Below are 115,343 nucleotides of genomic sequence, written 5' to 3' on the forward strand. Positions count from 1 at the left end.
AGCCCGGTACAATACCGGGCTCATACCCTAGAGGCTGCCTAATGAAACGACCTGTCTAACTTTCGGGGGTCACTTCACCCTGGCATAAGGCTTTTTCTATTACCATTTTAAAATAGAGAATCCATACGGTGGAAGTGTAACTTGTAATACACTTGCTTCCGCTGAAAATTCTTCGTTTGTATAAATGTTAATTATTTTCTTCCCTGTAATATGAAGAGGGAGTGAAGTTGTAACTTCACTGTTAGTAGGATTTAAAACGAAAAAGATAGTTTCATCTTCATATGTTTTTGTATAAGAAATATAATTATGTTCATCATTTGCCTCAATGAATTGAAAAGTACCGTTTCCTCCAAATGCTTTATGTTGTTTCCGTAATGAAATTAATGTTTGTATATGTGTAAATAAAAGAGTATCTTGTTCTTTTTCATCCCATATCATGCATTTGCGGCAGTCAGGGTCCATTCCACCATCCATACCGATTTCATCGCCGTAATAAATACAAGGAGAACCGATGAAAGAAAGGTGAAATACATAGAGTAACTTTAACTTATTTTTATCCCCGTTACATGTTGCTAAAATTCTAGGTGTGTCATGACTGTCTAATAAATGAAATGCCGCTTCATTTACATTCATAGAGTAGGAATGTAGAGAATCGATAATTTGTTTCATAAATTCACTTGCATGAATGGACTCGTTAGCAAAGTAAGAAAGTAGAGCATTTGTAACAGGATAGCTCATTACAGCATCAAATTGGTCACCTTGTAGCCATGGGAGTGCATCGTGCCAAATTTCGCCTAAAATATATACTTCAGGATTTAATGCTTTTATTTCACTTCGGAATTCTCTCCAAAAACTGTGATCAACTTCATTTGCTACATCAAGGCGCCAACCATCTATATGGAATTCCCTTACCCAATAACGACCTACTTCAAGTAAATATTCTTTTACATCTGGATGTGCCGTATTTAATTTAGGCATATATGGTGTAAACGCGAAAGTATCGTAATTAGGAAGTGGCTCAGTAATAATCGGAAATTCATGAATATGGAACCACTCTTTATAAGCTGACTGCTCGCCATTTTCTAGTACGTTTTGAAATTTATCAAAGAAGTATCCGCTATGATTAAAAACAGCGTCGAGCATTACTTTTATACCATGTTCATGACACGCCTGAACGAGTTCTTTGAAAGTTTCTTTCGTCCCGAATTGTGGATCAATTTCCATGTAATCGATTGTGTCATATTTATGATTCGAATGAGCTTTGAAAATAGGAGTGAAATATATTCCGGAAATTCCAAGTTTAACAAGGTAATCAAGGTTTTGAATAATACCAGCAAAATCTCCGCCGAAAAAATTAGTTGGAGTTGGTTCAGTACTTCCCCAAGGAAGGGTGTTTTCTGGATTCAGTGTGCAATCCCCATTAGCGAATCGTTCTGGGAAAATTTGATACCAAACTGTGTCTTTAACCCAGGACGGTGCTTTGAATACATCGTTTGCATGAATAAATGGAAAACAGAAAAAGTTACCAACATCATCATTTGGAATGTTAGAAAAAAATCCTCGTTCTGTATAAATAAGAGATTCTGCATCATTTATTAATTCAAATCCATAACGTAAGCGTTTAAATTGTGGTTCGATGGAAATTGACCAATAATCAAATAACTCAGTAGAACCAGTTTTTTTCATCGGTGTACTCGCTGTAATCCATTTCCCATCTTGCCATTCATAAGGATCACCGTAGATGAGAGCAGCGGTGTGAATATCGTCTCTTTTTGTACGCATCTGGATGTGAATCGTTTTTTCGTCGTAAGCGTATGCATAATTATCTTTCGGCCTATGATAGATCGCTTCTTTAAACATATAGAAAATCCCCCTTTAATATCTCTATACATATCGTTCCCTTAAACGTAATAATAAAGATTATGTTGCAAACGATTGCTTTCCCATAACTATAATGTTGCTTATAAGAGTAGTATTCATTTTATATAAAGTCAATGGATAAAGAGTATAACGGCAATATTTAAAAAATTAATATTTGCAAAATAAATAAAAGGATGTATAATGATAGACAAATAGCGCAAACGTTTTCATAGATTATGATATTGTTTGCGCTTTTATTAAACTATCGAATGCAAACGTTTTCAATTAAAGAGGTACATAGACAATTTAGGGAGGTTTTTGGGATGAAGAAAGCATTATCACTATTAACGATTTCAGCATTGTCAATCGGTATGTTATCTGCATGTGGACCGAAAGATTCAGGGAAAAAAGAAGCAAGTAAAGAGAAGAAAGATTATGATCTTCTCGTTTGGGAAGATGAGAAAAAAGGTGTGGGTCTAGAGCCGGCAGTGAAAAGTTTTGAAAAGAAATATAATGTGAAAGTAAAAGTTGAAGAGGTTCAGATGACGAAACAAATAGAAAAACTTCGTCTCGACGGTCCAGCTGGCACAGGGCCAGATGTTGTAACATTGCCACATGATCATATTGGTAATGCGGTAACAGAAGGGCTACTTTCAGAGGTGAAAGTGGATGATACGGTAAAAAATAAATTTACAGATTTATCAATAAAGGCACAAACATACGACGGAAAACTATACGGTTTACCAAAAGCAATTGAAACACCAATCTTTATTTATAATAAAAAATTAATGTCAAAAGCACCAGAAACGATGGATGAGCTGTATAACTTCTCAAAAGACTTTACGAAAGATGACAAGTACGGATTTTTAACATTAGGAGATAACTTCTATTTTGCTAACGCATTTATGGAGGGTATGGGCGGTTATGTATTTGGTGAAAAAGATGGAAAACTGACTCCGACAGATATTGGATTAAATAATAGTGGTGCAGTACAAGGTGCTGAATATATTCAAAAATGGTATAAAGAAAAATTATTACCAAAAGGAATTATTGGTGAATCTGGCGGTTCAGCTGCAGATGGATTATTTAATGAAGGAAAAGCAGCATCTATTATGAATGGTCCATGGGCATTCCAAGCGATGGAAAAGGCTGGAATTGATTATGGTGTTGCTCCAATGCCGAAATTACCAAATGGTCAACCGATGAAAACGTTCGTTGGGGTAAAAGGATGGCATGTAACAAGTTTCTCTAAACAAAATGATTTAGCTACAAAATTCACTGAGTGGGTAACAAATGAAGAAAACGCAAAAATTCGATTTGAGAAAACAAAAGAAATTCCTCCAGTAAAATCAGTGATGGAAGATCCAATTATTAAAGATAATGAGGCTGCAAAAGCAGTTGCAACTCAATCAGAAAATGGAATTCCAATGCCGAATATTCCAGAAATGCAAGAAGTTTGGAAACCAGCTGGAGATGCGCTTCAATTAGTTGTATCAAATAAACAAGAGCCAAAAGCAGCACTTGATAATGCAGTGAAACAAATTAAAGGTAATATTGAGGCAAACCACAGCAATAAAAAATAAGGTGAAATTCGTGCCTCTAAATATGAGAGGCACGAATTCTCTCCCTTCCAAGTAGGAAGAAAAAAGGGGGAAGGAACATGCAAACATCTATGGAACCAGCGAAAGAGTTAAACGGTTCAAAGCATAGGAAAATGGCGACCATGTTATCAATCATTCCAGGTATTGGTCAACTATATAATAAACAATATGTTAAAGGTCTTATTTTTCTAGTATTAACAGGTTCATTTATTGTAGCATTTGCTGATTTGTTAAATATAGGATTATGGGGTATTGTAACGCTCGGTACAGAAGTTCCACGTGACCATTCGGTCTTTCTATTAGTAGAAGGGATTTTGGCACTTATCGTCATAGTATTCGGACTCGGAATATATGGATTTAACTTGTATGATGCATACCAAAATGGGAAGAAACGTGATATAGGAACACCATTAAACTCAGTAAAAGAGCAGTACCGTAACTTATTAGATCAAGGTTTTCCATATTTAATGGTTTCACCAGGATTTCTATTACTAATCTTTGTAGTTGTATTTCCAATCATTTTTGTAATCTTAATTGGATTTACGAATTATGATTTATATCACTCTCCTCCAGCTAAATTAGTAGATTGGGTGGGCTTTAAAAACTTTATTGATATTTTCACATTACCAATGTGGAGAGATACATTTTTAAGTGTATTTTCTTGGACTGTCATTTGGACGTTTGTTGCAACAACATTACAAGTTGCACTTGGTATTTTTTTAGCGATTATCGTAAATCAGCCTGGTATTAAAGGTAAGGCAATTATTCGAACAATCTTTATTTTACCGTGGGCTGTTCCAGCATTCGTATCTATTCTTGTATTTGCTGGTATGTTTAATGAAACATTTGGAGCAATTAATAACCAAGTATTAGCTTTATTCGGGATTGAAAAGATTGCTTGGATGACAGACCCGTTTTGGGCGAAGATTGCTTTAATTATGATTCAAACGTGGCTTGGTTTCCCGTTCGTCTTTGCAATGACAACAGGTATATTGCAATCGATTCCAGGAGAATTATATGAAGCGGCTACAGTAGATGGAGCAACAGCTTGGCAACAGTTCCGCAAAATTACATTGCCACTTGTTTTATACGCAACAGCGCCAATATTAATTACGCAATATACGTTTAACTTTAATAATTTTAGTATTATTTATCTATTTAATAGCGGGGGACCTGCTGTGTCTGGACAAAATGCAGGTGGAACGGATATTTTAATTTCATGGATCTATAAGTTAACGATGACTTCGGCTCAGTACGGAAAAGCAGCAGCTCTTACAATGATTTTATCGTTAATTGTTATTACAGTTGCGTTATGGCAATTTAAGAGAACAAAATCATTCCAAGAAGAGGATATGATGTAAATGAATATTAAAAGACAGAAGATGTTACGTCTCTCATTAAGTTATTTAGTTATTTTCGTAATGTGTGCCATCATTTTCTATCCGTTATTATGGATTATTGGCTCATCGTTTAATCCAGGGGATAGTTTATCTGGGTCAAGTATTATTCCGGAAAATGCCACGTTAGATCATTATCGCAAGCTGCTTGATCTCGATTCAAGTAATTACTTACTTTGGTATAAAAATACTTTGAAAGTTAGCGTAATGACGATGATTTTCTCTGTACTAGCCATTAGTTTTACTGCCTATGCATTTTCGAGATATCGTTTTGTTGGAAGAAAGAATGGTTTATTAACATTTTTAATTCTGCAAATGATCCCGAATTTTGCAGCGTTAATCGCACTATATATATTAGCTCAGTTAACAGGATTACTTGATACACATCTTGCATTAATTTTAATTTATGTGGGCGGGGCAATTCCGATGAATACATGGCTAATGAAAGGGTATTTTGATACGATTCCAAAAGAACTGGATGAATCAGCTCGAATGGATGGAGCAGGACATTTCCGTATCTTCTGGCAAATCATTATGCCGCTTGCAAAACCAATCGTAGCGGTTGTAGCGCTATTCACTTTCATCGGTCCATTTACAGATTTCATTTTAGCGAGTATTATTTTGCGCACACCGGAAAATTATACTTTAGCAGTTGGACTATATGAAATGGTAGCGAAAAAATTTGGTAATGAATTTACGACATTTGCAGCTGGTTCAGTATTAATTGCAATTCCGATTTCTATTTTATTCTTATCGCTGCAAAAATATTTTGTTTCCGGTTTAACAGCTGGAGGTACGAAAGGATAAAAATGGGACATTACGTCCCATTTCTCTTTTCATCTCCCTATAAAAAATTTGTAGGGAGATGAAAAGAGATTTGACATCATATGTGAAAAGAAGTGAAATAAATAGTATATTATAGTATAGGAAAAAATAGCTATATCCCTTACAATACATGGAGAGGGAGAATATGATAAGTTTTGCAAGATAGAATAAATAAATGACAGTTTATGACTTCTCCTATGACTTGCAACGGGTGCAAGATAAAATATATAAAAATGGCAGAGAAGTGAAAGGAGGGGATTTTTATGACAGTTACAATTAAAGATGTGGCGAAGAAGGCGAACGTAGCACCATCAACTGTTTCTCGTGTAATTGCTGATAATCCAAGTATAAGTGAAAAGACAAAGCGCCGTGTTCGAAAAGTAATGAGTGAATTAGGGTATCATCCAAATTTAAATGCAAGAAACCTTGCGAACCAAACGACGAAGACACTTGGTCTTGTTATGCCGAGTTCTGCAAGTAAAGCTTTTCAAAATCCGTTTTTCCCAGAAGTTATAAGAGGAATTAGTTCATTTGCACATGTGGAAGGGTATGCGCTTTATATGTCGACTGGTGAAACGGAAGATGAAATTTTTAATGGTGTTGTAAAAATGGTACAAGGGCGTCAAATCGGTGGTATTATTCTTTTATATTCAAGAGAGAACGATCGGATTATTCAATACTTGCATGACCAAAACTTCCCGTTTGTTTTAATTGGAAAACCATATGATCGAAAAGATGAAATTACATATGTAGATAATGACAATTATACAGCTGCAAGAGAAGTAGCGGAATATTTGATTTCATTAGGCCATAAACAAATCGCATTCATCGGCGGTGGATCAGATTTACTTGTAACGAGAGATCGTTTGGCGGGGATGAGTGATGCTTTGAAACTAGCAGATATTCTATTGCCGAAAGAGTATATTTTACACTTTGATTTTTCAAGAGAGAGTGGTCAACAGGCTGTTGAGGAATTAATGGGACTAAAGCAACCACCGACGGCAATTATAGCAACGGATGATTTAATTGGACTTGGCGTGTTAAGTGCGCTTTCTAAAAAAGGATTTGTTGTACCGAAAGATGTTTCGATTGTAAGCTTTAACAATGCTTTATTATCAGAAATTGCTAGTCCACCACTTTCGACAGTTGATGTGAATATTTATCAATTAGGGTATGAAGCGGCAAAAGCTTTAGTTGATAAGGTGGAGCATTCTGAATCTACTTCAAAATGCATTATTATTCCGCATAAATTATTGAAGCGTCAAACTTGTGATCATTATGCAACAAAAAGCTAAGAGTTTAACTCTTAGCTTTTTTCTTTAGAAAGGCTTCTAAACGGTCACAGCCTTCTTTTAAAGTTTCGATACTGTAAGCATAGGAAAGGCGAAGGTAGCCTTCACCGTATTCGGAAAATGCGGTTCCAGGAACAATGGCTAGCCCAGCTTCTTTTACAAGATCAAGTGCAAAATCAAATGATGAAGATGTTAAATGTCCAACATATGGGAATAAATAAAATGCACCTGTTGGCTTCTCAACAGTTAAACCCATTTGAATGAGTCTATTATATACGTAATCACGGCGTTTTTTGTATTGATAGCGCATCATCTTCGGGGCATCTTTAGCAGCTGTTAAAGCTTCGATTGCAGCATATTGAGCAATTGAAGTAGCGCATGTAACATTGTATTGATGCACTTTTAAAATGTGTTTTGCTAAATAACTTGGGGCAAATAAAAGTCCGATACGCCAACCAGTCATAGAATGTGATTTTGATAAGCCGTTAATGACAATAGTCTTATCACGCATTTCTGGGAAATGAGCGATAGATGTGTGTTTTTCTTCATATACAAGTTCGCTATAAATTTCATCGGAAAGAACGAAAATATTTTTATCTTTTAAGATAGATACAATATCTTCTAATTCTTCTTTTGATAAGGTAACACCAGTTGGATTAGAAGGATACGGTAAAACGACGCATCTTGTTCGTTCTGTAATTGCATTTCGCAGAGCTTCAGCTGTTAAACGAAATCCAGTTTCACGAACATCTATAAAAATAGGAGTTGCACCGCATAGTCGAATAATCGGCTCGTAACCAGGGTAAATAGGAGCAGGCAAAATTACTTCCGTTCCTGGTTCTAAAATAGTTCGGAATGCAACATCGATCGCTTCACTAGCACCGATTGTAACAATGGTTTCGTTTTCAGGTGAATAATGTAAATTGTAGTTGTCCTTTACAAAGTTACAAGCTGCCTTGCGTAATTCTAGTAAACCAGCGTTATGTGTATAGCTTGTATAATTTTCTGTAATGGCCCGTTTAGCTGCTTCTTTTACTAGAGAAGGTGTAGGGAAATCGGGTTGCCCAATTGTTAAAGAGATAAGATTATCATAGTTTTGAATCATATTAGAAAACTGGCGAATTCCAGAAATCTGGATGTCCTTCACTCTAGGATTAATGAATTGTTCCATTGTATCTCCCTTTCTTCCGTTTGAAAATTAAGTCCATTTTATCATATTTTCTATGATTACGCTTTGCATATGTTATTTAGAAAGAGAGAAAAGAAAAAAGCCGCTGAAAGCGACTTTTTAATAACCGTATTCCCAATCTATTTCATCTTCGTTCCAAAGTACGGAAGATACTTTGCCAAGATGGACAACGGATTCATTTACAGCACATGTACAGTCTTCGTCCCCTGCTTTATGTTGCAATTCTTCGTATACTGATTTTTCAACGTTTTCTAGCACAACCAAATTTTCTTCTTTTAAAACAAGCGTAGTACCCGCCATATTTATCTTCCTCCTACTAAAGTAATGATCACTTATTTGTAAACATAGATAGTATGGATTATATGCTGTATTTTGCGATAGTTGTCCGTCTAGTGAAGTGTTTTTTATTTTCTTTGTAATCCGTATTCATTGTATACTGCACGAAGGAAATTTGGTACAGGGTTTACAATCATTTCGGAAATTTGTAACATTTATTATTAGTTGTTAACAAATAATTAACAAAGATGTTAAGAAAAATCAAAATTTTGAAACAAATAGACTTATAAAATGATATAATCATATCAAAATACATATAGGGGATGAGAGGCTATGGAGCTGATTCGTGATTTAATGATCCAAATTGCCATCATTATTTTACCACTATTTTTATATGAAGCGATTCGTTTAAATCGTTATCAAGGAATGCTTCCGAAGCCTAATCGCTACTTTATTATGTTTTTATCTAGCGTTACACTCGTTCTCTCCATGACATACTCTATTTGTTTTGGTACCGTTTGCGGATACAATTTTCATCCAGTCCCAATTGTTAGTGGTTTTTTATATGGTGGGATTGTTGGGCTCATCCCTGCCATTATTTATGTTGCATATGAATGGATTTTTAAGGGGCTTAGTTGGTTGCCTATGGTAGAAGTTATATTTCTTTCGATAATTCCATTATTTTTGTCAAAGAAATGGTCTCTTTTTTCAAGAGATAAGAAGCTAATATTAGCTTTTATGATTGCATCATTTTATGTTCTTGTTTCATTAGTAGTCGGGATGTTGAATGTCCTTTTAGAAACAGGTTTTACACCGTACATATCTAATCTATATAGTGGGTATATATTTGCATCACTTATTATGGTTATGACAATGGTATTTCAAGTGTATTTGACTGAGTATTTAAACGAAAATGCATTATTGCGTACAGAAATGCAGAAATCAGAAAAACTTAATATTGTAAGTGAGTTAGCTGCAAGTGTTGCACATGAAGTTCGAAACCCTCTCACTGTTGTACGAGGGTTTATTCAATTGCTAGAGAGTACGGAAGACGTAAAAAACAAAGATTATATGCGTCTCGTATTAGCTGAACTGGATCGTGCTGAACAGATTATTTCAGATTATTTAAATTTAGCAAGGCCTCAAATTGAAAAAAAAGAACATATTTGTTTATCAGCACAATTAATTGAAATGACAACTCTTATGTCATCATTTGCAGCGATGCAGGGCGTTTATTTGCAAGTTGAGATTTCTGAGAGCCTTTATACTATCGGCGATAAGACGAAATTGAAGCAAGCTATTATGAATGTTGTTAAAAACGGTATTGAAGCAATTCAAGGAAACAAAGGGTATTTAAAAGTAACAGCTATTCAAAAAGATGAATTGATAATAATAAGAGTTAAAGATAGTGGTGTTGGAATGACAAAAGAACAGTTAGTAAGGCTTGGACAACCGTATTATTCTTTAAAAGAAAAAGGAACAGGATTAGGCCTTATGGTAACATTTAGTATTTTACAAGCGCATAATGGCACATTGGAATATAAAAGTGAAAGCGGAAAAGGAACTGAAGCTATTATTATATTGCCAGCTGTACGATATAAGGAATAAAAGTTACCGATAGAAGGTAACTTTTTATTTTTCGTGCATTAGAAAAAGTTACAAAATTTCATTCATTTATTTTTTCTTGTTTTGTTCGAACGAATAAACTTTTAAATGATTGAAAGAAGCTTTGCTCTTTTGAGGCGGCGACTAATCTTTTTGTTTCTTGAATTTCACGAATAACTTGCATAAGTTGTGTATCACGGTTGCTATCTTTATTGTAAATTTGATTGACAAGTTTATTCATTTTTTCTTCTTGTTTGGATTCTCGCTTATACATATGATTCATTAATAAGTCCATCTTTTCTTTTTGGAGTGCATCTGTTTGAGCGGCGTGAACAACTAGATCTTGTAACATTTTTTCTTGTGAGCCTTCTTTTACATAAACTTGTTGCATTAGTTCATCTAATTTCTCGTCTTTTAAACGATTTTGTGTAATGAGAGTAGAGTTTTGATGAATAATTGCTTCATTTAATTGAGCAAGCATTTCAAGTTTTAGCATGAACTCCTCAAAGTTACGCCCATCTTCTTTTGGTTGCACTTCTTGTTTATCTTGAATAACAGGTACAGGTGGGGCATCTTTTTCTTTTAAAATAATAGGTATTGTTTCTGAAATGTCCTCTTGTAATGTAGCAGCTCTTTCATGTATAGATTTCAATAGTTTTAAATCATCCAATTTATAAATACGAGCATCAGCTGTCTTTGAAATGATATAACCGTGTTCCTCTAAGAGTTGGCTATATTTTCGGACTATATGTTTTGGGATACCTGTTTTATTTGTAACATCTTTCGTTTTATAAATAGCTTCCATGATAGTTCCTCCCCAAAAAGTATCGTATATATCATTTCAACCTTTTATGTGGACTTCCTTTGAAAAAGAATGTCGGAAGGTTATTAGTTTTCTACAGCATTAGTGAAAAGATGAAGAAAAATGAATGTTTTTGGCGGAATGGAGAGGAAGAGCTAAAATAATGTCTGAAAACATACATAGAAGAAGTTTGTTATAATAACTGAGGAAAAGAAATTGGTAGGAACACGGAGGTACACATGAAGCAATTTAAAGGTATTATCATTTCAATTATTGCAATTCTTTCTCTTTTGGTAGCGGTATATGAAGTACTTGTGCCAGAGGAGACAAGTACTAAAAAAACAACTACGTATGATCAAATTCTAGAGTTCCCGAAAGAACGATATCCAGAGACCGGGAAACATATAACGGATGCTATAAAAGAAGGACATTCGGAAATGTGTACAATTGATCGTAATGGTGCAGCGGATAGAAGGAAATTATCGTTAGCGCCATATCCGACGAAGAAAGGTTATGATCGTGATGAATGGCCGATGGCGATGTGTAAGGAAGGCGGAAAAGGAGCTCATATTGAATATATAAGTCCAGCAGATAACCGCGGTGCAGGTTCTTGGGTAGGGAATAAGCTAGACAAATATCCAGATGGTACGCGTGTGAAATTTGAAGTGAAATAGTAATTGGCATACATTTCATAGTGGAGGAGAGGGATAGTTATGGAATTAACAATTTCATATTCGCAATTAATGATAATGAACTATGATGGTCAGCAGCCTTATGTAGATTGGACTCCTGAAGATTTTGAAAGAGGCTATGCTGAGGTGGATGGAGCTATTATTTTTGAAGCAATCTCTGACTATACTTGTGAAGTGGAAGTTACTTGTGGAAATCATATTGAGAAAGAAGAAGTGGTTAGAACGATATCAGTTCCTTTCACAGTGAAGAATGAAGAAGTATATATAACAAGTATTCTTTCTAATAAATATCATATTCCTATTCCGAACGGGGAATATATGATAGTCTTGCAGGCAACTCCTCTTGAAGAGCCATCAGACGATGAATTGTATAAAGTACAATACGATTTCTATTTTGAGAGTGTAGAATAAAAAAACGTGTTATCCTTTTTGAAGGATAACACGTTTTTTATTATGCGTTTGTTTTTAGGAGAGAACGAGCGTCTTTTGCTGCCTGAACCATGTGCTCTAAAGCAGGTATAACTTCCTCAGTTCTTCGTGTTTTTAAACCACAGTCTGGATTAATCCAGAAATATTTAGGGTCACATACTTGTAAAGATTGTTCTACGATTGTGAACATTTCATCTTTACTTGGGACACGTGGGCTATGAATATCATATACCCCTAGACCAATTCCTTTTTCATATGTTGTATGCTTTAATGTATTAATAAATTCTCCATGACTTCTTGATGTTTCGATAGAAATAACATCTGCGTCTAACGCTCGAATTGCATCTACAATATCTTCGAAGTTACTATAACACATATGAGTATGAATTTGTGTTTCATTTTCTACAGAAGATGTTGCTAAAAGGAATGATTGAACTGCCCATGTAATGTATGCATCCCAATCTTTTTCTTTTAACGGCATACCTTCACGAAGTGCAGGTTCATCGACTTGGATTACTCTAATTCCGGAAGATTCAAGTAATTCAATTTCATGACGAAGTGCTAATGCAATTTGATATGATACTTCTTTTCTTGAAATATCATTTCGAACGAATGACCAATTTAAAATAGTGACAGGTCCAGTTAGCATACCTTTTACTACTTTCTCTGTTAAGCTTTGTGCATATACAGTTTCTTTAATAGTCATTCCACTTATAAAGGCAACATCACCATAAATAACAGGTGGTTTTACGCAACGAGAACCGTATGATTGTACCCATCCGTTTTTAGTAAAGGAGAAACCAGCAAGTCTTTCTCCAAAATATTCCACCATGTCAGTTCTTTCGAATTCACCATGTACTAGTACATCAAGACCAATATCTTCTTGGTAACGAATCCACTTTGCAGTTTCTTTTTCAATGAATTGATTATATTGTTCATTTGTAATATCGCCGTTACGCCACTGTTTACGTGTTTGACGAACTTCAGATGTTTGCGGGAAGCTACCAATAGTTGTTGTTGGTAACAACGGTAATTGTAAAGCTACTTGCTGTAGTTCATATCGTTTTTCAAATGGAAGAGGACGTGAGAAATCATCTTCTTTAAGTGATGTACGTGCCACTTTTACATCTTCACGATTACGTGCAGCTGATGAGCGGATTGCATGATGTGCATTACGATATGTTGTTAAATCGCTACTGATGCTTTCTACACCTTTAGTAAGAGCAGAATGGATAAGGACTAGTTCTTCTAATTTTTGATTAGCAAATGCAAGTGCATCAAATAATTCACTTGTTAAGTGCGTTTCTTCCGTTTTATCAATTGGAGTATGCAATAAGCTACAAGAAGGTTGAACAATTAAACCTTTTGCTGTGATTTGATTTTGTAATGTTGTAAATAAAGAAAGTACATCATCAAGATCAGCTCTCCAAATGTTACGGCCATCTATACAACCGATAGCTAAAATTTTATCAGCTGGGAATCCGTATTTTGAAATAGCATTTACATTACCTTCTTTGCCATGAACAAAGTCTAATCCAATACCAGAAACAGGGAATGCAATAATTTCTTCATAGTTCTCTTCTACACTATCAAAATATGTTTGTAGAAGAAGATTCGCATTTGGAACCTCTTTATGAATAGCTTCGTAAAGTTCTTTCGCTTGATTAATTTCATCTTTTGTTAAAGATGCGAAGATTGGTTCGTCAACTTGAATAATTTGTGCTCCAGCTGCGTGTAATTCAGAGAATAATTGTACATAAGGTGCAACTAGCTCTTTTAAAATAGTGGCAAATTGCTCTTCGTTATAACCTTTTGCTAGTTTTAGGAATGTATAAGGGCCTAAAATAACTGGTTTTCCATCAACGCCTAACTCTTTTTTCGCTTCTTCATATAAACGAAGAGGACGATTGTCTTTTAAAGAGATTTGTAATCCTTCTTCATATTCAGGAACAATGTAATGATAGTTTGTGTTAAACCATTTTGTCATTTCAGAAGCAACGTGATCTTTAGAGCCGCGTGCCATTGCAAAATATACATCAAGGTAAGAGGTAAACTCTGAAAAACGTGACGGGATGAATCCTAACATGTAGGCCGTATCCAGAACGTGGTCATAATATGTAAAATCGCCAACTGGAATTAATTCAATTCCCTTTTCTTGCTGTACTTTGACGTGTTGAAGGCGAATTTCTTTCATTGTCGTTAAAAATTGTTCTTCATCAATTTTATTGGACCAAAAAGCTTCCAATGTTTTTTTCCACTCTCGTTGTAGTCCGATACGTGGATAACCTAAGTTACTTGTTTGAATTGCCATTTTAAATTCCTCCCTAATTGAAAGTAAGCATTTCCGTTTACTCGGAAATACCTATAACAAAAAGCATAAAGGCATAGAAAAATAAGCCTTCCTTTTTGTTCTTAACACCTCATCATCATCCGTGAGTCTATCAGTGTTGTTAAAATAGGCAGGTATCCTGACTTATGCTTCATATAATTTCTTTCACCTTCCCGCTTTCACAGTGGCACAAAAAAGAAATCTCAGCATTTACAGTGGCGGGACCGTGTTGGAGTTTCACCAAACTTCCCTTTTAAACACGAAGTGAAATATTCGTGTACCTATTTTCCTTTTGAAAGGAATTTAACAAGCGATATGATATTGAAACAAATTCTAACACAATTTTCGGAATTTTGTCCACTGTTTTAAAATAAGAAAATTCTAAAGTTTTTTATTCTTACCATTCGGATTATTCTGATTTTTTCAAGAGGGAAGAGAGGTTGGGGAAATTGAAATGAAGTGCGATTAAACTTGTAAAGAAGTGGATATCTGTACAGAGATAAGATGCCATTTATGTTATTCAACAATTGGCTCATCTTATGTCGAACCTAAAACAAGCATACCCCCTTCCTAAATTAGAACGGGGGTATGCTTGTTTTAGGTTTTACAATGAAATAACTTTATTGTCTTTTTACAGTTTCTTCTTTATAAGTTCAACCTTCATCTATATCAATTTCTGAAAGTCGTCCTGCAACTGCATCTGTAAGGAGGGTGTTTAACCATTGCAATTCAACTGTAATATGTTCAATAACGCTTTGTAAAATATATAGTTGTGCACGAGGAATGTGTCCTTTGCTACAATCATAAATAGTTTGCATTTTATGTAAATATTGAACGGTATCATTTTTCTTTTTTTCTAAAATAGGAATTAACTCTTGATCATCACCAAAATGAGCGAAAGAGAGTGCCGAATAAATTGGTTTATATATTTGATTTTTTGCCTCAAATTGTTTTAATAGTAACGTGTGAAATAACCGTTTACCTTCTTCTGTTATATGAAAGATTGTTTTATCGGGTCTATTCGTATCTCGAACAATCGTGGTAATACGAATTGCACCCTGCTTTTCTAATTGTTCGAAGGCGTAGTAAAGTGATCCTTTTGCATATTTAATATAACAATCCATTTGTCGTTCTTTCATGATGTGCTGCACTTCATATGGATGTTTATCTCCTTCAAGTAGCAAGCCGAGAATGACTAATTTCATGCTCATGCTGTCTCAACTCCTATAAATAAAAACTTTATACATATTATAAACGGCATATCCGTTTTCATAAAGGGATATGCCGTTTCTTTTCTCTATATTAACTTACTTGCTTTTGTTTTTGTTTCGTTTTTGGACCTGTAAAGAGGCGTTCATTTCCCATAAGTAAAATACAAATAATACTTAGTACAGCCGGGATCAGTGCCCAGAAGAATGTACTGGCAATAGAGGTAGCGAGAGCATCTTTAATACCAGTTAATATTTCAGCTGGAATCTTATCGGTAGCACCTTGTGATAATAAGAAACTTGTGTCTCCGCCTTTTGGAGCTAATTTAGCTAGTTCAGGAGGGAACACAGTGTTTAATTTAGTAGTAAAAATATGGTTTTGAATTGTACCGAAAATCGTTACACCAAGAGTCATACCGAGTGAACGGAAGAATGAGTTTGTTGATGTAGCAGAACCACGGTCTCGCATTTCTAACTTGTGGATAGAAGACATACTTAAAACTGAGAACGAGAAACCAACTCCAAGTCCAGTGAGAACCATAAATAGCGTTACAAGTAGACGAGGTGTATCCATTGTTAAAGTGCTTAGTAAATAAATACCAATTACGAAGAAAACACCAGATACCATCATGATGTTACGATAACTTGTTCGAGAAGCTAACTGTCCACCTGTTTGACTTCCAATTACAGAGCCAACCATCATAGGTGTTAAAATTAATCCAGCATTTGAGGCTGAACCGCCGAGAACACCTTGAACGAAGATTGGGATATAAACTGTACAGATAATAAAAGCGGCACCATAGAAAAAGGCAACGCCTTGGCTAGCTGCGAATAAAGGTTTTTTAAATAGATGGAAAGAAATGATAGGCTCAGTTGCTTTTCGTTCTACGAAGAAGAAAATAATAAGCATAATAACAACTGTTGTAAATAAACCGATAATTACAGTGGAATTCCATGCGTATTCTTTACCACCAAGTTCTAAGGCGAACATTAAGCAGACGATACTAATAACAAGTGTAATAGCGCCAGCCCAATCAATTTTTTGTTTTCTAAATTCTAGAGATTCACTGTAGTATTTAGTAATGAAGAAGAAGGAGATAATTCCTAATGGAATATTAATATAGAAGACCCAATGCCAACTTATATAGTCTGTAATATAAGCACCTAATAAAGGGCCAAATACACTAGATGTCCCGAAAACCGCACCGAATAGCCCTGTCATTTTTCCGCGCTTTTCTGGTGGGAATATATCGTACATAATCGTGAAGGCGATAGGCATAAGAGCGCCGCCACCAATCCCTTGAATTGCTCTATAAATACTTAGTTGCTCAATACTAGATGCTGTCCCGCAAAGTGCAGAACCGAATAAGAAAAGAATGAGGCCACCAATATAAAAGCGTTTCCGTCCGTACATATCAGAAAGTTTTCCGAAGATAGGCATCCCAGCCATTGTTGCTACCATATATGCAGACGTGACCCAAACGAACTTGTCAAATCCTCCTAGGTCTCCAACAATCGTAGCCATTGCTGTTGCAACGATTGTATTATCCATTGCCGCCATTAAAATACCAAGTAATAAACCTGCAACAACAAATTTTGTATTGTTGGAGTCTTTTTTTGATAATTGAGATTCCAAATATAACCCTCCTTTAATAATAAGTAAACTATATGAAGTTTTGAGTGCAGCGCATAAAAATTTGAAATATAGTTTTTTAAATCAATTTACACAAGTGCACTGACAAAGCCATAAAGAATATTATAGTCAAATTTGACTAAAAGGCAAACTTTTTCTTCCGTCAAAATATTCTGTTGTATGGACAGAGAAAGAGTGAGCGATACTTAGTAGTGGTGTAAAGTCAATGAAGGAAATTGTAAAAAAATATTTCAGTAAGAATACCTTCTGTTAACAGAGGAAAAATGGTTTTTTCTTTATATTGTCGAATAGGATAAAAGGAAGAGTAATAACTATATATCGTTTGTAACAAGCTTTATTAATATTGTGTGGAGAGGCAGAATAAGGTCGTATGGATATGATGCATCTGAAATGGGGTGAATATTATTATGAAAATATGGAAACGGATTTCGGATCAAGGAAGGCGTTCAATACCGTTACAACCGGTGTTATGGATTGATGGCTCAAAAAAGGAAAACGAATGTCCTAATGTAGCAGTTACATTGCAAATCCGTAGTATGTATAAAGAAAAATTTTCATATGAACTGACCTATGATGTAAATGACATACTTATTATTCGAATTGAAGTAGAAAATAAAGGAATGGAAATGATTTCACGAGTTGTAGTAAGTCATATGATTCGAGATTATTTTGCATATATCCCAAATTCATTAAAGGCTGATAAGGGGATGAGCGAGTTTTTGTTCCAGCTTGTAAGGTGGCGAATCAATAATTTATTACCGAATGAGAAAGTAGAACTAATTTGTAAAATAAAAGCAAATAAAGATAAAGCAATCAAAAACGCATTATTTCAGGCTACATATACATTTCAATATAAAGAAGTATCATATGGTCCGCTGCAAACAAATGAAGTTGTTGTGCGGCAATGATAAAAAGGAACCTGTAAGAAAGGTTCCTTTTTTAATGAAGGTTGTGTTTTTTGAGTACTTTTTTTTGCTCGATTCCTTTTTTTCCTACATAATTATTTTTATAACCAAAATATAAAATGAACAGAAAGGAAACGACATTTACAATAGCGTCAATTTGATCGTTTGTAATAAAGTTCACTCCGAAAGAATTACATAATAATTTTAATGATAGCAGAAACCCTGCTAGTAAACGTATAATATCTGATAGATTTTCTTTTTGTAGCATATAAGTCACCTCTTCCTAAAAACGATATATAGTATATATATGAAATAGAATAGAAATGGTATACAAGCTTAAGCGGAAATGTACACTCAATGTGTACATTTTTTATTTTGTAGAAAAACATAATTGTTATAGAAACATATATTGGTATAGAAAGGAGGAGAAATATGAAACATAAAGGTAAAATTAGTGGGTTATTACTTGGGAATACAGTGGCAGTTACAGAATGGATTGCGCTTCAGGATGTAATTACAAAACTGGATTCGCGATCATTTTATACCGTCTTTATTATTTATATATTGCAAATGATACTCAGCTATTATTTTGGACATTGGTATGATAAAAGAGCGAGTGGGCGTATGGATACGGAAGTAGGGGGAATGGCAAGTAATGATTTTGTAGTTGATTTCTTTGAGAAAGTAGCTGCTTTATCGGAACGGGATTCTCATAATATTACAGTGTACATTCTTTCAGTGAAAGAATGGAAAGAACTAAAAGAAACAGTACAAGAAAAAAAATTGGAGGTGTTAGTACAAAAATTGGAGAGTACGATTGTAAAGACAATTCGTAAAGGGGATGTCGTTACTAGGTGGGATGAAAATAAGTATGTTATTGTGGCGATTGATAACGGACATGAAAAGTCGACAATAACAAACCGATTAATGAAAAATATTGAAAATGAAATAGAAAATGGTTTGTTAAGTATGACGCTATTATTTGGAGCTGCTAGTTATCCAATAGAAGGAAAAACCTTTGAAGAATTGTTAAGAAAGGCACAAAATCAATTGTACCAGCATAGGGATTTGTAAGAAAATGAGTGAAACTTCGATTTGAAGAAATATGATATGAAGAAGTTTTGAATGTAACATTTTTTTGACTTTTATTACAAAAAGAACTTTTATTGTAATAAAAGTCTTTAAAAATATATGGAATAAGCATATAATTATGTTGGATGTGTCAATGCATTTTGCACAATGTGTTTCATTTTTAAAGTGTAGAGGAAAGCATGCTCTACACTTTTCCTTTTTAGGGAATGACAAGAATAATTGTAAGTTGTTGCAAGATGACATTTACACTGTGTAAAATGAACAAAGAAATTATTTGATAGAAAGCGGAAAGGAAATGATAGAATGATAGACGTGACAGAACAACGACCATCTTTTATCAGGTGAATTATTACTGTTGTTCTCCAAATTATTATGGCTGTGATGAATTCCGTTGTACTTTTATGTAATACATAGTATAAACAGGTTTTAAAAAGTGCCAAGTAAAAGGTAGATATGAAACTGCTATTTAGTTCAAAAATGTAATTTTGAGTAATACAATTTGTACAAGCATTATAAACAATATGAATGATTTTCGTAAAAAAGGTGCGAGTGTGGAGTTAATAAAAGGATAAATAATTTCATAGCTTTTTACACGATTATCGTATATAAGTAGGAGGAAAAAGATGTTGAAGTATAGTAAATTAGCAATTGTAACTGCATTATCAATGACTTTACTAGCGGGTTGTTTCGGGCCGAAACCAGAAGAGGAATTATATGTTGCATTTGAAAATGCTGCAAAACAAGAAAAAACAATGTTTGAAGATGCGAAGAAACTTGAAACTTTAGAAAAAGAGGGACAAGAATTATATAATCAGATTGTTCAAGAAGGAAAAGATAATAATCAAACTGTTAAGGAAAAACTGAACCAAGCAGTGAAAAATACAGATGAACGAGAAAAAGTGCTTAAAAAAGAAAAAGAATCTTTAAATAAGGCACAAGAAGAAGTGAAGTCAGCAGATAAATATGTGAAGAAAATTGAAGATAAGAAATTGAAAGATCAAGCGGATAAAGTGAAAAGCACATATGAGAAACGACACGATTCATTTAACAAAATGTATGATAGCTATAATAAATCGTTAAAACAAGAAAAAGAATTATATACAATGTTACAAGATAAAGGTACAAAATTAAAAGATATTAGTGAAAAAGTAAAAGTGGTAAATCAGTCTTATAAAGATATTGAATCAGAAAAAGACAAGTTTAATGAATTTACAAAAACTTATAATACAGAAAAAATAGCTTTTTATAAACAAGCAAATATTAAAATTAAAGAAGAGAAAAAATAAAACAGTTTGGCCTAATATTAGGCCAAACTGTTTTATTTTTTTGTATAGGTACGGCTATACCATGGAACTGGTTCGCTTAATTTTTTTTCCTGTTTTAATGCTTCAGGACCAATATAATCTTGAAGTGTTTTTTTTGCTATTGTTAAAGATAAGGTTGTTTTCGGATTTCGATAGGAGGATTCAAGGTGACCAAGATGCGGTAGGGTGCGAAAATCATCTTTCGTAGGAGGGATATGGAAAAAATAATCACCTAAACGTATAAGAACATCGGATTGTTGTTGACTAAAACGTGGATTTCTAGAAAAATGTAATCCTTCTTTGATAGCCTTTTTTTCAGTAATTAAGCGTTCTAAAGCAGTCTTTTTTAACCAATATAAGTACTTAGGGTTAGTTGCAGCTTTAGCATGACGATTCACAACGAAAATAGATTGAGCTAGTCTATTAATAGAATGTTGATTATGCAATGGAGATTGTGGTTGTGAAGGTTTCATATTGACTCTCCTTTCAATTTTTCCTTATTATAGCATAAATAAAATGGGTTTTTATTATATGCAAAAAGTAATTGTATATATTTTCAATATTAAAGCAATATTGTTACAAAAAACAACTATTTTGTATAATAGTGATAGAATATGTTTCAGAAATTTGATAATGAAAGAGTGAGAAGTTTGAAAGAAATATTAAAATTACAATATGCCATTATAGATATTGGATCTAATACAATGCGTTTAGTTATTTATGAAAAGCAAAATGGAGGTTTTTATAAAGAAATTGAAAATACGAAAGTGGTTGCTCGGTTAAGAAATTATTTAATCGATGGTGTTTTGAATGAAGAAGGTAAAGAAGTATTGTTACAAACATTATTTCAATTTCAAGAAAGTACAAAATTCCATCAGTTGCATCATGTACTTTGTGTTGCAACGGCAACAATTAGACAGGCTGAGAATCAAGAGGAGATTAAAAAACTTGTTGAAGGACAAACAGACTTTACTCTTAGAGTATTATCAGAATATGAGGAAGCACGTTACGGCTATTTAGCAGTTATGAATTCTACTTCGTTTTCGGAAGGAATAACAGTAGATATTGGTGGCGGAAGTACGGAAGTTACATATATTAAAAATAGAGAGATTTTAGAGTACCATAGTTTTCCTTTTGGTGCGCTTTCTTTAAAACATCTATTTATTAAAGGTGATATTCCTACTAAAGATGAATTAGAGGAAATTCGAGAGTATTTAGAGTGTCAATTTCGAACGTTACCATGGTTAATTGATAAGAAATTGCCTCTTATTGCAATTGGTGGTAGTGCGAGAAACTTAGCGAAAATCCACCAAAATTTAACAAACTATCCTATAGCGGGAGTACATTTATACAAAATGAAAGAAGAAGATATTGAAAATGTAAAAGGTGCATTGGAAAAACAATCGTTTATCGAACTTCAGAAAATGGAAGGATTGGCAAAAGATCGAGCTGATACAATTATTCCAGCGGTTGAAGTATTTCATAAGCTTGTAAATATTATAGAAGCAACGGCATTTGTATTAAGCAAAAAAGGATTAAGAGAAGGTGTTTTCTATGAAGAGTTGACGAAAGATTTAGGGATTTCATATTATCCGAATGTAGTTGAAGAAAGCTTACATTTGTTATCACACGAATATGAAATGGATATGGAATTTGTCATTCAACTTATTAAACATGGAAGATTGATTTGTAAACAACTCGAAGAAATGGGACTGATTTCTGTTTCAATAAAAGACTGGGAAGCATTCCATCAAGCAGCGAAAGTATTTAATATTGGAAAATATATAGACGAAGAAGCGAGTCGTTTACACACGTTTTATTTATTGGCAAATAAAACAATTGACGGCATGATGCATAAAGATCGAGTGAGGTTAGCGCTTATTGCATCTTATAAATCAAAAATGCTATTTAAACAACATTTATCTCCATTTGAAGGTTGGTTTGATAAAAGCGAACAAAAAAAAATCCGCCTATTAGGCGCTGTTTTACAATTTTCAGCTGCTTTAAATGTAAGACAAAGATTGCTTGTTGATACGATATCCATAACAGAAAATAAAGAAGGATTAACGTTTAGAATTTTATGTGAGCAATCGGCATTAGCAGAAAAAGTACAAGCTGAAAAACAAAAAAAGCAGCTAGAAAGAGTATTGAAAACAAATATTCACTTATCATTTGAATCAAAACGTTAAGTTGTACGGATGTCTTTACAGAAAATTAACACTTTGGAATATTGTAATTTGATAAAATGAAAGTAACTAAATTATAGTGAAAAAGTTTCAAAGGGAAGTGTGAAGAGAATGGAATTGCTAAAGGGGAATTTAGTAAATTTAAATGATACAGCGTATTATAATAATCGTGAATTAAGCTGGCTAGCATTTAATGAACGTGTACTACAAGAAGCGCAAGATGAAAATAATCCACTATTAGAAAGACTAAAGTTTATTAGTATTTTTAGTTCGAATTTAGATGAATTTTTTATGGTGCGCGTAGCAGGTTTGAAAGATCAAGTAAGTGCGGGATTTAATCAGCCAGAAAATAAAGCAGGTTTAACACCAAAGAAACAGTTAAATAAGATTGCGATAAAATCGCATGAGTTAATGACTGTGCAGTATGAAACGTTTAAAAATTATGTATTGCCAGCGCTTGAACTAGAGGGGATTGAGCGTTTAACATTTCATGATTTGACGAAAGAGCAAAGGGAATTTATCGAGGAGTATTTTGATGAACAAATATTTCCGGTTTTAACCCCTGTATCTATTGATGCGTATCGTCCATTTCCAATGTTATTAAATAAAAGTTTGAATTTAGCTACTATTTTATATGATGAGCAACAGGCTGAGGAAGAAAATCGTACGAAGTTAGGAATTGTACAAGTGCCTTCATTACTGGAGCGTTTCATATTTTTACCGAGTGAAGGGCAAAAACATAAATTTATTTTATTAGAAGATGTAATTAGTGGTTTTACTCATAAACTATTCACAGGATATAACGTATCACCTGTTACTCGTTTCCGTATTACACGTAATGCGGATTTAACGATCCATGAAGAAGGTGCACGCGATTTATTAAAAGTAATTGAAAAAGAATTGAAAAAGCGTAAGTGGGGAGCTGCCGTTCGTTTAGAAGTTGGTAAAGAACACATTGATGAAAGAGTGTTAGCGTTATTGTATGATGTGTTAGAAGTAAAAGATGAAGATGTGTACATGATGGATGGACCGTTAGATTTAACATGTTTATTCTCCTTATATAAAAAATTAGCGCCTTTATATGAACATCTAGTATATCCGGCTCTTATTCCTCAACCTCCTCAAGATTTAGGTGATGAGGAAGATGTATTTGAAAAAGCGATAGAACATGATATTTTATTACACCATCCCTTTGAGTCGTTTCAGCCAGTCGTTGATTTTGTCCGTGATGCGGCAGATGACTCGAATGTACTTGCGATCAAACAAACATTATATCGTGTAAGTGGAGATTCTCCAATAATTCAGGCGCTGAAGGTAGCAGCTGAAAAAGGAAAACAAGTGACGGTATTGGTTGAGTTAAAGGCAAGGTTTGATGAAGAGAATAATGTTCATTGGGCTAAAGAATTGGAACAGGCCGGATGTCACGTTATTTACGGAGTAAGTCACTTGAAAACGCATAGTAAAATTACGTTAGTTGTAAGAAGAAGAAACGGAAAAATTGAAAGGTTTGTACATCTTGGAACTGGAAATTATAATGATGCAACAGCGAAGTTGTATACCGATTTTGGATATATTACATCGCGAAAAGACTTTGGTGTAGATGCAACAAATTTTTTTAATTATTTGAGTGGTTATACAAAAAAACCGCATTTTCATCATTTATCTGTTGCCCCGTTTGATATAAGAGAGCAGTTTATGGAGTTAATAGATGAGGAAATCCGTTATCATAGACAATATGGAAATGGATATATTATCGCTAAAATGAATTCGTTAACAGATAAACCGTTAATAAAAAAAATGTATGAAGCATCACAAGCTGGGGTAAGGGTAGAGCTCATCGTTAGAGGGACATGTTGTTTAAGACCTGGGATTCCGAATGTAAGTGAAAATATTCGTGTAGTTAGTGTTGTTGGAAGATATTTAGAACATAGTCGTATTTATTATTTCCATCATAATGGAGATGAAAAAATATATTTATCTTCAGCTGATTTGATGACGCGAAATATGGAAAAACGAGTAGAAATATCCTTCCCAATTTTAGATATTGAAATGAAAGCGAGAATAAAGGCAATTTTACAGCTGGTTTTGGCTGATAATGTGAAAACACGTGAACAAAATAAAGATGGTGACTATTATTATATAATTAATAGTAGTATAGAAGAAATTGATAGCCAAGTGAATTTATTTAAGATGGCGTATCAAAATACAGATGCTGAATAGTGTGAAAAAAGTAAAAACCTCTTATTGAATTTAAGAGGTTTTTACTTTTTTTCTCTACTCATATATTCTCAAAATGGAAGGATGAGTAGAGAGAATAGTTTTTATTATAGGTGTGTGATGAGTCGGTTCGTTGAGAGAAAAACATTAGAAGAATGGTTGGTTTAAATTAATAATAGTATGGTTGTTGACAAGGCCCTCCGTAACAAGGAAAAGGTGCTGGTGGTGGGAAAGGCGGTGGATAAGGCGGATAAAACGGTCTAGGCCCGAAAGCTAATGCTCCGCCTAGCAGTCCGCCAGCAATTCCAGCTAGAAATGGAACACCGAAAAATGGAAAGAAGCGTGAGTCGCCTGCTGGGCCAAAAGGTGCTGAACGAACTGGGATCGGTTGATAATATGGATACATGAACAAACCTCCTTTACTGGACTCATTTTTATCATATGGTGGACCAAGCGTGGATGAGCGCGTACAAGGAAGGATATGTAAGGAAATAGGCGAATTGTTACGAATGTTGTAGGATGAAGAGTGTAATTTCAGGTTTTGACATAAAGCGGAATGGGACACGTGTTCTTCCAATACCTCGATTGACATAGAGAGTCAAACCTTGAATGTTATAGAAACCTTCAATATATTCTTTTGCAAGCGACGGGGTAATAATAGCACCTAAAAAAGGAATTTGTACTTGTCCGCCATGGCTATGACCAGAAAGTTGAAGATTGATTGGATATGTAGCGATTTGTGGCGCGATATCTGGTTCGTGAACGAGAACAATTGTATAAATATTTTGTTTTGCATGTTGTAAAGTTTCCGCTATTTTTGGTTTACCCAGTAGCATATCATCGAGTCCGAAAATAGAAATTTCACTATTATCCAGTAAACGAATTCGCTTTTCGCTATTTTGCAAAAGTTCAAATCCAGATTCGCGCATGATGTGATCATAGTATTCAGTTCCATATCCACCATGGTCGTGGTTACCATAAATGGAAAATTTACCGAAGGGTGCCTGTATATTCTTTAAAATGGATGCAACAAAAGAAGCCTCGGTATATGTTTGGTAATCATCAATGAGATCACCAGTAAAAAGGACAATATCTGGCTTTTCAGCATTAATCTTGGAAACGATTTGAGATAAATGTTGGAGAGAGAAATAGTATCCTAGATGTAAATCGCTAAATTGAAGGATCTTCATACCATGAAAACCTTTTGGTATGAGTGGTGATTTAAGTGTGTGTTGCGTAAAAGAAAGCAAATAGGGCTCTATATATTTAGCATAATAATAGCCGATGCTTGCGGTTATAAATGAATATAGACAAGTGCGTATTCCAGATTTTAAAAAATTTCTTCTTGTAATTTTCTTCATATACAGGTTACTCGAACCTCCCTTCAGTTTTTTTAAAATATATTTTAAATACTAAAAAAGTAGTAGAGATTACGAAAAAAAATGAACGAAAAGAAACCTCTTTACGTTAAAATATCAGAAAAATTGAAAAATATAAAGATTTCTATCAAATAAAGTGATAAAATGAATGTGTATTCATTTTTTGGAGGGGATGTATGTGAAAGAGAAGGTAGTTATTATAACAGGTGGATCAAGTGGAATGGGAAAAGGGATGGCGATACGTTTTGCGAAAGAAGGGGCACGTGTTGTTATTACAGGGCGTACAAAAGAAAAGCTAGAAGAAGCAAAGTTAGAAATTGAACAGTTTCCAGGGCAAGTATTATCTGTACAAATGGATGTACGAAATACTGATGATATTCAAAAAATGATTGAACATATTGATGAGAAGTTTGGACGAATTGATATTTTAATAAATAATGCAGCTGGAAACTTTATTTGTCCAGCAGAGGACTTATCTGTGAATGGCTGGAATTCGGTAATTAATATTGTATTAAATGGTACATTTTATTGTAGTCAGGCTATTGGGAAATATTGGATTGAAAAAGGTATAAAAGGAAATATTATTAACATGGTGGCAACATATGCATGGGATGCAGGCCCAGGGGTTATCCATTCGGCAGCAGCTAAAGCTGGTGTATTAGCGATGACAAAAACTCTTGCTGTTGAGTGGGGACGTAAATATGGAATACGAGTTAACGCTATCGCACCAGGACCAATTGAGCGTACAGGTGGTGCCGATAAATTATGGATTTCAGAAGAAATGGCTAAGCGTACATTGCAAAGTGTTCCACTTGGTAGAATGGGTACACCAGAAGAAATTGCGGGTCTAGCTTATTATTTATGTTCAGATGAAGCTGCATACATAAATGGAACTTGTATGACAATGGATGGTGGCCAGCATTTGCACCAATATCCATTTTAAAAGGAAAGAAAAATGAATGAATCATTAATTTTTCTTTGGTGAAATGTGACGAAGTTGTGACACATGAGAGAAATGTGTTTACAAAGGGGAATATATAGGTTATATTTAAGACCTCTTTTTTCTTCATAGTAGAATTGCTAATTCCCCTTAGCATTTTACCCCTCTAATCCCTTCAGGAAAACTGAAGGGATTTTTTATTATTTTTCCGTAAATATCGTGTTATAATTTTTGAAAAGTAAAGGGAGGGAAGCACGTTGATAGATGCATTAGATGTAATGAGTAACTTGGATAAAGTCCTTCCTTATTATCAAGCTATTTTTAGTGCTGATGAGCATACAGTAATTGGATATGAAGTTGTAGGACGTATTCAAACAGAAGAGGGCATACAAAGTTTAGCATCTTTCTTCCATGATGATTCTATTCCGAGTGAGTTCCAACTTGAAGCGGATAACATCATCGTAGAAAAAGCGTTAAATAGGTATTTAGAAACGGATCAAAAATTATTATTATTTATACATCGGAATGCTAATGTATTAATGAATGATGAAGATGAAAGTTTACTTCAACTTTTGCTGATGTATGAAGAACAAGGTTTGAACTTACAACGCATTGTTCTGGAAATAACAGAACATGAATGTAAAGAAGATATAGAACAATTTAATCATTTACTCATGTATTATCGTACATATGGTATTCAAATTTCGATTAATAAAGTCGGAACGGGTACAAGTAATTTAGAGCGTATTAGCGTGTTAGCACCGGATATTTTAAAAGTAGATTTAACAAATTTAAGGCAAACTGCACTTTTACAATCTTATCAAGATATTTTATATTCCTTATCTTTACTTGCTAGAAGAATTGGTGCGACATTGTTATATGAAGAAATTGATGCTTTTTATCAACTACAATATGCTTGGAAAAACGGTGGTAGATATTATCAAGGTAATTATTTGAAAGAATGTTTACCTGATTTTATTGAAACGAATGTTTTAAAAGAGCGACTTGGTAATGAATGTCATCAATTTATTCTGCATGAGAAGAAGAAGTTGCAAAAAATTTATAATTTAACAGAGATGTTACGTGATCGAATTGGTGATGTTCTGTCAAAACAAAAAAAGAATGAAGATATAAATGATTGGTTATTACAATTTAGCCAAAGCATATCACAATATAGTTTTCGGATATTTATTTGTAATGAAGATGGTTTTCAACAATCGGGTAATATTATGAAAAAAGATGGTGGATGGATCATTATGCCAGAGTATTATATGAAGAACTGGAGCTGGCGCCCGTATTTTCTAGAAAATATAATGAAAATGCGTTTTGAGAATAAGGCAAGACTTTCAGATTTATATGCTGATATCGAAACTGGTGAAATGGTGCGAACATTTTCATTCCCGATTGATGATGAAAACTTTTTATTTATAGATTTATCGTACGAATATTTATATGAAGAAGATGTTTTATTTTAATGCACGAAGAGATTCGTGTATTTTTTTGTTTGTTTTTATCATAAATTGGTAATAGTGAAAATGATAATGAAAATGCTGTCTATCGTTGTAAAGATTTTACGAACGAAATCATCCCTTTCTTTGCATAATCATTGTTACAATGAATACTACAAAGACAAGCTCTTTTAAAAGGAAGGTGAAAAAATGAAGAAATATGGAATATGGTTTGTTCTATTTATATGTGTTGCCTTTCTAGTTGGCTATAGTGTCACAACTGTTTTAGGAAAAGAAGAAGTGAAAGTGGATCGGAAAGAAGTGTTTACAACGATACAAAAAGGTTATGAGACGCAATTTTCAATCCGCGGGAAGCAAATACCTATGAATAAGATGATAGAGACGTTATCACCATATTTTACAAATAATTTCCTTCAAGTTTTTACAGATGAAAACAGTAGAAATGAAAAACAAAGTGGTGAATATTTACTTCCAGCAAAAGAAGCTCCATTTTCTTTTAATTCAGAAACAAAAATGTCTTATGATGAAGAACATAAAAATTTATATGTCTATGAGCGGACAAAGAGTGGACAATATCAAATTGTGACATTGCAAAAGGATAATGGAAAATGGAAATTAGCAGGGTATCATGAAAGTCAGGAACTGTTGACTGAAATAAAAAGGTTACAACAATTATGAGAATAGGAATAGGTGTCGCCTATTCCTATTCTATACCGAGTAGCTGTTGTAATTTTTCAATTTGAAAACCTGCCACAACTTCTTCGTCAATTACAACTGTTGGAGTTGAATAGGATTCATAGTCATATAAAAGACGATTGCGTGCAGCAGCGTCTTTTTTTATGTCAAATTCTTCATATACAACGTTATTATGTTTTAAAAATTCTTTTACAATGGTACAAGGCGGACAATCAGGTTGTGTATAAACCTCAATTTTTTTCATTGTAATTCCTCCCTTTTTCTGTTGTTTATTATATTCTGCCAGTATAAAAAGCGCAATAAAGAAGTAAAAAGATGATCTTTCATCTTTTTACTTCTTATTTCGACAAATTTTAGTTGAGTTTCTGGCCAAGAACCTTTATCCTAGATTGTGGAACGTTTTTTCTGTTATGACGGATAGAATGAGTATAGCTGTAAAACCTATTGGTAGGAAGATCAGAGAAAGGAGAGATTTCATGTCTCTACTCCAAGGAATTTTAACTCGACTTGTTAGTCTACAAGAACAAGCTGAAAGCGGTGAAGTAGCACAACGCTATTTTGAAGTGAACGGTGAGCGCAAATGTAGCGTGAAATTTTTCGATAAAAGTGAAATGTATGAGTTAGAAGTGTATCAACAAGGTGAAAAACCTCAAGTGTATCAATTCGATAACATCGATATGGTTGCAATTGAGATTTACGATATCATTTCTTGATACATATAAAAAAGGTACTGCCAAATGGCGGTACCTTTTTTAGTTATATTAATTAATGGGCTATATAGGTAGTAGAAGTTGTAATTTAAGTCGCGATTAAATAAAAGAGTTTTTACAAATGTATATGTATAGGAATTTTTTATTTTTCCTATAATGATAGTAAATATTAATAGGAGGTGCAAAGGATGGAACGCTTACCGATTGTTATTTGTCCTAATTGTCACAGTCATGCTGAAATTAATCACGTATTAACCGCCCAGTCTAATCAAAATGTAATATATACATGTAGGTTTTGTAATTATGTAATTCGAAATATTGAAACGAATAAAGGGTAGTAAGTTATAATTTTTGTTTTTGTCCCATACAATGAGAATACGAAAAGTCTGTCTAATTGAAAGGACGTGACTATGTGGACGGTGAGCATACATTTTATAATGTTTCAGAGAGACATTTGAATTTTGATATGGTATTTAACCGTATTTGTAGTTTCATTGAAAAGGATCCGCGAAATTTATATCGATTATCTATTGGGACAGACTCACAAGCGCATCAAAAGGATACGAGGTTTATTACAGCGATACATATTCATCGTGTTGGAAAAGGAGCATGGGGATGTTTGCATCATAAATCAGTGAAAAATAAGCCAGCAACGTTGCGAGAGAAAATATATTTAGAAACACAGTTTAGTCAAGAAATCGCCTATCTATTTACTCCCAATCATATACAAGCGATATGGGATTTATTGCACCCATACGCTCAAGATGGAGCAGGATTCATAATGGAAATTCATCTAGATATCGGGAATGATGGTTTAACAAAAGAATTTATTTTAGATATGACGATGAAAATTCAAGCAATGGGATTAACAGCAAAAATTAAACCAGATGCTTATGCGGCATTTAGTTACGCAAACAGATATACAAAATAATGTGAAATGATGTCTATATATTCGCAGTCGTTAAGTATTTCTAACAAAAACTGAATATTACATCTGTTAAATAGACTGAAAAATTTATATAATGAGAGTGATGATGCGAGTGCAAGGAGAGGAGCATATGGAAAAGGAATTTGTTTTAACAAGGGAAGAAGAAAATTTATTGTTGGATATTCTGTTTCAGCAAAATTACGCGAGCGAAATTTTAGCGGTGGAGCTTACAGACATTGAGAATGGTTTAAAACAGACAGATGTGACGCAATATAAAAAAATCACAAGATTGTTTTACCGATTAAAAAATAAAGGGTATTAAGCACTACCGGAATGGTAGTCTTTTTTTTATGTTATATGCTAAAATAGTTATGTATTTTTATTTTTATTAGAAGAATGTCAGGACAAAATAATAATATGAAAACGCTATCATAAAATGTGAATAGGATCGGAGAATATTAGCAGGAAAAAGGGAAAATGGGGGATGTAACATGATTAGTATTCCGAAAGACGAGTTTCAACAAATTCTTGTGAAGGATTTAATGATTTCATCAGATAAAGTAGCACATGTACAAATAGGGAATGGTCTAGAACATGCTTTACTCGTTCTTGTGAAATCTGGATATTCGGCGATTCCTGTTTTAGACCCTATGTATAAATTACATGGGTTAATTAGTACTGCTATGATTTTAGATGGTATTTTAGGATTAGAGCGCATTGAGTTTGAAAGACTTGAGAATATGAAAGTGGAACAAGTGATGAAGGAAGAGATTCCAGTTCTTATGTTAGAAGATTCTTTTGCAAAAGCTTTAGAAATGACAATTGATCATCCTTTTATTTGCGCTGTCAATGAAGAAGGTTACTTCGAGGGTATTTTAACACGTCGGGCTATTTTAAAATTGTTGAATAAAAAAGTGAGACAGCATAATCGATAACGTAGGGAAAGTGACTTCACAGAAAAGGCGAAGTCACTTTTTTTCGTGCATATCAGTTGTGTATGTATTATATTTAAAAAGACATAAAGCATAAGAAAAGTTTGAACTAACAAACCGTTCTAATGTATAAAAGTATGCAATTAAATTAAGGATGAAATACTTATTAAAATTAGGTGTATGGAAGCTAAGGAAAGAGGGAGAAAGTTGCAAATTGATGATTTTCAAATGATGGTTGTGTTAGCTCAGGAATCAAATATGAGAAAAGCGGCGGAACGTTTATTTGTTTCCCAACCTGCGCTTAGTCAACGATTACAATCTATGGAGAAACAATGGGGAATGAAATTTTTTATTCGTTCACAAAAAGGATTAACAATTACACCTGAAGGGGAAAAAGTTGCAAATTATGCAAAAGAAATGTTACAACGGGAAGAGGGTATTAAAAGTGAACTGGCTCTTTTTAGAACCGAAACATACGGTACGTTAAAAATAGCTGTTGCATCAGTCATTGGGCAATATTGGCTTCCACCTGTTTTGAAAAAATTTGTGCATAAGTATCCTTCTGTGAAGATATCTCTGTTTACTGGCTGGAGTAGTGAAGTGCAAAAGCAATTTTATGAAGGAGACGTTCATGTTGCTATACTGAGAGGATCACAAGAATACAAAGGGCAGAAACAACAATTATTTGAAGATGAATTATATTTAGTTGATAAAGAAATAAAAGATATTTCGATGTTAAAAGAGACAAATAGACCATTTATTCAATTTAAAAGTGATTCGACCTACTATGGACAAATACAAAATTGGTGGTATGGATTATTTTCAAATCCACCTAAGCGAACGATTGTAGTTGACCAAATTGAAACGTGCAAACAGCTTGTTTTAAATGGAATAGGTTATGCTCTTTTACCTTCGACTGTTTTAAAAGAAGTGCAGGAAAATATGTATAAAACACCTGTTCAATTAACGAGAGAAACATGGTTATTGACGAGTGACTCGGCAAGGCAGTTGAAGCAAGTACAAGCATTTTTAGAAATTATAGAAGAAATTCAAATGGAAAAATAAGATTATTGTCTTGCTACTCGCTCTATCGTTTGGTAGAGTAACATTATAAATGGATTTAGGAGGCAACAAGAATGAAAATGATGGACGCTAACGAAATTATTTCGTTTATTCAAAACAGTGAAAAGAAAACTCCTGTAAAGGTATACATAAAAGGGGATTTAAAAGAGGTAACATTCCCTGAAACAGTACAAGCATTTGTAAATAAAAAATCTGGTGTATTATTCGGAGAATGGTCTGAAATTAAGACAATTCTTGATGAAAATAACAAGCACATTGTTGACTATGTAGTTGAGAATGACCGTCGTAATTCTGCAATTCCAATGCTTGATTTAAAAGGTATTAAAGCTCGTATTGAGCCAGGCGCGATTATTCGTGACCATGTAGAAATTGGTGACAACGCTGTTATCATGATGAATGCAACAATTAACATCGGTGCTGTAATTGGTGAAGGTACTATGATCGACATGAACGCAGTGCTTGGTGGACGTGCAACAGTTGGTAAGAACTGTCACGTAGGTGCAGGTGCTGTACTTGCCGGTGTTATTGAGCCACCTTCTGCAAAACCAGTTATCGTTGAAGATGATGTTGTAATTGGTGCAAATGTAGTTGTTCTAGAAGGCGTTACAGTAGGTAAAGGTGCAGTTGTAGCAGCAGGAGCTGTTGTAACAGAAGATGTGCCTCCATATACAGTTGTTGCGGGAACTCCGGCACGTGTAATTAAAGAAATTGATGAGAAGACAAAAGCAAAAACTGAAATTAAACAAGAGCTTCGTCAATTAAACCCAGAGAAATAAAAAATAAAAAGCGTAAGAGCATGAATGTGCTCTTACGCTTTTTATAGATAGAGGTGCAAAAATGACAGTAAGCAAATTTGTCCAAGTTCGTAGAGATTTACATAAAATTCCGGAGATCGGATTTAAAGAGTGGAAAACACAACAGTATATTTTAGATTATATAGGAACGCTTCCTAATGAATATTTGGAAGTGAAAATATGGAAAACAGGTGTAATTGTTAAAGTAAATGGAAAAAATCCAGAAAAAATAATAGGTTATCGTGCAGATATAGACGGTCTACCAATTACAGAGGAAACTGGATATGAATTCTCTTCTGTCCATGAAGGAATGATGCATGCATGTGGACATGATTTGCATGCAACAATCGGTTTAGGACTTCTAACAGCGGCTGTAAGCGAAAGAATAGATGATGATCTTGTGTTTATATTCCAACCAGCTGAAGAAGGTCCAGGTGGTGCACTTCCTATGTTAGAAAGCGATGAGTTAAAAGAATGGAAGCCTAATATGATTCTTGGACTTCATATTGCGCCTGAATACTCTGTGGGAACAATTGCGACAAAAGAAGGTTTATTATTTGCGAATACATCAGAGCTATACGTTGATTTAAAAGGAAAAGGTGGACATGCTGCATATCCGCATACAGCAAATGATATGATTGTTGCAGCGAGTCATCTCGTTACACAACTTCAATCAGTTATTAGTCGTAATGTGAACCCTCTTGACAGTGCGGTAATTACAATTGGGAAAATTACAGGTGGTACAGTTCAAAATATTATCGCAGAAAAGTCTCGTTTAGAAGGAACAATTCGAACGCTATCAGTGGAATCAATGAAACGTGTTAAAAGCCGAATTGAGGCAATTGTTGCGGGAATAGAAGCTTCTTTTCAATGTGAAGCTGTTATTGACTACGGAGCGATGTATCATCAAGTGTATAACCATGAGGAGCTAACGAGAGAGTTTATGCAATTTACACGTGAACAAACGACTATGGACGTAATTACGTGTACGGAGGCAATGACAGGTGAAGACTTTGGTTATATGCTTCGAGAGATACCTGGATTTATGTTTTGGCTTGGAGTAAATTCAGTATATGGTTTACATCATGCGAAATTAAAACCAGACGAAGAGGTTATTGAGAAAGCAATTGTATTTTTAAATCAATATGTGAAGTGGAAGGGAAATAGAAAGTGAACTTACGCGCTAATTGTGCAATAGTTTAGAGTGGGGACTTCTTAGTTCAGAGACGAAAACATCTTTCGTATTCGTTAGTGTTAGACATCTTCATACAAATGAGTAAAGTTAAATTTGACGTCTTAATAATGAGCAGGGGGTTTTTAGCCACTGCTCATTATTAATTATTGCTAATAGGGAAGATAATTATTTAACTACCCTATATATGTTTACTTTTAGTATGAAAAGTGTGTAAAATCAATGTGATACATAGAAAAAAGGGTGGGGAATTACGTGCAAATTAGCAGTGCGATTTTATGTTTCGTCTTATATGCATATGTTATTATTGCGGCGGTTTATTTTGGGATAAGTTTTTACGCCTATCGTTTAGCAAATAATAGTGAATATGAAGAAACATACAGATGGGTGAAAAGATATTTGTCACCTGTACTAGAAATTATGAATGGATTTGTTCTTTTTTTATTTATTGGATTAATTGCTTTCTCGACGAGTTTAGTAGGGAATAAGACTACGTTATTTGTACTAGGTATCATTATTTTTATGCTATTAGGAATTCGGATTGGTAATACGGTGTTTTGGAACGAAAGAAAAATAGATGGTTGGACAGGGATGTTTATTCCATGTATGTTAGCTGCAATTGTGACGAATATAGAACATGAATATTATCAATTACATTTTTGGCTTATCATTGTTTTAACAATCCTCTCTGTTTTGTATATAAGTACTGTCGTGCTAACATACATCGCAAATGAAAAAGGAGATGCAAAAGGTGCGCACTTCTTTAGAGGGCGTGCATTATTATGGAGTGTGCCGACGATGGCAGTTATAGGAATTATTGCGATATTAGTAAATGGATATCAATTTACTAATTGGCAATTGTTTTTAGAAACTTGGTGGATCTTCATTGTTTCGCTTGTAGCTTTTTTAGGCGCAACACATTATTTATTCCATCAACATCATTACATATTGGCACTGTTATTCGCATTTACACAACTTTTATTTGCTTTTTTCGGACAAGAAACGCTATTGTTCGTTTTTGAAACATTTAGTTCATTTGGAAATATATTTGTATTTGGTATGTTAATTTTCGGTATCGCGTTTTATTTACAACAGTATTTTTATATGCAAAAACAAAAATAAGAAGTATATACAGGTTTTTGTAGCGAATTTAAAGTATGTTACAATAAAAGTACATAGTATTTGATGTTATTGGAGGAATTCCTGTGGGCGAAAAAGAGAAAGAATTTGCTGTTATTGGGCTTGGCCGTTTTGGTGGAAGTATTTGCCGTGAATTAGCTCAATTAGGTATGGAAGTAATGGCAATTGACTCAGATGAGGATAAAATTAATGAGTTTGCAAATATAGCTTCGCATGCTGTAATTGCAGATTCAACAGATGAGATGGTATTAAAAAGTCTTGGTATTCGTAATTTTGATCATGTAGTCGTTGCTATTGGAGATAATTTGAATTCAAGTATTTTAACAACGTTAATTTTGAAAGAATTAGGTGTGAAAAATATTACTGTAAAAGCTCAAAATGACTATCATGAAAAAGTGTTAAGTAAAATAGGGGCAGATCATATTGTGCATCCAGAACGAGATATGGGAAAAAGGATTGCTAATAATATCGCATCAAGTAATGTGTTAGATTACCTAGAGCTTTCAGATGAGCATAGTATTGTAGAGATTATCGCAAATAAAAAAATTGATGGGCACTCTTTAATTGAATTAGATATTCGTGCGAAGTTTGGTTTGAACATTGTAGCAATTAAACGTGGAAAAGAAGTTATCGTATCTCCTCGAGCTACAGAAAACGTTCAGGCGGGAGATATATTAATTGTAATTGGTCATGACGATGAAGTAGATCGTTTTAAGCATTTTTTAAGATAAGAGAAAAGGACAATGCCGAGGAGGCATTGTCCTTTTTCTTATATTTCCATAATGATTGGTAAAATCATTGGACGACGTTTCGTTTTTTCGTATAGGAATGGTGCTAATGTGTCTGTAATCTCATTTTTAATTTCAGACCATTGTGTTGTTTTTCGCTCCATTACTTTTTCTAAATGTGTTGTAATTAATGTTTGAGCATCGTTGATTAAATCGCTGCTTTCACGCATATAAACGAAACCACGCGAGATGATATCAGGTCCTGCTGCAACTTTAAATTCTTTCATATCAATGCTTACAACTACAATAACAAGTCCTTCTTCAGAAAGAATGCGACGATCACGTAATACGATATTACCGATATCTCCAATACCATTTCCATCGATATAGACAGAGCCAGATGGGATTTTCCCAGCTACGCTTGCTTCATCAGAACGTAAAGCAAGAACATCTCCATTATCCATAATGAAACAATTTTCTTCTGGAATACCACAATCATTCGCTAATTTCATATGCATACGTTGCATACGATATTCACCATGAATTGGCATGAAATATTTCGGCTTAATAAGACGTAGCATTAACTTTTGTTCTTCTTGTCCACCGTGTCCACTCGTATGAATATTTGAGAGTTTACCATGGATTACATCAGCACCAGCGCGGTACAACATGTTAATTATACGACTTACACTAATTGTATTGCCTGGGATTGGTGAAGAAGAGAAAACAACTGTATCGCCAGGGATAATTTGAATTTGACGATGTGTACCATTGGCAATACGTGAAAGTGCTGCCATCGGCTCCCCTTGACTACCTGTACATAACATAACAACTTTATTAGCTGGTAGGCGGTTTAGCTGAGATGTGTCTATGAATGTATCCTTTGGACACCGGATATAACCAAGGTTTTGTCCGATTTCAATAGCCGCTTCCATACTTCGACCGAATACAGCTACTTTACGATTGTTTTCAACAGCAGCCTCAACAACTTGTTGTAAGCGATGGATATTCGATGCAAAGGTTGCGAATATAATGCGACCGTCTACTTTGCGGAATATATCTTGAATACTATCACCAACGCGGCGCTCAGACATCGTAAAGTTTGGCACTTCACTGTTTGTACTATCAGATAAGAGACAAAGTACACCGTCTTTTCCGATTTCGGCCATTTTTGTTAAATCTGCTGGCTCACCTACTGGTGTGAAATCAAATTTGAAATCACCTGTATGAACGACTTGTCCTTGAGGTGTTTTCACAACAACTCCGTATGAATCCGGAATACTGTGAGTTGTACGGAAGAAGGAAACAGATGTCTTTTTAAATTTAATAACATCATCTTCTTGAATTTCATAAAGTTTTGCTTTACGAAGTAATCCGTGCTCTTCTAATTTGTTTTTTATTAGGGCAATTGCTAATTTTCCGCCGTAAATTGGAATGTTTACTTGACGTAATAGATAAGGAATTCCACCGATATGATCTTCGTGACCATGTGTAATGAATAACCCTTTAATTTTATCTTCGTTTCGCACAAAATAAGTGTAATCTGGTATTACATAATCGATCCCGAGGAGTTCGTCTTCTGGAAATTTAATTCCAGCATCAATTATAATAATTTCATCTTGAAATTGAACAGCATATGTATTTTTACCGATTTCACCAAGACCACCGAGGGCAAAAACGGCAGCTTGATCATTTTTTAGGAATTTCATATGACTATACGATCTCCGCTAATATTAAATCAGCGTTTTGTTTTTCATATTCAAGATGAGCACCAGTAACAGACTGAACGAACTCGATATTATATGCGAACTTATTTAATTTTTTACGAACATCCTTTTGAGACGTAGCCTCTAAATATAAAACTTTTGTATTTTCACGTACTGGGACCTCAGTTAATTTTTCTTGATAAAATACTTTAAAAATCATTGGGAAAACCTCTCCTTGTCTATGTTTTGCATTATCTGTTACTTATTATAAAGCAAACAGTCACGATTTTCATGTTTTTTCGAATGAGAATGAAGAAAAAGCCCGAAATGGGCACAATTTAAGCGATTGTCTTCTTACGGACTAAATCGTTTAAATAACGCTTGAGCTTTTTCTTCAGCTTCTTCAGCATGATTACTCCTTCCTTTCCTTATTTAAAACATGCATATTACTAATGATAACTCTGTCTCCCATACAAGAAAGAAGATTAGAAGTGAATAGTGAATCTTGTTCTTTTTAGTATAGTGTAAGTTATCTTGTAGTAACGATTAGTAGCCGTTAGTTATAGATATAGTATGAGGAAGAATAGAAAAGAAAATTCATCCGAACAAGTATCCACATTTTTTCACTAATAGTATATGCACATTTCATAAATAAGGTCAGAAAGTGAACGCTTTCTTCACAGATGTTTAATATGTTATACTTTTTTTTGAAATTTGAAAAGTGATAATCAAAATAGGAATATAGAGTGCCAGAAAGGATTTTGACAAATGAATGATAAAATTGTCTTTTTTGATATTGATGGAACATTATTAGATCATGATAAGAAAATTCCGCAATCTACAAGAGATGCAGTAAGAGATTTACAAGAAAAAGGTGTGCATGTAGCGATTGCGACAGGGCGTGCGCCATTTATGTTTGAAGATATTCGTGAGGAACTCAATATACATAACTATGTTAGTTTTAACGGGCAGTATGTTGTATTTGAGGATGAGGTATTATTTAATAATCCATTACATCCTGATGCTCTACATAAGTTTACTCAGTTTGCAAAACAAGAAGGATATCCACTTGTATATCTTGACCATCAAGAAATGAGAGCGTCAGTGGAATATCATGATTATGTAAAAGAAGGTTTTGGAAGCTTACAATTCGAGCATCCGGCATATGAACCTGATTTTTATGAGAAACGCGATATTTATCAAACGCTTCTTTTTTGTGAAGTAAACGAAGAAGAAAAGTTTATTCATCATTATCCAGATTTTCATTTTATACGCTGGCATGCATATTCAATGGATATTATCCCTAATGGTGGTTCTAAGGCAAAAGGGATTGAGAAGTTTATTGAGAAAATAGGATTTAATCGTGAACAAGTATATGCATTTGGGGACGGATTAAATGATTTAGAAATGATTGAAGCAGTAGGAACGGGCATTGTGATGGGGAATGGTCATGAGGATTTGAAAAAACTTGCTAATTATGTGACAAAAGATGTTAATGAAGACGGTATTTATCACGGATTAAAGTGGGCTGGCTTGTTATAAGTAAGTGTGGAACCCATTTCATATAATAAAAAGGCGGAAGGTTAACTTCCGCCTTTTTACTATTATCGCTCGAGAGGTTTTGAATCATCGGGAGCCACAAATGGATTGTCTTTATTAATATGGTCATAGAACATAACACCGTTTAAATGGTCGATTTCATGTTGGAATACAATTGCTGGTAAACCTTTTAATCGCAGTTTTACGTCTTCACCGTTAATCGTTGTTGCCTTTACTGTAATTCTCGTGTAACGAGGGACATAACCAGGTACTTCACGGTCTACAGATAGACAGCCTTCACCATTTTGTAAATATGTACGTTCAACAGAATGACTAATGATTTTTGGGTTAAATAATGCGTAGCTATATAACGTATCGTTCGTATCAGTTACATGAACCGCAATCATTTTCTTTGAAATACCGATTTGCGGAGCCGCTAATCCGATTCCGGGGCGTAAATTATATTTTTCAGCCATTTCAGGGTCCTGGCTATTTATTACAAATTCAATCATTTCTTTAAGAGTAATTGTATCTTCCTCGCTAGCAGGTAAGGAGACCTCTTCTGCGACGTCGCGCAAAATAGGATTTCCTTCACGAATTACCTCATTCATTGTAAGCATATGTAATCTCTCCTTTCTCCTTTAGTCTACCAAAGGAGATAAAAAAAGTCATCGGCAAGTAAGGAAGAGCTACTTGGAAACAAATCTTCTACAGATAAGTTATGTAATAAAAAGAAAAGACGGCAAAGCCGTCTGTTTCTTTCCATAGTTGTTTCATTTTACATTAATTAGCGAATGCAAGCAGCACCAACGATAATTAAAAGGATAAACAACACAACGATTAAGGCGAAGCCGCTTCCAGATCCGCCACAAGAACCGCCATAACCGTAGGAAGGATATGAACAAGTTGTTGGATAGCAATATGAGTATCCGTACATGAGATGACCTCCTTTATCATTTCCCGCTAATACTGCGGTTACTATAATGTATGGAGGAATGATCAGAAATGTATAGGTATTTACCTATAAAAGGAAGAAGTGTTTGTATAATTTTCTTGAGAAGAGAGAAAAACTAAGGAGAATTAAATCGTTTACATATTATTCTAAGAGAAAAAATAAGTTAAAAAGGGAATAATATAACAGCAGGTTATTGCTTACTAATACAGATGTGAAAAATAAAAACACGTTTGTGTAGAGGAAACCGGCATATTATTTATAAAAAAACGTATTCAAAGTAATTGACATCGTAATTAGAATAGTTGTAAACTAAAAAACGTGATCAAGATTGTATTAATATGTTTTTGAAAAAACATTAGTACAGATTGTTAGGTACACAAAATTATTCTCAACCGACAAACAAATTTGTTGGTTTACATTGTTGCGCTTTCAGTCTAGCTAATAGATAGTGAAAGCGTTTCAGAATATGGTTCAAGAGAGGAAGAGGTGAACGGAATGGGTACTAAAACAAAAAAGACCCTATTTAATGTTGATGAGCAAATGAAAGCTATCGCAGCTCAATTTGAAACATTACAAATTTTAAATGAAAAAGGCGAAGTTGTGAATGAAGCAGCTATGCCTGAATTATCTGATGATCAATTAAAAGAATTAATGCGCCGTATGGTGTATACTCGCGTACTAGATCAACGTTCTATTTCTTTAAACCGTCAAGGACGTTTAGGTTTCTACGCACCAACTGCTGGACAAGAGGCTTCTCAATTAGCAAGTCATTTCGCACTTGAAGCAGAAGATTTCATCTTACCAGGATATCGTGACGTTCCACAATTAGTGTGGCACGGTCTACCATTATACCAAGCATTCTTATTCTCTCGTGGACATTTCATGGGTAACCAAATGCCTGAGAATGTAAATGCACTTGCTCCACAAATCATTATCGGTGCGCAAATCATCCAAACTGCTGGTGTTGCGTTAGGTATGAAATTACGTGGTAAAAAATCTGTTGCAATTACTTACACTGGTGACGGTGGTGCTTCACAAGGTGACTTCTACGAAGGTATGAACTTTGCGGGTGCATTCAAAGCTCCAGCAATCTTCGTTGTACAAAACAACCGTTATGCAATCTCTACTCCAGTAGAAAAGCAATCTGCAGCTAAAACTGTAGCACAAAAAGCAGTAGCAGCAGGTATTTACGGAATTCAAGTAGACGGTATGGATCCATTAGCTGTATACGCAGCAACTGCTTTCGCTCGTGAGCGCGCAGTAAATGGCGAAGGTCCTACTTTAATCGAGACTTTAACATTCCGTTATGGTCCACATACAATGGCTGGTGATGACCCAACTCGTTACCGTACAAAAGATATCGAAAACGAATGGGAACAAAAAGATCCAATCGTACGCTTCCGTGCATTCTTAGAAAACAAAGGCCTATGGTCTCAAGAAGTTGAAGAGAAAGTTATCGAAGAAGCAAAAGAAGATATCAAACAAGCAATTGCTAAGGCTGACCAAGCTCCAAAACAAAAAGTTACTGATTTAATGGAAATCATGTACGAAAAAATGCCTTACAACTTAGCTGAACAATATGAAATTTACAAAGAAAAGGAGTCGAAGTAAGCCATGGCTCAAATGACAATGATTCAAGCAATCACTGATGCTTTACGCGTTGAAATGAAAAATGATCCTAACGTACTTGTGTTTGGTGAAGACGTTGGTGTAAACGGCGGAGTATTCCGTGCTACTGAAGGTTTACAAGCTGAATTCGGTGAAGATCGTGTAATGGATACTCCACTTGCAGAGTCTGGTATTGGTGGACTTGCAGTTGGACTTGCACTTGAAGGCTTCCGTCCAGTTCCAGAAATCCAATTCTTCGGTTTCATTTATGAAGTAATGGATTCAGTTTCTGGTCAATTAGCTCGTATGCGTTACCGTTCTGGTGGACGTTGGACTGCTCCAGTAACAATTCGTTCTCCATTCGGTGGTGGTGTTCATACTCCTGAACTACATGCTGATAGCTTAGAAGGATTAGTGGCACAACAACCTGGTCTAAAAGTTGTTATTCCATCTACTCCATACGATGCAAAAGGTCTTTTAATCTCTGCGATTCGTGACAACGATCCAGTTATCTACTTAGAGCATATGAAATTGTACCGTTCATTCCGTCAAGATGTACCAGAAGGTGATTACACAATTGATTTAGGCAAAGCTGACATCAAACGTGAAGGTACAGATGTATCTGTTATCGCTTATGGTGCTATGGTTCATGCTGCATTAAAAGCTGCTGAAGAACTTGAAAAAGAAGGTATCTCTTTAGAGGTTGTTGACTTACGTACAGTTCAACCATTAGATATCGAAACAATCATCGCTTCTGTTGAAAAAACAGGCCGCGTAGTTGTAGTTCAAGAAGCTCAAAAACAAGCTGGTATTGCAGCTAACGTTGTAGCGGAAATTAACGACCGTGCAATCTTAAACTTAGAAGCTCCAGTTGTACGTGTTGCAGCTGCTGATACAGTATTCCCATTCTCTCAAGCTGAGAGCGTATGGTTACCAAACCATAAAGATATTGTTGAAGCTGTTAACAAAGTAATGAACTTCTAATTTTTAGTTTTTCATGTGCAAAAGAAATCAGCACATGCTGGTTTCTTTTGTACATATTCCATAATAATGAAATGAATCAGGGGGCTGAATTCCGTGGCATTTGAATTTAAACTACCAGATATCGGTGAAGGTATCCACGAAGGTGAAATCGTAAAATGGTTTATTAAACCAGGCGATGAAGTAAATGAAGACGATGTACTTCTTGAAGTACAAAATGATAAAGCAGTAGTAGAAATCCCTTCTCCTGTTAAAGGTAAAGTACTTGAAGTACTTGTAGAAGAAGGAACAGTTGCAATTGTAGGAGATACATTAATTAAATTTGATGCTCCTGGATACGAAAACCTTAAATTTAAAGGTGACGATCATGATGAAGCTCCAAAAGCTGAAGAAGCAGCAGTAGAAGCTCCAGCAGCGGAAACTACTCCAGCAGCAACTGCAGAAGTAGTAAATGAGCGAGTAATCGCTATGCCATCTGTTCGTAAATATGCTCGTGAAAAAGGTGTAGATATTCATAAAGTAGCTGGTTCTGGTAAGAACGGCCGTGTTGTGAAAACTGACATCGATGCATTTGCAAATGGTGGACAAACTGTAGCAGCAACTGAGGCTCCAGCAGCAGTAGAAGCTACTCCAGCAGCAGCAGCGAAAGAAGAAGCACCAAAAGCACAACCAATCCCAGCTGGTGAATATCCAGAAACTCGTGAGAAAATGAGTGGTATCCGTAAAGCGATTGCGAAAGCAATGGTTAACTCTAAGCATACAGCTCCTCACGTAACATTAATGGATGAAGTAGATGTAACAGAACTTGTTGCTCACCGTAAGAAGTTCAAAGCTGTTGCAGCTGACAAAGGTATTAAATTAACTTACCTTCCATACGTTGTAAAAGCTTTAACATCTGCATTACGTGAATTCCCAATGTTGAATACTGCTTTAGACGATGCTTCTCAAGAAATCGTTCATAAACATTACTTCAACATCGGTATCGCAGCTGATACAGACAAAGGTCTATTAGTACCAGTTGTTAAAGATACAGATCGTAAATCTATCTTTACTATTTCTAACGAGATCAATGAACTTGCTGGTAAAGCACGTGATGGTCGTTTAGCTCCAACTGAAATGAAAGGTGCTTCTTGCACAATTACAAACATTGGTTCTGCAGGTGGACAATGGTTCACTCCAGTTATCAATCACCCAGAAGTAGCAATCCTTGGTATCGGCCGTATCGCTGAGAAACCAGTTGTGAAAAACGGTGAAATCGTTGCAGCTCCAGTATTAGCATTATCTCTAAGCTTTGACCATCGTTTAATTGACGGCGCAACTGCTCAAAAAGCATTAAACCAAATTAAACGTCTATTGAATGACCCACAATTATTAGTAATGGAGGCGTAATAACAATGGTAGTAGGAGATTTCCCAATTGAATTAGATACAGTCGTTGTTGGTGCAGGTCCTGGTGGATACGTTGCGGCAATTCGTGCAGCACAATTAGGTCAAAAGGTAGCGATTATTGAAAAATCTAACCTTGGTGGCGTATGCTTAAACGTTGGATGTATTCCTTCAAAAGCGTTAATCAATGCAGGTCATCGTTATGAGAATGCAATGCATTCTGATGACATGGGTATCACTGCAGAGAACGTAAAAGTTGACTTTACAAAAGTTCAAGAATGGAAAAACGGCGTAGTTAAGAAATTAACTGGCGGTGTTGAAGGCCTTCTTAAAGGTAACAAAGTTGAAATCATTCGCGGTGAAGCTTACTTCGTAGATGCTAATACATTACGCGTAATGACTGAAGATGCAGCACAAACTTATACGTTTAAAAATGCTGTTCTTGCAACTGGTTCTACACCAATCGAAATTCCAGGATTCAAATACTCTAAACGTGTTATCAACTCTACAGGCGCTTTAAGCTTACCTGAAATTCCTAAAAAACTTGTTGTAATCGGCGGCGGTTACATCGGTATGGAATTAGGTACTGCATATGCTAACTTCGGTACAGAAGTTACTGTAGTAGAAGCTGGCGACGAAATCTTAGCTGGTTTCGAAAAAGCTATGAGCTCTGTTGTTAAACGTGCTCTACAGAAAAAAGGTAACGTAAATATCCATACAAAAGCTATGGCTAAAGGCGTTGAAGAAACAGAAACTGGCGTAAAAGTTAGCTTTGAAGTTAACGGTGAAATCCAAACTGTAGAAGCGGATTACGTATTAGTAACTGTAGGTCGTCGTCCAAACACTCAAGAAATCGGTCTTGAGCAAGTTGGAATTAAAATGACTGACCGTGGCATTATCGAAATTGATGAGCAATGCCGTACAAATATTTCAAACATCTATGCAATCGGTGATATCGTTCCTGGACCACCATTAGCTCACAAAGCTTCTTACGAAGGTAAAGTAGCTGTTGAAGTAATTAGTGGCCATGCATCAGCAATCGATTACATCGGAATTCCTGCAGTATGCTTCACTGATCCAGAATTAGCATCTGTTGGTTACACTAAGAAACAAGCTGAAGAAGCAGGAATGACAGTAGCTGTATCTAAGTTCCCATTCGCTGCAAACGGTCGTGCGTTATCATTAAACAGCACTGACGGTTTCTTACAACTTGTAACGCGTAAAGAAGATGGTCTTCTTGTAGGTGCACAAGTTGCAGGTGCAGGTGCTTCTGATATTATCTCTGAGATTGGTTTAGCTATCGAAGCTGGAATGACAGCTGAAGATATCGCTCAAACAATCCATGCTCACCCAACATTAGGTGAGATCACAATGGAAGCAGCTGAAGTTGCTCTTGGAATGCCAATTCACATTGTAAAATAATTTAAGTAATGTAAATACCCCATCTCTTATTTAAAGAGATGGGGTATTTTTATTTTCATAAAATGACTTGCAAGGTCTTTATATGTACTTGTCGAATGAATATATAATACTTTAAATGAACCGTTAGCATATATGCCGTTATATAATATGTAATTGATTCAAACTTAATCCCATATATTAATAAAATAGAGCATGTCAAAGGAGAAGGTTCCATGAGAATATTACATGTTATATTTTATCATTTTCTATTATGGAGTGGTTTTTCCATTGTATTAACATTATCGAATGGTGATAAGTTTCATTATAAAGTAATTCTCTTTTTCGTATTTCTTTATTTGGCATATGTGATTGCATGTTTTGTATTACACGTAAGAAAGCAGGCATTATTCCTTACGTGTTCAAATTGCATACTTTTTTTAATCATATTCTCTATTTTTTAAATTAACGTTTATAGAAATACATTGTTCTTCCATTAAATAGTTGTAACTCTCCTTCTAATTTCTTCGCTAGAAAACGGCTAAATTCATTTGCTTTTCCTTTATCACCAAATGTTGCTGTAGTAGGCAAAGAAACCTGAATAAAAGATTGTTCCTTTTCTATTCCAATCCCAACATAAATAGAATCATATCGATCGTGACTCGATTGGAGTTTTAATGTTGTTGCTGATGTATCTAATATTTCATAAGGAAAAGCTGTATTTGTATAAGCATAATTAATTTGATCACCAGTCTTGGAAGTAACGGTTTTATAGTTATGAAAAAGATGTTTAACATCTTCTATTGAAACAGATTGTTGATTGGATTTAGGTACAAGTGTGATAAAGGCGTGTTGCATACAAATTCCCCCTTAGCTTAGTAGAATAATATCATTCTACATCCTACTGAATTTTTTGACAATTAAAAGGAGTATTACTTTTTTTGTTTAATATATTAATGAGTAGGAAGTGTTATTTAGAAAGGTGGAAACTCATGTTTGAAAAATTGTATGATGAGCATGAAAGTGTGAAGGTACGATTTTTAGGATTTATGACGCATGATACACGTTATGATTTTGGAGTTATTTATACAAATATGTTTTTTGGAAAGCCACTTATTGTTTGTATGCAAACAGGGAGATCTACTTTGCTTGGGAGAGATGATGTAGAAAATGTTCCATATATACAGGAAACTTTTAAGTTAGGATCGGAAGAGGAGGCGGAGGAGTTAGCTCAGTTTTTTAAATTTCTTGTTCCGTCTACTTCTTTGCATGCGGAGTATGAAGAATAATTAACAAGAAACAGTCGTACGTATGAGATATGGCTGTTTTTTTGTGTTAATATCGCATACTAATTTAATTTTAAAATATTTAATGTGTTATACTAAAAACCTATTGACGTAAAAAGTATAACATATTAAAATAAAGACAGAAAGTTAAGCGGTTACAAAAGTTTTTGGGATTATAAACTTAGGGGGAAATGAAAAATGGGAACAATCGTATGTCAAGATTGTGAAGGTACAATTGCACACTTCGAGGATGAGAAAGTAACGGTACTTTACGGGAAATGTGGATCTTGCGGATGTGATCACACAGAACATACAAAAGCCCAATAATTGATAGGAAATTGACAGCTAAAAGTTTTTAGGACCATAAACTTAGGGGGAAATGAAAAATGGGAACAATCGTATGCCAAGTTTGTGAAGGAACAATCGGACATTTTGAAGATGAGAAAACGACAGTACTTTATGGGAAATGTGGTTCCAATTGTGACTGTGCTAGTAGAGACAATGCGAAAGCTTAATCATATATAAGTAGATTATTCTTTAAACTCAGGGGGAAATGAAAATGGGAACAATCGTATGCCAAGTTTGTGAAGGAACAATCGGACATTTTGAAGATGAAAAATCAACAGTACTTTATGGGAAATGTGGATCTCATTGCGAATGTGACCATACAGAACATACAAAAGCTTAATAATTAAGAAAAAACGCCTACACATGTAGGCGTTTTTTTAATAGATTGTAGTTGTATGCCCGACTGTTGCAACAATTGCATCATCTCTAATAGGAATAAATCCTATTGATGTTTGTGGCGTGTTAGGAGGGGCATATTGACTCATCATACGGCTATCAATACGAGTAATAAAATCGGTTAAATAAGCTGAAATAAAAGCATAAGGAATCCTTCGTTCATTTAATGAATAAATAATTTCCTCTTTCGTTTTTACGCCTACGCCATGTCCGTAAAAAAAGAAGTTTCCTAGATAGATTGTATTTTCTCCTTGCCACTCAATCGTAGCTGGATTAACTTGTGGATTTTTAAAGTAAACGAGGTCACCTGGAACGATATCGCCACTCGTTTTTGTTATGAGCTTTAAGTCGCGATCGTAGTCCCATGTATAAAGTAAGAGGTTTGCGAATAGACGGTTGAAAGTTTTTTCCTCATATAATGATAGTAATGCTTTGTAAAAAATGATAATCATTGCGGTGGCACATTCAGTTCCATATAGTTTTCCGTTTTTAAAAATATCTTGGATGGCAATGGAAGGGGCTATGTTTGGGAGTAGTTGAAATCCGCCAAGTGATGTTCTTTCCCAAAACTGAGGGTTGCAAAAAGATTGTTGAAACGTACGAAACTGAAATCCACTTTGAAAAAGTTCTAGCGCGGAAGTAATAATATTAACTCGTAAATTAAGATCAAAGCTGAGTTCATCGGCTGTTCGGAAGGAATAAACTTCTTGATTTCCCGCCATTATGGATAAAATCTGTTGTTTTTCAGCTGCAAATGGCTCATATTCATTTGTGATATAAGGGTGTACAATAGAACGGCCTATCACAATCATAATGGTATCCCCACCTATACGTTACAGATTTCGCGATACGGGAAAGCTTATATTGGACTTTAGACATAGGATGAAAGTATCGCTTTTTCATAGAAAAACATTTATCCCGCTATTTGCGGGCAGTAAGAATTCCACCTCAAAATTCGGCTGGAGCCCTGCTGCCCGTAAACGCCCGATTGGTGAAGGCTAATAATCAGTGGGGATGAACAAAACCCCACTGATTAAAGTTTCACTTTATATTTTGGTAGACTTTAACTACAGACAAGTACAAGTCTTTAAAACGCCAATGTGTTCTTTGAAAAAAGATAGCATAGGGAGTTCGATAGCCGAATTCAAGCTATCGGTAAAATGATATGTGTCGTCAAGAACAAGACGCTAAAACACCTGAACACGAATCTGTACGGTATGGTATAGTACCGTAGCTCACGAACCTATACGATTTGTTGTGAGAGTGGTGATGGCACACCGCAATCTTGCACGTCAGCGATACCAGAAATGGACTTCGCCTTAGGTAGCAAGAATCCCACTGATGTTAGTCAGCTTGCCCCATTAGGGTGGGAATGTCAAATTCTTTAGTATCGTATGAAAAAAAGAGAAAAAAGGTGAAAGAAAAGCCTATCAACTGATAGGCTTGTACTCTTTAATAACACGTAATGTTTGTAATGTCATATCTTCAGGACCTTGTACAGGTAACCCAGCTTCTAAATTTTTAAGAATATACTCTAAGTTATCTTGTGTAATAATTTCCCCCGGAGTAAAGATTGGAATCCCTGGCGGATAAACCATAACAAAATCAGCTATAATACGACCTGCTGCGTTTTCAAATGGAATGACTTCTGTTTCTGAATAAAAAGCATCTCTAGGAGAAAGTGCTAGCACAGGTATTTCTGGTATTTCTACTTGTACTTGAACACCTTTGTCTGCTCTATTTCTATATGTTGCTGCTAAATCTTGTAATGCTGTAATAAGTGTATCTGTTTCACTTTCTGTATCTCCAAATGTGATAAGACAAAGTATGTTATATAAATCAGAGAGTTCTACTTCAATGTTGTAATGTTCTCTAAGCCATACTTCAGCCTGATGGCCTGTAATACCTAAATCTTTTACAGATACAATTATCTTTGTAGGATCATAGTTAAAAGTAGCATCTGTTCCTAGCATTTCTTTTCCGGGACAATAAAGATGCTCAATAGCATTAATAGCATTACGAACATGCTCAGCTAATTGTATTGTTTGTTCTATGAGAGCTGTTCCTTCTGTAGCAAGACGTTTTCTAGCAACATCAAGGGATGCTAACAAAATGTAAGAAGTTGATGTAGTCGTAAGCATGCTAATAATGGATTGGACATGCTTTACGTTCACAAGACCTTCTTTTACATTAAGAATAGAGCTTTGGGTTAAAGACCCACCTAATTTGTGAACACTTGTTGCTGCCATATCTGCACCTGCTTGCATAGCCGATATTGGTAGTTCATCATGAAAATGGATATGAACACCGTGAGCCTCATCAACAAGTACAGGAATATCGTAAGAATGAGCTAATTCTACAATCTGCTCTAAATCTGCAGCAAACCCAAAATATGTTGGATTTATAACAAGTAAGCCTTTCGCATCTGAGTGCTCTTCAAGAGCCTTTTTGACAGATTGAATTGTGATCCCATGTGAAATACCGAGCTTCGGATCAATTTCAGGATGCATGAAAATTGGTTTTGCACCTGAGAAAATAATAGCTGACATTACTGATTTATGCACATTCCGTGGCACGAGGATTTTATCCCCAGGACCGCACACGCTCATCACCATTGTCATAATTGCACCACTTGTACCTTGAATAGAAAAGAACGTATGATCTGCACCGAAAGCAGCGGCTGCTAAATCCTGTGCTTCTTTAATCATACCCTTTGGATGATGTAAATCATCGAGCGGCGCAATATTAATTAAATCAATTGCTAATGCATTATGCCCAATAAATTCGCGAAATGTAGGGTCCATGCCCTGCCCTTTTTTATGACCAGGAATATGGAATTGAACTGGATTTCGCTTACTGTGCTCAACTAAAGCGGTAAACAATGGTGTTTCGTATTGGGACAATCTATACACCCCTTCTTCTTCGTAATATTTATTAGAGTTTGTTTTATATGATTGCATCTCATTCTAAAAGCAAATTAAGATGGAAAACTTTTAGAACTTGACTTGTTTTTCTGCCATTCGCAAAAGCCTTTTTTGGGATGGTAGTCTCACTTTATTTTCTATAAAACAAAAGCATTATATCACCAATAATTATAGATGTATAGAAAAATCGCATTTTCAAGGTGAGTATGTTTAATAGTTATATTTTAAATACTGCAAAGAGGAAGACAATTCCATTGAAATGGATAAATGGTGTATAATGCAGAGTGGCTATAGTGAAGAATAAAAGGTTGTCTTAAAGGTAGCATAATGGAAAAAGAAAGAATACTGAATGAGGTGCAAAAATGGAATATCAATATCCACTTGATTACAATTGGTCAAATGAAGAAATGGTAGCAGTTGTAAAGTTTTATGAAGCGATTGAAAAGGTATACGAAAAAGGAGTTTTGAGAGAAGATTTGATGGAATTATATCGTCGTTTTAAAGAGATTGTGCCATCGAAGGCAGCGGAGAAAAAAATTGATAAAGAATTTCAAGAAGTAAGTGGATATTCTATATATCGTACGATTCAAAAAGCAAAGGAAGTAGCAGAAAAAAAGATTGTTAAAATGTAAAAATATTTTGAAAAATAAAATATGAAGTGCTATAATGTGATAACAACTAAAAACGGACAATATAAATTGTCCGTTTTCTACTATCGATTACAAAGTGCATATAAAGGAAGGAGTGGTTGCATCGTAGATTCAATCTTAGCAAGGAATTGTTCGTTGGTCATTGCTGAAAACTCCTCTGGTGATATATGAATACCGACTAATAACTCTGCTTTTTTCACAGTAGCTAAACGTTCAATCATCTTTTGTAAGTCTTCCGTTTCAAGCGTTTTATGTAGTTTTACACCTGGTTTAGTATGGTCAATGGACCAAACGAAGTCATTTGGAATATTTGTTTTTAAATCATTTAAATGTTCTAAGAAGGCGTGAGCCGTCTCCACTTTTTGTGGACACTCATAGATTAAACCAAAGTATATGAAGGCGTGAGTACCCCATAAACCAATTTGAAAGTGTGGTAACATTTTATATCCACGTTTATTTGTTGAAAAAGCAACCCAAGTATCGTTTGGTGGATTGACTTTGCGGCGTGCATGTTTTGCTACATGGTAGAAAAAGTTTTCATCAGTTTGTTGTGATAAATATTCTGCAAATTGTTCCCCTAAAGCTTCTAGCTTAGGATGAATATTCGTTTTAATTGCGCTCATTCGTTCTTCAAGACCATCAACAGTAAAGACTTCAAAATCAGTTGATGTGAATGTTTGTAGTGTCATGATTGTTCCTCCAACTCCTATTTTGTTTTAATTTTAGCATAGCTTGTACTATTCATAAAAAAAACATCACAAAAAAATTTAAATAAAAAAATATAATTATGTTGCATAGATGATTTATCCAACATAGTATAGTATAAAACAAAAAATCAGAAAATTGAATCAATTCTAGTCCGAGGGCAGACGAATATTGGGAGGAGGCAAAAAAAATGAGACAGGTGATTAATGCGTTAAAGAGAACAGATGCTGAAAAGAGAATTCCGGTGCTACGTTTGGAGCTAGATTATGAATTAGCAACTTTATATGATGCGATGATGGATAACGACAAACAGAAAAAAGAAGAGTGCGTACAAAAATTAGAAGTGTTAAGACTTGAAATGATCCGTTTAGAAGCGTAATAATAGTATATGTATAAATAATTAGTTGGTGCGAACCTTATAAAGGGTTCGTTTTTTCTGTGAACAGTATAGATCGGAGTGTTTAAACATGCAAGAAGTATGGAAAGACATCGATACACACGCGAAACAGTGGATTCGAGAAGCCGGAGAACAATTAATGGCGTCACTGAAAAAAACACTTATTATAGAAACAAAGTCAAATGCAGCTGATCTAGTAACAAATATGGACCGAGAAACGGAGCAGTTTTTAATTGGGAAAATTAAAGAAACATTCCCGGCTCATAATATTTTAGGAGAAGAAGGCTATGGAGATGAGATTACCTCTTCTAATGGGGTTGTTTGGTTAATTGATCCAATTGATGGCACGATGAACTTTGTTCATCAAAAAAGAAATTTCGCAATCTCAATCGGGATTTATGAGAACGGTATCGGAAAGATTGGTCTTATTTATGATCCGGTTCATGACGAACTATATCATGCGGTAAAGGGAGAAGGGGCTTTTTGCAATGATTTAGCTATTCCCATGTTGGAAAAAGGAACGGTAGAGCATGGAGTTATAGCTTTGAATGCGATATGGCTTACTGATAATCCATTGCTTAATATGGAAAAAATGATGATGCTCGTTAAGAAGGCGAGAGGTACGAGGTCATATGGTTGTGCAGCGTTAGAAATGGTATATGTTGCCACGGGAAGATTAGATGCATATGTAACACCGCGCTTATCGCCATGGGACTTTGGCGGGGGACAGATTATTGTAGAGGAAGTTGGCGGTAAAGTGACAACGTTCTTGGGAACGCCTCTTTCTATTGTAGAGAAAAGCAGTGTGTTAGTGGCAAAACCAGGAGTATACGAAGAATTATTACCATTTGTATCGCAATAATGAAAAAAAGTAAGAGGCATAAAGAAGCTTCTTACTTTTTAATGTTATTGCGATTTACGCATTTTTCTTTTTGTTACAAAACCGTATCCAACTGTAACAAATGTGCCGATAATGCAAATAATAATGCCGATGGGACTATTTTCAGCAATCATAATTCCGATACCAATTAAGAAGATAACACCGATAATTGCTGTTAATAAAAAGCGATATTGAATGTGTTCCATTTCTTCACCCTCCAATCTTATTTTACTTTCACAAAAGTAAGAATACAACTATATTTTCATTCTTGATTTTATTTTGATTGCCATTGTATCCCCTTCGCTCTTATAATAGAGAAGGATTAAAAAGACATTAGGAGTTGGACATGTTGAAAAAACGACAAGATTTACGAAATATAGCAATTATTGCCCACGTTGACCATGGTAAAACAACACTTGTTGACCAGTTATTACGTCAAGCGGGGACGTTCCGTGCGAATGAACATATTGAAGAACGCGCAATGGACTCAAATGATCTAGAAAGAGAACGTGGTATTACAATTTTAGCGAAGAATACTGCGATTCACTATGAAGATAAAAGAATTAACATTTTAGATACACCTGGTCACGCTGACTTCGGTGGAGAAGTAGAACGTATCATGAAAATGGTTGATGGTGTTCTACTTGTAGTTGATGCATATGAAGGTTGTATGCCACAAACACGATTTGTTTTAAAGAAAGCTCTTGAGCAAAACTTAACTCCAATCGTTGTTGTAAACAAAATTGACCGTGACTTCGCTCGCCCTGATGAAGTAGTTGATGAAGTAGTTGACTTATTCATCGAACTTGGTGCAAACGAAGATCAATTAGAGTTCCCAGTTGTATTTGCATCAGCAATGAACGGAACAGCAAGCTTAGATTCAAATCCAGCAAATCAAGAAGAGAATATGAAATCATTGTTTGACACAATCATTGAACATATTCCAGCACCAATTGATAACAGCGAAGAGCCACTTCAATTCCAAGTAGCACTTCTTGATTACAATGACTATGTTGGTCGTATTGGGGTTGGACGCGTATTCCGCGGTACAATGAAAGTAGGACAACAAGTTGCATTAATGAAAGTTGACGGAAGTGTAAAACAATTCCGTGTAACTAAATTATTTGGTTACATTGGATTAAAACGTCAAGAAATTGAAGAAGCAAAAGCTGGAGATTTAGTAGCTGTTTCAGGTATGGAAGACATTAACGTAGGTGAAACGGTATGTCCGGTTGAGCATGAAGAGGCTTTACCATTATTACGTATTGATGAGCCAACATTACAAATGACATTCCTTGTAAATAACAGCCCATTTGCAGGTCGTGAAGGTAAATTCATTACTTCTCGTAAAATTGAAGAGCGTCTTCGTTCACAATTAGAGACAGATGTAAGTTTACGTGTAGATAATACAGATTCTCCTGATGCATGGATCGTATCTGGACGCGGAGAGTTACATTTATCTATCTTAATTGAAAACATGCGTCGTGAAGGTTATGAACTACAAGTATCTAAGCCTGAAGTAATTATTAAAGATGTCGATGGCGTAAGAAGTGAGCCTGTAGAGCGCGTACAAATCGATGTTCCTGAAGAATACACTGGTTCTATTATGGAATCAATGGGCGCACGTAAAGGTGAAATGTTAGATATGGTGAATAACGGAAACGGTCAAGTTCGCCTTACTTTCATGGTTCCAGCACGTGGGTTAATTGGTTACACAACAGAATTCCTAACATTAACTCGTGGTTATGGTATTTTAAACCACACATTTGATTGCTACCAACCAGTACATGCTGGACAAGTGGGTGGACGTCGTCAAGGTGTTCTAGTTTCACTTGAAGCAGGAAAAGCATCACAATACGGTATTATGCAAGTTGAAGACCGTGGTGTAATCTTCGTTGAACCAGGTACAGAAGTATATGCTGGTATGATCGTTGGAGAACATACACGTGAGAATGATTTAACAGTTAACGTTGTAAAAATGAAACAACAAACGAACATTCGTTCTGCAACGAAAGATCAAACTTCAACAATGAAAAAACCACGCTTAATGACTTTAGAAGAGTCATTAGAGTACTTAAACGATGATGAGTTCTGTGAAGTAACTCCAGAATCAATTCGTCTACGTAAAAAGATTCTTGATAAGAGTGAGCGCGAAAGAGCTGCTAAGAAAAAGAAATCTGTAGAAGCGTAAAAATAAAAAAACAACTACCTTTATAAAAGGTAGTTGTTTTTTTATTTTGTTTATTTTTAGAATATTTATTCTTTTTTGTGGACAGTATTTTTTTTGCGAGTTACTCTTGTATTAAGTACATAAAGAAAATTTGTTTTTATGAGAAGGGAGGAAAGATAGTGTTAGAAAGAATGTCATTTTTCGCGAAATTGTGCAAAGTTGATGAAAATCCAGAACTAGGGATGTGGTTACTTTATGGAACAATTATTATATTGAGTGCACTTGTATATAATTTAGGATTTGCAAGGAAGCTATCAGTGCTAAAAAATATAGTAATATACATATCTTTAGCAATTGGATGCACGGTATTAACTTTCTTTGCAGTTTTTTTACCAGTTGGAGAGGGGCTCGTTGTAGCGGCGATTGTACTTGGAATTTATAGATTACGTTTACGTCAAGCGAAACAACAAAAAGCAGGATAAAAAGGGGGAGTTTCATGCGCTCGGTACAAGATGCACTATATAATTGGTTAACAATTAAAACTGTTGCGGAAGCGCGTCCAGATGATAGCGCTGCACAAGAAACGTATGTATTATTTCGAAATATGATATATGAAGAGCATAAATTACGAAATGTAGAAGTGGAAAAGAACGAGGAAATGTATTTAATTACATATGGAATTGAGGGAGAAATAAGGTGTGCAAGATTTCCAGTAGAAGCAATTGATTGTTTTTTGGATCAGATGAATCGTGAACCAGAAAAATACAAATAAGTCCTTATCTATATGATTAAGGACTTATTTACGGTTTACCAATCGTCTTCTACTTTTTTATCACGATATAATCGGAAATTACCACTTGCATGGCGTTCCATAGTACGATCTGCAATGCGTTCCGTACATTCCATGCACATATATGTATGAATAGGGCGATTACGCAGTTTTTTTGCCATAGGATTTTCGTCATCTAACATATCTTTTTTATCACAAATCATACATCTGACTCTCATTTCGTCACCTCAATACGAATTCTATCAGTATAAGTATATCATGGAAGCATAATGTTTTTGAATAATAGCGGGAAAAAATAATATTTTCGCAATTCGAAAAATAGGTTATGATAAGGATATATAAATAATATTTGGAGGTGGAAATATGGCGAATGTAGTTGAGCCTACATTGACAGGTGATTTAGTACAATCTTTGCGTAAAGAGTGTATCGTTATGATAGCAACAACAGATTTCGAAAAACAAATTCCTAACGTAAGTGCTATTTCTTGGGTATATGCAGTGAGTGAAACTAGTATTCGATTTGCGGTAGATCAACGCTCACGTATTGTGGGGAATATACGGCATAGTGCAGGGGTTGTATTGACTATAATGGCGAATGAATCCGTATTTTCCATAAGTGGTGAAAGTGAAATTTTAACAGATAGAATGGAAGGGATTCCTCTAAAATTAACGGTAGTAGAAGTGAATGTACAAGAAGTTCGTGATGTTATGTTTTATGGTGCGAAACTTGCTACTGAACCAACATATGAAAAAACATATGATCTTCGAGCAGCTAAAAAGCTTGATAACCAAGTATTAGTAGGAATGAAAGAATTATAAAGAAGATGAATAGGAACATCGTTCATAAACTTTTACAAGTGAGTATTGTGATTTAATGTGAAAAATTATAATAAAAAGTAATATATTGAATAGAAATGAATAAAAAATAAAGAAAAGGTTTAATTTCTATGAGTTTCGATTCTACCTCGTTTTTACGGTACATATAATTATAACAATGGTTCGTCCATATTTTATGGATGAAACCCTTGTTCTACAAATTTAAAAGTGGAGTCAGGGGGTAACAGGTTGGATAAAATTTATGTGTTAGATACGAATGTACTTTTGCAGGATCCTTTATCTATTTTTTCATTTGCAACAAATGAAGTAGTGATTCCAGCAGTTGTATTAGAAGAGGTTGATTCGAAAAAACGTTATATGGATGAAGTAGGACGAAATGCTCGCTATGTATCTAAGTTAATCGACAAATTTCGCGAAATAGGAAAGCTGCATGAAAGTATTCCGTTAGAAAACGGCGGTACATTTCGTATTGAATTAAATCATCGCTCATTTGTTCAACTGCAAGATATTTTTGTAGAAAAAACAAATGATAATCGAATTTTAGCGGTAGCGAAAAACCTCTCTTTAGAAGAACAAGAAAAAGAGGACGGGAAATCAGTTATTTTAGTAAGTAAAGATGTACTCGTAAGGGTAAAAGCTGATGCAATCGGATTGCAGGCCGAAGATTATTTAAGTGACCGAGTAATCGAAGTGGAAAATATATATTCAGGATTTTTAGAAGGGTATATATCAAAAGAACAGTTAGATTATTTTTATGAAAAAGGTGAACTGCCTTTATCTGAAATCGCAAATCATCCTTTTTATCCAAATCAGTTTGTTGTAATGAAAGATGCACTAGGGGGTTCTAGTTCTGCACTTGGGATTGTGGATCATTTAGGTAAGAAGGTAAAAAAACTTATTTTTCACAATGAACAAGTGTGGGGGATACGCCCACGAAACGTGCAGCAAATTATGGGATTAGAATTGCTACTTCGGGAAGATATTCCACTTGTAACGTTAACAGGGAAAGCCGGTACAGGAAAAACGTTACTCGCATTAGCTTCGGGACTAATGCAAACGGAAGATTTAGGGTTATATAAAAAACTACTTGTCGCGAGACCAATTGTACCGGTAGGGAAAGATATAGGCTATTTACCAGGAGAGAAAGAGGAAAAATTAAGACCGTGGATGCAGCCGATTTTTGATAATCTAGAGTATTTATTCAATACGAAAAAGCCTGGGGAGCTAGATGCTATTTTAGCTGGGATGGGTTCGATTGAAGTAGAAGCGCTTACCTATATACGCGGGAGAAGTATTCCAGACCAATTCATTATAATTGACGAGGCACAAAATTTAACGAAGCATGAAGTAAAGACGATATTAACAAGGGTAGGCGAAAAAAGTAAGATTGTATTAATGGGGGATCCTCAGCAAATTGATCACCCGTATTTAGATGAATATAATAACGGTTTAACATATGTTGTAGAGAAGTTTAAAGAACAACGTATTAGTGGTCATGTAAAGTTTGTTAAAGGAGAGCGTTCTAATTTAGCACAACTAGCAGCGGATTTATTATAAAAAGGAGTGAGCTTAAGCTCACTCCTTTTTTGCCTTTTAATTATACAATTTAAATGATTGTAAATTTACGGATGTTACGAATCGGATTTTGTCTATTAGATCCATCATGGAAATATAGATGAACAGGCCCGTCTTCTCGTAATGGTTTACCTTCTTTTGAAAAACCGAGAATAGCTTTATGGGCTGTTTCTAACGGAAGTGTAATTGTATTGTCTGTGGTTGCAATTTCGACATGAGTAGCATCTTCTAAAATTTCAGCATTTTTTAGAAATGGATGAAGTGGTATGCCAAACGTCCCGTTAATAAGCTGTTCTTTTTTATATTTCTTTACACTTTGTTGTATTGGCGGGAAGGCAGCACCATCACGGATTTCGCGATCCCAATGCTCTGAAGTATGTTTTAAGTATGTTTCTAATTCGGATGATTCTTCTCTAGTTTCATCAAAGTAGGTTGTCAAATCTATTTTTCGATCATCGAAAATCCATACAGTTGGATCGATAGTGATTGGAAAACGAACTTTTCCATTAATAAATAAAATTTCGCTCATTGTTGTTCCCCCATTTGTGTTATACTCCCACTTTTCAGTATAATAGTATTAGACGCTGTTGTCACAAAAAATGTTTCTATTGCAATTTATTAAAACTATCGCTAATATTAATAGATATGAGAGAGTAGGACGGAAACGGAGGGAATCAATTTGGCGTCTGAGACAGTATCAAATCATCAGGAAAAGGCACTAGCCCTTCTACAAGCGGATGCAGAGAAGATTTTAAGACTTATTAAGGTACAAATGGACAATCTTACAATGCCGCAATGTCCATTATATGAAGAAGTTTTAGACACACAAATGTTTGGACTATCCCGCGAGGTCGATTTTGCGGTTCGCCTTGGTCTTATTGCAGAAGAACAAGGGAAAGCAATGTTAGGAGAGCTCGAACGTGAGTTGTCTGCACTTCATGAAGCATTTACAAACAAACAACAATAACGGGTTCAAATAAGGGGGCTCAAACTGAAATAGTTTGGGCTTTTTATTTGTATAATAAAGAAGGAAGAACCTATATACATATGGAATACAACAATAATTAAATTGAAACAGAAAGAGGAAATGAAATGAAAAAAGTATGGAAATCGATGGATTATTCCTTATTACTTCCTCTTGTTATCTTATGTGTGTTGGGAGTTATAATGGTATATAGTTCTAGTTCCATTGTTGCGATTTCGAGGTTTGATAAACCAGCAAATTTCTTTTTTAAAAGACAATTAATGACTTTGGCTGCTGGGACAATCATATTAATAATTATCGCTACTATCCCATATAAAGTGTGGAGGAAACGAATTTTTTTATTGGGGAGTTATGGTATTAGCATTGCATTATTAGCGGCAGCTGCATTTTTCACTAAGACAGTAAACGGCGCAAATGGATGGATATTTGGAATACAGCCTGCAGAATTTGTGAAGATAACTGTTATCCTCGTATTGGCTCATTTTTTTGCGAAAAGACAAGAAACGAATACGCCTGTTTTGAAAGGATCGGGACCGGTACTTTTTGGTGTTGGTTTAATCATGGTTTTAATTTTAAAGCAAAATGATTTAGGTACCGATTTGTTAATTGCAGGAACAGTAGGAATTATGTTTCTTTGTTCGGGAGTGCGGATTAATTTATGGATTAAACGAATTGTTTTAACTTCTATAGTATGGGTTCCGGCACTATATATTCTCGGTAATTATGCATTAAATCCATATCAAAAGGCACGATTTTCAGTTTTTCTTGATCCATTTAACGATCCTCAAAATGATGGGTTCCAATTAATAAATTCTTTTATTGGAATTGCTTCAGGAGGGCTAAATGGTCGAGGGTTAGGGAACAGTGTGCAAAAATATGGATACTTACCAGAACCGCAAACAGATTTTATTATGGCAATTATATCTGAAGAACTTGGATTTATAGGCGTAGCTGTCATTTTAATCTGTTTACTACTTATTATTATTCGGGCATTTAGGGTTGCACAAAAGTGCAGAGATCCGTTTGGAAGTTTAATAGCAATTGGAATTGCAAGTTTGTTTGGAGTTCAAACTTTTATAAATGTCGGTGGTATGTCTGGGTTAATACCGCTTACAGGGGTACCATTACCATTTGTTAGTTATGGTGGGAGTTCTTTGTTAGCTAATCTGCTTGCAATGGGTATACTGTTAAATATTGCTAGTTATGTAAAACGACAAGAGAAACAACAAAACAAATTGACTAACGAAATAGAACAAGGTGGACCGCATCTTGTTGTTGTAAAATAAAAAACACATTGAGCTCTAGAGTTCAATGTGTTTTTTATTTTGTTAGATTTTAAATGTGATACAATATTGATTGTTTTAAAACGAAAAGTATATTACATTTAAGTGAATGTGATATACAATATTGTTGTTAGAAAAGGAAGAGGTATGCTATACTATTTTTGTGAAACAAATTGATCAGAAAACTTATCATTTGTTGAAAAATAAGGTATGATGGATAAAAATAAAGTGAAGCTTTCTAAGTATAATATAATGTAGAAAGTGAAGAACTTCACGCTCTTTAGAGTGTGTATGTATTTTATCTCTAGAGTGGTAGGAAAATAGAGGGGGAAAATCATGACAAAGCTGCAACGTATTCAAAAAGTATTGGTAGCTAACCGTGGAGAGATAGCAATTCGTGTGTTCCGAGCATGTTCAGAACTTGGATTAAACACAGTTGCGATCTATTCTAAAGAGGATAGCGGTTCTTATCATCGCTATAAAGCCGATGAGTCCTATTTAGTTGGGGAAGGGAAAAAGCCAATTGATGCTTATCTAGATATTGAAGGCATTATTGAGATTGCGAAAAGTAATCATGTAGATGCAATCCACCCTGGATATGGTTTCTTGTCAGAAAATATTCAATTTGCAAAACGTTGTGAAGAAGAAGGGATTATCTTTATCGGTCCAAAAAGTAAGCATTTAGACATGTTTGGAGATAAAGTTAAAGCAAGAACACAAGCGCAGCTAGCACAAATTCCAATTATTCCTGGTAGTGATGGTCCAGTAAATTCAATAGAAGAAGTTGAAGAATTTGCTGAAAAGTATGATTACCCGATTATTATTAAAGCATCCCTTGGTGGCGGCGGTCGCGGTATGCGTATTGTACGTGCTAGTGAAGAATTAAGAGAATCGTATAATCGCGCGAAATCAGAAGCAAAAGCAGCCTTTGGTAATGATGAAGTGTACGTTGAAAAATTCGTTGAAAAACCTAAACATATAGAAGTGCAAATTTTAGCAGATGAAGAAGGTAATGTTGTTCATTTGTATGAGCGTGATTGCTCTGTACAACGACGCCATCAAAAAGTAGTTGAAATTGCACCGAGCGTGTCGCTTTCAGATGATTTGCGTCAGCGTATTTGTGATGCTGCAGTAAAGTTAACGAAAAATGTAAATTATTTAAATGCTGGAACGGTAGAATTCCTTGTAAAAGGTGATGAGTTTTACTTCATTGAAGTAAACCCACGTGTTCAAGTTGAACATACGATTACAGAGATGATTACAGGAGTGGATATCGTTCAATCGCAAATTTTAATAGCTGATGGACATGCATTACATAGCAAAATGGTAGGTGTTCCTAAGCAAGAGGAAGTGGTTGTGCATGGATTTGCAATCCAATCTCGTGTAACAACAGAAGACCCACTTAATAACTTTATGCCTGATACAGGAAAGATTATGGCGTACCGATCAGGTGGTGGTTTTGGTGTTCGTCTTGATACAGGTAATAGTTTCCAAGGTGCAGTTATTACACCGTACTACGATTCTTTACTTGTAAAAGTTACTACTTGGGCACTTACTTTTGAACAAGCCGCTGCAAAAATGGAACGTAACTTAAAAGAATTCCGTATTCGTGGTATTAAAACAAATATTCCATTCCTAGAGAATGTAGTAAAACATAAAAACTTCTTATCAGGAGAATATGACACTTCATTTATTGACGCGTCACCTGAACTATTCTTGTTCCCGAAACGTAAAGACCGCGGAACAAAAATGTTAAATTATATTGGTACAGTAACAGTAAATGGCTTCCCAGGAGTAGGGAAAAAAGAGAAACCAATTTTCCCAGATGCTCGTATACCAAATGTGATACACTCAGAGCCAATGCAAAATGGAACGAAACAAATTTTGGATGAGCGTGGAGCGGATGGATTAGTAAAGTGGGTACAAGATCAAAAGCGTGTACTTTTAACTGATACAACATTCCGTGATGCACATCAGTCATTACTTGCAACTCGTGTTCGTACAAAAGATTTACATCACATTGCAGAGCCGACAGCGAGAATGTTACCAAACTTATTCTCAGCAGAAATGTGGGGCGGTGCAACGTTTGATGTTGCATATCGTTTCTTGAAAGAAGATCCATGGGAACGATTACTAGATCTTCGTGAAAAAATGCCAAACGTTTTATTCCAAATGTTACTTCGTTCTTCAAACGCAGTTGGATACAAAAACTATCCAGATAATTTAATTCAAAAATTTGTAGAATGTTCCGCGCAAGCTGGAATTGATGTGTTCCGTATTTTTGATAGCTTAAACTGGGTAGAAGGCATGAGAGTTGCAATTGATGCTGTACGAGATACTGGTAAGATTGCAGAAGCAACAATGTGTTACACAGGAGACATTCATGATCCGTTACGCAGTAAATATGATTTAAATTATTATAAAAATTTAGCAAAAGAGTTGGAAGCATCAGGAGCTCATATTTTAGGAATTAAAGATATGGCGGGCTTATTAAAGCCAAACGCAGCATATGATTTAGTTTCAGCACTAAAAGAGACGGTGTCGATTCCAATTCACCTGCATACACACGATACGAGCGGAAATGGTATTTTAACGTATACGAAGGCGATTGAAGCAGGTGTTGATATTGTCGATGTAGCGGTGAGTTCTATGGCTGGTCAAACGTCACAACCAAGTGCGAATACACTATACTATGCGTTAGGTGGAAACGAAAGACAGCCAGATGTTAATATAGACTCATTAGAAAAACTATCTCATTATTGGGAAGATGTACGAAAATATTATGCTCCATTTGAAAGTGGTATGAATGCCCCTCACACAGAGGTATATATGCATGAAATGCCGGGTGGACAGTATAGTAATCTTCAACAACAAGCAAAAGCGGTTGGCTTAGGAGATCGCTTTGATGAAGTTAAAGTGATGTATCGCCGTGTTAATGATATGTTTGGCGACATTGTAAAAGTAACACCATCATCTAAAGTTGTCGGTGATATGGCATTATTTATGGTTCAAAATCACCTAACAGAACAAGATATTTTAGAACGTGGACATGCTATGGACTTCCCAGGATCTGTTGTTGAAATGTTCTCTGGAGATTTAGGACAACCATATGGTGGTTTCCCGAAAGAATTACAAAAAATTATTTTAAAAGGGAAAGAGCCATTAACAGTAAGACCGGGTGAATTATTAGAACCAGTAGATTTCGATGCTTTAAAAGAAGAGTTATTCCACAAACTTGGACGCGAAGTAACAATTTTTGATGTAGTCGCATATGCATTGTATCCAAAAGTATTTATGGACTACGAAAAAGTTGCTGGGATTTATGGAAATGTATCTGTGCTTGATACACCGACATTCTTCTATGGTATGAGACTTGGTGAAGAAATTGATGTGGAAATCGAGCAAGGTAAAACATTGATGGTTAAACTAGTTTCCATTGGGGAGCCACAGCCAGATGGAAATCGTGTGCTTTACCTGGAGTTTAATGGACAACCGCGTGAAATCGTAGTGAAAGATGAAAACGTGAAATCAACTGTTGCACAGCGTGTGAAGGGGAATCGTGAAAATCCAAATCATATTAGCGCAACGATGCCGGGAACTGTTATTAAAGTAGTTGTAAAAGAAGGCGATGAAGTGAAAAAAGGTGATTCCATGGCAATTACAGAAGCTATGAAAATGGAAACGACGGTTCAAGCGCCATTTAGTGGTAAAGTGAAAAAAGTATATGTAAATGATGGGGATGCAATTCAAACGGGAGATTTACTCATTGAATTAGATTATTAAAATAAAGAAAAAGAGCTGTGCGAAAGCAGCTCTTTTTTGTGTGTAAATAATACCTTGCCGAATTGGCAAGGTATTAAAGTTTTACTTTATTTTGTTTGCTTAGAAGTTGATTCAGTTTCTTTTGCATTGACTGTACTTCTTGTACCTATCATAACTAAATAGCATAGTACAGCAAACAGGCAAGAAATGAAGAGCGAATGTAATAATGCCATTGCTAAACTAGCATTTGTAAATACGACTAAAATCCCTACTATAGCTTGAAGTGTAACAAGGATAAATGAAATAATCCATCCCCAGTATACTACACGCTGCTGCTTGTAATGGCGAATAGCGATAATCATCGCATATAGTATCCAAGCGAAAATTAACATCGCTGCAACTCTATGTCCCATTTGAACCCACTCATGTAGTTGAGTTGGCATAGGTCTATTTTTGCTACATAAAGGGAAGTCTGGACAGGCTAAGGTAGCTCGTTCGTGACGTACTAAAGCTCCTGTGTAGACAACGATATAACTGTAAATTGTTACACCATAAATATGAAATTTCATTTTTTTGTCCATAATAAGTGAACGTGCATCAAATTTCTGATCAATTTCAAAAATAAGACACGTTAACAAGATGACAGAAGCAAATGAAATTAAGGAAATACCGAAATGAATAGCTAATACAGCAGGCATTTGACCCCAAACAACCGCCGCCGCCCCCATTAATGCTTGTGCAACTAAAAATACGAAGGATAAAATTGCTAACGTCTTTGTTTCGCGCACATGTTTATAATATTTCCAGGACAAGATACAAAGAAGAGTAACAAGGATTCCTGCTGATCCAGATGTTAAGCGGTGACTTAGCTCAATAATAGTCTCCATTGATAAATTAGATGGAACAAATTCACCGTTACAAAGAGGCCATGATTTGCCGCATCCTTGGCCTGAACCCGTTTTTGTAACTAAAGCGCCTCCTAGTAAAACTACTAATAAATCGAGACTTGTAATGACTGCTAACCATTTAATAAAGCGTTGCAATCTCTTTCACCATCTTTCTGCTATGAAGTTATTGCGAAATATTTTCATTCCATTATGTATAGAATAAAACGTGCTACAGTCCTATGATATATAAAAAATAATAAAATAGCAAAGAAATGGAGGGCGAGGACAACGTACGTATTATAAAGAAAAAAATGGGATTTAAAATACATATTTTAGGAGGAATTCAGGCTATTTTGAAAAGAAATGGGGAGAATACATGCTAAATATGACAAAATAGTTTATTATAGAAGATAACATCATGTTATGATAAGGATAAAATAGAATAAAGTTTTTTAATGTTTGACACAAAAAGTTCATGTTTTCTTCACAAAATGTTCGGGAAATGTGATTTAATATATTGGAGTATGGGCGTAGATTAGTAGTAGAATGGGTTAACAATATTTCTACTGTAATAATATTGCTATATAGAAGCGAAATATTTCACATGAAATATATGCTTAGAAAGATGATAGGTTTAAGAGGGGGTTAAAGTGATGAACCATGCAACAAGTGAGCTGCATGATGAGTCAGCTGTTTCAATTGTACCGGAAACAACTCGGTTACAAGATTTATCAGCGCTCGTTAAAATGGGGATTGTAAACTCAAATACACTTACTGTATTTACAGGATTTTGGTTGGCTTTACATTTTAATGGATTGAGTGTTATGGACAATCTAGATAAGTTATTTTTCACAATCGTTGGTTCGGCATTAATTATGGCAGGGGTATGTTGTTTAAATAACTACATTGACCGAGATATCGATCCATTAATGGAAAGAACAAAAAACCGTCCAACGGTAACAGGTAAATATAAACCTGGCTTTGCACTTGCATTTGGACTTGTAATTTTACTTCTTGGCTTTGCATTTTTATTACTTACTACACCGATGGCAGTGTTAATCTCATTTATTGGTGCCTTCACATATGTTGTTTTATATACGTTATGGACGAAGAGAAAATATACGTTAAATACTGTTGTAGGTAGTATATCAGGAGCAGTTCCACCTTTAATTGGATGGGCGGCAATTGATCCGTCTTTAAATCATCCAATTGCTTGGATGTTATTTTTAATTATGTTTATTTGGCAAATCCCACATTTCCTCGCATTAGCGATGAAGCGTGTTGATGAATATCGAAATGCAGGAATCCCAATGCTTCCTGTTGTACAGGGATTTGATATTACGAAACGTCAGATTATGATTTGGACAGTATGTTTATTACCACTACCATTTTATATGAGTGGACTTGGAATAACATTCATGGTAATTGCAACATTGCTTAACATCGGATGGATCGCATTAGGGCTTTATGGTTTCCGTCAGCAAGATGACATCAAGTGGTCCGTAAAAATGTTTGTTTATTCCCTGAATTACTTAACAATCTTATTTGTGTCAATGATTGTAGTTACATTCTTCTAAGACAACGACATGATTGGATTTCTTTACGTTGAGATTTACTTTACTTAACTATAAAGTACAATCTAATTCACAAAGAAAGTGGGGGTTGTTTGTATGAAGAAACAGTGGCGACTGCTTTCGTTCGTTTCACTGCTGGCTTTACTGTTAGGGGGATGCGGTAAAGCTTTTCAGTCTACTTTAATTCCGCAAGGGGAAGTAGCAAAAATGCAATATGATTTGCTCTTGCTAGCGAGTGCAATCATGGTAGGAGTAGTACTTGTAGTTACTATTATTTTCTTATATGTAATTGTGCGTTTCCGACAAAAAAAGGGTGAGGAAGATTATATTCCAGAGCAAGTTGAAGGAAATCACAAACTAGAAATTATATGGACAGTCATTCCGATTATTCTTTTGTTAATCTTGGCTGTTCCGACTGTTACATATACATTCAAGCTTGCTGATGTAAGTGCGATGGAGAAAAAGAATATTGATAAAGATACTATCGTTGTTGATGTAACAGCGAATCTTTATTGGTGGGAATTTTCTTATAAATCAGAAAAAATAGTAACTTCTCAAGATTTAGTTATCCCCACAGGTAAGAAAGTGTATTTGAATTTGAAGGGTGCCGATATTAAACATTCGTTTTGGGTTCCATCTTTAGCTGGGAAAATGGATACAAATACAGATAATGTAAACAAAATGTGGTTAAAGGCAGATAAATCGGGCACTTATAATGGTTTTTGTACAGAATTTTGTGGCCCATCACATTCTTTAATGCAGTTCAAAGTGAAAGCTCTGGATGAAAGCGAGTACAAAAAGTGGCTTGCTGACATGAAGAAGATTGATGGGAAAAAAGAAGTAGCTTCTACAAAGGCGCAAGAGGGTCAAGAAATATTTAATAAAAGCTGTATTGGTTGTCATGCAGTTGGATCAAATGATAGTAGACCACCTTCTGCTCGTATCGCACCGAACTTAGCAAACTTCGCAGATCGCGATATGGTTGCTGGTATTGCCGAAAATAATGAAGAGAACTTAAAAAAATGGCTCAAAGATCCTGAAAATATGAAACCAGGTAATAAAATGACTGGTAAATATGGCAACTTAACGGATGATCAAATTAATGCATTAAATGCATATTTACAAACGTTAAAGATTGAAAAATAAAGAGGGATCATTTGCGAAGGGGAGGTTGAAAACGTGAGTTCTGTAGCAAAAAAACAGGGGATGGGTGCTGTCATATGGGATTATTTAACGACAGTAGACCATAAAAAGATTGCCATTCTCTATTTAATTGCAGGTGGATTGTTTTTTGTAATAGGTGGAATAGAAGCACTATTTATTCGCCTGCAGTTAGCGATTCCTAACAATGCTTTTCTTGTTGGGGATGCTTATAATCAAGTATTAACGATGCACGGTACAACAATGATTTTCCTCGCAGCTATGCCACTCGTGTTTGCATTTATGAACGCCGCTGTACCACTTCAAATTGGAGCACGTGATGTGGCGTTCCCGTTTTTGAATTCGCTCGGATTTTGGTTATTTTTCTTTGGTGGATTATTTTTAAATTTAAGTTGGTTTTTAGGAGGAGCACCTGATGCAGGGTGGACATCGTATGCATCTTTAGCTTTAGCCTCTAAAGGACATGGTGTTGATTTTTATGTACTCGGCTTGCAAATATCAGGTATTGGTACATTAATTGGAGGTATTAACTTCCTTGTTACAATTATTAATATGCGCGCGCCAGGGATGACGTACATGCGCATGCCGATGTTTACATGGACAACATTTGTAACATCTTCACTTATTTTATTTGCATTTCCACCATTAACTGTAGGATTAGGACTTTTAATGTTAGATCGTTTATTTGGCACAAGTTTCTTTAATCCGGCACTAGGTGGGAACACGATTATATGGGAGCATTTATTCTGGATCTTCGGTCATCCGGAAGTATACATTCTTATACTCCCAGCTTTCGGAATATTCTCAGAAATCTTCGCCACATTTTCGAAAAAACGATTATTCGGTTATTCCTCTATGGTGTTCGCGACAGTATTAATAGGGTTTTTAGGATTTATGGTATGGGCGCATCATATGTTTACTGTTGGTCTTGGGCCTGTTGCAAATGCTATCTTCTCGGTTGCAACAATGGCGATTGCAGTTCCAACGGGTATTAAAATATTTAACTGGCTCTTTACAATGTGGGGTGGAAGTATTAGGTTTACAACACCAATGATGTGGGCGGTAGCTTTTATTCCATCCTTCGTTATGGGTGGAGTTACAGGTGTTATGCTTGCTTCTGCACCAGCTGATTATCAGTTTCATGATAACTATTTCGTAGTAGCACACTTTCATTATGTAATTGTTGGTGGTGTTGTATTTGGTTTACTTGCAGGTGCGCATTATTATTGGCCACTTATGTTTAATAAAGTATTAAATGAAACATTAGGTAAGATAACATTTTGGTTATTCTTTATCGGTTTCCATTTAACGTTCTTTATTCAGCATTTCCTAGGTCTAATCGGTATGCCGCGTCGTTACTACACATATCTTGAGGGCCAAGGGTTGGAAATGGGGAATATGATTAGTTCTATCGGAGCTGTGTTTATGGCTCTTGGAACGATTGTTCTTTTATTCAATGTAATAAAAACAACGGTATCAAAAGAGAAGGCTGGCCGTGATCCATGGGATGGACGTACATTAGAATGGACAATGCCAGCACCTACACCGGAATACAATTTTAAACAATTGCCATTTGTTCGCGGGTTAGATCCGTTTTGGATTGAAAAACGTGAAGGTAATAAAGAGATGACAGCAGCGGAACCAGTTGGTGATATTCATATGCCAAATGCTTCATTTTCACCATTTATCATTTCTCTAGGCTTATTCATAGCAGCATTCGGTGCGATGTATATGCAGGGTGGCAAAGATAAATTTTGGTTATTAGTAGCGATTATCGGTTTAATCATTACGTTTGGTACAATGTTCCTTCGTTCAGTAAATGATGATCATGGATATCATATTCATAAGGAAGATTTAGATGATAAGGGGGGCAAGGCGTAATGCATGTAGATGAGAAATTAACGAATGAAACATTTCCAGCAGAGCCTGAAAAAGCAACCCTTGAGGGGAAAAATAAGTTTGTTGGTTTTTGGTTATTTCTTGGAGGCGAAACAGTGTTGTTCGCTTCCTTATTTGGCACATATTTAGCGTTAAAGAACTCTACAAATGGTGGACCAACATCTCAAGAGATGTTTCAAATGCCACTCGTTTTCATTATGACGATGCTTTTGTTAACAAGTAGTTTAACGAGTGTATACGCAATGTATCATATGAAAAATTTTAACTTTAAGAAAATGCAACTTTGGTTACTTGTAACAGTGTTGCTTGGCTTAGGATTTTTGGGGTTTGAAATATATGAGTTTTATCATTATACGCATGAATTTAAGCATACTATGAGAAGTAGTGCGTTTGGTTCTGCATTTTATGCTCTTGTTGGTACACACGGGCTCCACGTGTTGTTTGGTTTATGTTGGATTTTAACATTAATCTTTAGAAACGCGAAGAGAGGCTTAAATTTATACAACGCACCAAAGTTTTATGTTGCATCAATTTATTGGCACTTTATTGACGTAGTTTGGGTGTTTATTTTCACTGTAGTATATTTGATGGGAATGGTGGGATAAACAATGGCGGTTAAGCAAACGAATAATCCTAAGGTGGATCTTGTTTATCGGAAGAGAAAAAGTGCAGAGGAAATGAAGCACCAAGTTGTTACATTTTCACTAATGATTTTTTTAACATTAGTTGCATTTGCAGCGGTGGCATATCCGAAAACATTTAGCCCGATTTTTTCGGTTCCATTTATATTATTGTTAGCAGTCATTCAAGTTATATTTCAGTTATATTATTTCATGCATATGAGTCATAAAGGGCATGAAGCGGCGAGTTTCTTCTTGTACTCTGGATTGTTAATCGGTTTATTAACAATATTAGCCTTTATGACAATTGTGTGGATTTAAACAGTGATAGTAGGGGGCTCTGATATATCAAAGCCCTCTTTTTATATGAAATATAAGAATTTTGAAAAGGTAGGTGTGGAAATGGAAAACTTATGGGTATTTGGTTTTCAAGCTTTATGGAGTCCAATTTTTTTATTATTTATGATCTCGATTCTTATTAGTTATTTTTTAATTATTGGACCGTATAGAACGCGATTTGAAAATGCGACGAAGGTAAGTAAGAAGCAAATTTTTTATTTTACGACCGGGATTGTTCTTTTGTATTTTGTAAAGGGAGGACCTATTGATTTAATTGGTCATATCATATTTAGTGCACATATGTTTGAGATGGCAGTAATGTATATTGCGGTGCCTCCGTTATTACTGCTTGGTATACCTGTTTGGTTATATCGTTATATTACTTCTTTTAAGTTCGTTCAAATTGTGATAAAGTTTTTTGCTAAGCCGCTTATTGCGTTGTTTGTATTTAATGGCCTGTTTTCCTTTTATCATTTGCCAATTGTTTTTGATGCAGTAAAACAAAGTCAAATAGCGCATCCTATTTGCCTTGCTATATTGTTTTTTGCAGCAATGATGATGTGGTGGCCGATGTTAAATCCACTGCCAGAATATCAAACTTTAAGTGATATTAAGAAGCTTGGTTACATGTTTGCTAATGGTATTTTATTAACGCCAGCTTGTGCGTTAATAATTTTTGCGACTGCACCATTATTTGCAACATATACAGATCCGGCCGCTTGGATGAAGGCAATGGAACTCTGTGTACCGGCGGGTACTTTATCAGATTTAAATATAACTGGACCAGAATTTTTACATTGGATGCCGGTAGTACAAGACCAGCAAACAGGTGGTATTATTATGAAAATTGTCCAGGAAATAGTGTACGGTACGATTATCGGTTATGTGTTCTTTAAATGGGCACGTAGAGAGCGTGAAAAGGATAAAGAGCAGCTGCAAGAGTTACCTCCTTATTTGCAGACGAAATAAAAACTAGCGCATCGTGTTAAAGCGCTAGTTTTTTTGTTACTCAATAATTTGAAATTCTTTTAACTCTTTTTCGATATTTTGTAGGAGTTGTTCGCTTTTTTGAAGTACATTCGTTGGAAAAATCTCATCATCGCCATATTCAACGCCATGAGGATAATAATGTTTTCCTAATAAGGGTGGCAATAGTTTTACTTGAGCGTGTCTGCCGCCGATGTCACCTTCAACAGCAAATCCTTGTACACGTAAATAATAAATATCCTTTAATATTTCAAATTTATAATCATATGTAACGCGTTCGTAATCCCATTGTCCGGCAAGTACAAAATGATTGTTTTCCATAATCTCAGTTAAAAGAGTTAGATCAACGACTGCATCATTAAAGTTTGTATTTGTAAATTGCATAGAATACCTCCTTATTTTAATGTTAGTTCATTATTTTTATAATAGTACGAATAATAAGAAAGTGCAATTCGTATTGCGAGAAAAGGGATAATCCAGACTTTTTTCGTGAAAATATGATATAGTGAAAAGAGTACGGTACACACAAAAAAAGGGAATAAAAGGATTTGTGTATATCTCGATTTTATGCTTTGTTCAGGAGGTATATCGTTTGAAGAAATTATTACGTATCGTAATGATTACATTTTTAATTTTAGCTGTTGATTTATACGGGAAGTTACTCGTGTCACAATATATATTAACCCCATCTCACTCTAAGCAAGAAAATAAAATTGTGAAAAAGAAGAAGCAAGTAAATGAAGAATCCACAGACACTGTTTTAAATATGATTGGCGGGGACTCTGAGAATTTATTAGCGAAGTGGGGCGAACCATCTCGAATAGAGCCGTCTGCTTATGGATATGAATGGTGGGTGTATAATCAAGATTTAGCTCAGTATGTTCAATTTGGAGTTGCTGAACGTAAAGTTGTAACGGCGTATGTTGCTGGTGAGCAAGTTAAGGTGGCTCCCTATTATATAAATGAAAAGTATGAAGAGGTATATAAAAAGAATCCACTTTCACATGAGATTTCATTAAAAAGAGGAAAGAATAGTTATCAATTTGAGTTATCTGATACGGAAGTAATGGAACAACCGCTAGTACCTGTAGAAGATGGATGGGCACAATTATACTTTGATCACTTTACACATGAGCTTGTTGGTCTTCGTTATATGGATGATGAAACGTTATTACGACAAAGACCATATCAACTTGTTTATTCAGGTGAACTAATAGCGGAACAGCCGCTGACGCCAGAAAAAATGAAGCAAGTAGAAAATGGAAATATGCAACAAATTCTCGATTTAACAAATATTATTCGGAGTCGTCATCAATTACCGTTGTTAACATTGGATCAACAAACTGCAGATGTTGCATTTGGCCATAGTAAAGATATGAAGGATAATAATTATTTTTCACACGATTCACCTACTTTTGGTACGTTAGGAGATCGCTTGCAACGTGGGCAAGTGGCTTTTCAACTTGCTGGTGAGAATATAGCGGCGCAACATAGTGATGGAATTGCGGCGGTACAGGGTTGGTTAAATAGTGAGGGTCATAGAAAGAATTTATTAAATGAACAATTTACTGGATTAGGTGTTGGGGTATATGATAAATTTTATACTCAAAACTTTATCCGAAAATAAAATGAAACTTTAATCAGTGGGGCATCCTTCAATGATTATTAGCCTTCATCAATCGGGCTTTAACGGGCAGTAAGATTCCCGCCTAACTTCTGCGTATTCGTAGAAGTTTAAGGTGGGAGTCTTACTGTCCACAAATAGGAAGATAAAAAGGTGCATGAATCGTCTAAAAATAGGCGAACCATGTGCCTTTTTTTTCTTACAATATAGTAGATATACATGAAGAGGTGAGGATTATGCCAACAACAAAAGGGCCGTTACATCCATCGGTTCAACAGTTTAAAGAGTTTGTAAACCATCACCCTAAAATGGTTCATGAGGTTAGAAGTGGTCAAAAAACTTGGCAGCAATTTTATGAAGAATGGTACTTACTTGGTGAAGAAGATCAAATATGGACAGCATATAGACCTGATGGAGCACCTGCTTTTTCTCCGGTAAAAGAAAATAAAGAAGAAAAAGAAAATCGAACAGAAGAGGAAAAAACTGCTGATGTGATGGGGCAAATGCTTTCTTTCTTTAAAAAGCTAGACGTAGAACAAATGCAACATCATTTAGCAAATGTAACGAGTGCGATTGGTAGCGTGCAACAAGTTATTCAACAATTTCAAGGAAACCGTGCGCAGCAAGAACAAAGTACTTCTGAAAATAATCCTTTTTTCTTTCAAAAGGATTAGGGGGAAAGAGAATGAGAGCAGAGCTTATGGAGTTTATAAAAGCTGATGAGGATTTAGCTCGCTATATTCGGGAACAGCCATACTGGTACCGGAAATTGACGCGTAACCCAGAAGAAAAAGAAGCTTTTGAGTTAGCTGCCATGCAGCATTTCAAAAAAACGATACCAGATAAAGTGGAAAAATTTCAAAATCAATTGGCCGTTGCTTCAATTATGATTGATATGTTCCAGTATATGAAGCAGCAAAATACGACGTAATTGGAAGGGAAAACTATGTCCGTTATGCAAAACTTTTGTTACAATAGAATCGGATTATTTAAAAAAGGAGTTGCAGCATGACGGAAATTTGTTTAGTACGACATGGACAAACTGATTGGAACTTTCAAGAGATTATTCAAGGGTGCGAAGATATTCCACTCAATGAAGTTGGGAAGAAGCAAGCGAGTCAAAGTGCAGCTGCCTTGCAAGCGGAATCGTGGGATATAATTATAAGTAGCCCGTTAATTAGAGCGCAAGAAACAGCTAAGGAAATTGCTGGGGCTATTGGATTACCATCTATTTTATTAGATGAGCGATTTATGGAACGTAATTTTGGGGAAGCTTCTGGGAAACCAGTTGCGGCCGTTAGAGAGTTAATTACAGAAGGTAATGTAGAAGGAATGGAGCAGGATGAAGAAATCGTAGAGCGCTGTTTTACGGCTTTACAACAGGTTGCAGCAGCACATGGAGATAAACGTATTATCATTGTTGCGCATTCACATGCAATAAAAGCTATTTTACACGCAATTGCACCAAATGAAATTACATTTAAAACGCCGTTAAAAAACGCATGTATTAGCTACGTGAAAGAGAATAGCGGGAAATGGGATGTTCTTAAATATAATATTTCGGAGCATATTAGTGTATAAGAGTGCAAGGAGATTGTATGAAAAGTAATTAGAATCATATCTTTCTTTTAGGTGAGACACTTCAATTAGTAGTTCTGTTCCAAATGTGTTATGATGAATACTCGGAGGTGTCTCTCATGATTGTAGCGACGCTGGAAAGCGTATTGATTTTAGATAAGGCAGAGCAGCTTGCAAAAGCGATCATCTGTTCAGATATAGCAGAAGATTACCGTAAGTATTATAAGGATTTACAAGAAGATATAGAAGTCCAGACGCTAATTCAGCAATTTACAGCGATGAAAGAGCGATACGAAGAAGTGCAACGTTTTGGTAAATATCATCCTGATTATACTTTCGTTTCGACGAAAATGAGGGAATTAAAGCGTTCTGTAGATATGCATGATAAGGTTGCAACCTTTAAAAGAGCAGAAACAGCTTTACAGAAGTTATTAGATGAAGTTAGTGTAGCAATTGGTTCTGAGGTGTCTTCTTCCGTTAAAGTTCCAACAGGAAATCCGTTTTTTGATGCGGGTGGCTGTGGCGGGGGTTGTGGTACCGGAGGCGGTTGTGGTTGTAAAAAAACGGGGTAATTTACCCCGTTTTTTAGAATATAGAAGAAAACGTATACAGAGTTTGTTCTTTAATGTCATAAATTTATGATTGGTTTTCATAAAATATAAGAATATAAGTTTTTAAAAGGAGAAGATGGAGAAGATTATGTTCGGGCAACGACAAAGTATGATTGTTTATTTACATTCATTGAAACATGCCAAGATTTTAAGGAAATATGGTAACATTCATTACATATCAAAACGTTTGAAATATGCCGTTGTATATTGTGATATGGAACAAATTGAGCATATGATGCAAAAATTGAATAAACTTCCTTTTGTAAAAAAAGTAGAACAGTCGTATCGCCCATTTTTAAAAACGGAATTCGAAAATTCGCGTCCTGATCGGGCAAAAGAATACGATTATAGCTAAGTAAAAAAATCCCCTGCTAAATTTAGCGGGGGATTTTTTTACTTGAAATAACGTGTTATTTCATTGGAGGAATGAAATTGTTCATTCGTAAAATACCAATTAGATGATTAAAAAATAGTTCTTTTTCAGGGAAAGTTGTTGATGGTTTTACAGTAAAGGGAGTAACTTTTTTCCCTATTTGTTCCGCCATTTCTTCAAATAAAACGACACGTTTACTTTTTTTATTTTCAAGTACAGGAATGCCTTCACGACATATGTATAATGGTTGGAAATCACCAGTAGTTGTCGGTTTTAGTATTACAACAAGTGAACACACTTTTTTTTCGTTTTTTACAGTTTCGAATTGTAACATATGTGTTACACGTTCTTGGTTTGTTTTGGCAATTTCAAGTAATTCATATAAGTCAGAGTAGCCTTCTCCGAGTTCTATAAAGCGTTGAATCATATTTTTTCCTCCTCTTTCTTTTACTGTACCACCTGACTTTTTAAATGAAAAGTAGACAAATAAAAAAACCCTGCAAAGCAGGGCCCTTCTAATACTAGTATGTACTACTAGTAAGAAGGCAAAGGGAGAGGAGAAACCGGAGGAAGAACTTATGGGGAAACGTAAGTCTTCTCCGCGGTTGGCAACAACATCGAAAATGATGTTGTTATATTTATTTATGTCCAATCTAAAATGAAGATATACATAATGAAATTAAAATTTATGTTAGGCTTTTTATTTTTCTTTTTTTTATTTTATGATAGGATAAAAAAGGTAAAGTGGAACTGATGTACATAGAGGGTTGTTGCTTGCAAATAGTGAAATGGATATGAAAGAAATAGCGAGCGATTATTTTAACTGAAGTTTTCAATTAGTTAAATAACAGATTAATGAAAAAATGTATGAAATAGTATGAATCGGTAGCGGTTACCGAATTGAAATGAATTTGCTGTAATCGCTCTATAGATTGAAATAAAGGTAGTGACAACAGATGAGAGTAGTTTCAGGAAAATGTAAAGGGCACCCACTTAAAGCGGTACCTGGTAATACAACACGTCCAACGACAGATAAAGTGAAAGAATCTATTTTTAATATGATAGGTCCTTATTATGATGGTGGTATCGCTCTTGATTTATTTGGTGGTAGCGGTGGTCTTGGAATTGAGGCCATAAGTAGAGGGATTGATAAAGCGATTTTTGTTGACCGAGATAGTAAAGCGATAAAAGTCATTCATCAAAATTTAGAAAGCTGTAGACTACAAGAACAAGCTGAAGTGTACCGAAATGATGCAGAGCGTGCGGTAAAGGCGCTTATAAAGCGTGAAATATCATTCGATCTTATACTAATAGACCCTCCATATAAAGCTCAAAAAATTGTGTCTTTAGTTAGTGTAATGGATCAACATGGATTGTTAAATAAAGATGGCATCATTATGGCAGAGCATGGGGATGACGTGGTTTTACCTGATTCTATAGGAGAACTTGTAAAAGTACGGGCAGAAAACTACGGGATTACAGCAATTTCGATTTATAAGTATGAAGGTGAGGGGACAGAATGACAAGTATAGCTATTTCTTCAGGGAGTTTTGATCCAATTACCCTTGGACATTTGGATATTATTAAAAGGGGAGCAAAAGTATTTGATGAAGTATATGTAGTTGTTTTAAACAATTCATCAAAAAAACCATTCTTTTCGGTAGAAGAACGCCTAGAGTTAATTCGAGAGGCGACAAAGGATATTCCGAATGTAAAAGTTGATTCACATAGTGGATTATTGGTGGAATATGCAAAAATGCGTAATGCAAATGCAATATTACGTGGTTTGCGAGCAGTTTCTGATTTTGAATATGAGATGCAAATTACTTCAATGAATCGAAAATTAGACGAAAATATCGAAACTTTCTTCATTATGACAAATAATCAATATTCATTTTTAAGTTCAAGTATTGTGAAAGAAGTTGCGAGATATGGTGGGAGTGTAGTAGACCTTGTTCCTCCGATTGTAGAGCGTGCTTTAAAAGACAAGTTTAAAACCCCGTTAAAGTGAACGGGGTTTTTCTTTATGAATACGTAAAAACAATAAGATGACATACAAATATAAACAAAATAAGGTGAAGATTGGTCCGTAGTGTATAAATGATGTCCAAATATCAGTTAGTGTATAAGAATGATTCAATAAAAATACGGGAAGATCTTCTTGCGTAGGCGAGAAAGAATGAACTTTTTCATAAAATGGTCCCCAAAATATAAAAGTGAAAATAGGAGCGAGAATACTTTGGATAATTCGAGCTAAAAAATATGGTTTAAAGCGGATATCTGTCTCCGCTAATATGCTTGCTACTTGTGCCTGAATAGAAAGACCGCTAAATGCTAAAATGAAGCTTGTTACCATTGCTTGTTGAAGAAGTGTTGATTCATTAATTTGACTAATCATTTGGCTTCCAAGCGTCATTTCAAAAATACCGGATAATATCGGAATACTAAATTGGGATGTAAGTTGGAAGAATGATAAAATATGTTGCATAATAAAAGAAAGCGCTTCTGTAATTTTGAAAACAGTAATCATTTTATTTAAAACAGAGAATAAAATAATAAACCCACCAATCATGAGCAATGTTTGAATAGAAGAAACGATAGCGTCACCGAGTAGTTTTCCGATTGGTCTTTTTTCTTGCATACGTGTTTGGTGGAGGATGGAAAAAGGGTTTTGAAAGGCACGCTTTTGATTCGTATGTTTGTCTTTTATGTAAGTATCGTTATTACCATAAAAGCGCATAAGTAATCCGACGATAAAGTTACTTATATAATGTGCTGCTGCTAATACGAGTCCTAATTTCGGATTATTGAAAAAACCAATAGAAACCGCTCCGAAAATAAAAAGTGGATTAGAAGAATTTGTGAAAGATACGAGTCGTTCCGCTTCAATTTGTGTTAGTTGATTACTCTTGCGTAGTCTAGCGCTTAATTTGGCGCCAGCGGGGAATCCTGAAGCCATTCCCATTGCCCAAACAAATCCGCCTACCCCTGGAACACGAAACAGTGGACGCATTAGTGGTTCTAATATAACACCGATAAATTTTACAATACCAATACTGATTAGAAGTTCCGCAATGATGAAAAACGGTAGTAGTGAAGGGAATACAACTTCCCACCATATATTTAACCCGCGAATTGAAGCTTGCAAAGCATCTTGGGGGTGAAGTACAAGAGAAAAGGTTAAAAACAACATTGATATGGTAAGAAAAGCAGTTTTCCATTTTTCGTACATGTAAGAAAATCCCCCTTTGTCCCAAAAACGTTCATTTCAGTATACGTGGATATGTGGTGAATTTAGACCATAAGTATGAAAAAGGAATGAAAAAAATTAAAGGGTGAGAAAAATGAAGGAACCAAAAATCGGTTTAGCGCTTGGATCCGGAGGTGCAAAAGGTTTTGCTCACATAGGGGTAATAAAAGTGTTGAGGGAAGCTGGCATCCCTATTCACATGATAGCAGGTAGTAGTATAGGGGCATTAATTGGTACATTTTATGCAGCGAGTTGTAACGTTGAAAGACTGTATAAATTGGCAGCTGTTTTCAAAAGGAAATATTATTTGGATTTTACAGTTCCTAAAATGGGATTTATTGCTGGAAAACGTATTAAAGATATGATTAAAATGTTTACATATAATAAAAATTTAGAAGAGTTAGATATCCCGACAGCTGTTGTGGCTACTGACATTTTGAAGGGGGAGAAAGTTGTTTTTACAAGTGGTCCGATTGCGGAGGCGGTTCGAGCTAGTATATCTGTACCAGGGGTGTTTGTTCCAGAAAAAATAGATGGCCGCTTATTAGTGGATGGAGGGGTAATTGACCGTATTCCCGTATCGGTTGTAAAAGATTTAGGTGCTGATATTGTTATTGCTGTTGATGTATCTCCAATTAAGGTGAATGGAGAGGTTACATCGATTTATGATGTAATTATGCAAAGTATTGAAATTATGCAACATGAACTTGTGATGAATCGGCAAATAGCATCAGATTTAATGATGCGGCCAGCAGTGGAACAATTTAGTTCGCGTGCTTTTACACATATTGAAGACATTATTAGGGTCGGAGAAGTGGAAGCGGAACAACATATTTCAAACATTTATTTACTAATTGAGCAGTGGAAGGAGAAACATAATGTTTAAGCGTTTTCGGTTTATATATGCAATTTTAATAGGGGTTATATTGGCGATGCTACTTGTTTATGTGCGCTTGCCGTATTATGTGACAAAACCAGGTATGGCCGCGAAATTAGCGCCGTACGTGCAAGTTGACGGTGGAACTAAAGAGTCTGGTGATTTCATGCTTGTCACTGTCTCAATGGGACCTGCTAATGTGGTGAACTTAATAGCCGCGCAATTTAATAAATATACACACGTTTCGAAGGCGGAAGAAATATTGCAAAAAGGCGAGAGTGATGAAGAATATCAATTTCGCCAAAATTATGCAATGAAAGATTCGCAAAATGCAGCAATCTATAATGCTTATAAACGTGCAAATCGCTCTGTTTCTTTTGAAAATAAAGGTGTACTAGTTGCTGGTGTAGCAAAGGGTATGCCGTCAGAGGGAAAGCTTAAGCTTGGAGATGTTATTATAGCTGTCGATGGAAAAATATTCGACAAGACGGAACAATTTATTGAGTATATGACAGGGAAAAAAGAAGGGGACACAGTAAATATTGAATACAAGCGGGGCGGAAAACAGTTTAAAGAAAATTTAAATGTAAAGACGATCCCTAATGGGAATGGACGCGTCGGTATAGGGGTCTCTATCGTTACGGAAAGAGAGTTAGTAGTAGATCCGAAAGTGAAAATTGATTCCCATGAAATCGGCGGTCCATCAGCGGGGTTAATGTTTACACTAGAAATTTATAATCAGCTCGTTGAAGAAGATTTAACAAACGGACATGAAATAGCTGGAACAGGTACAATCAATGATAAAGGAGAAATTGGTCCAATTGGTGGTATTCAGCAAAAAGTAGTAGCTGCTAGTGATGCGGGAGCTGAAGTGTTTTTTGCGCCAAATGAAAAAGGTGTAGAGAAATCGAATTATAAAGATGCTCTTGAAGCTGCGAAAGATATTAAAACGAAGATGAAAATTGTACCGGTGGACACACTGGATGATGCATTAACGTATTTGGAAAAAATGGGTAAAACAAAGTAAACCTCTCTGAAGAAGAGAGGTTTTTCTTATAGGAATTTTTTCATTATTTCATCATAACGAATTGGATGATGCGTTGCGTCTTGTTTTAGCAGTTGTGTCCGCAAAGGTTCTTGCATTATGGAGAAATATACAGCATTTGATTTTCGTTCTATGTCTAAAGTTGGATGTTCGAATGTTTTTGTATGAGTAAGGATTGGGAGTTCTATTTTTTTCTTATTTCTAGAAAGATAAGTTTGTCCTTTTTGTGACATTCCGAGAAGACGGATATACGGCGCATGTTGCTCTATATTTGCTTTGTGTATTTCTTCCTTCGTTGTATTTGTTAAAATATGTGTACAAGCTCTTTGCAATCTAGTCCATGTATAACGTTTTGTTTTTAATGCTTCCATGAATGAATAGAAAGATGAACTGTTTTGTATTTTTGATAAAATACGATGCTCTAAACCTTCTTCCATTTCATATATATGTTGTAAGTCCTCTGAAGACATCGTCATAAGTTTGTATTTAAAAAATGAAAAGTATTTTTCCCAGTTATGTAACGTCCCGTAGTTTTGCTTGTAGTTTTCTAAAAGAGAAGCAGTCATTTTCGGGATAAAAGGCTCAATAGTTGTAGAGGAACTGTTTTCATTAAATAGCTGTTTGCGAATACTTGTTGCACTTGCAATATGTTGATCGTGAAATGTTTCATCATGATAATGAGAGGCGAATCTTTTTATAGTTTGTGCTTGCATCGAACTGTTTTGTAAGAGAATTGCTTTAATGTACTGTAAGCCTAAAATGTTATTTGGTTGTGACATATCTACGTTTTTTTCGGGTGGTAAGATATGTAGAAAGGCTTCAGATGTAGCTTTTGCATAACTATTACCTGCATTCATAAATTGCTTCACAAGACGATTAAAAGTCTCTTCTTCATTTTTTTGTATAGCGATGGTATTGTAGAAATTTTCAGCTTGTCCATCTTCACTACCGAAACAAATTTCAGAAACACCAAGGGCGTTTAAAATCGAAATTGCGCCATTTGCGAAAGTTTCGGCCTTTTGTGTTGCGAATGCATATGGAAGCTCTACAACGAGGTCTACGCCGTTTGTTAAGGCCATTTTGGTACGATACCATTTGGAGATGAGTGCGGGCTCACCACGCTGCAAAAAAGGACCACTCATAACGGCGATAATAATATCAGACTGTGTTAACTTTTTTGTTTGTTGCACATGATAAGCATGACCGTTATGAAAAGGGTTATATTCAACAACAATACCACTGGATTTTATGGTAATCTCTCCTTTCGATGTAGCATCTTTTTGGAAAACGTGATAGTCTATATATTATTTCCTATGATGACTTCATTATAGTGTAAAGAAAAAACATTGACAAATATAAAATGGCTAGCTATAATTTTGTTTGTTGCCTTGAGGTGATATGATATGAAATGGTCCATCCATCAATTGAATAAATTGAGAAATAAAGGATTGACATTAAATGAAATGGTAGATGTAAGTGAGCTAAAAGAGGTCGAGAAAGATATTCGTGAAATTAATCCTGCTCATGTAACAGGAAGAGTTGATTTTGGCTCCGGTAAGTTTACGTTTCATCTACATATAACTGGAAGCATGGTTTTACCATGTTCTCGCTCTTTAGTAGATGTGACATTACCATTTGACATTAAAACAACTGAGGTGTTCCAAACTTCGGAAGAAGAATTTGAAACAGAAGCTGAAATTCATTGTTTAGAAGGAGAAGTACTTGACTTACTGCCCGTAATCAAGGAAAATATACTTTTGGAGATTCCAATGCAAATTTTCAGTGATGATGTTTCTGGTGGAGCACCGATGCAAGGTCAAGACTGGCAAGTGATTTCGGAAGAAAACAAAGAAAAGACTGTTGATCCACGATTAGCAGGACTTGCAAAGTTTTTTGACAAATAATCGGAAGACTGGTTTAGGCCTTCATATGAAAATAACTATTTCTTTTAAGGAGGTGGGAAGAATGGCTGTACCTTTTAGAAGAACTTCTAAAACAGTAAAAAGAAAGCGTCGTACGCATTTCAAATTATCAGTACCTGGTATGGTAGAGTGCCCAAGCTGTGGTGAAGCGAAATTAGCTCACCGTGTATGTAAAGCATGCGGTACTTACAAAGGTAAAGAAGTAATCAGCAAGTAATTGCGGGAAAATAAACGTAGAAGATATCTTCTACGTTTATTTTTTTTTGTCTTATTCTTTATTTGTTGTATTCTATCTTTTCTAGTAACTGCATATGCTTAATAAAAAATGCATAGGGAGGACTAGAGAGATGGCGACAACAAGACAAGATGCTTGGACTGATGATGAAGATTTGCTTCTGGCAGAAGTAGTACTCCGGCATATTCAAGAAGGTGGAACGCAACTTTCTGCCTTTAAAGAAGTGGGGAGACATTTGTCTCGCACACCAGCAGCATGTGGATTTAGGTGGAATTCTTATGTTAGAAAGCAATACAAAGAACGTATTGAAGAAGCAAAGCAACTTCGTAAAGTAGAAAATTATGAAGTGAAAGAGACAAAGGTATTAGAGCCTACATCAATTACATTGAATGATGTTATTGAATTCTTGCGGAATTATAAAGATGAAAGCTCTTTAATGGTGTTGCAACAACAAATTGAATCGTTACAAACAGAGAAAGAACGTCTTCTGGAGCGATTATCAGTATATGAGGAAGAATATAGAACATTACTTGATTATATCGATCAAAAAAGAAGTGTAATGGTAGCGGAAAGAAATGGCGCTCGCTCGAATGGAGAATTAGAAAAATTAAAGAAATAAAAACAGCTGCGTAACAGCTGTTTTTTTTGTTTCTTATGCAGATTCTTCGTTTGTAATCGCATTCGAATTTGTTTCTGGATGCCAAATATAAAAATCACCATCAGTTACTGATACTGGCTGGAAACTTAATTTATCCCAAAAACCAGATGACTGGATACGTGCTATCGTTTTAATTGGGAATTGTAGTTGTTTCGCATAATTAACAAGCATTTGTCCGAATCCTTGTTTTTGAAAAGTCGGCAATACTTCAAGTTTATAAAGTTCTAGGTAAGTACCTGTAATTTCAAATGGTTCTCCACCGTTCCTTTTCATATATAGACTCATACGTGCGATTAGCGATCCACCATAATAAATACCGTAAAATGGAGACTCACTATCATTTTCAATAATGTTTGCTTGTAATTCTTCCAACATGGATAGTTCTTGAGCTCCGCACCCTTTAAATTTTTTAAATTCATCTAATGTTTTATAATTGATGAGCAAGCGTTCAACTTTTGGGAATCCCATTACATCACGTCCTTTTCTTATCTTGTTGAATGCAGAAAAGTTAAAATATTTATAATAATATTATAACTCATTTTTAAATTTTTATGAAGAAGATAGAATATTTCTTTCATTATTTTTTTGAGGATTTGCTAAACTAAGAATAGAATTATGTATATAGGTAGCATATACGTAGTGAAAGAAGAGGTTGCATTTGTTAAAAGATAATTGAATCCTCAACTATGTAATTGTAATTTAATAAGATATAAAGGGGGAAAGGCAAGGGAACTTATATCACTTGTTAATATGAGTTCTTTGTGTGAAGATGAAAATTGGAATTGTTGGACCGGGAGCTATTGGTCTCCTATATACATTTTATTTACAAAAAAGTAATCAAGATGTTACGTTGTTTACAAGAAACGATAAGCAAGCAGAAGAATTAAACTTAACGGGTGTAACTTGTATTAGGAATGGAGAACGTGAAACGGTATTTCCATCTATTTTACCGATAGAAAGTATGCTGGATAAACAGTTAGATTATACATTTATTGCTGTAAAGCAATATCATGTAACTGATATATTACCTTTTGTGCAGGGAGAATCGTCATTAATCTTTTTGCAAAATGGAATGTCACATCTTCACGTTATGCAAAAAATAGGAAATGAACGTATAGCAGTCGGGATTGTGGAGCATGGTGCAAAAAAAGAGGATGGACATACAGTTCGTCATACTGGAATAGGTGTTACAAAGTTTGGTGTAGTGCGTGGTCAATCTAGTTGTTTTAAAAAGGTATTTAATTGTTTTCCTTTTGATTATTTTCCGATTCAGATAGAAGATGATTGGAAGGGGATTATGCGTAATAAATTAGTAGTCAATGTATGTATTAATCCGTTGACGGCATTATTGCGGGTTGAGAACGGGGAGTTAATTTCAAACCCGCTTTTTTATCAAATGATGGAGCAAGTATTTCAGGAAGTTGCATTTCTTGTTAAAGAAGAAGATAAGGAAATGCTATGGAAAATGGTATGCCAAGTATGTGAAAAAACATCCCATAATACTTCATCTATGTTAGCGGACGTAAGAGCGAATAGACAAACGGAAGTTAATGCGATTGTTGGATATGTATTAGAAGAAGCTAAGGAACAACAACAATCTGTTCCGACACTTCGATTTTTGTTCAATGCAATAAAAGGAATGGAATTATAAGTGTTTTTCTTTGCTTTTACGTGAAACATTGAATACAATGTGGGTTGGTGAGAGAACAGGATACGAAAGGAAGAATTATATGGAGATAAAAGAAATCTCTGTTCCACTACAAGGTGTTGTAGCGGACTATATGAACGGTAAAAAAGAGATACAGTCATGTTTTGATTATCTGTTAACAGAGGATGCTTTTAAACAGCGTTTACATGATTTACGTGAGAGAGAATTTTTCCGTCAAGATTTAGTAACGCATTTATTAGAATATAATACACAATTGCAAGCGGGAGAATTTACAATTCAAAATATAAAAGCGCTTGAAGATGAAAATACATATGTAGTTATAGCTGGACAACAAGCTGGGTTATTAACTGGTCCGCTTTATACAGTTCATAAGATCATTTCAATTTTACAGCTTGCAAAAGAAAAAGAAGAGAGCTTAGGGGTTCGGGTTGTTCCTGTCTTTTGGATTGCTGGTGAAGACCATGATATGGATGAAATTAATCATACATTTGTAACGAAAAATAAAAAAATAAAAAAGACCATTTTTCATGATCGTTATCCGAAAAAGGCGAGTGCTTCTGATTCTGAGTTTTCTATTGAAGACTGTAGAAAATGGGTCGAAGAGATTTTTAAAACATATCCGGAAACGAATTTTACAAAGGATGTATTACAATTTGTTGATGATGCTTTAGGTAAATCGCATACATATGTAGATTTCTTTGCGCACCTTATTACGAAAATGTTCGCAAATTCTGGTTTAATTCTTGTAGATTCACATCATCCTGCATTAAGAAAATTAGAAGTGCCGTTTTTACAACAAATTATAAGTAAATATAAAGAAATTCAAGTAGGGCTTCGTAATCAACAGGAAGTACTTAAGGAATTAGGATTTAAACCGATTATTGAAACGAAGACAAATGCAGTGCATATATTTATGGAAATTGATAATGAGCGAGTATTGCTTGAAGAGAATCAAGGGAAGTTTATTGGAAAAGATGGAGTGCATTCATTTTCGTATGAAGAATTGATGGAAGAGATGGAAAGAAGTCCAGAACGTTTTAGTAATAATGTTGTAACGCGCCCTCTTATGCAAGAATATGTGTTTCCTACGTTAGCGTTTATTGGCGGTCCAGGGGAGTTAGCTTATTGGAGTGAATTGCAACAAGTGTTTCATACGGTAGGTTTCCAAATGCCACCTGTTGTTCCGCGGCTTACAATTACTTATATGGAGCGAGATATAGCGACAGATTTATATGATTTAGATTTGCAAGAAATTGATCCATTTCTAAATAATATAGATAATCTGCGTGACAATTGGCTTTCTAATCAAATAGAGGAACCGATAGACGAGCGATTTATAGAAGCGAAAAAAGAAATAATGGATATTCATACATCATTACAACAATTCGTGAAAAAAATAGATCCAGGGTTAAATGAGTTTGCGGGGAAAAATGAACTGAAAATTAATGAGCAAATTGAACTGTTAGAAAAAATGTTGAAAAGAAATGTTGAGAAGAAACATGAGGTTCAACTGAATAAATTCCGCCGTTTACAATTCGCGCTTCGTCCATTAGGAGCACCGCAAGAACGTGTGTGGAATGTGTGTTATTATTTAAATCAGTTCGGCCTTGATTTTGTTGACCGGGTAATGGAACAATCTTTTTCGTGGGATGGAAAACATCATGTAATAAAACTATAGAATCTTGCTCTTTTGAGCAGGATTTTATTTTTATTCTGTTGAATTAACTGTGAAGTGAAATATTTCTGAATTATCCATCTTATGTTAATGTAATGAATCGCTATGTATCAGGTATATATATATGACAAAATAGCACAAAATGTAAACGGATTAATATCTTTTTCGACAGGTTTTTGTTTAAATTCCCGCAAAAAATGATAAAATTTAGTATATAATAAAATAAAATAGCGATTTGTATAGCGTACTACCTTGTTGGAAGTTAAATGAGTCGTTCTTTAGTAGCATTTCATCCTCTAGTAGTAAATTGTGTTTGTAGAGTGAGAAATGTATTTAACATAATTAATTGGAAAAAGAGTAGGTGCAGCAATGTTCAAACACGTAACAGTACTTTTGAAAGAAACAGTAGATGGCTTAGATATAAAACCGAGTGGTACATATGTAGATTGTACACTGGGTGGAGGAGGACATAGTTCTTATTTATTATCTCAGCTAACAGATGGTGGAAAGTTAATAGCATTTGATCAAGATGAAATAGCGATTCAAAATGCGAAGGAAAAATTTTCTTCTTATGGTGAACAATTTGTAACAGTGAAGAGCAACTTCCGTTATTTATCTGAAAAACTACATGAATTAGGTATCACAGAAGTAGACGGGATTTTATTCGATTTAGGTGTTTCATCCCCACAATTAGATACACCAGAGCGTGGCTTTAGTTATCATCATGATGCACCGTTAGATATGCGGATGGATCAAGATGCCCCATTAACAGCATATGATGTTGTGAACAGCTGGTCATATGAACAACTCGTAAGAATTTTCTTCCAATACGGAGAAGAAAAATTTTCAAAGCAAATAACAAGGAAAATTGAAGCTTATCGCGAGAATAAGGCTATTGAAACGACAGGAGAATTAGTGGAATTAATTAAAGAAGGTATTCCAGCTCCGGCACGTAGAACAGGTGGACATCCTGCGAAGCGAGTATTTCAAGCGATTCGTATTGCTGTAAATGATGAATTAAAAGTATTTGAAGAAGCGTTGGAATCTGCAATTGATATGGTCAAGCCTGGTGGAAGAGTTAGTGTTATAACATTCCATTCTTTAGAAGATCGTATTTGTAAAACGACGTTTAAGCGAAATAGCACAACGCCGCAATTACCACAGGGACTACCGATTATTCCGGATGAATTTAAGCCGAAATTAAAGCTTATTACAAGGAAACCGATTTTACCTTCTGACATTGAATTAGAAGAAAATAATCGAGCGCGTTCTGCGAAGTTGAGAATCGCTGAAAAACGATAAAAAGGAGAGAGAGGTATGACTAATTTAGCTGTAAAGTATAAACAACAGGCGCAAGAAGAGGTACAAATTCAAGCGCCGCCACAGCAGATGGTTAAGCCAAAAGTTAAAACGAAAATTACAAGAATTGAAAAGCTATTGTACGTAACGTTTATTGGATTTTTATTATATGCTTGTGTAGCTTTTATTGGGAATAAAGCGGGTCTATATCAAGTTAATGTAGAAGCAGCGACGATAGAAGAACAAATTGTGAAAAAACAAAAGGAAAATCAAGAATTGCAGGCTGAAGTAGAGAAGTTAAGTCGTTATGAACGTATCGCTGAAGTTGCAAAAAAACACGGGCTAGAAATTAATGCGAATAATGTGAAAGGCCTAAAGTAAGGCAAATAGGTGTGAAGAAAAGATGAAGAGAAATATGACCAAATTTCATACCAATAAGGGAGCAGGTTATTTTATGATATTTTTCCTCCTGCTCTTTTTGCTGTTATTAGCCCGATTTTTTTACATACAAGTAACAGGAACAGTGGACAATCATGATTTGAAAAAACTTGCTGAACAGAAACATAGTAAAAAAGGTGTTCTCGAAGCGAATCGAGGAACAATTTATGACCAAAATGGTCATGTGCTAGCGCAAGATGCAAATTCTTATAAACTTGTAGCCGAGTTAAAAGGGGCTAACGCCGTTAAGGATAAAGAGGATACTGCAAAGAAAATCGCAGGAGTACTCGGAAAAGATGAAGATAAAATTTTAGCTACTTTAAATAAAGAAGGCAAAAGTCAAGTGGAATTTGGAACATTGGGTAAGGACTTGACGAAAGAAAAGAAAGAACAAATAGAAGCATTGAAATTGCCGGGAATATCTTTTATTACCGAAAATGCGAGAGTTTATCCAAACGGTGATTTTGCATCTTACGTCATAGGTCATGCGAAACCTGATGAAAATGGAATCTCAGTCGGTCAATTTGGCTTAGAAAAGAGTTTGGATAAATATTTAGGTGCTTCTAATGGTGAGGTAGCTTATACAGGTGACCGTAAAGGAGTATCTCTTGACGGTGGGAAAGTGAATGTAAAGGCACCTAAAAATGGAGATAATGTGTATTTAACGCTTGACCAACGTATTCAAAGTTATTTAGAAGACGCAATGAAAGAAGCGAGTAAACATTATGAACCAGAAAATTTAATAGGGATTGTTGCGGATCCGAAGACAGGGAAAATATTAGCGATGTCTAGTAAACCTAGTTATGATCCTAATGATCGTCAAATTAAATATTTCTTCAACGACGCCATTGCAAATGCGTTTGAACCGGGATCAACAATGAAAATTTTCACATTAGCGGCGGCCATTAATGAAGGTGTATACAATGGGCAAGACTTTTATCAGTCTGGTACATATCAAGTTGGTAATCGCAAAATAAAAGATCATAACGGCGGTGCTGGATGGGGTTCTATTACTTTTGATGAAGGGGTAGAGCGATCTTCAAACGTAGCGTTCGCAATTTTAGGGGATCAAAAACTTGGTCCAGAGCGTTTTCGAAAATATATTCACAGTTTTGGATTAGATGAAAAAACAAACATTGATTTATCTGGTGAAGGGTCAAATACAATTTTATTTGATCAACAAATACAACAAGTAACAACGGCATTTGGACAAGGTTCTACAGTTACACCAATTCAACTTGTACAAGCTGCAACAGCGATTGCAAATGATGGGAAAATGATGAAACCTTATACAATTGATAAAATTGTGGATCCAATAACAGGTAAAGTACAGCTAGAGCATAAACCAAAAGAAGTAGGGAAACCTGTTTCCAAAGAGACAGCAGCGCAAGTAAGGCAATTACTAGAACGTGTTGTTACATCACCGAAAGGAACAGGAACTGCATATAAAGTTGATGGGTACTCAGTCGGGGGGAAAACAGGTACAGCGCAAATTCCTGACGGGAAAGGTGGCTATATGACGGGAAGAGAGAATTATATATTCTCATTCTTAGGTATGGCACCGATGGACGATCCGCAACTTGTTGTGTATGTGTCCGTTAAACAACCAAAATTAAAAGATGATGAAAACGGGGCTAAACCTTTAGCAGATATCTTTAAATATGTAACGAAAAATAGCTTAGAGTACTTAAAGATTAAGCCGAATGAAGTAAAAGACCCGAAAAAATATGTGAAAGAACAACAAACTGTCGTTCCAGATGTAACCGGAAAAACGATGGAAGAAGCGAAAAAAACAATTGATAAAGCAAAACTTCGTCCAATCGTATTAGGTGAAGGGAAAGTGCAGCAGCAAGTGCCAAAAGCAACTGAACAAACATTAAAGGGTGATCGAGTCTTCTTAGTAGGAGATAAACCTACAATGCCAAATATACAGGGATGGGCACTGCGTGATGTTATGAATTTAGCAAAAACATTAAAGCTTAACTTAAAACCTTCTGGTACAGGATATGTAACTGAGCAAAGTGTAGCGGAAGGGACTTTGTTGCAACCTGGTACAGAATTAGGTGTAACACTCGTACCACCACTTGAACCGCAGCAAGAAGCAGAAAAGCCATAATGGTAATAGGGAAGAAGTTCTAATTAAATAAGTACAAGCATATATTGGAACAAGCTAGGCGTAAGGGAGGCTTGTTCCAATATGCGTGTATCAAATGTAACAGTTAGAAAACGACTTATTTTTATACTTATATCGGGTATACTCATTTTCACCATTATCGATATTCGTCTTGGATATGTGCAATTTTTTCTTGGAAATATGTTAACGGATCGTGCGAAGGATTCATGGAGTCGTAATATTACTTTTGAACCAGAGCGAGGGAAAATTTTAGATCGAAATGGTGTGGAGCTTGCTACGAATAAAAGTGCACCGACCGTCTTTGTTGTGCCGAGGCAAATTGAAAAACCAGCAGAGACTGCAGAGAAGTTAGCTGCAGTATTAGGTGTGGAAAAAGATGATGTTTATAAGCGGATTACAAAAAAAGAATCGATTGTAAGGCTTGATAAAGGCGGAAGGAAAATATCGCATGACAAAGCGAAAGAAGTACGCGGATTAAGTTTAAAGGGTGTGTACATCGCAGAGGATTCTATCCGGTACTATCCATTCGGTAATTTTTTATCACACGTATTAGGATTTGCGGGCAGTGATAATCAAGGGCTTATGGGACTAGAGAAATATTATGATAAAGAGCTAAATGGTGATAAAGGTCATGTGCGATTTTTTGCAGACGCGAAAGGACAGAGAATGCCTAACGTTGGAGATGATTTCAAAAAACCAGAAGCCGGCTTGAATTTAGGATTAACAATTGATTCACGCATTACGAGGATTATGGAAAGAGAAATGAATATTGCGGAATCAACGTACAATCCTGACGGTATGATAGCAATTGCAATGAATCCGAAAAATGGTGAAATTTTAGGTATGTCAAGTCGACCAAGTTTTGATCCAGCAGATTTCCAAAGTGTTTCTCCGGAAGTATATAACAGAAACTTACCTGTATGGAGTACGTATGAGCCGGGGTCAACATTTAAGATTATTACATTAGCTGCAGCCTTGAATGAAAATTTAGTAGACTTAGAGAAAGATACATTTTATGATGATGGGGCAGCTGAAGTTGGTGGAGCTAGATTGCGGTGTTGGAAAGCTGGAGGCCATGGTAGCCAAACGTTTTTAGAGGTAGTTCAAAACTCTTGTAACCCAGGATTTATTGAACTCGGTGATCGTCTTGGTAAAGATCGATTGTTTAAATACATTCGCAATTTCGGGTTTGGACAGAAGACCGGAATTGATTTACAAGGTGAAGGTAGCGGGATTTTATTTAATTTAGATAAAGTTGGTCCAGTCGAGCAAGCGACGACTTCATTTGGGCAAGGTGTTTCTGTTACACCGATTCAACAAGTAGCAGCTGTAGCAGCCGCTGTAAATGGTGGAACTTTGTATCAGCCATATATAGCGAAGGAATTTATTGATCCGAAGAATAATCAAGTTGTCAGCAAAAAGACACCTGTTGCGAAAAGGGAAGTTATTTCCAAGGAAACTTCAGAGAAAGTTCGTTACGCATTAGAGAATGTTGTAGCGAAAGGTTCGGGTAAAGGGGCTTATATTGATGGATATCGTGTAGGTGGAAAAACTGGAACTGCTCAAAAGGTGAAAGATGGAAAATATTTAGATAATAACTATATTGTATCATTTATCGGTTTTGCTCCAGCTGACGATCCGCAAATTGTTGTTTATGTAGCAGTGGATAATCCAAAAGGAGTCACTCAATTTGGTGGAGTTGTAGCAGCACCTATTGTTGGGAATATTCTTCGTGACGCACTTCCTGTAATGGGAGTGGAACCGAGAAAAGAGCAAGTTGAGAAAGAATATAAATGGGGCGATACACCAACTGTGGAAGTTCCGAATTTAATTGGTATGAAAAAGAAAGATTTACAAACGCAACTTGTAGACTTGAAGCTTGATATAAGTGGTGATGGTGGGAAAGTAATTAAACAATCACCAGAAGCCGGAGCTAAAGTAAAAGAGGGTTCAAAAGTTAGAATTTACTTCGGGAATTAAAGGTAACTGATTGTGTTTTATGGTACAATTGGTGGAAGTGAGTTCTTTATAGAAAAATTGCTTTACTTGAGACGATAAGTGTCTCATTAATAAATAAATCTATTGATTAGACTATAGTAGCACTTACCTCCTATTTTTATATAACTAGGAGGTAACGTGTTACTTGCTAAAATAAGAGATAAATAAACAATGTAGAGAGGGTTTAGTGAAATGAAGTTGCATACACTTGTATCATGTTTGCATGATTTTCCAGTTGTTCCAACAGAAAATCCAGAAATAACATCTATTGAAGCGGATTCACGTAAAGTGAAAGAGGGAAGCTTATTTATATGTATGAAAGGATATACGGTTGATAGCCATGACTTTGCTAAGCAAGCAGCCGCACAAGGAGCGGCTGCTATTGTTGCGGAAAGACCAATTGATGTTGACGTTCCAGTTGTACTTGTGAAAAATACTTTTCGTTCGCTAGCGGTTTTAGCTGATTATTTTTATGGCCAACCAACACACAAGTTACATTTAATCGGTATTACAGGTACAAATGGAAAGACAACAACATCGCATATTATGGATGAAATTATGCGCGCACATGGTCATAAAACAGGGCTAATTGGAACGATTAATATGAAAATCGGTGATGAAACATTTGAGGTGAAAAATACAACACCAGATGCACTAACACTTCAACAGACATTTTCAAAAATGGTTGAACAAGGTGTGGATAGCACAGTAATGGAAGTTTCGTCTCATGCTTTAGATCTTGGCCGTGTACACGGGTGCGATTATGATGTTGCAGTATTTACGAATTTAACACAAGATCATTTAGACTATCATAAAACGATGGAAGAATATAAACATGCGAAAGGGTTGCTTTTCGCACAGCTTGGCAATAGTTATCATCATAATCGTGAAAAATACGCTATATTAAACAGTGATGATCCAGTAGCAGAAGAGTATATGAGAAGTACAGCAGCTACTGTTGTAACATACGGTATAGATGTTGCAAGCGACATTATGGCACGAGATATCGTAATGACGAGTGGCGGTACAACATTTACACTTGTAACACCGTATGAAACTGTAAATGTTAAGATGAAATTAATTGGTAAGTTTAATGTATACAACGTGTTAGCTGCTACAGCAGCAGGTCTTGTTTCAGGAGTGAGCTTACAAACAATTATTGATGTAATTAAAGAGCTTGCTGGCGTTCCTGGACGTTTTGAAGTTGTTGATGGTGGACAAAATTACACAGTTATTGTTGACTATGCGCATACACCTGATAGCTTAGAGAACGTACTAAAAACAGCAAAACAGTTTGCAAAAGGCGATGTATATTGTATCGTTGGTTGCGGTGGTGATAGAGATAGAACGAAAAGACCAATAATGGCAAGTGTCGCAACCGAATATGCAACTCACGCAATTTATACATCAGATAATCCAAGAAGTGAAGATCCGAAGGCTATTTTAGATGATATGGTAAATGATGTAAATGGGAATAATTATGAAGTAATTGTCGATCGAAAAGAAGCAATACGTTCCGCTATCTCGAAAGTGAAAGCAGAAGATATTATTATTATTGCTGGTAAAGGGCATGAAACGTATCAAATTATTGGTAAAGAAGTTCATCATTTTGACGATCGTGAAGTTGCTAAAGAAGCAATCACGGAGCGTTTAAACAACGAAGTGTAACAGCATGAGAGGAGGACTACATGTGCTTGAACAAGGTTTATTAGTAACGGCTGGGGTAGCATTCTTAATTTCTGTTGCCCTTTCGCCATTATTTATTCCATTTTTAAGAAAGTTAAAGTTCGGACAGAGTATTCGTGACGAAGGACCGAAGTCACACCAAAAGAAATCAGGGACACCAACGATGGGTGGTATTGTCATATATGTATCTATGATGGTGACTACGCTTATTATGGCGATTAAATTTAACAATTTAGGTGCAGAAGTATCATTGTTATTATTAGTTACATTTGGGTACGGATTAATCGGATTTTTAGATGACTACATAAAAGTAGTAAAGAAAAGAAATCTTGGTTTAACATCAAAACAAAAATTGATTGGTCAGCTTGTAATTGCTATTGCGTTCTTTTTAATTGGAAAAGGGCAAGCATTTCACACGTATATCATGATTCCAGGAACTGATGTTAAATTTGAATTAGGCTGGGCGTATTTTGTTCTCGTATTATTTATGCTTATTGGTGGATCAAATGCGGTTAATTTAACAGATGGTTTAGATGGTTTATTATCAGGAACAGCTGCTATTGCATTCGGAGCATTTAGTATTATTGCTGTAGCTCAAGAACAATTTGGGGTAGCGATTTTCTGTATGGCAGTCGTAGGAGCTGTACTTGGCTTTTTAGTATTCAATGCGAATCCAGCGAAAGTATTTATGGGGGATACTGGTTCTCTAGCTTTAGGTGGTGCTATCGCAGCTGTAGCGATTTTGTTAAAACAAGAATTGTTACTCGTTATTATTGGCGGTGTATTCGTAGCGGAAACTTTATCTGTTATTATCCAAGTTATTTCGTTCAAAACAACAGGAAAGCGTGTCTTTAAAATGAGTCCACTACATCATCATTATGAATTATGTGGTTGGTCAGAGTGGCGCGTTGTTGTAACGTTTTGGTCTGTAGGATTTTTATTAGCTGTGCTAGGAATTTATATCGGGGTGTGGATGTAATTGAAAACTGTAACTGAATATCAAAATAAAAATGTTCTTGTATTAGGTATTGCTAAAAGTGGTTATGCAGCAGCTACTTTATTAAAAAAATTAGGGGCAAACGTCATTGTAAATGATGGGAAACCATTAGCGGGTAATGTGCTTGCAGCTGAGTTACAAGCGGAAGGAATGGATGTTGTGTGTGGTGGGCATCCATTAGAATTGCTGGAGAGAAACATTTCACTTGTCGTAAAAAATCCAGGAATTCCATATTCTAATCCACTCTTAGTGGCGGCGAAAGAAAAACAAATTCCAATTGTAACTGAGGTTGAATTAGCATATTCCATTTCAGCAGCACCGTTTGTTGGGATTACGGGATCTAACGGTAAAACAACAACGACAATGTTAACGTTTGAAATGTTAAAAGAAGGACAAAAGCACCCAGTTATTGCGGGGAATATAGGTACTGTAGCTTGTGAAGTTGCACAATTGGCGAAAGAAAATGAAGTTGTCGTTACGGAACTTTCATCGTTTCAATTGATGGGAGTGGAATCGTTCCAACCAAAAATTGCAGCCTTTTTAAATTTATTTGAAGCGCATTTAGATTATCACGGGACGAAGAAAGAGTATGGTTTGGCGAAAGCGAATATTTTCAAAAACCAAACTGAAACAGATTATAGTATAATTAACGCAGATGATGCAGATGTCATGGCGTTATCGGCATATAGTAAAGGACAGAAAGTATTATTTTCGACGACGAAAGAAATTGAAGATGGTGCGTATATAAAAGATAACGCTCTTTATTTTAAAGGCGAAAAAGTAGTTAAAGTAAGTGATATTGTTTTACCTGGTAAGCACAATTTAGAAAATATTTTAGCAGCAATGAGTATTGCTAAATTACTAGGTGTTTCTAATGAAGCAATTACTGCTGTGTTAAAAAGTTTTACAGGTGTAAAACATCGCTTAGAATATGTAACAACGATTAATAATCGTAAATTTTATAATGATTCAAAAGCGACGAATATGCTAGCGACAGAAAAAGCATTATCTGCATTTACACAACCGATTGTATTATTGGCTGGTGGACTTGATCGTGGTAATGAATTTGATGATTTAATTCCATATTTTAAACATGTCAAAGCGATTGTGACATTTGGACAAACTGCACCAAAATTAGTAAGAGCGGCAGAAAAAGCAGGATTAGATGTAATTGAAAGTGTCGATACTTTAGATGATGCAGTAGTGAAAGCTTATGCTCATTCTACCGATGGTGATGTTATTCTTCTTTCACCAGCATGTGCAAGCTGGGATCAATTTAAAACATTTGAAGAAAGAGGAGACATTTTTATACAAGCTGTGCATAAACTTATATAAAGTAAATCAAAACATCAGTAGGCTAACACCTACTGATGTTTTGTTACATAGGGCAAAAGGTTCTGCCCAAAGAGGTGGTGTTCATGGGTAATGAAGAAAACGCCTGATTTTATTCTCATCATCGTTACACTTGCGTTGTTAACAATCGGAATGATTATGGTTTATAGTGCGAGTGCGGTTTGGGCCTCTTATAAAATGGGGGATTCATTCTTTTTTGCAAAAAGACAATTGTTATTTGCAAGTCTTGGGGTAGTAGCTATGTTTTTTCTAATGAAAATTGATTATTGGGTGTGGCGTACGTATTCAAAAGTAATTTTACTAGTTTGTTTCGTTCTTCTTATTCTCGTTCTTATTCCTGGAGTAGGTCTCGTTCGTGGAGGGGCGCGAAGTTGGATTGGAATCGGGGCATTTTCTATCCAACCGTCAGAGTTTATGAAATTCGCGATGATTATTTTCTTAGCAAAATTTTTAGCGGAACGACAAAAATTAATTACATCTTTTAAACGAGGTTTACTACCGGCTCTTAGTTTTGTATTTCTTGCTTTTGGGATAATTATGTTACAGCCAGATCTTGGTACGGGAACGGTAATGATTGGGACATGTATTATTATGATATTTATTTCGGGAGCAAGGGTCTTTCACTTTGCAATGTTTGGTTTGCTTGGTGCAGCGGGATTTGTAGGGTTAATTGCATCAGCGCCATATCGAATGAAACGCATCACATCATATTTAGATCCGTGGTCGGATCCGCTCGGAAGTGGATTTCAAATTATCCAATCGTTACTCGCAATTGGACCTGGTGGTTTATTTGGGCTTGGACTTGGACAAAGTAGACAAAAATTTCTTTATTTACCTGAACCACAAACAGACTTTATATTTGCAATCTTATCCGAGGAATTAGGTTTTATTGGTGGTTCATTTGTGTTATTATTATTTAGTCTATTATTATGGCGTGGGATTCGTATAGCATTAGGAGCGCCAGATTTATATGGTACGTTTTTAGCAGTAGGTATTGTGGCGATGATTGCGATTCAAGTAATGATTAATGTTGGTGTTGTAACAGGACTGATGCCTGTTACGGGTATTACTTTGCCATTTTTAAGTTATGGTGGATCAAGTTTGACCTTAATGTTAATGGCAGTAGGTGTATTATTGAATATAAGTCGCCATTCTCGCTATTAAACCCTGTTTAAAAGACAGGGTTTTTCGTGTGTGTGTGAAAATACAATATGTATATAGAAATAAATACGATTGAATAAGAACAGGGAAGTGGAGGAATCAGTAGTGCGAGTATTAGTAAGTGGTGGGGGTACTGGAGGACATATTTATCCAGCTCTTGCTTTAATTAGAGAAATAAAAAAACTAAATCCGGAAGCAAGATTTTTATACATTGGTACAGAGAATGGATTAGAGAGTACCATCGTACCGAAAGCGGGTATTCCGTTCCAATCTATTGTTATAAGTGGATTTAAACGAAAAATATCTCTTGATAATGTAAAAACCGTGATGCGTTTCCTAAAAGGTGTTCAAGATAGTAAACGATATATTCGTCGTTTTAACCCTGATATTGTGATTGGTACGGGTGGATACGTATGTGGGCCAGTTGTATATGCTGCGGCTAAATTAGGTATTCCGACTATTGTCCATGAACAAAATAGTGTACCTGGTGTAACGAATAAATTTTTAAGTCGTTATGTCGATAAAGTTGCAGTTTGTTTTGAAGCAGCTGCAGAACATTTTCCACAGTCAAAAGTGGTTATGACAGGTAATCCACGTGCATCAGAAGTAATGGACCAAAATGGAATGAAAGGAAAACGTTCGGTAGGACTATCCCTTTCTAAAAAATCCGTGCTTATTTTTGGTGGGAGCCGCGGGGCTAGACCGATTAACGATGCTTTTGTAGAAGCGATTGAACAATTTGGGAATAAAAGTTACGAAGTATTATATGTAACAGGCGAAGTACATTATGATAAAGTTATGGAAGCCGTGAAACAAAAAGGGAATCCGAATAATGTTATTATTAAACCTTTTATTCATAATATGCCAGAGGTACTGACGGGTGTAGATCTTGTTGTTTCAAGGGCAGGGGCTACAACGCTTGCAGAATTAACAGCGTTAGGAAAGCCGAGTGTATTAATTCCAAGTCCGTACGTAACAAATAACCATCAAGAAAAAAATGCACGATCAGTTGTTGATAAAGGAGCAGCTAAAATGCTACTTGAAAAAGATTTAACATCTGAAACGCTTATTCGTGACATTGATGAGATTTTATTGGATACACAAACATTACAAAATATGAAACTGGCTACTAAGCAACTTGGTATTCCAGATGCAGCAAATAAGCTATATGAAGTAATGAACAAGCTTATTAAAAAATAACATTAGGTGAACGCCCCGCATATTACTGTAATAAGGAGACTTGATATGGGGGAGATTGTCTATGGAACAATTAGTAAAAGAGCTTTTAGAAGCAAATGTTGGTCGCGTGTTAGTTAATGAACCGTTAGCGCGTTACACGACTATGAAAATAGGTGGACCAGCTGATATTTTAATTGTACCAAAGCATGTTGCTGGTATTGAGAAGACTCTAGAGTTAGTAAAGAAGTACAAGACAAGGTGGACTGCAATTGGTCGTGGTTCAAATCTTCTCGTATCTGATCAAGGTATAGAAGGTGTAGTTATTCGTTTAGGAGAAGGATTAGACCATTTAGAAGTCGAAAAACATAGAGTAAGAGTCGGTGCTGGATATCCCCTTATTAAATTGTCAACTTTACTTAGTCGACAGGGATTAGCGGGCCTGGAATTTGCAAGTGGTATTCCAGGAAGTGTTGGCGGTGCAGTGTATATGAATGCAGGCGCTCATAAGTCCGACATATCGAGTGTATTAACGAAAGCTCGTATTTTGTTTGACAATGGAACAATTAATTGGTTGACGAATACCGAAATGGGCTTTTCTTATCGCACATCTGTATTGCAAATGAAACGCCCTGGTATTGTTTTGGAAGCTGAATTCCAATTAGAGGTAGGCGAACGCGAGGGAATTGTAAGAAGCATGCAAAAGAATAAAGAGTATCGCCGTGAAACGCAGCCTTGGAATCACCCTTGTGCAGGAAGTATATTTCGAAATCCAGTCCCCTATTTTGCAGGAGATTTAATAGAAAAATCAGGGCTTCGTGGTTATACAATAGGTGGAGCTCAAATTTCTGAAATGCATGGGAATTTTATTGTTAATACTGGTGTGGCCTCAGCGCAAGATGTATTAGACTTAATCGCATTGGTAAAGCGTACAATTAAAGATAAATTCGGTGTTGATATGCATACAGAAGTAGAAATAATTGGAAGATAACGGTTGTTCGTTCCGCTCATTATCATTTATGTTATAATAAGAAGATAAGAACGGCATGAGGAACATGCCGTTCTTTATGTTACATAGGGGGATCGTACATGAAAAATAGTAAAGTGATTAAACTACAAGATCGTGTACCAAAATTAAAGAATCAAAATAAAAAAAATAAGAAACCTGTTAATCATCGGTTAATTTTATACATATCGATTTTATTTTTATTAGTACTCTTTTTAATTTATTTTCGGTCTCCGCTTAGTAATATAAAAAAGATAAGTGTCTTTGGAAATCATTATATGACAGATGAACAAGTTATGAAGGAATCAGGTGTGACATATGATACGAGTTATTTCCGAGTAACAGCACATAAAGCAGAAGAAAACTTAACGAAACGAAAAGAAATTAAAGAGGTAAATGTAAAAAAACGTTTCCCAAACAAAATTGATGTTCATATCGAAGAATATTTAACAATTGGCTATATAAACAAAGATGGGAAATTACAACCGTTATTAGAAAATGGGAAAACACTCGATGTACTTCCGAACGGAAAGCTTCCAGTTGCAGCACCAATTTTTGAACCATTTAAAGAGGAAAAAATGAAGGGATTAATTGCAGAACTAGAAAAATTAACGCCAACTATTTTAAGGTCTATTTCTGAAATTCGTTATACACCAACGAACGCAAATGAAGATCATCTTACTTTATATATGAATGAAGGATATGAAGTGAGCACCACTATTCAAAATTTCGCAAAGCGAATGGAAGCTTATCCACTTATTTTAAAAACAATTGAACCTGGTAAGAAGGTTTTAATTGACTTAGAAGTGGGTGCATATACGAAGGAACTAGGTGCTGAAGAAAAGAAAGAATAGAATGATAGTTTTTACTGCGTTATTACGTATGAAATGAAACAAATGTTCTTTTATATGGATGCTAATTTGCAAGAATGCTTAATTTGATGAAAAAAATGTAAATTTTCTTAGATTCATACTAGGATTGGTACAAGTTTCACTTTTCTACAAGTACATCTTAGTGTAGACTTATACTTGGCGGTAATCTTTACACTTGAAATATAATTATTTCAAGATAGAGCAGTTATTCACAGGTTACTGCGATATTCTTAAATGAATGTTAAATAAAAATAAGAAAAATATAGGGTTAAAAAAGGGAAACGTACAAAGACGTTGAATATTTTTCTTATAAATAGTAAAGTTGCGATTGTTGTTCCATATATTGAGTTGTATGGTATAAATAAAGAAGGAGGTGCCAAAGAATGAACAGCAATGAAATATATGTTAGTCTTGACATCGGTACATCCAATGTTAAAGTCATCATTGGTGAAATGGTTAATGATAGCTTAAACATTATTGGTGTTGGAAACGTAAAATCAAATGGTTTGAAAAAGGGATCGATAGTTGATATAGATGAAACTGTTCGATCAATTAAAAAAGCAATTGAACAAGCTGAGCGCATGGTGGGTATCCACATTGAGCAAGTTGTAGTAGGTGTCAATGCAAACCAGGTACAGTTGCTCCCGTGTCACGGAGTAGTCGCTGTTTCAAATGAAGATCGTGAAATCGGGAATGAAGATGTCTTACGCGTTCTAGATGCAGCGCAAGTTGTGTCAATTGCTCCTGAACGTGAATTTATTGATGTGGTACCTCGACAGTTCATTGTAGACGGTCTTGACGAGATTAACGATCCACGCGGGATGATCGGTGTAAGATTAGAAATGGAAGGTACACTTATTACAGGCTCGAGAACTTTACTACATAACCTACTTCGTTGTGTAGAAAAAGCAGGTCTTGAAATTGTTGATATTTGTCTGCAACCTTTAGCGGCAGCGACAGTTGCGTTATCTTCGGATGAAAGAAATAGAGGGGTAGCCCTTGTTGATATGGGCGGAGGATCTACAACCTTATCTATTTTTAAAGATGGAGAGTTGCAAGCAACGAGCGTATTGCCATTAGGTGGAGATCATATAACGAAGGATATAGCGATTGGGCTGAAAACTTCAACAGAAAATGCAGATCAAATTAAGCTGAAATATGGACATGCTTTTTATGATACAGCATCTGAAGAAGAGATGTTTACGGTTCCTATTATGGGAAGCGATCAAACAGAACAATATTCTCAGTTGGAATTATCGGATATAATAGAGGCTCGTGTAGAGGAAATTTTAATGTTTGTTCAAGATGAAGTGCATAAGTTAGGAGTAAAGCAAGCTGCTTCTGGATATGTACTAACTGGTGGGATAGCTTCTATGCCAGGTATTCTTGATCTTGCATACGATATTTTACATGAAAATGTTCGTATAGCAACTCCTGATTATATTGGTGTTCGTGAGCCTCAATATACAAGTGGAGTTGGATTAATTAAACATTCTTATCAAAAAGCTAAATTACGTGGGAAAAATGTGCAGGAAAAGCAAGAACATTTTGAACCAGTACCAGCACCAATGCCGGTACAACAGCAACCTGCGAAACAAAAAACTCGTAATCAAAACAATACTAATCAAAATGATGACCGCATGATGTCAAAAGTAAAACGTGCATTCCGTTATTTATGGGATTAAAATTGGACACGAAAAATGAGGTTCTAGGGGGATTTCGACATGTTAGAGTTTGATACTACTCAAGATCAATTAGCGAATATAAAAGTTATCGGTGTCGGCGGTGGCGGAAACAATGCTGTAAACCGTATGATTGAACACGGTGTACAAGGTGTAGACTTTATCGCTGTGAATACTGATGCACAAGCATTAAATCTATCAAAAGCTGAAACGAAAATGCAAATTGGTGGAAAATTAACGCGTGGACTTGGTGCAGGCGCAAACCCTGAAGTAGGGAAAAAAGCTGCAGAAGAAAGTAAAGAACAGATTCAAGAAGCGCTTCGTGGCGCGGATATGGTCTTCGTAACTGCTGGTATGGGCGGCGGAACTGGAACTGGTGCAGCTCCAGTTGTTGCTCAAGTTGCAAAAGAACTAGGCGCGTTAACAGTTGGTGTTGTAACACGTCCATTTACATTTGAAGGGCGTAAACGTGCAACTCAAGCTGCATCTGGTATTGCGTCATTTAAAGAAAATGTAGATACACTTATCGTAATTCCAAATGATCGCTTATTAGAGATTGTTGATAAAAATACGCCAATGTTAGAAGCGTTCCGTGAAGCAGATAACGTATTACGTCAAGGTGTTCAAGGTATTTCTGATTTAATTGCTACACCAGGTCTAATTAACTTAGACTTTGCAGACGTAAAAACAATTATGTCTAATAGAGGTTCTGCTTTAATGGGTATCGGTTCTGGTAATGGTGAAAATCGTGCTGCTGAAGCTGCGAAAAAAGCGATTTCTAGTCCATTACTAGAAACATCTATTGATGGAGCTCAAGGTGTTATTATGAACATTACGGGCGGCGCAAACTTAAGTTTATATGAAGTACAAGAAGCAGCAGACATTGTAGCTTCAGCTTCGGATCCAGAAGTAAATATGATCTTCGGTTCTGTTATTAATGAAGGATTAAAAGATGATATCGTTGTCACTGTAATTGCAACTGGTTTTGATGATAGTGCTTCGACACAACCACCAAAACCAATTATCCGTCCGACTGCGAATCACACGCAACAGCAACAACAACCAGTAGCTCAACCTTCAAAACAACGTGAAGTTAAGCGTGAAATGAAACGTGAAGAGCCGGTTGTGCATGATCGTCATACTGATTCAGATGACATCGATATTCCAGCATTCTTACGTAACCGTCGTAGACGATAAAAGAAAAGGAGCTTTCATGCTCCTTTTTTTTGTTGTCTAAATGGAAAAGATCTGCTAAGCAGATCTTTTTTTATTATTTTGCATATGGAGAGCCCAGTCCTATTTTTAAACCATAAGCTGTGATAAATAAATTGAAACTTTAATTAGTTGGGGGTGTTCATCAAAAAATGATTGTTAGCCCGACTCCCACTTAACTTCTGTACTTTTTTATAGCTGAATTTTGAGGCAGGGTCTTACTGCCAGCAAATAGCAAGATAAACTTTGTATATATATATAATTCAATTATTATGTATACAAGTGAAAAATTTATATTATTCTATGAAAAATACACTTTTATTTTTTACCGACAGATTATGTCTAGAAATCACAAAATAACAAAAAAATCCCTCCACCAATTGACACACTTTCCTATTGGATATGCATTATACTAGTCTCAACTTAAAAAAAGAGGTGAATTGTTTGGTTGTTTACGCCGACATCGTTTGGTTGTTAAACGCCTGCATTGATTTTCTTTTACTTTTATTAACAGCCACCGTGTTAAAAAAGAGAATCAAAAGATGGAGGCTTGTGTTAGGGGCATTTATAGGTTCAACTATTGTTATTTTCGCCTTTACGCCTTTTGCTTCTATGATGACACATCCAATTATGAAACTATTGTACTCGTTACTTATTGTGTATACAGCATTTGGGTTTTCGACATTTAGAAATTATACACAAACTGTTTTTACTTTCTATTTTGTAACCTTTATGGTTGGTGGAGGATTAATTGGAACGCATTACTTTTTGCAAACGAACGAAATGGTAAATGGATTAGTTCAATCTAAATCAGTTTCTTACGGTGATCCAATTAGTTGGGTATTTGTTATTTTTGGTTTTCCAGTAATTTATTATTTTTCTAAAAAGCGTATAGAAAGCGTAGAGGTCACAAAGATACACTATGATCAAATCGTGAAAGTGGAAATTCAATTAGCTGGAGAGGAACTAGAATTAGCAGGTCTAATTGATAGTGGGAACCAACTTTATGACCCGTTAACGAAAACACCCGTTATGATTATGCATATTTCATCATTAGAACATTGTTTGCCAGCTTGGTTAACAGAACAAATTTATTCCAAAACAGAAATTCCTCAAATACCAGAAAATGATTCTGGATGGGCGACGAAACTACGTTTAATTCCTTTCCGAGCAGTAGGAGTAGAGAATCAATTTTTATGGGCAATTAAGCCAGATTGTGTGCGAGTTTATCATGAAGGTAGTTCGGTTGTTGTAAACAAAGTACTGATTGGATTAAATACACAACAATTATCTACTAATGGAGAGTATCAATGCATTGTACATCCGAAAATGTTGATTTCGCAAAAGATGGTAATTGCTTAATTATGAGAGGCGGGATAATATGGTGAAATTTAAATTTTATTTGGTATACCTTTGGTATAAAGTATTGCTGAAATTAGGAATTAAGACCGATGAAATTTATTATATTGGTGGAAGTGAAGCGTTGCCACCGCCGTTAACGAAAGAAGAAGAGACAGTTCTTTTGAATAAATTACCAAATGGAGATCAAGCTGCGAGGTCGATGCTTATTGAACGTAACCTAAGGCTTGTTGTATATATAGCAAGAAAATTTGAAAATACAGGGATCAATATTGAGGATTTGATTAGTATAGGAACAATTGGTCTTATTAAGGCAGTGAATACATTTAATCCAGAAAAGAAAATTAAATTAGCAACATATGCATCTCGTTGTATAGAAAATGAAATTTTAATGCATTTGCGTCGAAATAATAAAAATCGTTCGGAAGTTTCTTTTGATGAACCGCTTAACATTGATTGGGACGGAAATGAACTGTTATTATCAGATGTTTTAGGTACAGATGATGACATTATTACAAAAGATTTAGAAGCTACTGTAGATCGTCATCTTTTAATGAAAGCATTGCATCAATTAAATGACCGTGAAAAACAAATTATGGAGCTTCGGTTTGGACTCGCTGGTGGCGAAGAGAAGACACAAAAAGATGTGGCTGATATGCTTGGAATTTCACAGTCTTATATTTCTCGTTTGGAAAAAAGAATTATAAAAAGATTACGAAAAGAATTTAATAAAATGGTGTGAAGAATAAGACCAGTCGGTATCTAGACTGGTCTTATTCTTTTTTTGTGCATTAGGAAATATGATATTTGTGAAAAATGATAGAAAAACCGTATGCATAAAATCCCCTTCAAAGGAAATACTTTACACTGTACAGCAACTCCCGATAGGAGGGAACACTTTGACGAGAAACAAAGTAGAAATTTGCGGTGTTGATACAGCTAAACTTCCAGTACTAAAAAATGAAGAGATGCGTAAATTATTTCGTGAAATGCAAAGTGGAGAGATAAGCGCCAGAGAGAAATTAGTGAATGGAAACTTACGTCTTGTACTGAGCGTCATCCAAAGATTTAATAACAGAGGAGAATATGTTGATGATTTATTTCAAGTTGGTTGCATTGGACTTATGAAATCCATTGATAACTTTGATTTAGGCCAAAATGTAAAGTTTTCAACGTATGCTGTGCCGATGATTATTGGAGAAATACGCAGATATTTGCGTGATAACAATCCAATTCGTGTATCTCGCTCATTACGAGATATTGCGTATAAAGCGTTGCAAGTAAGAGAAAAATTGATTGCTGAAAATTCAAAAGAACCAACAGCAATGGATATTGCGAAAGTTCTTGAAGTGACACATGAAGAGATTGTTTTTGCACTAGATGCGATTCAAGATCCGGTTTCATTATTTGAACCGATTTATAACGATGGAGGAGATCCTATCTTTGTTATGGATCAATTAAAGGATGAAAAACAAAAGGACGAGCAGTGGGTTGAAGAACTGGCGTTGAAAGAAGGAATGAAGCGTTTAAATGATCGTGAAAAAATGATTATTCGAAAACGTTTCTTTCAAGGAAAGACACAGATGGAAGTTGCCGAAGAAATTGGGATTTCTCAAGCGCAAGTATCACGTTTGGAGAAGTCTGCTATTAAGCAAATGAATAAGACGATTCAAGGATAAGGTCCTCACCAGTTATGGTGAGGTCTTTTTTATATATAATATTTTGCGCTCATAGTAGATTGGGTAGGTTCATATAATGAAAATAAAATGGATGTTCTATTAGTAGCGGTTATATACTGTTTATCCGCTTCGAAATTAGGCTGGAGTAAAAAGTTAGATGGAAGCGGGACTGCCCGTAAAAGTCCGATTGGCATGGGTTAATAATCCCACTGATTAAGGTTTCACTTTATTTGAGAGCGTACTTACGATTCATGATATAAGGGAGAGGATGAATATGATACGGATTTCGGAGTTTCAAATGAAGGATGTTGTAAATGTTTCAGATGGAAAGAGGCTTGGGAATATTGGAGATATTGATATTGATATAGACACAGGAAAGATTAGGGCGGTTATTATTTCTAAGCAGGCACGAATGCTTGGACTCTTTGGGAAGGAAGTAGAATTTGTGATTCCTTGGGAGCAAATTATGAAAATTGGAGAAGATGTCATACTTGTAAAAGTAGATCATGTTAATTCTGTAACAGAATCAATACAAACACCGACAATTTCATAAAGAATATTACAAATTCCTCTTTTTTTTCTGTTGTCATTATGAAAAAATAAAAGTATGGTAAAATAGACAGGAAGTACCATACTTTTTTCTGTTATTTTAATTAAAAGGAGTCGCTTTATGAGAGAACCATTTAAATATGCGGACGGTATACTGTATTTACAAGCGTGGAAAGAACTTGGAAACATTACTGTTGGATTTACGACAAAAGATGGTGGAGTAAGTACAGGCTCCTTTCATGCGATGAATTTAGGATTACATGTGAATGATATCGTGGAGAATGTTCATGAAAACAGACGCATTTTAGCGAATAAGTTACAAAAACCATTAGAAAAATGGATTTGCTCTGAACAAGTTCATGACCATCATGTTGAGAAAGTAGGACTGCAAGAAAAAGGGAAAGGCGTTTATTCATATGAAGACGGTATTCCAAAAACGGATGGCATTTATACGACTAACAAAGATGTTCTCTTAACATCTTGTTACGCTGATTGTGTTCCGCTCTATTTTTATGCACCATCACATGATATGATAGGACTTGCGCATGCTGGGTGGAAAGGGACTGTAACAGAGATTGCGAAAGAAATGATTCAAAAGTGGAATGCAGAAGGTGTTTCAAGTGATGAAATTCATGTCGCAATTGGTCCTGCAATCGGATCATGTTGTTATGTTGTTGATGATCGTGTATTAACAGCAGCACAGCAAGTAGTAAACGGATCTGTTCCTCATAAAGTAATTTCTGATGGTCAGTATGCAATTAATTTAAAAGAAGTTAATCGTATATTATGTGTACAAGCAGGCATAAAAGAAGAACATATTGTAATGTCATCTCTTTGTACAAGCTGTGAAGAACAATTATTTTTCTCTCATCGTCGTGATCAAGGTAAGACGGGGAGAATGTTGAGTTTCATAGGTTTTAAGGAGGAGTGAAGTAAGTGACAGTGCAAGGGAATTTAGCAGATGTAAACGAAGTAATTAAAGAATCTTGTGTACGAGCTGGACGTTCGATGAAAGATATTAAGCTCGTTGCAGTTACAAAAACTGTAGGGATTGAAAAAACAAGCGAAGTAATTGAAACAGGAATTATTGATTTAGGTGAAAATAGAAATGAAGGTTTCTTACAAAAATACGAGCATTTCGGTTCAAAAGTGAATTGGCATTTTATTGGATCATTGCAAACGAGAAAAGTAAAAGAAATCATTAATGAGATTGATTATTTACATTCATTAGATCGTCTTTCGCTTGCAAAAGAAATTCAAAAACGTGCTGATAAGAAAGTTAAATGCTTTATTCAAGTGAAAACATCAGCTGAAGAATCAAAGCAAGGATTGGCGATAGAAGAAACAATTTCTTTTATTCAAAGTTTGCAAGAATTGGATAAGATTGAAGTGGTAGGATTAATGACAATGGCTCCGTTTACAGGAGAAGAGGAAGAGATTCGTCGCTGCTTTAAGGAATTGCGCATGCTACAAACAGAGGTGCAGGAGCTAGAATTATTACATGCACCATGTAAAGAATTATCAATGGGAATGTCAAATGATTACACGATTGCAATTGAGGAAGGCGCTACATATATTCGTTTGGGAACGGTTTTAGTAGGAAAAGCGTAGGAGGAAGGAGAAAGTTATTATGAGTTGGTCAAAAGTAAAATACTTCTTTTTTGACACACCGGAAGAAAAAGAAGCAGCTCAATATGGTTATGAAAAGGAGCAAACAGACATGAAAAAGCAACAAGATCCCCCAGAACAACAAGATGTTCCGTTTGCGAAAGTGCAACCGAAGCAAAATGTAGTGAGTATTGAAACAGCGAAGCAATCTTCAAAAGTTGTTTTACTAGAACCACGTACATATTCGGAAGCGCAAGGCATTTCGGATCACTTAAAAGGTAGACGAGCTGTTGTAATTAATTTGCAAAGAATGTCTACAGATCAAGCTGTACGTATCGTTGACTTTTTAAGTGGTACTGTATACGCTATTGGCGGGGATATTCAAAAAATAGGCCCGAAAACATTTATGTGTACACCTGAAAATGTTGATATCGTTGGTGCGATTTCAGAGTTATTCGGTGAAGAAGAAGAGACAAATATAAAGAGGTGGTAATACGCCATGACAACAGTTTTAACAGTGTTACTTACTGCTATCGAGATTTACTCGTGGGCACTAATTATTTACATTCTCCTATCATGGTTTCCTGGCGCAAAGGAATCGGCTTTTGGAGATTTTCTTGCGCGTATTTGCGAACCGTATTTAGAGCCGTTTAGGAGGTTTATTCCACCATTTGGTATGATTGATATTTCTCCACTTGTTGCTATTGTTGCCTTGAAACTTGCTAGAGGTGGTTTAGTGAGTTTATTCAACTATTTTTTATAGTGTGAGGTTAAATACATGAGCATCTATGAGCATTTTAGACCTGATGAAGAGGTCTTTGTGGATAAAGTATTAGAGTGGAAACAGGCTGCTGAGTATCATCAAGTCAAGTTAACAGATTTTCTTGATCCAAGACAGCAACAAATTGTTTCTATGGTAATAGGGCAAGGAGATGTAGCTGTACGGTTTGATGGTGCGATGCCTGAAGCCGAACGGAAAAGAGCACTAATTTATCCAGATTATCTAGAATTAAATGAAGAGGAATTTCAAGTAGAAGTATTAGAAATTGACTATCCTTCCAAGTTTTTTACGCTAGAACATAGGCAAATATTAGGTGCATTCATGTCGCTTGGTTTAACAAGGGAAAAATGTGGTGATATTTTGCTTCAAGAAGACCGTGCCCAAATTGCAGTTGCCAAAGAAGTTGTGTCGTATATTGAAATGAACTTACAATCAATAGGGAAAATGAAAGTCACACTCTCTCCTATACAAGTAGAGAAAATTTTGCGTGTAGGTGAAAAATGGGGAGAAAAATCTGGGACTGTTTCGTCACTTCGTCTAGATGTTTTATTAGCTGAAATGCTACATATATCTAGGCAGAAGGTACAGCCTCTTATAAAAGGTGGCTTAGTAAAAGTCAATTGGAAAACAGTAGAGCAAACTTCGTATGAATGTTTTCCGGGGGATGTTTTCTCGGTTAGAGGGTATGGACGAAGTAAATTATTTTCTGTAGAAGGTAAAACGAAGCGCGACAAATGGAGAGTTTTGTATGGTATACTAAAATGATTGGTTTTTTAGAAGGAAATTCTCTTATTTTGTCGAAGAAAAGATATAATTGAAAGAGGAAATTTAGATAACTACTTGGAGGTGGCGTTGTGCCGTTAACACCATTAGATATTCATAACAAAGAATTTGGTCGCGGGTTTCGTGGCTACGATGAAGATCAAGTAAATGAGTTTCTTGATCAAATCATCAAAGATTATGAATTAGTCATTCGTGAGAAAAAAGCTTTAGAAGAAAAGGTTGCACAATTAGAAGGAAAGTTAGATCATTTTTCTAATATTGAAGATACGCTGAACAAATCTATCATTGTCGCACAAGAAGCTGCTGAAGAAGTGAAGCGTAATGCACAAAAAGAAGCAAAATTAATTGTACGTGAAGCAGAAAAAAATGCAGATCGTATCATTAATGAAGCGTTAGTGAAATCAAGAAAAGTTGCTTTTGATATTGAAGAGTTGAAGAAACAAGCGAAAGTATTCCGAACTCGTTTCCGTATGTTATTAGAAACACAACTTGAAATGTTAAACAACGATGATTGGGATAAACTAATTGAATTAGAAGACGAAGTGGACGAACTGTTGAAAAAAGAAGAAACAGTGTAAGCTTGACGTTTTTCTCATTATTACATATAATTTTAACAGCATATTTATTAAGAAAAACGAAGATAGGGATAAGTACCTTTTTCATACCTTATATAGCGAACTGAGGATGGTGTAAGCTCAGGATAAGGAGATAATGGGAATATCACCCTGGAGTTCCGCGCTGAACAAACTTAGTAAGCGTAGGCGTATATTCGCGTTAAGAATATAAAGAGGACCTTATGCATTTGTATATGGTCTACTAGGGTGGTACCGCGGGAGACTTTCTCGTCCCTTTTTGGGGATGAGAGGTCTCTTTTTTATTCCCTTTTTTAAGGTCTGTCGTTTATATATTTAAGGAGGAATTGAGCATGGAGTACAAAAATACATTACTAATGCCAAAAACAGAATTCCCGATGCGTGGGAATTTACCGAAACGTGAGCCTGCAATGCAAGAAAAATGGGCTGAAATGAATATTTATGAAAAGGTACAAGAACATACGAAAGGCCGTCCTTTATTTGTACTACATGATGGACCTCCATATGCAAATGGTGACATCCATATGGGACACGCACTAAATAAAGTGTTAAAAGACTTTATTGTTCGTTTTAAATCAATGACTGGATACTGTGCACCATATGTACCAGGTTGGGATACACACGGTTTACCAATTGAGCAAGCTTTAACAAATAAAGGTGTAAAGCGTAAAGAAATGACAGTTGCTGAGTTCCGTAAGTTATGTGCAGAGTATGCATATGAGCAAGTAGAACGTCAACGTGAACAATTTAAGCGTTTAGGTGTACGTGCAGATTGGGATAATCCATATATTACTTTAGAGCCAGCTTATGAAGCACAACAAATTAAAGTGTTTGGTGACATGGCGAAAAAAGGTTATATCTATAAAGGACAAAAACCAGTTTACTGGTCTCCAACAAGTGAATCAGCTTTAGCAGAAGCTGAAATTGAATATCAAGATAAAAAATCAGCATCTATTTACGTAGCATTCCCTGTAAAAGATGGAAAGAACGTATTAGAAGGTGATGAGAAATACATTATTTGGACAACAACACCTTGGACATTACCTGCTAACCTAGGTATTTCTGTTCATCCAGAACTTGAATATGCTATTGTGAAAGTAAATGATGAGAAATATATCATCGCTTCTGAACTATTTGAGACAGTTGCAAAAACGTTAGAGTGGGAAAATGCTGAAGTTGTGAAAACGGTAAAAGGTAGCGAACTTGAGTATACAGTTGCAAAACATCCATTCTACGATCGTGACTCATTAGTTATGCTAGGAGAGCACGTAACAACAGATGCAGGTACAGGTTGTGTTCATACAGCACCAGGACACGGGGAAGATGACTTCGTTGTTGGTAAAAAGTATGGCTTAGAAGTACTTTGCCCAGTTGATGATAAAGGTGTATTAACAAATGAAGCACCTGGATTTGAAGGCTTATTCTATGATAAAGCTAACAAGCCAATTACGGAAAAATTAGAAGAAGTAGGCGCGTTACTGAAACTAACATTCATTACGCATTCATACCCACATGATTGGAGAACGAAAAAACCAATTATTTTCCGTGCGACAGCGCAGTGGTTTGCATCTATTGAAGCGTTCCGTAAAGAATTATTAGAAGCTGTTGCGGAAACAAAATGGGTACCAGCATGGGGAGAAACTCGTCTTCATAATATGGTTCGTGACCGTGGTGACTGGTGTATTTCTCGTCAGCGTGCATGGGGTGTGCCAATTCCTGTATTCTATGCAGAAAATGGTGATCCAATTATTACAGATGAAACAATTAATCATGTAGCAGATTTATTCCGTGAGAACGGTTCTAACGTATGGTTCGAGCGTGAAGCGAAAGATTTATTACCAGAAGGATTTACACATACAGGTAGCCCAAATGGTGAATTCCGTAAAGAAACAGACATCATGGATGTATGGTTCGATTCAGGTTCTTCTCACCAAGCGGTATTAGAAGAGCGCGAAGACTTACAACGTCCAGCTGATTTATATTTAGAAGGATCTGACCAGTATCGTGGTTGGTTTAACTCTTCATTATCAACAGCAGTTGCTGTAACTGGTAAAGCTCCATATAAAGGCGTACTAAGCCATGGTTTCGTACTAGATGGTGAAGGACGTAAAATGAGTAAGTCGATTGGAAACATCGTCGTACCGAAGAAAATTATGGATCAATTAGGCGGAGACATTTTACGCTTATGGGTATCTTCTGTTGACTATCAATCTGATGTACGTATTTCAGATGATATTTTAAAACAAGTAGCAGAAGTGTATCGTAAAATCCGTAACACATTCCGTTTCTTATTAGGAAACTTAGATGATTTTAATCCAAGTGAAAATACAGTAGCGGTAGCTGAACTTCGTGAAGTAGATCGTTACATGTTAGTGAAGTTAAATGACTTAATTACAAAAGTAAAAGATGCATATGAAACATATGACTTTGCTGCTGTATATCATGCAATTCACAACTTCTGTACAATTGATCTAAGTTCATTCTACTTAGACTTTGCAAAAGACATTTTATACATTGAAGGTGCAGATCACGCGGATCGTCGTGCAATTCAAACTGTATTATATGATGTTCTTGTTGCA

General features: G+C 35.5%; 120 protein-coding genes, 1 riboswitch and 1 other annotated feature (1 of these 122 running past the window's edge). Of the genes, 91 read left to right on the top strand and 29 right to left on the bottom strand.

What is annotated here, in order from left to right; all coding sequences use genetic code 11:
- Window positions 1-99: 99 nt before the first annotated feature.
- On the bottom strand, window positions 100-1,860 hold the full coding sequence (locus SB773_RS09370; RefSeq protein ID WP_410589661.1) for an alpha-glycosidase: 1,761 nt from the start codon (window positions 1,858-1,860) through the stop codon (window positions 100-102).
- 323 nt (window positions 1,861-2,183) lie between these two features.
- Here SB773_RS09370 and SB773_RS09375 point away from each other — a divergent pair, with 323 nt between their 5' ends.
- From SB773_RS09375 to malR, 4 genes are all read left to right on the top strand, one after another.
- On the top strand, window positions 2,184-3,443 hold the full coding sequence (locus tag SB773_RS09375; RefSeq protein WP_088034422.1) for an extracellular solute-binding protein: 1,260 nt from the start codon (window positions 2,184-2,186) through the stop codon (window positions 3,441-3,443).
- A 77-nt stretch (window positions 3,444-3,520) separates the two neighbouring features.
- Window positions 3,521-4,822 (top strand): maltosaccharide ABC transporter permease MalC, encoded by a 1,302-nt coding sequence (malC, locus tag SB773_RS09380; RefSeq protein ID WP_088034424.1) that lies wholly within the window; start codon window positions 3,521-3,523, stop codon window positions 4,820-4,822.
- Window positions 4,823-5,665 carry a maltosaccharide ABC transporter permease MalD gene (gene malD / locus SB773_RS09385; RefSeq protein WP_098220054.1) on the top strand — a complete coding sequence of 281 codons (843 nt, stop codon included), beginning with the start codon at window positions 4,823-4,825 and terminating at the stop codon, window positions 5,663-5,665.
- A 281-nt stretch (window positions 5,666-5,946) separates the two neighbouring features.
- Window positions 5,947-6,978, top strand: coding sequence for a maltose operon transcriptional repressor MalR (gene malR / locus SB773_RS09390; protein ID WP_410589664.1), 1,032 nt, complete (start codon window positions 5,947-5,949; stop codon window positions 6,976-6,978).
- Window positions 6,979-6,982: 4 nt separating this feature from the next.
- Here malR and SB773_RS09395 read toward each other — a convergent pair whose 3' ends face one another.
- Window positions 6,983-8,146 (bottom strand): aminotransferase A, encoded by a 1,164-nt coding sequence (locus SB773_RS09395; RefSeq protein ID WP_410589666.1) that lies wholly within the window; start codon window positions 8,144-8,146, stop codon window positions 6,983-6,985.
- A 117-nt stretch (window positions 8,147-8,263) separates the two neighbouring features.
- The gene (locus SB773_RS09400) at window positions 8,264-8,464 is read right to left on the bottom strand and encodes a hypothetical protein (protein ID WP_000929276.1); all 201 of its coding nucleotides are present in this window, start codon (window positions 8,462-8,464) and stop codon (window positions 8,264-8,266) included.
- Between the two features lie 309 nt (window positions 8,465-8,773).
- On the opposite strand from SB773_RS09400, the gene SB773_RS09405 reads away from it, so the two are divergent.
- A complete protein-coding gene (locus SB773_RS09405) occupies window positions 8,774-10,048 on the top strand; it encodes a sensor histidine kinase (protein ID WP_002014814.1) in 1,275 nt (424 codons plus the stop codon).
- Window positions 10,049-10,106: 58 nt separating this feature from the next.
- Here SB773_RS09405 and SB773_RS09410 read toward each other — a convergent pair whose 3' ends face one another.
- The gene (locus tag SB773_RS09410; RefSeq protein WP_002033817.1) at window positions 10,107-10,850 is read right to left on the bottom strand and encodes a DUF3967 domain-containing protein; all 744 of its coding nucleotides are present in this window, start codon (window positions 10,848-10,850) and stop codon (window positions 10,107-10,109) included.
- Between the two features lie 236 nt (window positions 10,851-11,086).
- Between SB773_RS09410 and nucA the strand changes: the two genes are divergently transcribed.
- Both nucA and comJ read left to right on the top strand, forming a co-directional pair.
- On the top strand, window positions 11,087-11,521 hold the full coding sequence (gene nucA, locus SB773_RS09415; protein ID WP_002014817.1) for a DNA-entry nuclease: 435 nt from the start codon (window positions 11,087-11,089) through the stop codon (window positions 11,519-11,521).
- 39 nt (window positions 11,522-11,560) lie between these two features.
- Entirely contained in the window at window positions 11,561-11,950 is a 390-nt protein-coding gene (comJ, locus tag SB773_RS09420; RefSeq protein ID WP_002088359.1) for a competence protein ComJ, read from the top strand.
- A gap of 40 nt (window positions 11,951-11,990) precedes the next feature.
- On the opposite strand, the gene metE is transcribed toward comJ, so the two are convergent.
- From metE to SB773_RS09435, 3 genes are all read right to left on the bottom strand, one after another.
- Entirely contained in the window at window positions 11,991-14,279 is a 2,289-nt protein-coding gene (metE, locus tag SB773_RS09425) for a 5-methyltetrahydropteroyltriglutamate--homocysteine S-methyltransferase (protein ID WP_002014819.1), read from the bottom strand.
- A 130-nt stretch (window positions 14,280-14,409) separates the two neighbouring features.
- A riboswitch (cobalamin riboswitch) is annotated at window positions 14,410-14,597 on the bottom strand.
- A 353-nt stretch (window positions 14,598-14,950) separates the two neighbouring features.
- Complete coding sequence (locus SB773_RS09430) at window positions 14,951-15,508, bottom strand: PadR family transcriptional regulator (RefSeq protein ID WP_000062071.1); 558 nt, start codon at window positions 15,506-15,508, stop codon at window positions 14,951-14,953.
- Window positions 15,509-15,599: 91 nt separating this feature from the next.
- A complete protein-coding gene (locus tag SB773_RS09435; RefSeq protein ID WP_002192633.1) occupies window positions 15,600-17,141 on the bottom strand; it encodes an MDR family MFS transporter in 1,542 nt (513 codons plus the stop codon).
- 425 nt (window positions 17,142-17,566) lie between these two features.
- Here SB773_RS09435 and SB773_RS09440 point away from each other — a divergent pair, with 425 nt between their 5' ends.
- Complete coding sequence (locus SB773_RS09440; protein ID WP_002192634.1) at window positions 17,567-18,067, top strand: hypothetical protein; 501 nt, start codon at window positions 17,567-17,569, stop codon at window positions 18,065-18,067.
- 31 nt (window positions 18,068-18,098) lie between these two features.
- On the opposite strand, the gene SB773_RS09445 is transcribed toward SB773_RS09440, so the two are convergent.
- Complete coding sequence (locus tag SB773_RS09445) at window positions 18,099-18,332, bottom strand: SPP1 phage holin family protein (RefSeq protein ID WP_002192635.1); 234 nt, start codon at window positions 18,330-18,332, stop codon at window positions 18,099-18,101.
- A 164-nt stretch (window positions 18,333-18,496) separates the two neighbouring features.
- On the opposite strand from SB773_RS09445, the gene SB773_RS09450 reads away from it, so the two are divergent.
- Window positions 18,497-19,138: a diguanylate cyclase domain-containing protein gene (locus tag SB773_RS09450; RefSeq protein WP_002192636.1), complete on the top strand. Its 642-nt coding sequence runs from the start codon at window positions 18,497-18,499 to the stop codon at window positions 19,136-19,138.
- 641 nt (window positions 19,139-19,779) lie between these two features.
- The gene (locus tag SB773_RS09455) at window positions 19,780-20,442 is read left to right on the top strand and encodes a YkyA family protein (RefSeq protein ID WP_105590041.1); all 663 of its coding nucleotides are present in this window, start codon (window positions 19,780-19,782) and stop codon (window positions 20,440-20,442) included.
- 32 nt (window positions 20,443-20,474) lie between these two features.
- On the opposite strand, the gene SB773_RS09460 is transcribed toward SB773_RS09455, so the two are convergent.
- On the bottom strand, window positions 20,475-20,933 hold the full coding sequence (locus SB773_RS09460) for a YkyB family protein (RefSeq protein WP_002014827.1): 459 nt from the start codon (window positions 20,931-20,933) through the stop codon (window positions 20,475-20,477).
- Window positions 20,934-21,074: 141 nt separating this feature from the next.
- Here SB773_RS09460 and SB773_RS09465 point away from each other — a divergent pair, with 141 nt between their 5' ends.
- Together SB773_RS09465 and SB773_RS09470 are read left to right on the top strand one after the other, a co-directional pair.
- On the top strand, window positions 21,075-22,649 hold the full coding sequence (locus SB773_RS09465) for a Ppx/GppA family phosphatase (RefSeq protein ID WP_215576532.1): 1,575 nt from the start codon (window positions 21,075-21,077) through the stop codon (window positions 22,647-22,649).
- Between the two features lie 108 nt (window positions 22,650-22,757).
- The gene (locus tag SB773_RS09470) at window positions 22,758-24,866 is read left to right on the top strand and encodes a polyphosphate kinase (RefSeq protein ID WP_002014829.1); all 2,109 of its coding nucleotides are present in this window, start codon (window positions 22,758-22,760) and stop codon (window positions 24,864-24,866) included.
- A 166-nt stretch (window positions 24,867-25,032) separates the two neighbouring features.
- Here the strand turns inward: SB773_RS09470 and SB773_RS09475 are convergent, their stop codons facing one another.
- Both SB773_RS09475 and SB773_RS09480 read right to left on the bottom strand, forming a co-directional pair.
- Window positions 25,033-25,269: a hypothetical protein gene (locus tag SB773_RS09475; protein WP_002014830.1), complete on the bottom strand. Its 237-nt coding sequence runs from the start codon at window positions 25,267-25,269 to the stop codon at window positions 25,033-25,035.
- A 97-nt stretch (window positions 25,270-25,366) separates the two neighbouring features.
- Entirely contained in the window at window positions 25,367-26,224 is an 858-nt protein-coding gene (locus SB773_RS09480; RefSeq protein WP_002014831.1) for a metallophosphoesterase, read from the bottom strand.
- Between the two features lie 196 nt (window positions 26,225-26,420).
- Here SB773_RS09480 and fadH point away from each other — a divergent pair, with 196 nt between their 5' ends.
- The 3 genes from fadH to SB773_RS09495 all read left to right on the top strand — a co-directional run bounded on the left by fadH (window position 26,421) and on the right by SB773_RS09495 (window position 29,329).
- Window positions 26,421-27,185 (top strand): 2,4-dienoyl-CoA reductase, encoded by a 765-nt coding sequence (gene fadH / locus SB773_RS09485; RefSeq protein WP_002128892.1) that lies wholly within the window; start codon window positions 26,421-26,423, stop codon window positions 27,183-27,185.
- Between the two features lie 254 nt (window positions 27,186-27,439).
- On the top strand, window positions 27,440-28,657 hold the full coding sequence (locus SB773_RS09490; RefSeq protein ID WP_002128891.1) for an EAL domain-containing protein: 1,218 nt from the start codon (window positions 27,440-27,442) through the stop codon (window positions 28,655-28,657).
- A 183-nt stretch (window positions 28,658-28,840) separates the two neighbouring features.
- Window positions 28,841-29,329, top strand: coding sequence for a DUF3993 domain-containing protein (locus SB773_RS09495; protein ID WP_002014834.1), 489 nt, complete (start codon window positions 28,841-28,843; stop codon window positions 29,327-29,329).
- A gap of 25 nt (window positions 29,330-29,354) precedes the next feature.
- Here the strand turns inward: SB773_RS09495 and SB773_RS09500 are convergent, their stop codons facing one another.
- Complete coding sequence (locus SB773_RS09500) at window positions 29,355-29,591, bottom strand: glutaredoxin domain-containing protein (protein WP_002014835.1); 237 nt, start codon at window positions 29,589-29,591, stop codon at window positions 29,355-29,357.
- Between the two features lie 232 nt (window positions 29,592-29,823).
- Here SB773_RS09500 and SB773_RS09505 point away from each other — a divergent pair, with 232 nt between their 5' ends.
- The 10 genes from SB773_RS09505 to SB773_RS09550 all read left to right on the top strand — a co-directional run bounded on the left by SB773_RS09505 (window position 29,824) and on the right by SB773_RS09550 (window position 36,857).
- On the top strand, window positions 29,824-30,060 hold the full coding sequence (locus SB773_RS09505) for a YkuJ family protein (protein WP_000055151.1): 237 nt from the start codon (window positions 29,824-29,826) through the stop codon (window positions 30,058-30,060).
- A 185-nt stretch (window positions 30,061-30,245) separates the two neighbouring features.
- Window positions 30,246-30,395, top strand: a complete 150-nt coding sequence (locus SB773_RS09510) for a hypothetical protein (RefSeq protein WP_002033828.1) — start codon at window positions 30,246-30,248, stop codon at window positions 30,393-30,395.
- A gap of 74 nt (window positions 30,396-30,469) precedes the next feature.
- Window positions 30,470-30,988 (top strand): ribonuclease H-like YkuK family protein, encoded by a 519-nt coding sequence (locus SB773_RS09515; protein WP_002033829.1) that lies wholly within the window; start codon window positions 30,470-30,472, stop codon window positions 30,986-30,988.
- Window positions 30,989-31,115: 127 nt separating this feature from the next.
- Complete coding sequence (abbA, locus tag SB773_RS09520; protein ID WP_002145987.1) at window positions 31,116-31,307, top strand: antirepressor AbbA; 192 nt, start codon at window positions 31,116-31,118, stop codon at window positions 31,305-31,307.
- 169 nt (window positions 31,308-31,476) lie between these two features.
- Window positions 31,477-31,920 (top strand): cyclic-di-AMP-binding protein CbpB, encoded by a 444-nt coding sequence (cbpB, locus tag SB773_RS09525; protein ID WP_002066926.1) that lies wholly within the window; start codon window positions 31,477-31,479, stop codon window positions 31,918-31,920.
- A 177-nt stretch (window positions 31,921-32,097) separates the two neighbouring features.
- A complete protein-coding gene (gene ccpC, locus SB773_RS09530; RefSeq protein WP_002014840.1) occupies window positions 32,098-32,982 on the top strand; it encodes a transcriptional regulator CcpC in 885 nt (294 codons plus the stop codon).
- A gap of 71 nt (window positions 32,983-33,053) precedes the next feature.
- The gene (dapD, locus tag SB773_RS09535) at window positions 33,054-33,776 is read left to right on the top strand and encodes a 2,3,4,5-tetrahydropyridine-2,6-dicarboxylate N-acetyltransferase (RefSeq protein ID WP_002014841.1); all 723 of its coding nucleotides are present in this window, start codon (window positions 33,054-33,056) and stop codon (window positions 33,774-33,776) included.
- A gap of 61 nt (window positions 33,777-33,837) precedes the next feature.
- On the top strand, window positions 33,838-34,968 hold the full coding sequence (locus tag SB773_RS09540; RefSeq protein WP_410589678.1) for an N-acetyldiaminopimelate deacetylase: 1,131 nt from the start codon (window positions 33,838-33,840) through the stop codon (window positions 34,966-34,968).
- Between the two features lie 273 nt (window positions 34,969-35,241).
- Entirely contained in the window at window positions 35,242-36,108 is an 867-nt protein-coding gene (locus SB773_RS09545) for a cytochrome C oxidase assembly protein (protein WP_410589680.1), read from the top strand.
- A gap of 83 nt (window positions 36,109-36,191) precedes the next feature.
- Window positions 36,192-36,857, top strand: coding sequence for a potassium channel family protein (locus SB773_RS09550; RefSeq protein ID WP_000504033.1), 666 nt, complete (start codon window positions 36,192-36,194; stop codon window positions 36,855-36,857).
- A 38-nt stretch (window positions 36,858-36,895) separates the two neighbouring features.
- On the opposite strand, the gene rnjA is transcribed toward SB773_RS09550, so the two are convergent.
- Together rnjA and SB773_RS09560 are read right to left on the bottom strand one after the other, a co-directional pair.
- The gene (gene rnjA / locus SB773_RS09555; protein WP_060749587.1) at window positions 36,896-38,563 is read right to left on the bottom strand and encodes a ribonuclease J1; all 1,668 of its coding nucleotides are present in this window, start codon (window positions 38,561-38,563) and stop codon (window positions 36,896-36,898) included.
- A gap of 4 nt (window positions 38,564-38,567) precedes the next feature.
- On the bottom strand, window positions 38,568-38,780 hold the full coding sequence (locus tag SB773_RS09560; protein ID WP_000576436.1) for a DNA-dependent RNA polymerase subunit epsilon: 213 nt from the start codon (window positions 38,778-38,780) through the stop codon (window positions 38,568-38,570).
- Between the two features lie 548 nt (window positions 38,781-39,328).
- On the opposite strand from SB773_RS09560, the gene SB773_RS09565 reads away from it, so the two are divergent.
- Window positions 39,329-40,102, top strand: a complete 774-nt coding sequence (locus tag SB773_RS09565; RefSeq protein ID WP_002014845.1) for a Cof-type HAD-IIB family hydrolase — start codon at window positions 39,329-39,331, stop codon at window positions 40,100-40,102.
- A gap of 62 nt (window positions 40,103-40,164) precedes the next feature.
- On the opposite strand, the gene def is transcribed toward SB773_RS09565, so the two are convergent.
- On the bottom strand, window positions 40,165-40,719 hold the full coding sequence (def, locus tag SB773_RS09570; RefSeq protein ID WP_410589684.1) for a peptide deformylase: 555 nt from the start codon (window positions 40,717-40,719) through the stop codon (window positions 40,165-40,167).
- A 167-nt stretch (window positions 40,720-40,886) separates the two neighbouring features.
- The gene (locus SB773_RS09575) at window positions 40,887-41,036 is read right to left on the bottom strand and encodes a YjcZ family sporulation protein (protein WP_002014847.1); all 150 of its coding nucleotides are present in this window, start codon (window positions 41,034-41,036) and stop codon (window positions 40,887-40,889) included.
- A 513-nt stretch (window positions 41,037-41,549) separates the two neighbouring features.
- Here SB773_RS09575 and pdhA point away from each other — a divergent pair.
- The 5 genes from pdhA (at window position 41,550) to SB773_RS09600 (ending at window position 46,890) form a co-directional block, all read left to right on the top strand.
- Window positions 41,550-42,665, top strand: a complete 1,116-nt coding sequence (pdhA, locus tag SB773_RS09580; RefSeq protein WP_000536893.1) for a pyruvate dehydrogenase E1 component subunit alpha — start codon at window positions 41,550-41,552, stop codon at window positions 42,663-42,665.
- Between the two features lie 3 nt (window positions 42,666-42,668).
- Window positions 42,669-43,646, top strand: coding sequence for a pyruvate dehydrogenase complex E1 component subunit beta (gene pdhB, locus SB773_RS09585; protein ID WP_000068162.1), 978 nt, complete (start codon window positions 42,669-42,671; stop codon window positions 43,644-43,646).
- Window positions 43,647-43,739: 93 nt separating this feature from the next.
- Window positions 43,740-45,032 carry a pyruvate dehydrogenase complex dihydrolipoyllysine-residue acetyltransferase gene (pdhC, locus tag SB773_RS09590; protein ID WP_002033838.1) on the top strand — a complete coding sequence of 431 codons (1,293 nt, stop codon included), beginning with the start codon at window positions 43,740-43,742 and terminating at the stop codon, window positions 45,030-45,032.
- 5 nt (window positions 45,033-45,037) lie between these two features.
- A complete protein-coding gene (gene lpdA / locus SB773_RS09595; RefSeq protein WP_002014851.1) occupies window positions 45,038-46,450 on the top strand; it encodes a dihydrolipoyl dehydrogenase in 1,413 nt (470 codons plus the stop codon).
- A gap of 212 nt (window positions 46,451-46,662) precedes the next feature.
- Window positions 46,663-46,890, top strand: coding sequence for a hypothetical protein (locus SB773_RS09600; protein ID WP_002088334.1), 228 nt, complete (start codon window positions 46,663-46,665; stop codon window positions 46,888-46,890).
- A gap of 1 nt (window position 46,891) precedes the next feature.
- On the opposite strand, the gene SB773_RS09605 is transcribed toward SB773_RS09600, so the two are convergent.
- Window positions 46,892-47,284, bottom strand: a complete 393-nt coding sequence (locus tag SB773_RS09605; protein ID WP_002014853.1) for a DUF1885 family protein — start codon at window positions 47,282-47,284, stop codon at window positions 46,892-46,894.
- Window positions 47,285-47,418: 134 nt separating this feature from the next.
- Here SB773_RS09605 and SB773_RS09610 point away from each other — a divergent pair, with 134 nt between their 5' ends.
- From SB773_RS09610 to SB773_RS09625, 4 genes are all read left to right on the top strand, one after another.
- Window positions 47,419-47,715 (top strand): DUF3055 domain-containing protein, encoded by a 297-nt coding sequence (locus tag SB773_RS09610; protein WP_000462037.1) that lies wholly within the window; start codon window positions 47,419-47,421, stop codon window positions 47,713-47,715.
- 195 nt (window positions 47,716-47,910) lie between these two features.
- Complete coding sequence (locus tag SB773_RS09615; protein WP_000536778.1) at window positions 47,911-48,039, top strand: GapA-binding peptide SR1P; 129 nt, start codon at window positions 47,911-47,913, stop codon at window positions 48,037-48,039.
- 59 nt (window positions 48,040-48,098) lie between these two features.
- Window positions 48,099-48,227: a GapA-binding peptide SR1P gene (locus SB773_RS09620; RefSeq protein ID WP_002033839.1), complete on the top strand. Its 129-nt coding sequence runs from the start codon at window positions 48,099-48,101 to the stop codon at window positions 48,225-48,227.
- A gap of 44 nt (window positions 48,228-48,271) precedes the next feature.
- Window positions 48,272-48,400: a GapA-binding peptide SR1P gene (locus SB773_RS09625; protein ID WP_002111497.1), complete on the top strand. Its 129-nt coding sequence runs from the start codon at window positions 48,272-48,274 to the stop codon at window positions 48,398-48,400.
- A 37-nt stretch (window positions 48,401-48,437) separates the two neighbouring features.
- Here the strand turns inward: SB773_RS09625 and SB773_RS09630 are convergent, their stop codons facing one another.
- Together SB773_RS09630 and speA are read right to left on the bottom strand one after the other, a co-directional pair.
- Window positions 48,438-49,268 carry a protein-glutamine gamma-glutamyltransferase gene (locus SB773_RS09630; protein ID WP_002066931.1) on the bottom strand — a complete coding sequence of 277 codons (831 nt, stop codon included), beginning with the start codon at window positions 49,266-49,268 and terminating at the stop codon, window positions 48,438-48,440.
- A gap of 618 nt (window positions 49,269-49,886) precedes the next feature.
- Window positions 49,887-51,359: an arginine decarboxylase gene (speA, locus tag SB773_RS09635; protein WP_002138117.1), complete on the bottom strand. Its 1,473-nt coding sequence runs from the start codon at window positions 51,357-51,359 to the stop codon at window positions 49,887-49,889.
- Between the two features lie 383 nt (window positions 51,360-51,742).
- Here speA and SB773_RS09640 point away from each other — a divergent pair, with 383 nt between their 5' ends.
- Window positions 51,743-52,012 (top strand): UPF0223 family protein, encoded by a 270-nt coding sequence (locus SB773_RS09640; protein ID WP_002066915.1) that lies wholly within the window; start codon window positions 51,743-51,745, stop codon window positions 52,010-52,012.
- Window positions 52,013-52,092: 80 nt separating this feature from the next.
- On the opposite strand, the gene SB773_RS09645 is transcribed toward SB773_RS09640, so the two are convergent.
- The gene (locus tag SB773_RS09645) at window positions 52,093-52,719 is read right to left on the bottom strand and encodes a YktB family protein (RefSeq protein WP_002014864.1); all 627 of its coding nucleotides are present in this window, start codon (window positions 52,717-52,719) and stop codon (window positions 52,093-52,095) included.
- Window positions 52,720-52,925: 206 nt separating this feature from the next.
- Here SB773_RS09645 and SB773_RS09650 point away from each other — a divergent pair, with 206 nt between their 5' ends.
- Window positions 52,926-53,114 (top strand): hypothetical protein, encoded by a 189-nt coding sequence (locus SB773_RS09650; RefSeq protein ID WP_002121995.1) that lies wholly within the window; start codon window positions 52,926-52,928, stop codon window positions 53,112-53,114.
- Between the two features lie 88 nt (window positions 53,115-53,202).
- Window positions 53,203-53,994, top strand: coding sequence for an inositol monophosphatase family protein (locus SB773_RS09655; protein WP_002033721.1), 792 nt, complete (start codon window positions 53,203-53,205; stop codon window positions 53,992-53,994).
- 44 nt (window positions 53,995-54,038) lie between these two features.
- Here SB773_RS09655 and SB773_RS09660 read toward each other — a convergent pair whose 3' ends face one another.
- A complete protein-coding gene (locus SB773_RS09660) occupies window positions 54,039-54,218 on the bottom strand; it encodes a DUF5325 family protein (protein WP_000400127.1) in 180 nt (59 codons plus the stop codon).
- Between the two features lie 140 nt (window positions 54,219-54,358).
- On the opposite strand from SB773_RS09660, the gene typA reads away from it, so the two are divergent.
- From typA to SB773_RS09675, 3 genes are all read left to right on the top strand, one after another.
- Window positions 54,359-56,203 (top strand): translational GTPase TypA, encoded by a 1,845-nt coding sequence (gene typA / locus SB773_RS09665; protein ID WP_002014867.1) that lies wholly within the window; start codon window positions 54,359-54,361, stop codon window positions 56,201-56,203.
- Window positions 56,204-56,361: 158 nt separating this feature from the next.
- Window positions 56,362-56,664, top strand: a complete 303-nt coding sequence (locus SB773_RS09670; protein WP_000893662.1) for a YlaH-like family protein — start codon at window positions 56,362-56,364, stop codon at window positions 56,662-56,664.
- A gap of 14 nt (window positions 56,665-56,678) precedes the next feature.
- Window positions 56,679-56,954 (top strand): hypothetical protein, encoded by a 276-nt coding sequence (locus SB773_RS09675; RefSeq protein WP_410589693.1) that lies wholly within the window; start codon window positions 56,679-56,681, stop codon window positions 56,952-56,954.
- Between the two features lie 35 nt (window positions 56,955-56,989).
- Here SB773_RS09675 and SB773_RS09680 read toward each other — a convergent pair whose 3' ends face one another.
- Window positions 56,990-57,190, bottom strand: a complete 201-nt coding sequence (locus SB773_RS09680) for a YlaI family protein (protein ID WP_113735484.1) — start codon at window positions 57,188-57,190, stop codon at window positions 56,990-56,992.
- 145 nt (window positions 57,191-57,335) lie between these two features.
- Here SB773_RS09680 and SB773_RS09685 point away from each other — a divergent pair, with 145 nt between their 5' ends.
- Entirely contained in the window at window positions 57,336-57,791 is a 456-nt protein-coding gene (locus tag SB773_RS09685) for a PNPOx family protein (protein ID WP_002014791.1), read from the top strand.
- 246 nt (window positions 57,792-58,037) lie between these two features.
- Complete coding sequence (locus SB773_RS09690; protein ID WP_002088317.1) at window positions 58,038-59,366, top strand: PhoH family protein; 1,329 nt, start codon at window positions 58,038-58,040, stop codon at window positions 59,364-59,366.
- A 49-nt stretch (window positions 59,367-59,415) separates the two neighbouring features.
- Here SB773_RS09690 and SB773_RS09695 read toward each other — a convergent pair whose 3' ends face one another.
- Complete coding sequence (locus SB773_RS09695) at window positions 59,416-59,913, bottom strand: molybdopterin-binding protein (protein ID WP_289404556.1); 498 nt, start codon at window positions 59,911-59,913, stop codon at window positions 59,416-59,418.
- A gap of 150 nt (window positions 59,914-60,063) precedes the next feature.
- On the opposite strand from SB773_RS09695, the gene SB773_RS09700 reads away from it, so the two are divergent.
- From SB773_RS09700 to pyc, 3 genes are all read left to right on the top strand, one after another.
- A complete protein-coding gene (locus tag SB773_RS09700; protein ID WP_000135698.1) occupies window positions 60,064-60,351 on the top strand; it encodes an Fpa/YlaN family protein in 288 nt (95 codons plus the stop codon).
- A 125-nt stretch (window positions 60,352-60,476) separates the two neighbouring features.
- Window positions 60,477-61,655: an FtsW/RodA/SpoVE family cell cycle protein gene (locus SB773_RS09705; protein WP_060749580.1), complete on the top strand. Its 1,179-nt coding sequence runs from the start codon at window positions 60,477-60,479 to the stop codon at window positions 61,653-61,655.
- A 333-nt stretch (window positions 61,656-61,988) separates the two neighbouring features.
- Complete coding sequence (gene pyc / locus SB773_RS09710; protein ID WP_088034441.1) at window positions 61,989-65,435, top strand: pyruvate carboxylase; 3,447 nt, start codon at window positions 61,989-61,991, stop codon at window positions 65,433-65,435.
- A gap of 86 nt (window positions 65,436-65,521) precedes the next feature.
- Here the strand turns inward: pyc and ctaA are convergent, their stop codons facing one another.
- Entirely contained in the window at window positions 65,522-66,457 is a 936-nt protein-coding gene (gene ctaA / locus SB773_RS09715; protein ID WP_002014781.1) for a heme A synthase, read from the bottom strand.
- A 497-nt stretch (window positions 66,458-66,954) separates the two neighbouring features.
- Between ctaA and cyoE the strand changes: the two genes are divergently transcribed.
- The 6 genes from cyoE to ctaG all read left to right on the top strand — a co-directional run bounded on the left by cyoE (window position 66,955) and on the right by ctaG (window position 72,863).
- Entirely contained in the window at window positions 66,955-67,878 is a 924-nt protein-coding gene (cyoE, locus tag SB773_RS09720; protein ID WP_002033731.1) for a heme o synthase, read from the top strand.
- A 93-nt stretch (window positions 67,879-67,971) separates the two neighbouring features.
- The gene (gene coxB / locus SB773_RS09725) at window positions 67,972-69,021 is read left to right on the top strand and encodes a cytochrome c oxidase subunit II (protein ID WP_002088304.1); all 1,050 of its coding nucleotides are present in this window, start codon (window positions 67,972-67,974) and stop codon (window positions 69,019-69,021) included.
- A 60-nt stretch (window positions 69,022-69,081) separates the two neighbouring features.
- On the top strand, window positions 69,082-70,917 hold the full coding sequence (gene ctaD / locus SB773_RS09730; protein WP_410589793.1) for a cytochrome c oxidase subunit I: 1,836 nt from the start codon (window positions 69,082-69,084) through the stop codon (window positions 70,915-70,917).
- Complete coding sequence (gene ctaE / locus SB773_RS09735; protein ID WP_000557861.1) at window positions 70,917-71,540, top strand: cytochrome c oxidase subunit III; 624 nt, start codon at window positions 70,917-70,919, stop codon at window positions 71,538-71,540. Before ctaD ends, ctaE begins: the two co-directional genes overlap by 1 nt.
- Window positions 71,541-71,543: 3 nt before the next feature.
- The gene (gene ctaF / locus SB773_RS09740; RefSeq protein WP_002014776.1) at window positions 71,544-71,876 is read left to right on the top strand and encodes a cytochrome c oxidase subunit IVB; all 333 of its coding nucleotides are present in this window, start codon (window positions 71,544-71,546) and stop codon (window positions 71,874-71,876) included.
- An 81-nt stretch (window positions 71,877-71,957) separates the two neighbouring features.
- A complete protein-coding gene (gene ctaG, locus SB773_RS09745; protein ID WP_002121958.1) occupies window positions 71,958-72,863 on the top strand; it encodes a cytochrome c oxidase assembly factor CtaG in 906 nt (301 codons plus the stop codon).
- A gap of 36 nt (window positions 72,864-72,899) precedes the next feature.
- On the opposite strand, the gene SB773_RS09750 is transcribed toward ctaG, so the two are convergent.
- Entirely contained in the window at window positions 72,900-73,265 is a 366-nt protein-coding gene (locus SB773_RS09750) for a YugN family protein (RefSeq protein ID WP_002066906.1), read from the bottom strand.
- 208 nt (window positions 73,266-73,473) lie between these two features.
- Between SB773_RS09750 and SB773_RS09755 the strand changes: the two genes are divergently transcribed.
- From SB773_RS09755 to SB773_RS09780, 6 genes are all read left to right on the top strand, one after another.
- Window positions 73,474-74,508, top strand: a complete 1,035-nt coding sequence (locus SB773_RS09755; RefSeq protein ID WP_002088298.1) for a CAP domain-containing protein — start codon at window positions 73,474-73,476, stop codon at window positions 74,506-74,508.
- A 233-nt stretch (window positions 74,509-74,741) separates the two neighbouring features.
- Window positions 74,742-75,179, top strand: a complete 438-nt coding sequence (gene ylbD / locus SB773_RS09760) for a YlbD family protein (protein WP_088034443.1) — start codon at window positions 74,742-74,744, stop codon at window positions 75,177-75,179.
- Window positions 75,180-75,190: 11 nt separating this feature from the next.
- Window positions 75,191-75,436, top strand: coding sequence for a YlbE-like family protein (locus SB773_RS09765; protein ID WP_002014770.1), 246 nt, complete (start codon window positions 75,191-75,193; stop codon window positions 75,434-75,436).
- A gap of 77 nt (window positions 75,437-75,513) precedes the next feature.
- Window positions 75,514-76,086: a histidine phosphatase family protein gene (locus SB773_RS09770; RefSeq protein WP_410589702.1), complete on the top strand. Its 573-nt coding sequence runs from the start codon at window positions 75,514-75,516 to the stop codon at window positions 76,084-76,086.
- Between the two features lie 116 nt (window positions 76,087-76,202).
- Complete coding sequence (locus tag SB773_RS09775) at window positions 76,203-76,655, top strand: YlbF/YmcA family competence regulator (protein WP_002014765.1); 453 nt, start codon at window positions 76,203-76,205, stop codon at window positions 76,653-76,655.
- Window positions 76,656-76,782: 127 nt separating this feature from the next.
- Window positions 76,783-77,049: a YlbG family protein gene (locus SB773_RS09780; RefSeq protein WP_002088292.1), complete on the top strand. Its 267-nt coding sequence runs from the start codon at window positions 76,783-76,785 to the stop codon at window positions 77,047-77,049.
- 55 nt (window positions 77,050-77,104) lie between these two features.
- On the opposite strand, the gene SB773_RS09785 is transcribed toward SB773_RS09780, so the two are convergent.
- Window positions 77,105-77,494 carry a DUF7147 family protein gene (locus SB773_RS09785; RefSeq protein WP_002014762.1) on the bottom strand — a complete coding sequence of 130 codons (390 nt, stop codon included), beginning with the start codon at window positions 77,492-77,494 and terminating at the stop codon, window positions 77,105-77,107.
- Window positions 77,495-78,023: 529 nt separating this feature from the next.
- Here SB773_RS09785 and rsmD point away from each other — a divergent pair.
- Together rsmD and coaD are read left to right on the top strand one after the other, a co-directional pair.
- Window positions 78,024-78,590 carry a 16S rRNA (guanine(966)-N(2))-methyltransferase RsmD gene (gene rsmD / locus SB773_RS09790; RefSeq protein ID WP_001266992.1) on the top strand — a complete coding sequence of 189 codons (567 nt, stop codon included), beginning with the start codon at window positions 78,024-78,026 and terminating at the stop codon, window positions 78,588-78,590.
- Window positions 78,587-79,078: a pantetheine-phosphate adenylyltransferase gene (gene coaD / locus SB773_RS09795; RefSeq protein WP_044442849.1), complete on the top strand. Its 492-nt coding sequence runs from the start codon at window positions 78,587-78,589 to the stop codon at window positions 79,076-79,078. Before rsmD ends, coaD begins: the two co-directional genes overlap by 4 nt.
- Here the strand turns inward: coaD and ylbJ are convergent.
- Window positions 79,070-80,299: a sporulation integral membrane protein YlbJ gene (gene ylbJ / locus SB773_RS09800; protein WP_002033736.1), complete on the bottom strand. Its 1,230-nt coding sequence runs from the start codon at window positions 80,297-80,299 to the stop codon at window positions 79,070-79,072. The genes coaD and ylbJ overlap by 9 nt on opposite strands.
- Before the next feature lie 112 nt (window positions 80,300-80,411).
- On the opposite strand from ylbJ, the gene SB773_RS09805 reads away from it, so the two are divergent.
- Window positions 80,412-81,203 carry a patatin-like phospholipase family protein gene (locus SB773_RS09805; protein ID WP_016096200.1) on the top strand — a complete coding sequence of 264 codons (792 nt, stop codon included), beginning with the start codon at window positions 80,412-80,414 and terminating at the stop codon, window positions 81,201-81,203.
- On the top strand, window positions 81,196-82,221 hold the full coding sequence (locus tag SB773_RS09810) for a SepM family pheromone-processing serine protease (RefSeq protein WP_002088283.1): 1,026 nt from the start codon (window positions 81,196-81,198) through the stop codon (window positions 82,219-82,221). The genes SB773_RS09805 and SB773_RS09810 overlap by 8 nt, the downstream gene beginning before the upstream one ends.
- 26 nt (window positions 82,222-82,247) lie before the next feature.
- Here the strand turns inward: SB773_RS09810 and SB773_RS09815 are convergent, their stop codons facing one another.
- A complete protein-coding gene (locus tag SB773_RS09815; RefSeq protein ID WP_410589795.1) occupies window positions 82,248-83,489 on the bottom strand; it encodes a nucleotidyltransferase in 1,242 nt (413 codons plus the stop codon).
- 153 nt (window positions 83,490-83,642) lie between these two features.
- On the opposite strand from SB773_RS09815, the gene SB773_RS09820 reads away from it, so the two are divergent.
- The 3 genes from SB773_RS09820 to SB773_RS09830 all read left to right on the top strand — a co-directional run bounded on the left by SB773_RS09820 (window position 83,643) and on the right by SB773_RS09830 (window position 85,015).
- A complete protein-coding gene (locus SB773_RS09820) occupies window positions 83,643-84,143 on the top strand; it encodes a YceD family protein (RefSeq protein WP_002014753.1) in 501 nt (166 codons plus the stop codon).
- 61 nt (window positions 84,144-84,204) lie between these two features.
- Window positions 84,205-84,378: a 50S ribosomal protein L32 gene (rpmF, locus tag SB773_RS09825; protein ID WP_001984764.1), complete on the top strand. Its 174-nt coding sequence runs from the start codon at window positions 84,205-84,207 to the stop codon at window positions 84,376-84,378.
- A gap of 130 nt (window positions 84,379-84,508) precedes the next feature.
- Window positions 84,509-85,015 carry an RsfA family transcriptional regulator gene (locus SB773_RS09830; protein WP_002066865.1) on the top strand — a complete coding sequence of 169 codons (507 nt, stop codon included), beginning with the start codon at window positions 84,509-84,511 and terminating at the stop codon, window positions 85,013-85,015.
- Window positions 85,016-85,048: 33 nt separating this feature from the next.
- Here the strand turns inward: SB773_RS09830 and SB773_RS09835 are convergent, their stop codons facing one another.
- Window positions 85,049-85,522: an N-acetyltransferase gene (locus SB773_RS09835; protein WP_002014751.1), complete on the bottom strand. Its 474-nt coding sequence runs from the start codon at window positions 85,520-85,522 to the stop codon at window positions 85,049-85,051.
- Window positions 85,523-85,817: 295 nt separating this feature from the next.
- On the opposite strand from SB773_RS09835, the gene panE reads away from it, so the two are divergent.
- From panE to ileS2, 26 genes are all read left to right on the top strand, one after another.
- Window positions 85,818-86,705 carry a 2-dehydropantoate 2-reductase gene (panE, locus tag SB773_RS09840; protein ID WP_002128863.1) on the top strand — a complete coding sequence of 296 codons (888 nt, stop codon included), beginning with the start codon at window positions 85,818-85,820 and terminating at the stop codon, window positions 86,703-86,705.
- Window positions 86,706-86,784: 79 nt separating this feature from the next.
- A complete protein-coding gene (gene bshC / locus SB773_RS09845; protein WP_410589708.1) occupies window positions 86,785-88,401 on the top strand; it encodes a bacillithiol biosynthesis cysteine-adding enzyme BshC in 1,617 nt (538 codons plus the stop codon).
- A gap of 366 nt (window positions 88,402-88,767) precedes the next feature.
- Window positions 88,768-89,700 (top strand): 16S rRNA (cytosine(1402)-N(4))-methyltransferase RsmH, encoded by a 933-nt coding sequence (gene rsmH, locus SB773_RS09850; protein WP_002014746.1) that lies wholly within the window; start codon window positions 88,768-88,770, stop codon window positions 89,698-89,700.
- Window positions 89,701-89,715: 15 nt separating this feature from the next.
- Window positions 89,716-90,078, top strand: a complete 363-nt coding sequence (gene ftsL / locus SB773_RS09855; RefSeq protein ID WP_002014745.1) for a cell division protein FtsL — start codon at window positions 89,716-89,718, stop codon at window positions 90,076-90,078.
- Window positions 90,079-90,100: 22 nt separating this feature from the next.
- On the top strand, window positions 90,101-92,251 hold the full coding sequence (locus SB773_RS09860) for a penicillin-binding protein (protein ID WP_486304293.1): 2,151 nt from the start codon (window positions 90,101-90,103) through the stop codon (window positions 92,249-92,251).
- A gap of 81 nt (window positions 92,252-92,332) precedes the next feature.
- On the top strand, window positions 92,333-94,249 hold the full coding sequence (locus SB773_RS09865; protein WP_002014741.1) for a stage V sporulation protein D: 1,917 nt from the start codon (window positions 92,333-92,335) through the stop codon (window positions 94,247-94,249).
- Window positions 94,250-94,459: 210 nt separating this feature from the next.
- Entirely contained in the window at window positions 94,460-95,935 is a 1,476-nt protein-coding gene (locus SB773_RS09870) for a UDP-N-acetylmuramoyl-L-alanyl-D-glutamate--2,6-diaminopimelate ligase (protein WP_410589712.1), read from the top strand.
- Between the two features lie 22 nt (window positions 95,936-95,957).
- A complete protein-coding gene (gene mraY / locus SB773_RS09875) occupies window positions 95,958-96,932 on the top strand; it encodes a phospho-N-acetylmuramoyl-pentapeptide-transferase (protein ID WP_002014738.1) in 975 nt (324 codons plus the stop codon).
- Window positions 96,933-98,285: a UDP-N-acetylmuramoyl-L-alanine--D-glutamate ligase gene (gene murD, locus SB773_RS09880; RefSeq protein ID WP_012261608.1), complete on the top strand. Its 1,353-nt coding sequence runs from the start codon at window positions 96,933-96,935 to the stop codon at window positions 98,283-98,285.
- 90 nt (window positions 98,286-98,375) lie between these two features.
- Entirely contained in the window at window positions 98,376-99,467 is a 1,092-nt protein-coding gene (gene spoVE, locus SB773_RS09885) for a stage V sporulation protein E (protein WP_002014736.1), read from the top strand.
- Between the two features lie 102 nt (window positions 99,468-99,569).
- Window positions 99,570-100,664 (top strand): undecaprenyldiphospho-muramoylpentapeptide beta-N-acetylglucosaminyltransferase, encoded by a 1,095-nt coding sequence (gene murG / locus SB773_RS09890; protein WP_002088269.1) that lies wholly within the window; start codon window positions 99,570-99,572, stop codon window positions 100,662-100,664.
- A gap of 61 nt (window positions 100,665-100,725) precedes the next feature.
- Window positions 100,726-101,631, top strand: coding sequence for a UDP-N-acetylmuramate dehydrogenase (murB, locus tag SB773_RS09895; protein WP_002033752.1), 906 nt, complete (start codon window positions 100,726-100,728; stop codon window positions 101,629-101,631).
- A gap of 98 nt (window positions 101,632-101,729) precedes the next feature.
- A complete protein-coding gene (gene divIB / locus SB773_RS09900; protein ID WP_328010496.1) occupies window positions 101,730-102,500 on the top strand; it encodes a cell division protein DivIB in 771 nt (256 codons plus the stop codon).
- 401 nt (window positions 102,501-102,901) lie between these two features.
- A complete protein-coding gene (gene ftsA, locus SB773_RS09905; RefSeq protein WP_410589716.1) occupies window positions 102,902-104,203 on the top strand; it encodes a cell division protein FtsA in 1,302 nt (433 codons plus the stop codon).
- A 39-nt stretch (window positions 104,204-104,242) separates the two neighbouring features.
- A complete protein-coding gene (gene ftsZ, locus SB773_RS09910; protein ID WP_002014730.1) occupies window positions 104,243-105,397 on the top strand; it encodes a cell division protein FtsZ in 1,155 nt (384 codons plus the stop codon).
- Window positions 105,398-105,856: 459 nt separating this feature from the next.
- The gene (gene spoIIGA, locus SB773_RS09915; protein ID WP_002165147.1) at window positions 105,857-106,774 is read left to right on the top strand and encodes a sigma-E processing peptidase SpoIIGA; all 918 of its coding nucleotides are present in this window, start codon (window positions 105,857-105,859) and stop codon (window positions 106,772-106,774) included.
- 19 nt (window positions 106,775-106,793) lie between these two features.
- A complete protein-coding gene (gene sigE / locus SB773_RS09920) occupies window positions 106,794-107,513 on the top strand; it encodes an RNA polymerase sporulation sigma factor SigE (protein WP_410589719.1) in 720 nt (239 codons plus the stop codon).
- 157 nt (window positions 107,514-107,670) lie between these two features.
- Window positions 107,671-108,450 carry an RNA polymerase sporulation sigma factor SigG gene (gene sigG / locus SB773_RS09925; RefSeq protein ID WP_002014725.1) on the top strand — a complete coding sequence of 260 codons (780 nt, stop codon included), beginning with the start codon at window positions 107,671-107,673 and terminating at the stop codon, window positions 108,448-108,450.
- 274 nt (window positions 108,451-108,724) lie between these two features.
- Window positions 108,725-109,003 carry a YlmC/YmxH family sporulation protein gene (locus SB773_RS09930; RefSeq protein ID WP_012261605.1) on the top strand — a complete coding sequence of 93 codons (279 nt, stop codon included), beginning with the start codon at window positions 108,725-108,727 and terminating at the stop codon, window positions 109,001-109,003.
- Between the two features lie 117 nt (window positions 109,004-109,120).
- On the top strand, window positions 109,121-109,930 hold the full coding sequence (gene pgeF, locus SB773_RS09935; RefSeq protein ID WP_002128855.1) for a peptidoglycan editing factor PgeF: 810 nt from the start codon (window positions 109,121-109,123) through the stop codon (window positions 109,928-109,930).
- A 5-nt stretch (window positions 109,931-109,935) separates the two neighbouring features.
- Window positions 109,936-110,610: a YggS family pyridoxal phosphate-dependent enzyme gene (locus tag SB773_RS09940; protein WP_410589722.1), complete on the top strand. Its 675-nt coding sequence runs from the start codon at window positions 109,936-109,938 to the stop codon at window positions 110,608-110,610.
- Between the two features lie 19 nt (window positions 110,611-110,629).
- A complete protein-coding gene (locus SB773_RS09945; RefSeq protein WP_410589724.1) occupies window positions 110,630-111,100 on the top strand; it encodes a cell division protein SepF in 471 nt (156 codons plus the stop codon).
- Window positions 111,101-111,106: 6 nt separating this feature from the next.
- Window positions 111,107-111,370 carry a YggT family protein gene (locus SB773_RS09950; RefSeq protein WP_002014720.1) on the top strand — a complete coding sequence of 88 codons (264 nt, stop codon included), beginning with the start codon at window positions 111,107-111,109 and terminating at the stop codon, window positions 111,368-111,370.
- A 15-nt stretch (window positions 111,371-111,385) separates the two neighbouring features.
- Complete coding sequence (locus SB773_RS09955) at window positions 111,386-112,153, top strand: YlmH family RNA-binding protein (RefSeq protein WP_002033759.1); 768 nt, start codon at window positions 111,386-111,388, stop codon at window positions 112,151-112,153.
- 89 nt (window positions 112,154-112,242) lie between these two features.
- Window positions 112,243-112,749: a septum site-determining protein DivIVA gene (divIVA, locus tag SB773_RS09960; protein ID WP_001131609.1), complete on the top strand. Its 507-nt coding sequence runs from the start codon at window positions 112,243-112,245 to the stop codon at window positions 112,747-112,749.
- Between the two features lie 50 nt (window positions 112,750-112,799).
- Window positions 112,800-113,024, top strand: a binding site (T-box leader).
- A gap of 72 nt (window positions 113,025-113,096) precedes the next feature.
- Window positions 113,097-115,343, top strand: partial view of an isoleucine--tRNA ligase gene (gene ileS2 / locus SB773_RS09965; RefSeq protein ID WP_410589727.1) — the 5' portion only. Its footprint extends 519 nt past the window's final position; the window shows 2,247 of its 2,766 coding nt (coding positions 1-2,247); it begins with the start codon at window positions 113,097-113,099; the stop codon falls past the right edge of the window.

The organism is Bacillus sp. SIMBA_074, assembly GCF_046534555.1.
In the GTDB taxonomy this organism is placed as follows: Bacteria; Bacillota; Bacilli; order Bacillales; family Bacillaceae_G; genus Bacillus_A; species Bacillus_A mycoides.

Coding starts and splice junctions, on each gene's coding strand:
- SB773_RS09625 (WP_002111497.1), top strand. CDS start 48,272: ATGGGAACAATCGTATGCCAAGTTTGTGAAGGAACAATCGGACATTTT.
- pdhA (WP_000536893.1), top strand. CDS start 41,550: ATGGGTACTAAAACAAAAAAGACCCTATTTAATGTTGATGAGCAAATG.
- SB773_RS09865 (WP_002014741.1), top strand. CDS start 92,333: ATGCGTGTATCAAATGTAACAGTTAGAAAACGACTTATTTTTATACTT.
- cyoE (WP_002033731.1), top strand. CDS start 66,955: ATGAACCATGCAACAAGTGAGCTGCATGATGAGTCAGCTGTTTCAATT.
- SB773_RS09650 (WP_002121995.1), top strand. CDS start 52,926: ATGAGACAGGTGATTAATGCGTTAAAGAGAACAGATGCTGAAAAGAGA.
- SB773_RS09785 (WP_002014762.1), bottom strand. CDS start 77,494: ATGATTCAACGCTTTATAGAACTCGGAGAAGGCTACTCTGACTTATAT.
- ctaE (WP_000557861.1), top strand. CDS start 70,917: ATGCATGTAGATGAGAAATTAACGAATGAAACATTTCCAGCAGAGCCT.
- SB773_RS09605 (WP_002014853.1), bottom strand. CDS start 47,284: ATGCAACACGCCTTTATCACACTTGTACCTAAATCCAATCAACAATCT.
- SB773_RS09675 (WP_410589693.1), top strand. CDS start 56,679: ATGCGCTCGGTACAAGATGCACTATATAATTGGTTAACAATTAAAACT.
- rnjA (WP_060749587.1), bottom strand. CDS start 38,563: ATGAAATTCCTAAAAAATGATCAAGCTGCCGTTTTTGCCCTCGGTGGT.
- SB773_RS09770 (WP_410589702.1), top strand. CDS start 75,514: ATGACGGAAATTTGTTTAGTACGACATGGACAAACTGATTGGAACTTT.
- SB773_RS09600 (WP_002088334.1), top strand. CDS start 46,663: ATGAGAATATTACATGTTATATTTTATCATTTTCTATTATGGAGTGGT.
- pyc (WP_088034441.1), top strand. CDS start 61,989: ATGACAAAGCTGCAACGTATTCAAAAAGTATTGGTAGCTAACCGTGGA.
- ftsA (WP_410589716.1), top strand. CDS start 102,902: ATGAACAGCAATGAAATATATGTTAGTCTTGACATCGGTACATCCAAT.
- ctaG (WP_002121958.1), top strand. CDS start 71,958: ATGGAAAACTTATGGGTATTTGGTTTTCAAGCTTTATGGAGTCCAATT.
- SB773_RS09455 (WP_105590041.1), top strand. CDS start 19,780: ATGTTGAAGTATAGTAAATTAGCAATTGTAACTGCATTATCAATGACT.
- comJ (WP_002088359.1), top strand. CDS start 11,561: ATGGAATTAACAATTTCATATTCGCAATTAATGATAATGAACTATGAT.
- ctaF (WP_002014776.1), top strand. CDS start 71,544: ATGGCGGTTAAGCAAACGAATAATCCTAAGGTGGATCTTGTTTATCGG.
- SB773_RS09445 (WP_002192635.1), bottom strand. CDS start 18,332: ATGCTACAAAAAGAAAATCTATCAGATATTATACGTTTACTAGCAGGG.
- rsmH (WP_002014746.1), top strand. CDS start 88,768: ATGTTCAAACACGTAACAGTACTTTTGAAAGAAACAGTAGATGGCTTA.
- ftsZ (WP_002014730.1), top strand. CDS start 104,243: ATGTTAGAGTTTGATACTACTCAAGATCAATTAGCGAATATAAAAGTT.
- SB773_RS09955 (WP_002033759.1), top strand. CDS start 111,386: ATGAGCATCTATGAGCATTTTAGACCTGATGAAGAGGTCTTTGTGGAT.
- SB773_RS09560 (WP_000576436.1), bottom strand. CDS start 38,780: ATGATTTTTAAAGTATTTTATCAAGAAAAATTAACTGAGGTCCCAGTA.
- SB773_RS09645 (WP_002014864.1), bottom strand. CDS start 52,719: ATGACACTACAAACATTCACATCAACTGATTTTGAAGTCTTTACTGTT.
- SB773_RS09410 (WP_002033817.1), bottom strand. CDS start 10,850: ATGGAAGCTATTTATAAAACGAAAGATGTTACAAATAAAACAGGTATC.
- SB773_RS09830 (WP_002066865.1), top strand. CDS start 84,509: ATGGCGACAACAAGACAAGATGCTTGGACTGATGATGAAGATTTGCTT.
- ftsL (WP_002014745.1), top strand. CDS start 89,716: ATGACTAATTTAGCTGTAAAGTATAAACAACAGGCGCAAGAAGAGGTA.
- bshC (WP_410589708.1), top strand. CDS start 86,785: ATGGAGATAAAAGAAATCTCTGTTCCACTACAAGGTGTTGTAGCGGAC.
- SB773_RS09610 (WP_000462037.1), top strand. CDS start 47,419: ATGTTTGAAAAATTGTATGATGAGCATGAAAGTGTGAAGGTACGATTT.
- pdhB (WP_000068162.1), top strand. CDS start 42,669: ATGGCTCAAATGACAATGATTCAAGCAATCACTGATGCTTTACGCGTT.
- spoVE (WP_002014736.1), top strand. CDS start 98,376: ATGAAGAAAACGCCTGATTTTATTCTCATCATCGTTACACTTGCGTTG.
- abbA (WP_002145987.1), top strand. CDS start 31,116: ATGGAAAAGGAATTTGTTTTAACAAGGGAAGAAGAAAATTTATTGTTG.
- SB773_RS09620 (WP_002033839.1), top strand. CDS start 48,099: ATGGGAACAATCGTATGCCAAGTTTGTGAAGGAACAATCGGACATTTT.
- ctaD (WP_410589793.1), top strand. CDS start 69,082: ATGGGTGCTGTCATATGGGATTATTTAACGACAGTAGACCATAAAAAG.
- murB (WP_002033752.1), top strand. CDS start 100,726: ATGGAACAATTAGTAAAAGAGCTTTTAGAAGCAAATGTTGGTCGCGTG.
- SB773_RS09465 (WP_215576532.1), top strand. CDS start 21,075: ATGTTTCAGAAATTTGATAATGAAAGAGTGAGAAGTTTGAAAGAAATA.
- SB773_RS09820 (WP_002014753.1), top strand. CDS start 83,643: ATGAAATGGTCCATCCATCAATTGAATAAATTGAGAAATAAAGGATTG.
- SB773_RS09450 (WP_002192636.1), top strand. CDS start 18,497: ATGAAACATAAAGGTAAAATTAGTGGGTTATTACTTGGGAATACAGTG.
- ylbJ (WP_002033736.1), bottom strand. CDS start 80,299: ATGTACGAAAAATGGAAAACTGCTTTTCTTACCATATCAATGTTGTTT.
- coaD (WP_044442849.1), top strand. CDS start 78,587: ATGACAAGTATAGCTATTTCTTCAGGGAGTTTTGATCCAATTACCCTT.
- SB773_RS09780 (WP_002088292.1), top strand. CDS start 76,783: ATGTTCGGGCAACGACAAAGTATGATTGTTTATTTACATTCATTGAAA.
- coxB (WP_002088304.1), top strand. CDS start 67,972: ATGAAGAAACAGTGGCGACTGCTTTCGTTCGTTTCACTGCTGGCTTTA.
- SB773_RS09505 (WP_000055151.1), top strand. CDS start 29,824: ATGTCTCTACTCCAAGGAATTTTAACTCGACTTGTTAGTCTACAAGAA.
- SB773_RS09375 (WP_088034422.1), top strand. CDS start 2,184: ATGAAGAAAGCATTATCACTATTAACGATTTCAGCATTGTCAATCGGT.
- pgeF (WP_002128855.1), top strand. CDS start 109,121: ATGAGAGAACCATTTAAATATGCGGACGGTATACTGTATTTACAAGCG.
- def (WP_410589684.1), bottom strand. CDS start 40,719: ATGCTTACAATGAATGAGGTAATTCGTGAAGGAAATCCTATTTTGCGC.
- SB773_RS09945 (WP_410589724.1), top strand. CDS start 110,630: ATGAGTTGGTCAAAAGTAAAATACTTCTTTTTTGACACACCGGAAGAA.
- SB773_RS09680 (WP_113735484.1), bottom strand. CDS start 57,190: ATGAGAGTCAGATGTATGATTTGTGATAAAAAAGATATGTTAGATGAC.
- SB773_RS09750 (WP_002066906.1), bottom strand. CDS start 73,265: ATGCAATTTACAAATACAAACTTTAATGATGCAGTCGTTGATCTAACT.
- SB773_RS09565 (WP_002014845.1), top strand. CDS start 39,329: ATGAATGATAAAATTGTCTTTTTTGATATTGATGGAACATTATTAGAT.
- typA (WP_002014867.1), top strand. CDS start 54,359: ATGTTGAAAAAACGACAAGATTTACGAAATATAGCAATTATTGCCCAC.
- SB773_RS09685 (WP_002014791.1), top strand. CDS start 57,336: ATGGCGAATGTAGTTGAGCCTACATTGACAGGTGATTTAGTACAATCT.
- SB773_RS09950 (WP_002014720.1), top strand. CDS start 111,107: ATGACAACAGTTTTAACAGTGTTACTTACTGCTATCGAGATTTACTCG.
- SB773_RS09495 (WP_002014834.1), top strand. CDS start 28,841: ATGAAGAAATATGGAATATGGTTTGTTCTATTTATATGTGTTGCCTTT.
- SB773_RS09460 (WP_002014827.1), bottom strand. CDS start 20,933: ATGAAACCTTCACAACCACAATCTCCATTGCATAATCAACATTCTATT.
- divIB (WP_328010496.1), top strand. CDS start 101,730: ATGAAAAATAGTAAAGTGATTAAACTACAAGATCGTGTACCAAAATTA.
- sigE (WP_410589719.1), top strand. CDS start 106,794: ATGGTGAAATTTAAATTTTATTTGGTATACCTTTGGTATAAAGTATTG.
- SB773_RS09640 (WP_002066915.1), top strand. CDS start 51,743: ATGGAATATCAATATCCACTTGATTACAATTGGTCAAATGAAGAAATG.
- SB773_RS09615 (WP_000536778.1), top strand. CDS start 47,911: ATGGGAACAATCGTATGTCAAGATTGTGAAGGTACAATTGCACACTTC.
- SB773_RS09835 (WP_002014751.1), bottom strand. CDS start 85,522: ATGGGATTCCCAAAAGTTGAACGCTTGCTCATCAATTATAAAACATTA.
- ccpC (WP_002014840.1), top strand. CDS start 32,098: ATGGAAGCTAAGGAAAGAGGGAGAAAGTTGCAAATTGATGATTTTCAA.
- SB773_RS09810 (WP_002088283.1), top strand. CDS start 81,196: ATGTTTAAGCGTTTTCGGTTTATATATGCAATTTTAATAGGGGTTATA.
- SB773_RS09395 (WP_410589666.1), bottom strand. CDS start 8,146: ATGGAACAATTCATTAATCCTAGAGTGAAGGACATCCAGATTTCTGGA.
- SB773_RS09660 (WP_000400127.1), bottom strand. CDS start 54,218: ATGGAACACATTCAATATCGCTTTTTATTAACAGCAATTATCGGTGTT.
- SB773_RS09775 (WP_002014765.1), top strand. CDS start 76,203: ATGATTGTAGCGACGCTGGAAAGCGTATTGATTTTAGATAAGGCAGAG.
- lpdA (WP_002014851.1), top strand. CDS start 45,038: ATGGTAGTAGGAGATTTCCCAATTGAATTAGATACAGTCGTTGTTGGT.
- rpmF (WP_001984764.1), top strand. CDS start 84,205: ATGGCTGTACCTTTTAGAAGAACTTCTAAAACAGTAAAAAGAAAGCGT.
- SB773_RS09370 (WP_410589661.1), bottom strand. CDS start 1,860: ATGTTTAAAGAAGCGATCTATCATAGGCCGAAAGATAATTATGCATAC.
- SB773_RS09500 (WP_002014835.1), bottom strand. CDS start 29,591: ATGAAAAAAATTGAGGTTTATACACAACCTGATTGTCCGCCTTGTACC.
- SB773_RS09860 (WP_486304293.1), top strand. CDS start 90,101: ATGAAGAGAAATATGACCAAATTTCATACCAATAAGGGAGCAGGTTAT.
- metE (WP_002014819.1), bottom strand. CDS start 14,279: ATGGCAATTCAAACAAGTAACTTAGGTTATCCACGTATCGGACTACAA.
- SB773_RS09630 (WP_002066931.1), bottom strand. CDS start 49,268: ATGATTGTGATAGGCCGTTCTATTGTACACCCTTATATCACAAATGAA.
- rsmD (WP_001266992.1), top strand. CDS start 78,024: ATGAGAGTAGTTTCAGGAAAATGTAAAGGGCACCCACTTAAAGCGGTA.
- SB773_RS09440 (WP_002192634.1), top strand. CDS start 17,567: ATGAAAATATGGAAACGGATTTCGGATCAAGGAAGGCGTTCAATACCG.
- SB773_RS09930 (WP_012261605.1), top strand. CDS start 108,725: ATGATACGGATTTCGGAGTTTCAAATGAAGGATGTTGTAAATGTTTCA.
- SB773_RS09540 (WP_410589678.1), top strand. CDS start 33,838: ATGACAGTAAGCAAATTTGTCCAAGTTCGTAGAGATTTACATAAAATT.
- cbpB (WP_002066926.1), top strand. CDS start 31,477: ATGATTAGTATTCCGAAAGACGAGTTTCAACAAATTCTTGTGAAGGAT.
- SB773_RS09765 (WP_002014770.1), top strand. CDS start 75,191: ATGAGAGCAGAGCTTATGGAGTTTATAAAAGCTGATGAGGATTTAGCT.
- SB773_RS09475 (WP_002014830.1), bottom strand. CDS start 25,269: ATGTATCCATATTATCAACCGATCCCAGTTCGTTCAGCACCTTTTGGC.
- SB773_RS09480 (WP_002014831.1), bottom strand. CDS start 26,224: ATGAAGAAAATTACAAGAAGAAATTTTTTAAAATCTGGAATACGCACT.
- nucA (WP_002014817.1), top strand. CDS start 11,087: ATGAAGCAATTTAAAGGTATTATCATTTCAATTATTGCAATTCTTTCT.
- malR (WP_410589664.1), top strand. CDS start 5,947: ATGACAGTTACAATTAAAGATGTGGCGAAGAAGGCGAACGTAGCACCA.
- SB773_RS09510 (WP_002033828.1), top strand. CDS start 30,246: ATGGAACGCTTACCGATTGTTATTTGTCCTAATTGTCACAGTCATGCT.
- SB773_RS09870 (WP_410589712.1), top strand. CDS start 94,460: ATGAAGTTGCATACACTTGTATCATGTTTGCATGATTTTCCAGTTGTT.
- SB773_RS09695 (WP_289404556.1), bottom strand. CDS start 59,913: ATGAGCGAAATTTTATTTATTAATGGAAAAGTTCGTTTTCCAATCACT.
- SB773_RS09575 (WP_002014847.1), bottom strand. CDS start 41,036: ATGTACGGATACTCATATTGCTATCCAACAACTTGTTCATATCCTTCC.
- ylbD (WP_088034443.1), top strand. CDS start 74,742: ATGCCAACAACAAAAGGGCCGTTACATCCATCGGTTCAACAGTTTAAA.
- malC (WP_088034424.1), top strand. CDS start 3,521: ATGCAAACATCTATGGAACCAGCGAAAGAGTTAAACGGTTCAAAGCAT.
- SB773_RS09470 (WP_002014829.1), top strand. CDS start 22,758: ATGGAATTGCTAAAGGGGAATTTAGTAAATTTAAATGATACAGCGTAT.
- malD (WP_098220054.1), top strand. CDS start 4,823: ATGAATATTAAAAGACAGAAGATGTTACGTCTCTCATTAAGTTATTTA.
- SB773_RS09430 (WP_000062071.1), bottom strand. CDS start 15,508: ATGAGCATGAAATTAGTCATTCTCGGCTTGCTACTTGAAGGAGATAAA.
- SB773_RS09405 (WP_002014814.1), top strand. CDS start 8,774: ATGGAGCTGATTCGTGATTTAATGATCCAAATTGCCATCATTATTTTA.
- SB773_RS09805 (WP_016096200.1), top strand. CDS start 80,412: ATGAAGGAACCAAAAATCGGTTTAGCGCTTGGATCCGGAGGTGCAAAA.
- dapD (WP_002014841.1), top strand. CDS start 33,054: ATGAAAATGATGGACGCTAACGAAATTATTTCGTTTATTCAAAACAGT.
- SB773_RS09705 (WP_060749580.1), top strand. CDS start 60,477: ATGAAAAAAGTATGGAAATCGATGGATTATTCCTTATTACTTCCTCTT.
- SB773_RS09400 (WP_000929276.1), bottom strand. CDS start 8,464: ATGGCGGGTACTACGCTTGTTTTAAAAGAAGAAAATTTGGTTGTGCTA.
- SB773_RS09655 (WP_002033721.1), top strand. CDS start 53,203: ATGCAAGAAGTATGGAAAGACATCGATACACACGCGAAACAGTGGATT.